109 protein-coding genes, 7 tRNA genes and 1 pseudogene (1 of these 117 running past the window's edge) are annotated in these 110,186 nt (G+C 67.2%); 51 read left to right on the forward strand and 66 right to left on the reverse strand.

The genetic code is table 11. The annotated features are described in order from the left end of the window. From H0X90_RS12740 to waaA, 4 genes and pseudogenes are all read left to right on the forward strand, one after another. Nucleotides 1-747, forward strand: a pseudogene (locus tag H0X90_RS12740) (phosphomannomutase/phosphoglucomutase); the annotation flags it as partial. A gap of 172 nt (nt 748-919) precedes the next feature. Further along, nucleotides 920-1,915, forward strand: a complete 996-nt coding sequence (waaC, locus tag H0X90_RS12745; protein WP_006485129.1) for a lipopolysaccharide heptosyltransferase I — start codon at nt 920-922, stop codon at nt 1,913-1,915. 23 nt (nt 1,916-1,938) lie between these two features. Next, the gene (locus tag H0X90_RS12750) at nt 1,939-2,823 is read left to right on the forward strand and encodes a Kdo hydroxylase family protein (protein ID WP_006485119.1); all 885 of its coding nucleotides are present in this window, start codon (nt 1,939-1,941) and stop codon (nt 2,821-2,823) included. Nucleotides 2,824-2,860: 37 nt separating this feature from the next. After that, nucleotides 2,861-4,222, forward strand: a complete 1,362-nt coding sequence (waaA, locus tag H0X90_RS12755; RefSeq protein ID WP_062884032.1) for a lipid IV(A) 3-deoxy-D-manno-octulosonic acid transferase — start codon at nt 2,861-2,863, stop codon at nt 4,220-4,222. A 65-nt stretch (nt 4,223-4,287) separates the two neighbouring features. Here waaA and ureG read toward each other — a convergent pair whose 3' ends face one another. The 16 genes from ureG to hemN all read right to left on the reverse strand — a co-directional run bounded on the left by ureG (nt 4,288) and on the right by hemN (nt 18,897). Next, nucleotides 4,288-4,935, reverse strand: coding sequence for an urease accessory protein UreG (gene ureG, locus H0X90_RS12760; protein WP_058901948.1), 648 nt, complete (start codon nt 4,933-4,935; stop codon nt 4,288-4,290). Nucleotides 4,936-4,951: 16 nt separating this feature from the next. Further along, on the reverse strand, nt 4,952-5,632 hold the full coding sequence (locus H0X90_RS12765; RefSeq protein ID WP_077190963.1) for an urease accessory protein UreF: 681 nt from the start codon (nt 5,630-5,632) through the stop codon (nt 4,952-4,954). After that, complete coding sequence (gene ureE / locus H0X90_RS12770; protein ID WP_077190962.1) at nt 5,619-6,227, reverse strand: urease accessory protein UreE; 609 nt, start codon at nt 6,225-6,227, stop codon at nt 5,619-5,621. The genes H0X90_RS12765 and ureE overlap by 14 nt, the downstream gene beginning before the upstream one ends. Nucleotides 6,228-6,245: 18 nt before the next feature. Next, nucleotides 6,246-7,952, reverse strand: coding sequence for an urease subunit alpha (ureC, locus tag H0X90_RS12775; RefSeq protein WP_077190961.1), 1,707 nt, complete (start codon nt 7,950-7,952; stop codon nt 6,246-6,248). 29 nt (nt 7,953-7,981) lie between these two features. Next, complete coding sequence (locus H0X90_RS12780) at nt 7,982-8,287, reverse strand: urease subunit beta (protein ID WP_006491066.1); 306 nt, start codon at nt 8,285-8,287, stop codon at nt 7,982-7,984. Between the two features lie 8 nt (nt 8,288-8,295). After that, nucleotides 8,296-8,598, reverse strand: a complete 303-nt coding sequence (locus H0X90_RS12785) for an urease subunit gamma (protein WP_006491064.1) — start codon at nt 8,596-8,598, stop codon at nt 8,296-8,298. A 232-nt stretch (nt 8,599-8,830) separates the two neighbouring features. Continuing rightward, entirely contained in the window at nt 8,831-9,706 is an 876-nt protein-coding gene (locus H0X90_RS12790) for an urease accessory protein UreD (protein ID WP_077190960.1), read from the reverse strand. A 189-nt stretch (nt 9,707-9,895) separates the two neighbouring features. Continuing rightward, a complete protein-coding gene (urtE, locus tag H0X90_RS12795; RefSeq protein WP_006488540.1) occupies nt 9,896-10,588 on the reverse strand; it encodes an urea ABC transporter ATP-binding subunit UrtE in 693 nt (230 codons plus the stop codon). Between the two features lie 4 nt (nt 10,589-10,592). Beyond that, nucleotides 10,593-11,447 (reverse strand): urea ABC transporter ATP-binding protein UrtD, encoded by an 855-nt coding sequence (gene urtD / locus H0X90_RS12800; RefSeq protein WP_006488543.1) that lies wholly within the window; start codon nt 11,445-11,447, stop codon nt 10,593-10,595. Beyond that, nucleotides 11,444-12,631: an urea ABC transporter permease subunit UrtC gene (gene urtC, locus H0X90_RS12805; protein WP_048986242.1), complete on the reverse strand. Its 1,188-nt coding sequence runs from the start codon at nt 12,629-12,631 to the stop codon at nt 11,444-11,446. Before urtC ends, urtD begins: the two co-directional genes overlap by 4 nt. A 1-nt stretch (nt 12,632) precedes the next feature. After that, on the reverse strand, nt 12,633-14,252 hold the full coding sequence (urtB, locus tag H0X90_RS12810; RefSeq protein WP_077190959.1) for an urea ABC transporter permease subunit UrtB: 1,620 nt from the start codon (nt 14,250-14,252) through the stop codon (nt 12,633-12,635). A gap of 139 nt (nt 14,253-14,391) precedes the next feature. After that, the gene (gene urtA, locus H0X90_RS12815) at nt 14,392-15,699 is read right to left on the reverse strand and encodes an urea ABC transporter substrate-binding protein (RefSeq protein ID WP_006496630.1); all 1,308 of its coding nucleotides are present in this window, start codon (nt 15,697-15,699) and stop codon (nt 14,392-14,394) included. Nucleotides 15,700-16,052: 353 nt separating this feature from the next. Beyond that, a complete protein-coding gene (locus H0X90_RS12820; protein ID WP_006488544.1) occupies nt 16,053-16,376 on the reverse strand; it encodes a rhodanese-like domain-containing protein in 324 nt (107 codons plus the stop codon). A gap of 14 nt (nt 16,377-16,390) precedes the next feature. Then, nucleotides 16,391-17,047, reverse strand: a complete 657-nt coding sequence (locus H0X90_RS12825) for a protein-L-isoaspartate O-methyltransferase (RefSeq protein WP_006488564.1) — start codon at nt 17,045-17,047, stop codon at nt 16,391-16,393. A gap of 104 nt (nt 17,048-17,151) precedes the next feature. Next, nucleotides 17,152-17,409, reverse strand: a complete 258-nt coding sequence (locus H0X90_RS12830; RefSeq protein WP_006488573.1) for a hypothetical protein — start codon at nt 17,407-17,409, stop codon at nt 17,152-17,154. A gap of 96 nt (nt 17,410-17,505) precedes the next feature. After that, nucleotides 17,506-18,897 carry an oxygen-independent coproporphyrinogen III oxidase gene (gene hemN / locus H0X90_RS12835; protein WP_077190958.1) on the reverse strand — a complete coding sequence of 464 codons (1,392 nt, stop codon included), beginning with the start codon at nt 18,895-18,897 and terminating at the stop codon, nt 17,506-17,508. A gap of 174 nt (nt 18,898-19,071) precedes the next feature. Between hemN and H0X90_RS12840 the strand changes: the two genes are divergently transcribed. The 3 genes from H0X90_RS12840 (at nt 19,072) to H0X90_RS12850 (ending at nt 20,877) form a co-directional block, all read left to right on the forward strand. Next, nucleotides 19,072-19,389 carry a YkgJ family cysteine cluster protein gene (locus H0X90_RS12840; RefSeq protein WP_027783753.1) on the forward strand — a complete coding sequence of 106 codons (318 nt, stop codon included), beginning with the start codon at nt 19,072-19,074 and terminating at the stop codon, nt 19,387-19,389. Then, nucleotides 19,386-19,967 carry a DUF1439 domain-containing protein gene (locus tag H0X90_RS12845; RefSeq protein WP_077190957.1) on the forward strand — a complete coding sequence of 194 codons (582 nt, stop codon included), beginning with the start codon at nt 19,386-19,388 and terminating at the stop codon, nt 19,965-19,967. Before H0X90_RS12840 ends, H0X90_RS12845 begins: the two co-directional genes overlap by 4 nt. A gap of 79 nt (nt 19,968-20,046) precedes the next feature. Then, a complete protein-coding gene (locus tag H0X90_RS12850) occupies nt 20,047-20,877 on the forward strand; it encodes an undecaprenyl-diphosphate phosphatase (RefSeq protein ID WP_006488560.1) in 831 nt (276 codons plus the stop codon). Nucleotides 20,878-20,970: 93 nt separating this feature from the next. Here H0X90_RS12850 and trmB read toward each other — a convergent pair whose 3' ends face one another. Beyond that, the gene (trmB, locus tag H0X90_RS12855) at nt 20,971-21,747 is read right to left on the reverse strand and encodes a tRNA (guanosine(46)-N7)-methyltransferase TrmB (protein WP_077190955.1); all 777 of its coding nucleotides are present in this window, start codon (nt 21,745-21,747) and stop codon (nt 20,971-20,973) included. Nucleotides 21,748-21,867: 120 nt separating this feature from the next. Next, nucleotides 21,868-21,942: transfer RNA gene (locus H0X90_RS12860), tRNA-Gly, on the reverse strand. A 294-nt stretch (nt 21,943-22,236) separates the two neighbouring features. Here H0X90_RS12860 and H0X90_RS12865 point away from each other — a divergent pair. From H0X90_RS12865 to H0X90_RS12890, 6 genes are all read left to right on the forward strand, one after another. Further along, nucleotides 22,237-23,043 (forward strand): hypothetical protein, encoded by an 807-nt coding sequence (locus H0X90_RS12865; protein ID WP_127447485.1) that lies wholly within the window; start codon nt 22,237-22,239, stop codon nt 23,041-23,043. 112 nt (nt 23,044-23,155) lie between these two features. Beyond that, nucleotides 23,156-23,602 carry a hypothetical protein gene (locus H0X90_RS12870; protein ID WP_139352360.1) on the forward strand — a complete coding sequence of 149 codons (447 nt, stop codon included), beginning with the start codon at nt 23,156-23,158 and terminating at the stop codon, nt 23,600-23,602. A gap of 1 nt (nt 23,603) precedes the next feature. Further along, on the forward strand, nt 23,604-23,855 hold the full coding sequence (locus H0X90_RS12875) for a hypothetical protein (protein WP_102898764.1): 252 nt from the start codon (nt 23,604-23,606) through the stop codon (nt 23,853-23,855). A 448-nt stretch (nt 23,856-24,303) separates the two neighbouring features. After that, on the forward strand, nt 24,304-25,089 hold the full coding sequence (locus H0X90_RS12880; protein WP_125345771.1) for a hypothetical protein: 786 nt from the start codon (nt 24,304-24,306) through the stop codon (nt 25,087-25,089). A gap of 813 nt (nt 25,090-25,902) precedes the next feature. Then, the gene (locus tag H0X90_RS12885) at nt 25,903-26,247 is read left to right on the forward strand and encodes a cupin domain-containing protein (RefSeq protein WP_006496617.1); all 345 of its coding nucleotides are present in this window, start codon (nt 25,903-25,905) and stop codon (nt 26,245-26,247) included. A 338-nt stretch (nt 26,248-26,585) separates the two neighbouring features. Beyond that, nucleotides 26,586-27,752: an enolase C-terminal domain-like protein gene (locus H0X90_RS12890; protein ID WP_077190930.1), complete on the forward strand. Its 1,167-nt coding sequence runs from the start codon at nt 26,586-26,588 to the stop codon at nt 27,750-27,752. 3 nt (nt 27,753-27,755) lie between these two features. On the opposite strand, the gene H0X90_RS12895 is transcribed toward H0X90_RS12890, so the two are convergent. Both H0X90_RS12895 and H0X90_RS12900 read right to left on the reverse strand, forming a co-directional pair. Continuing rightward, nucleotides 27,756-28,223 carry a LysE/ArgO family amino acid transporter gene (locus H0X90_RS12895; RefSeq protein WP_230463880.1) on the reverse strand — a complete coding sequence of 156 codons (468 nt, stop codon included), beginning with the start codon at nt 28,221-28,223 and terminating at the stop codon, nt 27,756-27,758. A 211-nt stretch (nt 28,224-28,434) separates the two neighbouring features. Beyond that, nucleotides 28,435-29,379: a LysR substrate-binding domain-containing protein gene (locus tag H0X90_RS12900; RefSeq protein ID WP_077190929.1), complete on the reverse strand. Its 945-nt coding sequence runs from the start codon at nt 29,377-29,379 to the stop codon at nt 28,435-28,437. Nucleotides 29,380-29,571: 192 nt separating this feature from the next. Here H0X90_RS12900 and H0X90_RS12905 point away from each other — a divergent pair, with 192 nt between their 5' ends. The 3 genes from H0X90_RS12905 to scpB are packed head-to-tail and all read left to right on the forward strand — an operon-like array spanning nt 29,572 to nt 32,983. Then, on the forward strand, nt 29,572-30,894 hold the full coding sequence (locus tag H0X90_RS12905) for an MFS transporter (protein ID WP_006488552.1): 1,323 nt from the start codon (nt 29,572-29,574) through the stop codon (nt 30,892-30,894). Between the two features lie 59 nt (nt 30,895-30,953). Next, entirely contained in the window at nt 30,954-32,177 is a 1,224-nt protein-coding gene (locus H0X90_RS12910) for a CaiB/BaiF CoA-transferase family protein (protein WP_077190928.1), read from the forward strand. After that, the gene (gene scpB, locus H0X90_RS12915; protein WP_006496612.1) at nt 32,174-32,983 is read left to right on the forward strand and encodes a methylmalonyl-CoA decarboxylase; all 810 of its coding nucleotides are present in this window, start codon (nt 32,174-32,176) and stop codon (nt 32,981-32,983) included. Before H0X90_RS12910 ends, scpB begins: the two co-directional genes overlap by 4 nt. Before the next feature lie 168 nt (nt 32,984-33,151). On the opposite strand, the gene H0X90_RS12920 is transcribed toward scpB, so the two are convergent. Beyond that, a complete protein-coding gene (locus H0X90_RS12920) occupies nt 33,152-33,907 on the reverse strand; it encodes a DeoR/GlpR family DNA-binding transcription regulator (RefSeq protein WP_077190926.1) in 756 nt (251 codons plus the stop codon). Nucleotides 33,908-33,988: 81 nt separating this feature from the next. On the opposite strand from H0X90_RS12920, the gene H0X90_RS12925 reads away from it, so the two are divergent. The 5 genes from H0X90_RS12925 to H0X90_RS12945 all read left to right on the forward strand — a co-directional run bounded on the left by H0X90_RS12925 (nt 33,989) and on the right by H0X90_RS12945 (nt 36,958). Next, nucleotides 33,989-34,588: an NUDIX domain-containing protein gene (locus H0X90_RS12925; RefSeq protein ID WP_006496610.1), complete on the forward strand. Its 600-nt coding sequence runs from the start codon at nt 33,989-33,991 to the stop codon at nt 34,586-34,588. Continuing rightward, nucleotides 34,585-34,965, forward strand: a complete 381-nt coding sequence (locus tag H0X90_RS12930; RefSeq protein WP_077190924.1) for a DUF4406 domain-containing protein — start codon at nt 34,585-34,587, stop codon at nt 34,963-34,965. The genes H0X90_RS12925 and H0X90_RS12930 overlap by 4 nt, the downstream gene beginning before the upstream one ends. A gap of 183 nt (nt 34,966-35,148) precedes the next feature. After that, complete coding sequence (locus H0X90_RS12935; RefSeq protein ID WP_034200891.1) at nt 35,149-36,015, forward strand: Sir2 family NAD-dependent protein deacetylase; 867 nt, start codon at nt 35,149-35,151, stop codon at nt 36,013-36,015. 181 nt (nt 36,016-36,196) lie between these two features. Continuing rightward, nucleotides 36,197-36,583 (forward strand): fluoride efflux transporter CrcB, encoded by a 387-nt coding sequence (gene crcB, locus H0X90_RS12940; RefSeq protein WP_077190922.1) that lies wholly within the window; start codon nt 36,197-36,199, stop codon nt 36,581-36,583. A gap of 24 nt (nt 36,584-36,607) precedes the next feature. Further along, nucleotides 36,608-36,958 (forward strand): DUF190 domain-containing protein, encoded by a 351-nt coding sequence (locus H0X90_RS12945; protein WP_034200890.1) that lies wholly within the window; start codon nt 36,608-36,610, stop codon nt 36,956-36,958. 13 nt (nt 36,959-36,971) lie between these two features. Here the strand turns inward: H0X90_RS12945 and H0X90_RS12950 are convergent, their stop codons facing one another. Next, nucleotides 36,972-37,535, reverse strand: a complete 564-nt coding sequence (locus H0X90_RS12950) for a YggT family protein (RefSeq protein WP_006488584.1) — start codon at nt 37,533-37,535, stop codon at nt 36,972-36,974. A gap of 75 nt (nt 37,536-37,610) precedes the next feature. Beyond that, entirely contained in the window at nt 37,611-38,540 is a 930-nt protein-coding gene (locus H0X90_RS12955) for a Rossmann-like and DUF2520 domain-containing protein (protein ID WP_077190921.1), read from the reverse strand. 515 nt (nt 38,541-39,055) lie between these two features. Here H0X90_RS12955 and H0X90_RS12960 point away from each other — a divergent pair. Next, the gene (locus H0X90_RS12960) at nt 39,056-39,352 is read left to right on the forward strand and encodes a hypothetical protein (protein ID WP_006488565.1); all 297 of its coding nucleotides are present in this window, start codon (nt 39,056-39,058) and stop codon (nt 39,350-39,352) included. Nucleotides 39,353-39,470: 118 nt separating this feature from the next. On the opposite strand, the gene H0X90_RS12965 is transcribed toward H0X90_RS12960, so the two are convergent. Both H0X90_RS12965 and H0X90_RS12970 read right to left on the reverse strand, forming a co-directional pair. Then, nucleotides 39,471-40,139, reverse strand: coding sequence for a LysE family translocator (locus H0X90_RS12965; RefSeq protein WP_048985380.1), 669 nt, complete (start codon nt 40,137-40,139; stop codon nt 39,471-39,473). A 58-nt stretch (nt 40,140-40,197) separates the two neighbouring features. After that, on the reverse strand, nt 40,198-41,754 hold the full coding sequence (locus H0X90_RS12970; RefSeq protein ID WP_058901927.1) for a UbiD family decarboxylase: 1,557 nt from the start codon (nt 41,752-41,754) through the stop codon (nt 40,198-40,200). 596 nt (nt 41,755-42,350) lie between these two features. Between H0X90_RS12970 and H0X90_RS12975 the strand changes: the two genes are divergently transcribed. Continuing rightward, complete coding sequence (locus H0X90_RS12975) at nt 42,351-43,478, forward strand: lytic transglycosylase domain-containing protein (RefSeq protein ID WP_006496604.1); 1,128 nt, start codon at nt 42,351-42,353, stop codon at nt 43,476-43,478. A gap of 118 nt (nt 43,479-43,596) precedes the next feature. Here the strand turns inward: H0X90_RS12975 and H0X90_RS12980 are convergent, their stop codons facing one another. The 9 genes from H0X90_RS12980 to H0X90_RS13020 form a co-directional block, all read right to left on the reverse strand. Next, a complete protein-coding gene (locus H0X90_RS12980; RefSeq protein ID WP_006484249.1) occupies nt 43,597-44,793 on the reverse strand; it encodes a pyridoxal phosphate-dependent aminotransferase in 1,197 nt (398 codons plus the stop codon). Between the two features lie 70 nt (nt 44,794-44,863). Further along, a complete protein-coding gene (nusB, locus tag H0X90_RS12985; protein ID WP_006476662.1) occupies nt 44,864-45,301 on the reverse strand; it encodes a transcription antitermination factor NusB in 438 nt (145 codons plus the stop codon). Next, nucleotides 45,298-45,813, reverse strand: a complete 516-nt coding sequence (ribH, locus tag H0X90_RS12990) for a 6,7-dimethyl-8-ribityllumazine synthase (RefSeq protein ID WP_006476661.1) — start codon at nt 45,811-45,813, stop codon at nt 45,298-45,300. The genes nusB and ribH overlap by 4 nt, the downstream gene beginning before the upstream one ends. Before the next feature lie 53 nt (nt 45,814-45,866). Then, nucleotides 45,867-47,009 carry a bifunctional 3,4-dihydroxy-2-butanone-4-phosphate synthase/GTP cyclohydrolase II gene (gene ribBA / locus H0X90_RS12995; protein ID WP_006496602.1) on the reverse strand — a complete coding sequence of 381 codons (1,143 nt, stop codon included), beginning with the start codon at nt 47,007-47,009 and terminating at the stop codon, nt 45,867-45,869. A gap of 157 nt (nt 47,010-47,166) precedes the next feature. Further along, nucleotides 47,167-47,685: a DUF1993 family protein gene (locus tag H0X90_RS13000; protein WP_006484244.1), complete on the reverse strand. Its 519-nt coding sequence runs from the start codon at nt 47,683-47,685 to the stop codon at nt 47,167-47,169. Between the two features lie 329 nt (nt 47,686-48,014). Beyond that, nucleotides 48,015-48,644 (reverse strand): riboflavin synthase, encoded by a 630-nt coding sequence (locus tag H0X90_RS13005; RefSeq protein WP_006484245.1) that lies wholly within the window; start codon nt 48,642-48,644, stop codon nt 48,015-48,017. Between the two features lie 14 nt (nt 48,645-48,658). Further along, entirely contained in the window at nt 48,659-49,780 is a 1,122-nt protein-coding gene (gene ribD / locus H0X90_RS13010) for a bifunctional diaminohydroxyphosphoribosylaminopyrimidine deaminase/5-amino-6-(5-phosphoribosylamino)uracil reductase RibD (RefSeq protein WP_006496600.1), read from the reverse strand. A 15-nt stretch (nt 49,781-49,795) separates the two neighbouring features. Next, nucleotides 49,796-51,079, reverse strand: coding sequence for a glutamate-1-semialdehyde 2,1-aminomutase (gene hemL / locus H0X90_RS13015; protein WP_006496599.1), 1,284 nt, complete (start codon nt 51,077-51,079; stop codon nt 49,796-49,798). Nucleotides 51,080-51,259: 180 nt separating this feature from the next. Beyond that, nucleotides 51,260-51,712 (reverse strand): hypothetical protein, encoded by a 453-nt coding sequence (locus tag H0X90_RS13020; protein ID WP_006484248.1) that lies wholly within the window; start codon nt 51,710-51,712, stop codon nt 51,260-51,262. A 249-nt stretch (nt 51,713-51,961) separates the two neighbouring features. Between H0X90_RS13020 and H0X90_RS13025 the strand changes: the two genes are divergently transcribed. Beyond that, nucleotides 51,962-53,179, forward strand: coding sequence for a Bcr/CflA family multidrug efflux MFS transporter (locus H0X90_RS13025; protein ID WP_006496598.1), 1,218 nt, complete (start codon nt 51,962-51,964; stop codon nt 53,177-53,179). Between the two features lie 104 nt (nt 53,180-53,283). Here the strand turns inward: H0X90_RS13025 and H0X90_RS13030 are convergent, their stop codons facing one another. The 3 genes from H0X90_RS13030 to zwf all read right to left on the reverse strand — a co-directional run bounded on the left by H0X90_RS13030 (nt 53,284) and on the right by zwf (nt 57,428). Beyond that, nucleotides 53,284-55,212, reverse strand: a complete 1,929-nt coding sequence (locus tag H0X90_RS13030; RefSeq protein ID WP_006484254.1) for a bifunctional transcriptional regulator/glucokinase — start codon at nt 55,210-55,212, stop codon at nt 53,284-53,286. Next, on the reverse strand, nt 55,190-55,870 hold the full coding sequence (pgl, locus tag H0X90_RS13035) for a 6-phosphogluconolactonase (RefSeq protein ID WP_077190919.1): 681 nt from the start codon (nt 55,868-55,870) through the stop codon (nt 55,190-55,192). Before pgl ends, H0X90_RS13030 begins: the two co-directional genes overlap by 23 nt. 88 nt (nt 55,871-55,958) lie before the next feature. Continuing rightward, a complete protein-coding gene (zwf, locus tag H0X90_RS13040) occupies nt 55,959-57,428 on the reverse strand; it encodes a glucose-6-phosphate dehydrogenase (protein WP_006491174.1) in 1,470 nt (489 codons plus the stop codon). Between the two features lie 431 nt (nt 57,429-57,859). Here zwf and H0X90_RS13045 point away from each other — a divergent pair, with 431 nt between their 5' ends. The 4 genes from H0X90_RS13045 to H0X90_RS13060 all read left to right on the forward strand — a co-directional run bounded on the left by H0X90_RS13045 (nt 57,860) and on the right by H0X90_RS13060 (nt 62,262). Beyond that, nucleotides 57,860-59,107: an ABC transporter substrate-binding protein gene (locus tag H0X90_RS13045; protein ID WP_006491170.1), complete on the forward strand. Its 1,248-nt coding sequence runs from the start codon at nt 57,860-57,862 to the stop codon at nt 59,105-59,107. A gap of 138 nt (nt 59,108-59,245) precedes the next feature. Further along, nucleotides 59,246-60,184 carry a carbohydrate ABC transporter permease gene (locus tag H0X90_RS13050; protein WP_011544827.1) on the forward strand — a complete coding sequence of 313 codons (939 nt, stop codon included), beginning with the start codon at nt 59,246-59,248 and terminating at the stop codon, nt 60,182-60,184. Beyond that, nucleotides 60,174-61,031, forward strand: coding sequence for a carbohydrate ABC transporter permease (locus tag H0X90_RS13055; RefSeq protein WP_006496594.1), 858 nt, complete (start codon nt 60,174-60,176; stop codon nt 61,029-61,031). The genes H0X90_RS13050 and H0X90_RS13055 overlap by 11 nt, the downstream gene beginning before the upstream one ends. Before the next feature lie 112 nt (nt 61,032-61,143). Then, nucleotides 61,144-62,262: an ABC transporter ATP-binding protein gene (locus tag H0X90_RS13060; RefSeq protein WP_006496593.1), complete on the forward strand. Its 1,119-nt coding sequence runs from the start codon at nt 61,144-61,146 to the stop codon at nt 62,260-62,262. 96 nt (nt 62,263-62,358) lie between these two features. On the opposite strand, the gene H0X90_RS13065 is transcribed toward H0X90_RS13060, so the two are convergent. The 3 genes from H0X90_RS13065 to trxB form a co-directional block, all read right to left on the reverse strand. Continuing rightward, entirely contained in the window at nt 62,359-62,982 is a 624-nt protein-coding gene (locus H0X90_RS13065; RefSeq protein WP_006491172.1) for a trimeric intracellular cation channel family protein, read from the reverse strand. Next, complete coding sequence (locus tag H0X90_RS13070) at nt 62,969-63,748, reverse strand: Smr/MutS family protein (protein WP_006491169.1); 780 nt, start codon at nt 63,746-63,748, stop codon at nt 62,969-62,971. Before H0X90_RS13070 ends, H0X90_RS13065 begins: the two co-directional genes overlap by 14 nt. A 135-nt stretch (nt 63,749-63,883) precedes the next feature. Next, nucleotides 63,884-64,846 (reverse strand): thioredoxin-disulfide reductase, encoded by a 963-nt coding sequence (trxB, locus tag H0X90_RS13075; protein WP_006491171.1) that lies wholly within the window; start codon nt 64,844-64,846, stop codon nt 63,884-63,886. Between the two features lie 388 nt (nt 64,847-65,234). On the opposite strand from trxB, the gene H0X90_RS13080 reads away from it, so the two are divergent. The 3 genes from H0X90_RS13080 to H0X90_RS13090 all read left to right on the forward strand — a co-directional run bounded on the left by H0X90_RS13080 (nt 65,235) and on the right by H0X90_RS13090 (nt 69,770). Then, nucleotides 65,235-67,544 (forward strand): DNA translocase FtsK, encoded by a 2,310-nt coding sequence (locus H0X90_RS13080; RefSeq protein WP_006486612.1) that lies wholly within the window; start codon nt 65,235-65,237, stop codon nt 67,542-67,544. Continuing rightward, nucleotides 67,519-68,280 (forward strand): outer membrane lipoprotein chaperone LolA, encoded by a 762-nt coding sequence (gene lolA / locus H0X90_RS13085; protein WP_306172367.1) that lies wholly within the window; start codon nt 67,519-67,521, stop codon nt 68,278-68,280. Before H0X90_RS13080 ends, lolA begins: the two co-directional genes overlap by 26 nt. A gap of 179 nt (nt 68,281-68,459) precedes the next feature. Then, nucleotides 68,460-69,770, forward strand: a complete 1,311-nt coding sequence (locus H0X90_RS13090) for a replication-associated recombination protein A (protein WP_006486630.1) — start codon at nt 68,460-68,462, stop codon at nt 69,768-69,770. A gap of 42 nt (nt 69,771-69,812) precedes the next feature. Here H0X90_RS13090 and H0X90_RS13095 read toward each other — a convergent pair whose 3' ends face one another. Then, nucleotides 69,813-70,079, reverse strand: a complete 267-nt coding sequence (locus tag H0X90_RS13095; RefSeq protein ID WP_006486638.1) for a DUF2164 domain-containing protein — start codon at nt 70,077-70,079, stop codon at nt 69,813-69,815. 248 nt (nt 70,080-70,327) lie between these two features. On the opposite strand from H0X90_RS13095, the gene serS reads away from it, so the two are divergent. Further along, the gene (serS, locus tag H0X90_RS13100; RefSeq protein WP_006486625.1) at nt 70,328-71,629 is read left to right on the forward strand and encodes a serine--tRNA ligase; all 1,302 of its coding nucleotides are present in this window, start codon (nt 70,328-70,330) and stop codon (nt 71,627-71,629) included. A gap of 117 nt (nt 71,630-71,746) precedes the next feature. Beyond that, nucleotides 71,747-71,837, forward strand: a tRNA-Ser gene (locus H0X90_RS13105). A 234-nt stretch (nt 71,838-72,071) separates the two neighbouring features. On the opposite strand, the gene H0X90_RS13110 is transcribed toward H0X90_RS13105, so the two are convergent. Beyond that, complete coding sequence (locus H0X90_RS13110; protein ID WP_006496590.1) at nt 72,072-73,232, reverse strand: alkane 1-monooxygenase; 1,161 nt, start codon at nt 73,230-73,232, stop codon at nt 72,072-72,074. 556 nt (nt 73,233-73,788) lie between these two features. Here H0X90_RS13110 and H0X90_RS13115 point away from each other — a divergent pair. From H0X90_RS13115 to H0X90_RS13135, 5 genes are all read left to right on the forward strand, one after another. Continuing rightward, nucleotides 73,789-74,412, forward strand: a complete 624-nt coding sequence (locus H0X90_RS13115) for a GNAT family N-acetyltransferase (RefSeq protein WP_227739793.1) — start codon at nt 73,789-73,791, stop codon at nt 74,410-74,412. 168 nt (nt 74,413-74,580) lie between these two features. Further along, the gene (gene minC / locus H0X90_RS13120) at nt 74,581-75,366 is read left to right on the forward strand and encodes a septum site-determining protein MinC (protein WP_006496586.1); all 786 of its coding nucleotides are present in this window, start codon (nt 74,581-74,583) and stop codon (nt 75,364-75,366) included. Nucleotides 75,367-75,425: 59 nt separating this feature from the next. Then, nucleotides 75,426-76,241, forward strand: a complete 816-nt coding sequence (minD, locus tag H0X90_RS13125) for a septum site-determining protein MinD (protein WP_006486674.1) — start codon at nt 75,426-75,428, stop codon at nt 76,239-76,241. 12 nt (nt 76,242-76,253) lie between these two features. Beyond that, entirely contained in the window at nt 76,254-76,508 is a 255-nt protein-coding gene (minE, locus tag H0X90_RS13130) for a cell division topological specificity factor MinE (protein WP_006486661.1), read from the forward strand. A gap of 161 nt (nt 76,509-76,669) precedes the next feature. After that, complete coding sequence (locus tag H0X90_RS13135) at nt 76,670-77,071, forward strand: YXWGXW repeat-containing protein (protein WP_006486632.1); 402 nt, start codon at nt 76,670-76,672, stop codon at nt 77,069-77,071. 116 nt (nt 77,072-77,187) lie between these two features. On the opposite strand, the gene H0X90_RS13140 is transcribed toward H0X90_RS13135, so the two are convergent. Continuing rightward, nucleotides 77,188-78,744 (reverse strand): chloride channel protein, encoded by a 1,557-nt coding sequence (locus H0X90_RS13140; protein WP_077190916.1) that lies wholly within the window; start codon nt 78,742-78,744, stop codon nt 77,188-77,190. A 191-nt stretch (nt 78,745-78,935) separates the two neighbouring features. On the opposite strand from H0X90_RS13140, the gene waaC (H0X90_RS13145) reads away from it, so the two are divergent. Then, the gene (waaC, locus tag H0X90_RS13145; protein ID WP_034201852.1) at nt 78,936-79,931 is read left to right on the forward strand and encodes a lipopolysaccharide heptosyltransferase I; all 996 of its coding nucleotides are present in this window, start codon (nt 78,936-78,938) and stop codon (nt 79,929-79,931) included. A 16-nt stretch (nt 79,932-79,947) separates the two neighbouring features. Here waaC (H0X90_RS13145) and H0X90_RS13150 read toward each other — a convergent pair whose 3' ends face one another. The 9 genes from H0X90_RS13150 to rph form a co-directional block, all read right to left on the reverse strand. Beyond that, the gene (locus H0X90_RS13150; RefSeq protein ID WP_006486620.1) at nt 79,948-80,127 is read right to left on the reverse strand and encodes a hypothetical protein; all 180 of its coding nucleotides are present in this window, start codon (nt 80,125-80,127) and stop codon (nt 79,948-79,950) included. Between the two features lie 102 nt (nt 80,128-80,229). Then, nucleotides 80,230-81,540, reverse strand: coding sequence for an MFS transporter (locus H0X90_RS13155; protein ID WP_006486616.1), 1,311 nt, complete (start codon nt 81,538-81,540; stop codon nt 80,230-80,232). A gap of 305 nt (nt 81,541-81,845) precedes the next feature. Beyond that, nucleotides 81,846-82,337 (reverse strand): energy transducer TonB, encoded by a 492-nt coding sequence (locus H0X90_RS13160; protein ID WP_006486614.1) that lies wholly within the window; start codon nt 82,335-82,337, stop codon nt 81,846-81,848. 297 nt (nt 82,338-82,634) lie between these two features. Then, nucleotides 82,635-82,928 (reverse strand): hypothetical protein, encoded by a 294-nt coding sequence (locus H0X90_RS13165; protein WP_006486651.1) that lies wholly within the window; start codon nt 82,926-82,928, stop codon nt 82,635-82,637. A gap of 230 nt (nt 82,929-83,158) precedes the next feature. Then, nucleotides 83,159-83,554 (reverse strand): hypothetical protein, encoded by a 396-nt coding sequence (locus H0X90_RS13170; RefSeq protein WP_006486642.1) that lies wholly within the window; start codon nt 83,552-83,554, stop codon nt 83,159-83,161. A 141-nt stretch (nt 83,555-83,695) separates the two neighbouring features. Further along, nucleotides 83,696-83,783, reverse strand: a tRNA-Ser gene (locus H0X90_RS13175). 44 nt (nt 83,784-83,827) lie between these two features. Continuing rightward, nucleotides 83,828-85,042, reverse strand: coding sequence for a radical SAM family heme chaperone HemW (hemW, locus tag H0X90_RS13180; RefSeq protein WP_077190914.1), 1,215 nt, complete (start codon nt 85,040-85,042; stop codon nt 83,828-83,830). A 34-nt stretch (nt 85,043-85,076) separates the two neighbouring features. Next, nucleotides 85,077-85,703, reverse strand: coding sequence for an RdgB/HAM1 family non-canonical purine NTP pyrophosphatase (gene rdgB, locus H0X90_RS13185; RefSeq protein ID WP_006486636.1), 627 nt, complete (start codon nt 85,701-85,703; stop codon nt 85,077-85,079). After that, nucleotides 85,696-86,436: a ribonuclease PH gene (gene rph, locus H0X90_RS13190; RefSeq protein WP_006486647.1), complete on the reverse strand. Its 741-nt coding sequence runs from the start codon at nt 86,434-86,436 to the stop codon at nt 85,696-85,698. Before rph ends, rdgB begins: the two co-directional genes overlap by 8 nt. 176 nt (nt 86,437-86,612) lie before the next feature. Here rph and H0X90_RS13195 point away from each other — a divergent pair, with 176 nt between their 5' ends. The 4 genes from H0X90_RS13195 to H0X90_RS13210 all read left to right on the forward strand — a co-directional run bounded on the left by H0X90_RS13195 (nt 86,613) and on the right by H0X90_RS13210 (nt 90,919). Next, nucleotides 86,613-87,536: a YicC/YloC family endoribonuclease gene (locus H0X90_RS13195; protein WP_006486665.1), complete on the forward strand. Its 924-nt coding sequence runs from the start codon at nt 86,613-86,615 to the stop codon at nt 87,534-87,536. 7 nt (nt 87,537-87,543) lie between these two features. Continuing rightward, complete coding sequence (gene gmk / locus H0X90_RS13200; RefSeq protein WP_006486663.1) at nt 87,544-88,227, forward strand: guanylate kinase; 684 nt, start codon at nt 87,544-87,546, stop codon at nt 88,225-88,227. A gap of 58 nt (nt 88,228-88,285) precedes the next feature. Beyond that, the gene (rpoZ, locus tag H0X90_RS13205; protein WP_006025620.1) at nt 88,286-88,489 is read left to right on the forward strand and encodes a DNA-directed RNA polymerase subunit omega; all 204 of its coding nucleotides are present in this window, start codon (nt 88,286-88,288) and stop codon (nt 88,487-88,489) included. A gap of 63 nt (nt 88,490-88,552) precedes the next feature. Next, the gene (locus tag H0X90_RS13210) at nt 88,553-90,919 is read left to right on the forward strand and encodes a bifunctional (p)ppGpp synthetase/guanosine-3',5'-bis(diphosphate) 3'-pyrophosphohydrolase (protein ID WP_175793127.1); all 2,367 of its coding nucleotides are present in this window, start codon (nt 88,553-88,555) and stop codon (nt 90,917-90,919) included. Nucleotides 90,920-91,109: 190 nt separating this feature from the next. Here the strand turns inward: H0X90_RS13210 and H0X90_RS13215 are convergent. From H0X90_RS13215 to H0X90_RS13225, 3 genes are all read right to left on the reverse strand, one after another. Beyond that, nucleotides 91,110-91,186, reverse strand: a tRNA-Arg gene (locus H0X90_RS13215). A gap of 61 nt (nt 91,187-91,247) precedes the next feature. Further along, a tRNA-Arg gene (locus H0X90_RS13220) sits at nt 91,248-91,324 on the reverse strand. A gap of 66 nt (nt 91,325-91,390) precedes the next feature. After that, a tRNA-Arg gene (locus H0X90_RS13225) sits at nt 91,391-91,467 on the reverse strand. Nucleotides 91,468-91,596: 129 nt separating this feature from the next. Here H0X90_RS13225 and greB point away from each other — a divergent pair. Beyond that, nucleotides 91,597-92,160 (forward strand): transcription elongation factor GreB, encoded by a 564-nt coding sequence (gene greB / locus H0X90_RS13230; RefSeq protein ID WP_006486618.1) that lies wholly within the window; start codon nt 91,597-91,599, stop codon nt 92,158-92,160. 82 nt (nt 92,161-92,242) lie between these two features. Here greB and H0X90_RS13235 read toward each other — a convergent pair whose 3' ends face one another. Together H0X90_RS13235 and H0X90_RS13240 are read right to left on the reverse strand one after the other, a co-directional pair. Next, nucleotides 92,243-93,394 (reverse strand): porin, encoded by a 1,152-nt coding sequence (locus H0X90_RS13235; protein ID WP_006486676.1) that lies wholly within the window; start codon nt 93,392-93,394, stop codon nt 92,243-92,245. Nucleotides 93,395-93,896: 502 nt separating this feature from the next. Beyond that, nucleotides 93,897-94,163 (reverse strand): hypothetical protein, encoded by a 267-nt coding sequence (locus H0X90_RS13240; RefSeq protein WP_006486644.1) that lies wholly within the window; start codon nt 94,161-94,163, stop codon nt 93,897-93,899. Nucleotides 94,164-94,556: 393 nt separating this feature from the next. Between H0X90_RS13240 and H0X90_RS13245 the strand changes: the two genes are divergently transcribed. Both H0X90_RS13245 and H0X90_RS13250 read left to right on the forward strand, forming a co-directional pair. Continuing rightward, entirely contained in the window at nt 94,557-94,760 is a 204-nt protein-coding gene (locus H0X90_RS13245) for a cold-shock protein (protein WP_006476615.1), read from the forward strand. 141 nt (nt 94,761-94,901) lie between these two features. Next, the gene (locus H0X90_RS13250; RefSeq protein ID WP_077190912.1) at nt 94,902-96,029 is read left to right on the forward strand and encodes an exonuclease domain-containing protein; all 1,128 of its coding nucleotides are present in this window, start codon (nt 94,902-94,904) and stop codon (nt 96,027-96,029) included. Between the two features lie 13 nt (nt 96,030-96,042). On the opposite strand, the gene H0X90_RS13255 is transcribed toward H0X90_RS13250, so the two are convergent. Continuing rightward, nucleotides 96,043-96,636: a chorismate mutase gene (locus tag H0X90_RS13255; protein WP_077190911.1), complete on the reverse strand. Its 594-nt coding sequence runs from the start codon at nt 96,634-96,636 to the stop codon at nt 96,043-96,045. A gap of 223 nt (nt 96,637-96,859) precedes the next feature. Continuing rightward, on the reverse strand, nt 96,860-97,006 hold the full coding sequence (locus tag H0X90_RS13260; RefSeq protein WP_009690993.1) for a hypothetical protein: 147 nt from the start codon (nt 97,004-97,006) through the stop codon (nt 96,860-96,862). Between the two features lie 198 nt (nt 97,007-97,204). Between H0X90_RS13260 and H0X90_RS13265 the strand changes: the two genes are divergently transcribed. From H0X90_RS13265 to H0X90_RS13280, 4 genes are all read left to right on the forward strand, one after another. Then, nucleotides 97,205-97,594 (forward strand): DUF2946 domain-containing protein, encoded by a 390-nt coding sequence (locus tag H0X90_RS13265; protein WP_006486673.1) that lies wholly within the window; start codon nt 97,205-97,207, stop codon nt 97,592-97,594. A 128-nt stretch (nt 97,595-97,722) separates the two neighbouring features. Continuing rightward, complete coding sequence (locus H0X90_RS13270; protein WP_077190909.1) at nt 97,723-100,086, forward strand: TonB-dependent receptor; 2,364 nt, start codon at nt 97,723-97,725, stop codon at nt 100,084-100,086. After that, on the forward strand, nt 100,074-101,342 hold the full coding sequence (locus tag H0X90_RS13275; RefSeq protein ID WP_077190908.1) for an exo-alpha-sialidase: 1,269 nt from the start codon (nt 100,074-100,076) through the stop codon (nt 101,340-101,342). The genes H0X90_RS13270 and H0X90_RS13275 overlap by 13 nt, the downstream gene beginning before the upstream one ends. Continuing rightward, complete coding sequence (locus H0X90_RS13280) at nt 101,339-101,824, forward strand: TlpA disulfide reductase family protein (RefSeq protein ID WP_006496569.1); 486 nt, start codon at nt 101,339-101,341, stop codon at nt 101,822-101,824. The genes H0X90_RS13275 and H0X90_RS13280 overlap by 4 nt, the downstream gene beginning before the upstream one ends. Nucleotides 101,825-101,904: 80 nt before the next feature. Here the strand turns inward: H0X90_RS13280 and H0X90_RS13285 are convergent, their stop codons facing one another. The 7 genes from H0X90_RS13285 to pepN form a co-directional block, all read right to left on the reverse strand. Then, nucleotides 101,905-102,159: a GlsB/YeaQ/YmgE family stress response membrane protein gene (locus H0X90_RS13285; protein WP_006476609.1), complete on the reverse strand. Its 255-nt coding sequence runs from the start codon at nt 102,157-102,159 to the stop codon at nt 101,905-101,907. Between the two features lie 263 nt (nt 102,160-102,422). Then, nucleotides 102,423-102,635 carry a hypothetical protein gene (locus H0X90_RS13290; protein ID WP_059721553.1) on the reverse strand — a complete coding sequence of 71 codons (213 nt, stop codon included), beginning with the start codon at nt 102,633-102,635 and terminating at the stop codon, nt 102,423-102,425. Further along, nucleotides 102,632-104,374 (reverse strand): FAD-dependent oxidoreductase, encoded by a 1,743-nt coding sequence (locus tag H0X90_RS13295; protein ID WP_077190906.1) that lies wholly within the window; start codon nt 104,372-104,374, stop codon nt 102,632-102,634. The genes H0X90_RS13290 and H0X90_RS13295 overlap by 4 nt, the downstream gene beginning before the upstream one ends. A 153-nt stretch (nt 104,375-104,527) precedes the next feature. Next, a complete protein-coding gene (locus tag H0X90_RS13300; protein ID WP_006485728.1) occupies nt 104,528-105,337 on the reverse strand; it encodes a LuxR C-terminal-related transcriptional regulator in 810 nt (269 codons plus the stop codon). A 169-nt stretch (nt 105,338-105,506) separates the two neighbouring features. Next, nucleotides 105,507-105,582, reverse strand: a tRNA-Thr gene (locus tag H0X90_RS13305). A 206-nt stretch (nt 105,583-105,788) separates the two neighbouring features. Then, a complete protein-coding gene (locus H0X90_RS13310) occupies nt 105,789-106,802 on the reverse strand; it encodes a class 1 fructose-bisphosphatase (protein ID WP_006485729.1) in 1,014 nt (337 codons plus the stop codon). Nucleotides 106,803-107,084: 282 nt separating this feature from the next. Further along, on the reverse strand, nt 107,085-109,778 hold the full coding sequence (gene pepN, locus H0X90_RS13315; RefSeq protein WP_062910909.1) for an aminopeptidase N: 2,694 nt from the start codon (nt 109,776-109,778) through the stop codon (nt 107,085-107,087). 187 nt (nt 109,779-109,965) lie between these two features. On the opposite strand from pepN, the gene H0X90_RS13320 reads away from it, so the two are divergent. Continuing rightward, nucleotides 109,966-110,186, forward strand: the 5' portion of a protein-coding gene (locus tag H0X90_RS13320; RefSeq protein ID WP_012492880.1) for a DUF4136 domain-containing protein. 487 nt of this gene lie beyond the right edge of the window; only the first 221 of its 708 coding nucleotides appear in the window; its start codon is at nt 109,966-109,968; its stop codon lies off the right edge, out of view.

Here is a 110,186-nt window from a genome sequence, read left to right on the forward strand (position 1 = left end):
GATCCCGCCCACCCGGAAAACCTGCAGGACGTGATCCAGGCGCTGAAGGACACCGATGCGGAGCTCGGCTTCGCGTTCGACGGCGACGGCGACCGTCTCGGCGTCGTCACGAAGGACGGCCAGATCATCTATCCGGACCGCCAGCTGATGCTGTTCGCGGAAGAAGTGCTGTCGCGCAATCCGGGCGCCCAGATCATCTACGACGTGAAGTGCACGCGCCACCTCGCGCAGTGGGTGAAGTCGAAGGGCGGCGAGCCGCTGATGTGGAAGACCGGCCATTCGCTCGTGAAGGCGAAGCTGCGCGAGACGGGGGCACCGCTGGCCGGCGAAATGAGCGGCCACGTGTTCTTCAAGGATCGCTGGTACGGCTTCGACGACGGCCTGTACACGGGCGCGCGCCTGCTGGAAATTCTCGCGAAGACGGCCGATCCGAGCGCGCTGCTCAACAGCCTGCCGGACGCGATGAGCACGCCGGAACTGCAGCTCTGGCTCGACGAAGGCGAGAATTTCCGCCTGATCGAGCAGTTGCAGAAGGAAGCGAAGTTCGACGGCGCCGACGAAGTCGTGACGATCGACGGCCTGCGTGTCGAGTACCCGGACGGTTTCGGCCTCGCGCGTTCGTCGAACACGACGCCGGTCGTCGTGATGCGCTTCGAAGCCGAGACGCAGGAAGGGCTCAAGCGCATCCAGGAGGACTTCCGCCGCGTGCTGACGGCCGCGAAGCCGGACGTCAAGCTGCCGTTCTGAGCACCGGCGGCCGGCGGGCCGCCCGTACGACGGCCGGCTCATCGGCCGGGTTTATCTTGAAAAGCGGCGCGCGCCCCGGGCGCGTGGCCGCTTTTTGTCTGTCTGGCCCTCCGGGCGGGATAAAATCCCCCCTTTATGTCTGTCGCCGGCTGCCAGCCGGCGTTTTTTCAGCGTGCAAAAGATCCTGATCGTGCGTGTGTCGTCGCTGGGCGACGTCGTGCACAACATGCCGGTGATCGCCGATATCCGGCGCCGCCACCCCGATGCGCAGATCGACTGGCTCGTCGAGGAAAGCTTCGTCGACCTCGTACGGCTCGTCGACGGCGTGCGCAACGTGCTGCCGTTCTCGCTGCGCCGCTGGCGCAAGAAGCCGTTCTCGGGGGCGACGTGGCGCGAGATCCGCGCGTTCCGCCGGCGCCTCGCGGCCGAGCAGTACGACCTCGTGATCGACTGCCAGGGCCTCATCAAGACCGCGTGGGTCGCGAGCTGGGCCCGCGGCCCGCTCGTCGGGCTCGGCAACCGCACCGACGGCGCCGGCTACGAGTGGCCGGTGCGCTTCTTCTACCGCAAGCGCGTGCCGATCGCGCCGCGCACGCACGTCGTCGAGCGCTCGCGCCAGTTGGTCGCGGCCGCGCTGGACGACCCGGCGCCGACCCCGGCCGACCCCGTCGAGTTCGGCCTCGACACGCGGGCGGCAGCGCTCGCGGTGGCCGCGCTCGGCCTGAACCTGCCGGTGCCGTACGTCGTGTTCGTCCACGCGACGTCGCGCGCCGACAAGCAGTGGCCGGACGCCGCGTGGATCGAGCTCGGCCAGGCGCTGGTGCGGCGCGGCGCGTCGCTCGTGCTGCCGTGGGGCAACGACGCGGAACGCGCGACCAGCGAGCGGCTCGCGAAGGAATTCGGCGCGGCGGCGATCGTGCCGCCGAAGCTGTCGCTGCCGGCCGTGGTCGGGCTGATCGACGGCGCGGCTGCGACGGTCGGGGTTGATACAGGTCTGGTTCACATCGCGGCCGCGCTGAAGCGCCCGACGGTCGAACTGTACAATTTCGCGACGGCCTGGCGGACCGGCGGCTACTGGTCGCCGAACGTCGTCAATCTCGGCACGGCGGGGCAGCCCCCGTCGATCGCGCAGGTGAAGTCGGCGCTCGCGGGCTTCGGCCTCCTGTAACGCTGTCCACACGCGAACCGATCATGAGCGAATCCCAGATCATCGAAGTCCCGTCCGCCGACTGGAGCGGACACAACCTGTCGGCGCCGCGCGAGCAGTTGCTGGCCGCGGTCGAGGAAGGCAAGGTGCTGTATTTCCCGCACCTGCGCTTCGCGATCGAAGGCGGCGAGGAAGCGCTGCTCGATCCGGCGCTCGCCGATCCGAAACGCAAGAACATCAGCCTCGCGCCGAACGGCGGCGCGCTCGCCGGCGTGCTCGGCGACAGCGTCACGCAGTCGGCCGTGCGCGCGCTCGTCGCGCGCTTCCAGCAGCAGGCCGGCACGCTCGTCGACGGCCTCTTTCCCGAATACCGCGGCAAGCTGCGCGTCGCGCCGACGAGCCTGCGGCTGATGCAGGTCGAAACGCGCCAGACGTCGTGGCGCAAGGACGACAGCCGGCTGCACGTCGACGCGTTCCCGTCGCGGCCGAACTACGGCGAGCGCATCCTGCGCGTGTTCACGAACGTGAACCCGGCCGGCGCACCGCGCGTGTGGCGTGTCGGCGAGCCGTTCGAGGACGTCGCGAAGCGCTTCCTGCCGAAGATCCGGCCGCAGTTCCCGGGCTCGGCGTGGCTGCTGAACCTGCTGCACGTGACGAAATCGCCGCGCAGCGCATACGACCACCTGATGCTGAACCTGCACGACGGGATGAAGGCCGACCTCGACTACCAGAAGACGTGTCCGCAGCAAACGATGCCGTTTCCGCCGGGCAGCGTGTGGATATGTTTCTCCGATCAGACTTCGCACGCTGTGATGTCGGGCCAGTTCATGCTCGAGCAAACCTTCTTCCTGCCGGTCGACGCGATGGTTCGCCGCGAATGCGCGCCGCTCGGCATTCTCGAACGCCTGACGGGCAGGGCGCTGGTTTGAGCGCGCGCCTGCTTCGACGCAATACCCGGGCGGCCGCATGCTGAGGGCGATCTATCGCGCGCTGTGGTGGCTCGTCGCGCCGGCCGCGGTCATCCGGCTCTACGTGCGCTCGCGCAAGGAGCGCGGTTATCGCGAGCATATCGCCGAGCGCTTCGGTCACGTCGCGGGCCGCTCGCGCGACGACCGCGCGCCGCTGATCTGGGTGCATGCGGTGTCGGTCGGCGAGACGCGCGCCGCGCAGCCGCTGATCGATGCGCTGATGCGCGCGCGCCCCGATGCGCGCATCCTGCTCACGCACATGACGCCGAGCGGCCGCGCGACGGGCGAACAGATCTTCGGCGATCGCGTGCTGCGCTGCTACCTGCCGTACGACATGCCGGGCGCGGTGCGGCGCTTCCTGCGTGCATGGCGGCCGACGCTCGGCCTCGTGATGGAAACCGAGGTGTGGCCGACGCTGATCGACGAGTGTCGCCGCGCGGACGTGCCGCTGGTGTTGACCAATGCGCGGATGTCCGCGCGTTCGTTCCGGCGCGCGGCGAAGTTCGGCGCGGCGACGCGCGACGTGTTCGGCGGCTTCTCGCGCGTGCTCGCGCAGAGCCCGGCCGATGCGGAGCGGCTGACGTCGCTCGGCGCCCGCAACGTGACCGTGCTCGGCAACCTGAAGTTCGACATGACGACGCCGCCGGAACTCGCGGCACGCGGGCATGCGTGGCGCGACGCGATCGGCGCGCGGCCGGTGTGGGTTGCCGCCAGCACGCGCGAGAACGAAGAAGCGCTGGTGTTGCAGGCGTTCGCGGAAATGCGTACGCCCGGCGCGCTGCTGGTGCTCGTGCCGCGTCATCCGCAGCGCTTCGCCGAGGTCGAGGCGCTCGTCGCGCGCGGCGGGCTCAAATGCGTGCGGCGCTCGGTGTGGGCGGCCGACGCGGCCGCGCTCGCAGCGGGCCGGCCGGCGGCCGACCCGCTGCCGGACGACGTCACGGTGTTGCTCGGCGATTCGATGGGCGAGCTCGGCGCGTACTACGCGGCGGCCGACATCGCGTTCATCGGCGGCAGCCTGCTGCCGCTCGGCGGGCAGAACCTGATCGAAGCGTGCGCGGTCGGCGTGCCGGTGCTGATCGGGCCGCACGTGTTCAACTTCACGCAGGCGACCGCCGATGCGGTCGCGGCCGGTGCGGCGATGCAGGTCGAGGATCCGCTCGATCTCGCACACGTGCTCGACGCGCTGTTCGCCGACAACGCGCGGCGCATCGCGATGGGCGCGGCCGGCGCGGCCTTCGCATCGCGTCACCGCGGCGCGACCGCGCGCACGGTCGACGTGCTCGCCGCGCTGTTGCCGCCTGCCGCAACCGGCGCGCGTGCGCTGCCGGACGTGCAGGACGCTCCGGACGACGACGCATAGACGGCGCGGGCGGCGCGATGCCGCCCGGACTCGCGTGGCGGCGTCGCAGGGCGCCGCCGCGCCGCTCACACCGTCAGCAAACCCTTCTTCTCGATGAATGCGATCACGTCCGCGACGCCGTCGAGCGCCTTCAGGTTCGTCATCACGTAAGGCCGTTCGCCGCGCATTTTCCGCGTGTCGGACGCCATCACGTCGAGGTTCGCGCCGACCAGCGGCGCGAGGTCGGTCTTGTTGATCACCAGCAGGTCGGACTTCGTGATGCCCGGGCCGCCCTTGCGCGGAATCTTCTCGCCGCCCGCGACGTCGATCACGTAGATCGTCAGGTCCGACAGCTCGGGACTGAAGGTCGCCGCGAGATTGTCGCCGCCGGACTCGATGAACACGATGTCGGCATCGGGAAAGCGCGCGAGCATCCGGTCGACGGCTTCGAGGTTGATCGATGCATCTTCCCGGATCGCCGTGTGCGGGCAGCCGCCCGTCTCGACGCCCATGATGCGTTCCTCGGGCAGTGCGCCCGCGACCGTCAGCAGTCGCTGGTCTTCCTTCGTATAGATGTCGTTCGTGATCGCGACGAGGTCGTAGCGGTCGCGCATCGCCTTGCACAGCATTTCGAGCAGCGTGGTCTTGCCGGAGCCGACGGGGCCGCCGATGCCGACGCGCAGCGGCGGCAGTTTCTTCGTGCGGCGGGCGGGGGAGGGAGCGGGTGCGTTCATGGTCGGGCGAAGAGGTTCAGGAGCGGAACAACCGCGAATACTGGGTTTCGTGCCGCGCGGACAGGATGCCGAGCTGCGGCGCGAGCGTGTTGACGGCGTCGGGCGGTGTCGCGAGCGCGCGGCGCACGGCCGCGTCGATCGCGCCGCGCAGCGCGACGATGATGCGTTGCCCGGCGAGCTGGCCGAGCGGCACGGCCTTCAGCGCGGCGGACGTCTGGTTCTCGACCCAGCCGAACGCGTACGCGGCGAGCGTCGCGTCGGCGCCGGCGTCGTGAGCGGCAGCCGCGTACGCGAACGCGGTCGGCAGCGCGATCGGCGACAGCGACGCGAGCGTCGCGCGGCGTGCGGCGTCGCCCCATTCGAGCGATGCGCACAGCTGCGCGAGCGACCAGCCCATCTGTTCGGTTTCGCGGCGCAGTTCGGCCGATTCCCGGCTCGCGACGAACCAGGCATTTTCGGCGGCGAGCGCGTGCGTGTCGTGCGTCTGCCAGCGGGCGAGCTGGTGCGCGAGGAACGGCAGTTCGCCGTGCGCGAGCACGTCGGTCAGGCCGCTCGCAATCCAGTCGCGCGCGGAATCGGCGTCGCGGATCAGGTTCGCGTCGAGCGCGGCTTCGAGGCCCTGCGAATAGCTGTACGCGCCGATCGGCAAAGCCGGCGATGCGAGGTGCAGCAGCGCGACGAGCTCAGTGGTGGTCATGACCGTGGTGGCCGTGCGTGCAGCCGGGACCATGCTGATGATCGTGATCGTGATCGTGATCGTGCGAATGCGCATGCCCGTGGTGTTCGCCGAACACCTGCTGCGCGAGCGCGTAGTCCTCGGCGAACGTCGCGTCGTGCCCGTGTTTGTGGCCGCCGCCGTATGCGCCGGCTTCCGGCTGGAACGGCGCATGCGTTTCGTCGACCTGCGTGCCGAGCCGGCGCAGCATGTCCGCGAGCACCGGATCGGCTTCGAGCTTCAGGTAGCCGTCGCCGATCTCGACCGGCGTGTGACGGTTGCCGAGGTGATACGCGGCGCGCATCAGCGTGAGCGGGTCGGCCGCGCGCACGAGCAGCACGGTTTCGGGCGCCGCGGCGACGCGCACGAGCGCGCCGTCGTCGGCGACGAGCACGTCGCCGTCGCGCAGCACGGTGCCGCGCGGCAGCAGGACCGCGACGTCTTCGCCGGTATCGAGCGTCGCCGCGAGGCGGCTCTTGCAGCGGGCGTCATAGGCGAGCGTGAGCGTCGGCGCGCGCGCGACGAGCGACGCGGCGAGTTTCACGTTCGGGGCAATACGTTTGTCGAGGGTGCGCATGAAACCGAGGATCTCGAATCAGAACAGGAAATAGCGCTGCGCCATCGGCAGCACCGTCGCCGGCTCGCAGGTGAGCAACTGGCGGTCGGCGATCACGTCGTAGGTTTCGGGGTCGACGCTGATCGACGGACGCCAGGCGTTGTGAATCATGTCGGCCTTCGTCACGTTGCGGCAGTTGCGCACCGGCACGATCCGCTTCGCGAGGCCATAGCGCTCCGCGATGCCCGCATCGGCCGCCATCTGCGACACGAAGGTCAGCGACGTGCGCGCGAGCGCCCCGCCGCGCGTCGCGAACATCTCGCGATAGTGAACCGGCTGCGGCGTCGGGATCGACGCGTTCGGGTCGCCCATCTGCGCGAGCGCGATCATCCCGCCCTTGAGGATCATCGACGGCTTGATCCCGAAGAACGCAGGCTCCCACAGCACGAGGTCGGCCCACTTGCCGGGCTCGATCGAGCCGACTTCATGCGCGATGCCGTGCGTGAGCGCCGGGTTGATCGTGTACTTCGCGACGTAGCGCTTCGCGCGGAAGTTGTCGTTGCGCGCGGTGTCCTCCGGCAGCGCGCCGCGCTGCACCTTCATCTTGTGCGCGGTCTGCCAGGTGCGGATGATCACTTCGCCGACGCGGCCCATCGCCTGCGAATCGGACGACAGCATCGACAGCGCGCCGAGATCGTGCAGGATGTCCTCGGCCGCGATCGTCTCGCGACGAATGCGCGATTCGGCGAACGCGAGATCCTCGGCGATCGACGGATCGAGGTGATGGCACACCATCAGCATGTCGAGATGCTCGTCGAGCGTGTTGATCGTGTACGGGCGCGTCGGATTGGTCGACGACGGCAGTACGTTCATCTCGCCGCACACCTTCAGGATGTCGGGCGCATGGCCGCCGCCCGCACCTTCGGTGTGGTACGTGTGGATCGTGCGGCCCTTGAACGCGGCGACCGTCGATTCGACGAACCCGGCCTCGTTCAGCGTGTCGGTGTGGATCGCGACCTGCGTGTCGGTGTCGTCGGCCACCGACAGGCAGTTGTCGATCGCGGCGGGCGTCGTGCCCCAGTCCTCGTGCAGTTTCAAACCGATCGCGCCGGCCGCGATCTGCTCGACGAGCGGCTGCGGCAGGCTCGCGTTGCCCTTGCCCAGAAAGCCGAGATTGATCGGCCAGCCGTCGGCGGCCTGCAGCATCCGCTCCATGTGCCACGGGCCCGGCGTGCAGGTCGTCGCGTTGGTGCCGGTGGCCGGCCCCGTGCCGCCGCCGAGCATCGTCGTGACGCCCGACGCGAGCGCCTCGTCGATCTGCTGCGGGCTGATGAAGTGAATGTGCGTGTCGATGCCGCCCGCGGTCACGATCAGCCCTTCGCCGGCGATGACTTCGGTCGCGGCGCCGATCGCGATCGTCACGCCCGGCTGGATGTCGGGGTTGCCGGCCTTGCCGATCGCGGCGATGCGGCCGTGCTTGATCGCGATGTCGGCCTTCACGATGCCCCAGTGATCGAGGATCACCGCGTTCGTGATGACGGTGTCGGGCACGTCGGCGGCCACGCGCTGCGACTGGCCCATCCCGTCGCGGATCACTTTTCCGCCGCCGAATTTCACTTCCTCGCCGTACGTGGTGAAGTCGCGTTCGATCTCGATCAGCAGTTCGGTATCGGCGAGCCGGACGCGGTCGCCCGTCGTCGGCCCGAACATTTCCGCGTACGCGCGGCGGCTCAAGCGTAGTGTCATGTTGCTGTTCCTGAAGAGCGGGGCGCGGCTTACAGCGGCCCCATCACCTTGCCCTGAAAACCGTAGACGGCGCGCTCGCCCGCGAGCGCGACGAGCTCGACGGTGCGCGTCTGGCCGGGCTCGAAGCGCACGGCCGTGCCGGCCGCGATGTTGAGCCGGAAGCCGCGCGCGGCCGCGCGGTCGAACGACAGCGCGTCGTTGACTTCGAAGAAGTGGTAGTGCGAGCCGACCTGCACCGGGCGATCGCCGGTGTTCGCGACGACGAGCGAGCGCGTCGCACGGCCCGCATTCAGTTCGTGTTCGCCGTCGTCGGTGAGGATTTCGCCGGGGATCATGCGGGGCCTCACGGAATCGGGTGGTGGACGGTCACGAGCTTCGTGCCGTCGGGGAAGGTCGCTTCGACCTGGATGTCGGGAATCATTTCCGGCACGCCGTCCATCACGTCGTCGCGCGTGAGCAGCGTCGTGCCGTAGTGCATCACCTCGGCCACCGTCCTGCCGTCGCGCGCGGCTTCCATCAGCGCCGCGGTGATGAAGGCGACCGCCTCCGGATAGTTGAGCTTCAGGCCGCGCGCACGGCGGCGTTCGGCGAGCAGCGCCGCCGTGAAGATCAGCAGCTTGTCCTTTTCGCGGGGAGTCAGTTTCATGAAGGCAGACGTTCAGGAAAACGTAATTTTTATCGGTGCGCACGCAACGGGCGGGCGCGCGGTTCATCGTAGCACCGCGCTGTTTTGCGTGCGTCGTGTATCGCTTATGTAAGGAGCAAGGTGCGTGCCATGTGCATTGCACGCGGTGCGATGCGCGTTCGTGGTGCGCGATGCATGGAGAGGGTGCGGCGCGTGTCGCGCGCTGCGCCGAAACGGTGCGTGATGCGCGCGTTCAGGTTTGCCAGAGACGCAGCGGCCGCGCGTCGACGCCGTGCACGATCGGCCGCAACTGCAGCCAGCAGTCGGTGAAGTGGCGCTGCAGCGCTTCCATCGACGTCGCGAGCGCACGCACGAGCACGACGCCGGGCGTCACGCAGGTGGCGCCCGCGCGCAGCGTGTCGTCGAACGGCATGCGCGCGGCGAGCGCTTCGGCGAGCGTGGCGTCGCACGCGGCGCCGGCGGCCCACAGCGTGCCGTAGACGGGAAAACCGGCGAGGCCCTGCAGCGCGCCGCGCAGCGGGTCGCGCGCGTCGAGTAGCGCGCGCTCGGTCCACAGCGGCCGGCCGTCGGCATCGACGAGCGCCGAGGTCGACGCGATGCGTCCCGCCGACCAGGTTTCGCCGGCCGCCTGCCGGCCGAGCTGCGTCGCGTCCCAGCCGATCGCGCTCGCGCCTGCGCCGAGCGTCACCGTGAAGTCGAGCGCCGCGTGCGCCGCGTCGAAGAACAGGTTGTTCTGCGGTAGCCAGTCGAGCTTCGCATGCGCGCCGATCGCGATGCCGATACGCTGTGTCGCGTCGAGGCCGTTCGACTTGTACCACTTGGTCGCGCCGGGCGTCGTCAGCACCGCGTGCGTGCCGTCGCCGAGCGCGATGTCGATGTCGAGCCGGTCGCCGCCCGCGACGCCGCCCGGCGGATGCACGATCACCGCGTGGCAGATCGCGTCGCCTTCCGGGTACAGCGGCCGCTGCACGCGCAGCGGGCCGTCGTGCAGCCGGTGCGCGAGCGTCGTGCGCGCACCATGCCGCTCGAAGCCGAGTTCGAGGCGGCCGCGCCACGACTTGGCGACGGCGGGGCGGGACAGCGAGGCGTGCGAATCGGGGGCGGACATCGGCGGCGAACGGGAAACGAGGAAGCGGGTGCGAAGAACGTGGATGCTACCGGAACAATAATGCAGATGCCGCGTTCGTAGGAAGCGCCGCGTGCGCGCGTCCCGCGAGCCGACCGTACGTGTCCCTCGCCGTGCCTACCGCGGTGCCTACCGCGGTGCCTACCGCCGTGCCTACCGCGGTGCCGCCCATCACACCGCGATCAGCTCCCGTACCCCGTTCGTCTCCATGTCCTGTGCTTCCCCGCCTGCGACGATCTCGCCACGACTCATCACCCAGTACCGGTCGGCGATCGATTGAGCGAAATCGTAATACTGTTCGACGAGCAGCACGGTCATCCGCGATTCGTCGACGAGCTGGCGCAGCGTGCGGCCGATGTCCTGGATGATCGACGGCTGGATGCCTTCGGTCGGCTCGTCGAGGATCAGCAACTGCGGCTCGCTCATCAGCGCGCGGCCGATCGCGAGCTGTTGCTGCTGGCCGCCCGACAGGTCGCCGCCGCGCCGTGCGCGCATGTCCTTGAGCACCGGGAACAGGTCGTAGATGCGATCGGGCACTTTCGACGGCGCCTTGCGGCTCGCCGCGCCGACGAGCAGGTTTTCCTCGACGGTGAGCCGCGGAAAGATGTCGCGGCCCTGCGGCACGTACGCGAGCCCCGCCGCGACGCGCGCGTACGGCGGCAGTGCGCCGAGCGCGGTGCCGCGCCACGACACGCTGCCGCTTTTCGCGGCGACGACGCCCATCAGGCAGCGCAGCAGCGTGCTCTTGCCGACGCCGTTGCGGCCGAGCAGCACGGTGAGCTTGCCGTCGTCGGCGACGAGGTTCACGTTGCGCAGGATATGGCTGCCGCCGTAGTACTGGTTCAGCGCTTCGATTTTCAGCATCGCATCATCGTCCGAGGTAAGACTCGATCACCGCGTCGTCGCGCTTGACCTGGTCGAGCGTGCCGTGCGCGAGCACCGCGCCTTCGGCCATCACCGTCACGCGTCCCGTGTCGCCCGCGAGCGCCGCGACGAATTCCATGTCGTGCTCGACGACCATCATCGAGCAGGTGCCGCGCAGCGTGTTCAGCAGCTCGGCGAGTTCCATCGTCTCGTGGTCGGTCATCCCGGCCGCCGGCTCGTCGAGCAGCAGCAGCGCGGGGCGCTGCATCAGCAGCATGCCGATTTCGAGCCGCTGCTTCTGGCCGTGCGACAGTTCGCCGGCCGCGCGATACGCATGGCTTTCGAGGCCGATCAGCGCGAGCGTCTCCTCGATCTTCGCCTGCGCGGTGCGGTCGAGCCGCGCGCGCAGCGACGCGAGCCAGCCCTTGTCGGTCTGCATCGCGAGTTCGAGGTTTTCCCATACCGGATGCTGTTCGAATACGGTCGGCTTCTGGAACTTGCGGCCGATGCCCGCCCGCGCGATCTCCGGTTCGTTCATCCGCGCGAGGTCGATCGTCTGGCCCAGAAACACCTTGCCCGCATCGGGCCGCGTCTTGCCGGTGATGACGTCCATCATCGTCGTCTTGCCCGCGCCGTTCGGGCCGATCACGCAGCGCAGCTCGCCCGCGTCGATCGAGAGCGACAGCTTCTTCAGCGCACGAAACCCGTCGAAGCTCACCTCGATGTCCTCGAGATAGAGAATCGTGCCGTGCGACGTATCGATGCCGGGCGGCACGACGCGCCCCATCGACGCGCTGCCGCTGACGGTCAGCTCGTCCTCGGGGGGCGGCGTGAACTGGTAGAGCGCCGTTCCATTCATGCGCGTTTCCCCTTCGCGAGCACGGTTTCGACGAGGCCCATGATCCCGCGCGGCAGCAAGAGCGGCACGAGCACGAAGATCAGACCGAGGAAGAACAGCCAGTATTCGGCGAAGTACGCGGTGAAGACGCTCTTCGCGCCGTTTACCGCGAACGCGCCGACGATCGGCCCGATCAGCGTGCCGCGTCCGCCCACCGCGACCCAGATCGCCATTTCGATCGAGTTGCCGGGCGACATCTCGCCGGGATTGATGATGCCGACCTGCGGCACGTACAGCGCGCCGGCGATGCCGCACAGCACGGCCGACACGGTCCACACGAACAGCTTGTACGCGAGCGGGCTGTAGCCGAGGAACATCAGCCGCGTCTCGCCGTCGCGTACTGCGGTCACCACGCGCCCGAGCTTGCTCGTGACGATCGCGCGCGCGGCGATGAACGCGAGCACGAGGGTCGCGAACGTCAGCAGCAACAGCACCGTGCGCGTGCCCGGCGACGTGATCGCGAAGCCGGCGATGCGCTTGAAGTCGGTGAAGCCGTTGTTGCCGCCGAAGCCCGTCTCGTTGCGATAGAACAGCAGCATCGCGGCGAACGTCAGCGCCTGCGTGATGATCGACAGGTACACGCCCTTCACGCGCGAGCGGAACGTGAAGAAGCCGAACACCCACGCGAGCACGGCCGGCACGAGCACGACCAGCGCGAGCGCCCACGCGAGATGCTGCGTGCCGCTCCAGTACCACGGCAACTGGTGCCAGTCGAGGAACACCATGAAGTCGGGGAGGTCGCTGCCGTACTTGCCGTCGCGGCCGATCTCGCGCATCAGGTACATGCCGATCGCATAGCCGCCGAGCGCGAAGAACAGGCCGTGGCCGAGGCTCAGGATGCCGCAGTAGCCCCACACGAGGTCGAGCGCGAGCGCGGCGATCGCGTAGCACATCAGCTTGCCCGCGAGCGTCATCGCGTACGCGGACAGGTGGAACGCGCTGGCTTCGGGCGCGACGAGTGCGGCGAGCGGCACGCCGATGCCGATCGCCACGCACAGCGCGACGAGCGCGAGCCATGCGCGGCGCGACAGCAGCGCGGGGCGGGGCGGCAGGCCGAGCGCGAAGCCGTCCGCCGCGCGTCCGGCGGCAGCGGGCTTCGACGTGTCGGCGACCGGGTTCGATATCGAATCGGTGAATGAAGTCACGTCAAGCCTCCGCGCTGCGGCCCTTCGGGGCGAACATGCCCTGCGGGCGTTTCTGGATGAACAGCACGATCATCACGAGCACCGCGATCTTCGCGAGCACGGCACCCCAGAACGGTTCGATCGCCTTGCTCGCGAGGCCGAGTCCGAAGCCGCCGAGCACGGTGCCGGCGATCTGCCCGACACCGCCGAGCACGACGGCCATGAACGAGTCGATGATGTAGTTCTGGCCGAGATCGGGGCCCACGTTGCCGATCTGCGACAGCGCGCAGCCGCCGAGGCCGGCGATGCCCGCGCCGAACGCGAACGCATACGCGTCGACCCGCGCGGTCTTCACGCCGACGCAGGCTGCCATCCGGCGGTTCTGCGTGACCGCGCGCACGAACAGGCCGAGCCGCGTCTTCGTCAGCACGGCCCACGCGACGACCACCACCGCGAGCGCGAACGCGAGGATCGCGAGCCGGTTGTACGGCAGGATCAGGTTCTGCATCACCGTCACGCCGCCACTCATCCACGACGGGTTCACGACCTGCACGTTCTGCGCGCCGAACAGCATGCGCGTCGCCTGGATCAGGATCAGGCTCACGCCGAAGGTCGCGAGCAGCGTTTCGAGCGGGCGGCCGTACAGGTGCCGCAGCACGAGCCGTTCGAGCACGATGCCGACGAGCGCGGCCACCGCGAACGACACCGGCACGGCGACGAGCGGATACCAGTCGAATGCGCCGGGCGCGTAGCGCTGGACCAGCGTCTGCACGACATAGGTTGCGTACGCACCGATCATCAGGAATTCGCCGTGCGCCATGTTGATCACGCCGATCAGCCCGTACGTGATCGCGAGGCCGAGCGCGGCGAGCAGCAGCACGCTGCCGAGCGACAGGCCGGCGAACACCGTGCCGACGATTTCGCCGCGGCGCTGCAGCGCGTGCAACGTATCGAGCCCGTGTTGCGCGGCTTCGCGCACGCGCGCGTCGGGCTCCGCGTAGCTGCCGTCCGCGTTTTTCGCGACGAGCGGGCGCAGTTGTTCGATCATGTCGAGGTCGCTGCGCGCGGCCACCACCTGCACGGCTTCGAGGCGCTTCGCCGGATCGGGATCGTGCAGCGCGGCGATCGCCCACAGCGCATCGAGGCGGCGTTTCAGCGCCGGATCGGTTTCCTTCGCGCGGGCGCGGTCGATCATCGGCTTGAGCGCCGGGTCGGGCGACTTCAGCAGCGCGTCGATCGCGTCGCGGCGCGCGGCCACGTCCGGCGACGCGAGCGCGAGGCCCGACAGCGCACCGGCGATCTTCGTGCGCAGCAGGTTGTTCAGCATCACCGGCTGCGCGTCGCCGGCCGGCGTCGCGGCCTGCGTGAGCGCGTCGTGCGCGGTGTCGCCGGACTGGATCAACAGGCGGCCGTCGCCGGTCGCGAGCGCATCGCCGCTCGACAGCGCATTGAGCACCGCAACGGCGCGCGGATCGGTGTCGGCGGCGAGCCGTTCGATCGCGGCCGTCTTCGCGTCGAAGTCGTCGCCGGCGAGCGCGGCGGTATCGGCCGCCGTCAGCGCGAACGCGGCGTGCGGCAGCAGGCCCGCGAGGGCGGCGCATGCCGCGATCGCGCGGGCGGCTCGGCGAAAGCGTGTTGGCATCGGGAAATCCTGTCGGGCGTGGGAAGCGGAGTGGGGCGGCGCTGCGCCGTTGCCGACGGTCCGTCACGGCAAGCGTGGCCGGCGCATCGGCAGCGGGCGGGCGGCACGTCGCACACGAAGCGCGACGCGCCGCTCGACGTCAGGCCAGCGCGGCGCGCTGCCGGCGCAGGAACGCCGGAATCGAGCTGACGACGTCCGGCTTGCCCTGGTTGCCCGCGATGAACGGGCTCCACGGTTGCGCGCGCACGGCCGTCTTCGTCTTCCACACGACGTTGAACTGCCCGTCGCCACGGATCTCGCCGATCATCACCGGCTTGTGCAGGTGATGGTTGCCGTCCATCGCGAGCGTGAAGCCCGATGGCGCGGCGACCGTCTGGCCGATCATCGCGACGCGCACCTTGTCGACGTCGGTGCTCTTCGCCTTCTCGACGGCCTGCTTCCACATATGGATGCCGACGTAGGTCGCTTCCATCGGATCGTTGGTCACGCGCTTCGCGCCGCCCGGCAGGTTGTTCGCCTTCACCCACGCGGCGAACTGGTCCTTGAATTTCGTGTTGGTCGGGTTCTTCACCGACATGAAGTAGTTCCACGCGGCGAGGTGGCCGACGAGCGGCTTCGTATCGATCCCGCGCAGCTCTTCCTCGCCGACCGAGAACGCGACCACCGGCACGTCGGTCGCCTTGATCCCCTGGTTGCCCAGCTCCTTGTAGAACGGCACGTTCGAGTCGCCGTTGATCGTCGAGACCACGGTCGTCTTGCCGCCCTGCGCGAAGGTCTTGATGTTCGCGACGATGGTCTGGTAATCGCTGTGGCCGAACGGCGTGTAGACCTCCTGAATGTCGGCGTCTTTCACGCCCTTCGATTTCAGGAACGCGCGCAGGATCTTGTTGGTCGTGCGCGGATACACGTAGTCGGTGCCGAGCAGGAAGAAGCGCTTCGCGCCGCCGCCTTCCGCGCTCATCAGGTACTCGACGGCGGGAATCGCCTGCTGGTTCGGCGCGGCGCCCGTGTAGAACACGTTGCGCGACATTTCCTCGCCTTCATACTGCACCGGGTAGTAGAGCAGCCCGTTCAGCTCCTCGAATACCGGCAGCACCGACTTGCGCGACACCGACGTCCAGCAGCCGAACACGCACGCGACCTTGTCCTGCGTGAGCAGCTGGCGCGCCTTCTCGGCGAACAGCGGCCAGTTCGACGCCGGGTCGACCACCACCGGTTCGAGCTTGCGGCCCATCACGCCGCCGCTCTTGTTGATGTCGGCGATCGTCATCAGCGCGGTGTCCTTCAGCGACGTCTCCGAGATCGCCATCGTGCCCGACAGCGAATGCAGGATGCCGACCTTGATCGGGCCGGTGCCCGCATCGGCCGCGTGCGCGAACGGGCTCTTGCCCGCCAGCGCGAGCGCGCCGGCCATCGAACCGAACTTCAACAGACTGCGACGTTTCATCGGGATCCCCTTGTCGTGTTGGATGTGCGTGCGCCGTGGCGGCGCCGGCCATCGTGTAACGCAAGGCATGTGCCAGTCGCGCGGATGCACGTCCGGCGTGCCTTCGCGGGGCATCGGCGGGCATCGGGGCGGTGCGGATGACGCGTGGTGCAGCATGCGCGGTCCGTTGCGGTGCAGACGCGCGGGCGCAAATGGTGCACGGCGGTGCCGCGGCGCTGCGACGCGGGAAACGACGGAACGGCGCGCGGAAAAGAGAAACGGGCGCGCAATGCGCGCCCGTTCGGCGGATCGGTGCGGCCGGCGGCGGGGGCCGGGCGGCGCGGCGGCGCATGATGCGCGGCCGGAAGGATCGGTCAGTAGCGCGGCACGGACGGATCGACGTCGCGCGACCACGCGTCGATCCCGCCTTGCAGGTTGTACAGCTTGGTGAAGCCGCGCGATTCGAGGAACATCGCGACTTGCGCGCTGCGCATCCCGTGATGGCACACGCAAACGATTTCCGCTTCGTCGTCGAGCTCTTCGCTGCGCGCCGGAATCTGCTGCATCGGAATCGACACGCTGCCGGCGATCTGCGCGGTCGCGATTTCCCACGGCTCGCGCACGTCGAGCACGACCGGCGCGGGGCGCGCCGTGTCGCCGAGCCATTCCGCGAGCATCGCGGGCGTCAGGATCTGCATGGAGGCTCCGCCGCTCAGAACTTGAAGCGCGACGGCTCGATCGCGTTGACGAGATGGTCGATGTACGTTTCGAACACGTCGGCCACGCGGTACTGCTTGTCGTCGATGCGCGTGATGATCTGCGCCTTCATCACCGGACGGCCGCCGACGAACGCCGACAGGCGGCCGCCGACCTTGAGCTGTTCGAGCATTTCCTGCGGCACGACCGGCAGGCCGCCCGCGACGCAGATCACGTCGTACGGCGCCTTCGCGGCCCAGCCGCGCGAACCGTCGCCGAGCACGACTTCGGCGTTGGTCACGCCGTCGTTGCGCAGGTTGTCTTCCGCGAATTTCGCGATCGCCGGATCGATCTCGACGGCCGTCACGTGCTGCGCGCGATGCGCGAACAGCGCGGCGAGGTAACCCGAGCCCGCGCCGATCACCAGCACGTTCTCGTGCTTCTTGACGCCCAGCTCCTGCAGCACGCGCGCTTCGACGCGCGGGAACAGCATCTTGCTGGCGCCGCCGGGCAGCGGCAGTTCGAGATCGGCGAATGCGAGATCGCGGTATTGGGCCGGAACGTAGTTTTCACGCTTGACGATCGACAGCAGGCCCAGGACATCCAGATCCAGCACGTCCCACGGACGGATCTGCTGTTCGATCATGTTGAAACGCGCGTTTTCGATATTCATGGTGTGGTCACGCAGCCAGGTCGGCCATCAGCGGGGATAGAGAAACTTCGTGATTGTACCAAAGGGCACGGCCGCGAAGCCTTCAGGCGGCCTGCAACAGACCTTTACCCCTTGCTCTTCTTGATCTGCGCCTCGAACGCGAGGTCGAGCTTGCTCGCCTTGCGCGGTTTTTTGGGGCCGAATTCGTCGACGAACTTGACGAATTCGTCGAGCGGCAGCGGCTCGCAGCGCTTCTCGGCGGTGCCGCCCGAGCGGTCGACGAGATAGAACAGGCCGCCCGCCATCGCGACGGCCGCGAATTGCGGGTTGCCGGAGCGGGTCTTCAGGCGTTCGACCGCGTGGGTCGCTTTGGTGGTGCGCATCTTGGGGGCTGGCGAAGCGGGTGTAAGCCTCACACTGTATCAAACCGGCCGCCTGCTTGCGGCCGGCGGCCCGCCCGTGGCCGGCGCGAACCGGCCCTAAACCGTGCGCGAGTAGCGCTGCCGCGGCGTCTGGCCGAGGTATGCATCGAACGCCATCGCGATGTTGCGTACGACCATCCGGCCGGCCGGGTGGATCGTCAGGCGGTCGCACGCGATCGTCAGCAGCCCGTCGCGCTCGAACGGGCGCAGCGCGTCGAGCTCGCGTGCGAAATGATCGGCGAAGCGGATGCCGTGCGCGGCTTCCACATGCGAGAACGGCAGTTCCAGGTTGCACATCAGTTGCGTGATCACGTCGCGGCGCAGCCGGTCGTCCGGCGTGAGCCGCACGCCGCGCGCGATCGGCAGCCGGCCCGCGTCGAGCGCGGCGCCGTACGCGGGCAGGTCCTTCGCGTTCTGCGCGTAGACGTCGCCGACCTTGCCGATCGACGACACGCCGAAGCCGATCAGGTCGGTATCCGCACGCGTGCTGTAGCCCTGAAAATTGCGCTGCAGCGTGCCGTTGCGCTGCGCGCGCACCAGCTCGTCGGACGGCCGCGCGAAGTGGTCCATCCCGATGTACACGTAGCCGGCCGACGTCAGCATGTCGATCGCGAGGCCGAGCAGCGCGATGCGCGTTTCGGGCGGCGGCAGCGTCGCGTCGTCGATCTGCCGCTGCATCTTGAACAGGTGCGGCATGTGCGCGTAGCCGAACACCGACAGGCGATCGGGCGCGAGTTCGATGATCGTCTCGAGCGTGCGCGCGAACACCGCGACCGTCTGGTGCGGCAGCCCGTAGATCAGGTCGACGCTGACCGAATGAAAGCCCGTCGCGCGCGCGGCGCCGAGCAGGTCGGCGGTCATCGCGAGCGGCTGGATGCGGTTGATCGCCTGCTGCACGACCGGGTCGAAATCCTGCACGCCGAGGCTCAACCGGTTGAAGCCGATCGTGCGCAGGTGCACGAGCGTGGCCGGCGTGACCGTGCGCGGGTCGATTTCGATCGAGAACTCGGCGTCGGTATCCGGCGCGAGCGAGAAATGCTCGCGCGTGGCCGCCATCAGTTCGGCCGTTTCGTCGTCGGACAGGAAGGTCGGCGTGCCGCCGCCCCAGTGCAGTTGCGTGACGGGGCGGGACGGATCGAACAGCGCGGCCTGCAGCGCCATTTCGCGCTTGAGCTGGTCGAGATACGGGCGCGCGCGGCGGCGGTTGTTGGTCGCGATCTTGTTGCAGCCGCAGTAGAAGCACGCGGTGTTGCAGAACGGGATGTGGAAGTACAGCGACAGGTCGCTCGACGATGCGCCGGGGTCGCGCGCCGCGCGACCGTAGTCGGCCGGGTCGAAATCGTCGCGGAACTGCAGCGCGGTGGGGTACGACGTATAGCGCGGCCCGTTCGCGCCGTATTTCGCAACTAAATCGGGACGGAACATCGTGTCGGCAGAACCAGAACGCATGGCGGTCTCGCGCTTTTTTGGGATGCTTCCGAGTATATGAACGCGCGATCGGGCTGCATTGTGTAATAACGTCGCAGCGGGCGATGGCACAATGCGGGGTGGGGCTGCCGGACGCCGCGTCCGGTTGCCGCACCGTTTTTCGTTGTTCGTCGAGAGAGCCGAGTGTCCGTCGAAATGCCTGTCCGTCCGGCACCCGCCGAAGTTCCGCCGCCGCATGCGTGCCGCGAGGGCTGCGGCGCGTGCTGCATCGCGCCGTCGATTTCCAGCCCGATTCCGGGCATGCCCGACGGCAAGCCGGCCGGCGTGCGCTGCGTGCAGCTCGGCGACGACCTGCGCTGCATGATCTTCGGCCGGCCCGAGCGCCCCGCGTGCTGTTCCGGGCTGCAGCCGTCCGCCGACATGTGCGGCGCGTCGCGCGACGACGCGCTCGCGTGGCTCACGCGCCTCGAGGCCGCGACGCGGCCGGCGCATCCAGGAGAGAGTTCAGCATGACCGTTGCTCGCGCGCCCGGCCGGCGCCGTTTTCTCGCTGCCGCCATCGGCGCCGTCGGCGTGTGCGTATCGCTTGCCGCCTGCGCGTCGACGTTCCCGTTCATTCCCGATCACTACACGTTCTCGCGCGGCGACGTGCAGAAGGCCGTCGCACGCAAGTTTCCTTACCAGAAGACGGTCGCGCAGGTGGTCGACGTGTCGCTCGCGAACCCGGCCGTCAACCTGCTGCCCGACCAGAACCGCGTGGCCGTGCAGCTCGACGCGAATTTCGCGAGCCCGTTCCTGCGCGGGCCCGTCAGCGGCAAGTTCACCGTGTCGGGCCAGCTCGCGTACGACGCGCCGAGCCGCTCGGTCGTGCTGAAGGCGCCGGCCGTCGACAGCCTCGTGCTCGACGGCGACGCGCAGATGTACGCGCAGCAGGTCGGCGCGGCCGCAGGCCTGCTGGCGACGCAGTTGCTGACCAACTATCCGATCTACACGTTCAAGCCCGAACAGCTCCAATTTGCCGGGGTGAACTACGAACCCGGTACAATTACGATTCTTACAAACGGCATACGCGTGGCGATCGTCGAAAAGTGACGACGGCGCGCGCACGGCCGGGCGGGCCGCGCGCGCAAGAGTGGCCTTTTCTTTCGACCATTTCGGAGTTGGGCCACGGATGGACTGGATCCTGATCTGCAAGGCATTGATCCTCGGCGTCGTCGAGGGGCTGACGGAATTCCTGCCGGTGTCGAGCACCGGTCACCTGATCGTCGCGGGCAGCTTCCTGAATTTCAACGATTCGCACGCGAAGACGTTCGACGTCGTGATCCAGTTCGGCGCGATCCTCGCGGTCTGCTGGGAATACCGGCAGCGGATCGTGTCCGTCGTGTCCGGGCTGCCGAGCCGGCCCGACGCGCAGCGCTTCACGCTGAACGTCGTGATCGCGACGATTCCAGCGATCGCCCTCGGCCTCCTGTTCGAGAAGAAGATCAAGGCCGTGCTGTTCTCGCCGGTGCCCGTCGCGTTCGCGCTCGTCGTGGGCGGTGCGATCATCCTGTGGGCCGAGGCGCGGCAGCGCGAACGCAGCGAGCCGCCGCGCGTGCTGTCGGTCGATGCGCTGACCCCGCTCGACGCGTTCAAGGTCGGGATCGCGCAGTGCTTCGCGCTGGTGCCCGGCATGTCGCGCTCGGGCTCGACGATCATCGGCGGGATGCTGTTCGGGCTCGACCGCCGCGTGGCCACCGAATTCTCGTTCTTTCTCGCGATCCCGATCATCTTCGGCGCGACGCTGTACGAAACCGTCAAGGACTGGCAGGCGTTCACCGTCGATTCGCTCGGGCTGTTCGCGCTCGGGCTCGTCGCGGCGTTCGTCAGTGCGTTCGTGTGCGTGCGCTGGCTGCTGCGCTACGTCGCGACGCACGACTTCACGGTATTTGCGTGGTACCGGATCGCGTTCGGGCTGTTCGTGTTGCTGGTGGGTTACAGCGGGTGGTTGAACTGGGCGTGATGCCGAGCATGGGCCGATGCGCGGGCCCATGAAAAAGCCCGACCGGCGAGAGATGCCGGTCGGGCTTTTTCATTTTGCGTGGGGCGAAGCCGCTCAGCTTGCGCGCTTGCGGAACACCAAGTCCCACACGCCGTGGCCGAGCCGCAGCCCGCGCCGTTCGAATTTCGTCACCGGACGGTAGTCGGGGCGCGGTGCGTAATCGGCGGCGGTGTTTTCGAGCGTCGGTTCCGCGCCGAGTACTTCAAGCATCTGCTCCGCGTAGTTCTGCCAGTCGGTCGCGCAGTGCAGGTATGCGCCGGGTTTCAGGCGCGATGCGAGATGCGCGACGAGCGGCGGCTGGATCAGCCGGCGCTTGTGGTGACGCGCCTTGTGCCACGGATCGGGGAAGAAGATGTGCACGCCGTCGAGGCTTTCCGGCGCGAGCATGTGCTCGAGCACCTCGACCGCGTCGTGCTGGATGATGCGGATGTTCGACAGATCCTGCTCGCCGATCAGCTTCAGCAGCGCGCCGACGCCCGGCTCGTGCACCTCGACGCCGAGGAAGTCGTCGCCCGGGCGGTGCGCGGCGATTTCCGCGGTCGACGCGCCCATCCCGAAACCGATCTCGAGGATACGTGGTGCGCTGCGGCCGAAGATCGCGTCCCAGTCGGGCAGCTCCGGCGCATACGGGACCACGAAGCGCGGGCCGAATTCGTCGAGCGCGCGGCGCTGGCCGGTCGATACGCGGCCGGCACGCGTCACGAAGCTGCGGATGCGGCGGTGGTGCAGCGGGTTGACTTCGTCGGCGCCTTCGGTGGCTTGGTCGGCTTCGTCGGGAATGGCGTCGTCGTGCGGCGGCAGGCCGGCTTCGTTCGGATCGTCGTGCATCATCGGTACAGAGAAAGGCTCGGTTCGGGCGAGGGCATCGGGCGCGCGGGAAGCGCCGGCGCGGTACAAAAAAGCCGCCTTCGACGAGGCGGCTCATGCGCAGGCTGTTGTGCAGCCGGAAAGTGGAGCGGGCGATGGGAATCGAACCCACGTCATCAGCTTGGGAAGCTGAGGTAATGGCCATTATACGACGCCCGCAGAACTGGAGATTCTACAGGGGTTTGGGTGAGGATGGCAAGCGGGCGGTTTGGGGCAGTGGCAGCGAAACTGGCATGGCTCGATGCTGGAGCGGTGGCGTCGCTGGCAGTGGCGGTGAGAGTCCGGTCAGTTCCTGCTGTTCGGCTGTTGCCTTTCGGTTCCCGACGAATTTCTAGTCGGCATGCTTCGAGATCTTTCTGTCTACAATCTACCAGCACAAAACGGCAACTTGCCACGGTAAAATTGGTTTTCCCCGTCAATTGCCACACGGACTTCATTGGGCGAATACATAAAATGACTATCGATTATCCGAGTCACTGGGCAGATATGTCCAATTATTTGGTGCATTTTGCTAAAGGCAAGGGAGCAACCAAGGGAGGACTCGTGAAGATAAACAAAACAGGTGATCAAGGCTACGGGACCATGTTGAGCATTCTGTCGGGAGGGACGTTGAAACCAGGCGCTCCATTTGGAATTGGTAGAAAGCTTGCGCCGGACACTGAGAAACAAATGAGTGTATGCTTCAGCGAGATTCCACCTGGAGAATGGTCACGCCTAAGCGAGCGTCGCAAGTCGGAGTTTGGTATTGGCTTCTCCAAGCAATTCATTGCCACACGTGGAGGAGGCCCGATTTGGTATGCTAGAAAGGGCAGCGACCAGCTTATGGCATTGCAGAAATTGATGAAAGCCGGTGCTGATGATCCTGAAAATCCAATATGGCGTATAACTTCGATGATCGATGCGCCAGGAGTGTATGGATTTAACTCGTACGAATATGAATGGGAAAGGGAGTGGCGGCACATTGGGGCGTTGAGTTTTGAGTGCAAGGACGTCGCTTTTTTATTTATTCCTGAGGCACTTCATTCTCAGGCACGAGCCTTCTTCTCTCATGTTTACTGGGAAAATTCTGGCCCCGCTTACTTTTGTCCATTCATTGACGCCAAGTGGTCAAGGGAGCGCGTTGAGGAGGAGTTGCTAAAGGGAGCTTTGGAAGTGCCGCCTGCTCCACCATCCTACGAAGAACGGCACGAAGAATGGGATGATGGAAATGGAGTGAGGGGGAGTGTGCACACTAGAAGATTGCTCCGTATCCAAAAATAACGAGTTCTGAATGGAACCTTGCGTGATGGAAGTGTGAGTATCGATTCGGTTTTCGTCAGTCGCCGAAATTCAACCGCACACGGAGTTGTACTACGGTGCGAAGAAGGCTATCGTGGAAGAGGAGTTGTTGGCGATTGCGAATGCCGAGCGTATTGACCGTAAGCGTTACCTCGAATTGTGCGACAAGCAGACTGCGACCATCGCTGAGAAGGCACAGATGTCTCGCCATCAGATCGAGCAGTTTTACAGTGTGAGCGAGGTAACGGTCGATCTGGTGCGGTTGGATGACCGTGGCCGTTATCGTGAGTGCGTGAGGTTCAGTTCGGTATTTTTTTCCAACAAGTATCAACGGAACCAGTTTGCCTTGTCGGAGCGTGGCGTGTCTGTGACGGAGCGGGGTGACTACATCAGGAAGTGCAAGATTCTCAAGGATCTGCTACGTGCGGCAGGGGGGCGAGTACGGTCAGCTGGATACGTTTGCGAGTTCGAGTCGCGGACGCTCGGTGCCTTCATCGATGCCGTTGAACTGCACGTACAGGAAATCGGGCTGGTGCCTTAATGTGCGCGTGCGGGACGCCGCCTCGAACGCGACGGGGAACAATACCGCAGCGAATGCGGCACAGGCGACGGCGGCCGCGCCGACGAAGATGGAACTGGCAACCGAAATCTACAAGCGGATGCGGACCGTCAAGGATGTGACCCGGAAGGATATCATCGAGAAGTTCATCGCCCAGGTGAAGCTGACGAAGGCCGGTGCAAGCACCTACTACCAGATGATTAAGGACAAGCACGAGCCGATGGGCAAGAAGTGATTTTCTCTGCTGGATCGTATCGTTCTATGAAAGGCTCCTGCGGGAGCCTTTTGTTTTGCGGTCAAATTCTGAGTCGGATCGCTTGGTTGGATGCAATGGTGGAACGGCAGTGATGAACCTATTGCGGACGGAGCGGTGTGGGCCGCGCTTGGAAGCGAGTTACCGGAAGGGGGGGCTCTGCGAGTCAACCTGGAGAGACCGGGAAAGCCCGAATCACGCCATCGATTCCCGAGATGAGTCTACCTGTGGTTGCCGTCGGGTCTTTTGTGCTTTTTAAAACATCAATAAAAACAATCAGTTAGTAGTGATTTGCCGATATAGTCTCTTTGATTTCGTCGATGCATTCTCTTGGCGAGTCTATTTGTTGGGTTTGTGGTGCGGCGAAAGTCTTGCGTTTTCCTGTGCCGTGTGTAAAATCGGGTCCGTGTAACTTTCTGAGAGTGCCCCGATGGACACTGTTGTTCGGAAAAAAAGCCCGCGCGCGCCATCGATGCCGCTTACCGACGCTCTCGAGCGGACGGTGAAGCTGTACGAGAAGGAGGGGCGGCATGCCACCTCGGTCGACGTTGTGGCCCAAGGGCTGGGTTACAAGGACTCGAAGAACGGTCGTGCAGCTCAGGCGCTCGCCTCGCTGAGGTATTACGGGCTGGTCGAGCGGCCAAAGGAAGGGTATCTGGCCGTCAGTAAAGACTTCGAGTCCTATCATTTTGCTCCCAGTGCAAGCATCAAGCGTGATCTGCTGATCAAGATGCTGACGACGCCCCCGATATTCGCGGAACTGCTGGAGAAGTACGAGGCCCGCTTACCGTCGGATGCCACGATTAAATTCGACTTGATCCAGAAGGGATTTTCTTCGGGAACGGCTGACAACGTTGTGGCCCTGTTTCGGGAGTCTGTTGGCTTCGTTGGGTATTACGAATCGTCGCCGGCTGCTGTTGACGGCGGGGATGAAGAGCAATCGGATGCTGTCGTGGCTGTCGACGTGGATTACGCGCAAACACCTCAGCAGCAGGTAGATAGTCGGGACGCATTGTCCGATCAGGTCGAGGTGCGTCGTCAATCTTTGGTGCGCGAGACAAGCGAAGAAATGGTTCGCATACCGGTCCGACTACCAAAGAACCGCCAGGCGTGGTTGGAGATTCCTATTCCCTTCTTTGAGGCGGATAAGGCCCGGTTGAAGGCGTACATCGATTTGCAGCTCACCGATGATGGGGAGGGGGAGGCTGAGGGCTAGGAAATAAAAGCCCTCACGACGTTGGCGCGTCGTGAGGGCTTCTGGCAAGGTGGTGAAGGCACCCCTCTACCACCTACAACCTGTCTTGGCAGACGGCTTGAGTTTATACGCTCAAGGGGTTGTGGGCAACTATTGCCTTCGAATCTTCACTGTGAGGATTGACATGCCGTTGGCATCCAACCCCAAGAGTGTATTTGTGCGGCAATACACGCGATTTCGCTTTGGCCGCACGGAGCAGGTGCGCCAGCATTGGCGTTCGTGGCCTAATCAACTGACGCTGTTTTAAGCGGGGGCCGCGCTACGTAAGTGGCGCGGCATTTCCTGCTAGGTCAGCAGGTTTCGCTTGATTTGATGCTGGGGTGAAAACTGGCATCGCCGTGAATCCCGCGTGATACGTGGATCCGTACATCTCCAACAGAAAAATCACCGCGAAACCCCGCGCAAACAGTGCGTTTGCTCCAGCCGTTGCGGCTTGGGAAGCTGAGGTAATGACCATTATACGACGCCCGCAGATCGGGTGATTGTATAGGGTTTGGTCGTGATTGTTACAAGTGATGCGTTGGAGCAGCCGGCAAACGGGCTTCGCGCTCGGGGTGCACGCACCCGCGCGATGCGCCGGCTACGCGCCCGCAAGTCGGCAGTAACGAGAGCGGCGCTGCGGTGCCGAGGCCCGACTACAAACGCGATGGCGGCGCGCTTACACGCCAGCCCATGTCGAAAATAGACGAGTCGGTGTCGGAAGCATACAAGTCGCGACAACGCTTTCGAACTAACGTGACAAGCCTCTTACACGATCGTCAGTCTGGAGCCGACATGTCCGATTTCATCACCGTTCTGCGCAAAACCTGCCCGACGCCTGTCCTCGATGCGACCAAGTGGAAGCGCATTGGCGGCGATCCGCACACCGTGAACCTCAACGCGTACGTCTCGAAGGACGGCAGCAAGATCATGGGTACCTGGATCTGCACGCCGGGCAAGTTCGAGGTGAACTACGAAAAATGGGAGTACTGCCACTTCCTCGATGGCTACTGCATCATCACGCCGGAAGGCGAGGAGCCGCAGCACTTGAAAGCTGGCGACGTGTTCGTGATCGAACCCGGCATGAAGGGGACGTGGGAGGTGGTGGAGACGGTGCGCAAGTACTTCGTCTTTGCCTGACGGGCCGGTCGATTCGACTCAACCCACGCGCCACACATCTTCCCGGTTCCCGAAGCCGGGACGGCAACCGAGGACTCCGGCTCGACCCAACTTGACTCGGTTCGGAAGCGGTGCGCCGAGCGCGCTCACGGGCTCGGCGGGCGCACCCGCGCCCGCTATCCGACCGCAACCCGTGACGAATGCGACGCCGGGTTGTGCGCTGACGACGACGCGATAACGGTCACTGCCGGCTCTGCACGCCGTCACGCAAACCCCTAAGATGCAGCGATCCGCCCACCGTTTCCGCTGCAGCGCACGAACCTTCCGCCTGCGCCGGACGCCCCACCGGAACCCCGACCATGCGCATCACCGCGATCCACGAACGCGCGATTCCCGTATCCCGCTATGCCGATCCGGCGATTGCCTCCGGCGGCCTGACTACGAGCGTCGTCGCGGTCGTCACCGACGTCGTGCGCGACGGCCGCCCGGTGACGGGCTACGGCTACGCGTCGATCGGCCGTTTCGCGCAGGGCGGCCTGATCCGCGAACGGTTCGCGCCGCGCCTGCTGGCCGCCGCCGATACGCTCGCCGACGAAGCCGGCACGAACCTCGACCCGTTCCGCGCGTGGCGCGCGATGATGGCCGGCGAGAAGCCGGGCGGGCACGGCGAACGCTGCGTCGCGGTCGGCACGCTCGACATGGCGATCTGGGACGCCGCCGCGAAGATCGCCGATCTGCCGCTGCATCGCTTTCTCGCCGATCGTCTCCAACGCGCGGCAGCACCACGCGTGCGCGTCTACGCGGGCGGCGGCTACCGCTATCCGCATGACGATCTCGCGCGCCTGCCGGATGAGATACGACGGATCGTCGATCTCGGCTACACGCACGCGAAGATCAAGATCGGCGGGGCGAATTTCGATCAGGACCGGCGCCGCATCGACGCCGCGGCCGCGCAGTTGGCAGGCCCTTCGCATCTCGCAGTCGACGCGATGAACACGTACGACGCGACGACCGCCCACGAGGCGGCCGACATGCTCGCGCCGTTCGGCCTCTGGTGGTTCGAGGACATCTGCGACCCGCTCGACCTGCCGCTCCAGGCAGACGTCGCCACGCGATACGCACCGCCGATCGCAGCAGGCGAAGCGCTGTTTTCGCTCGCGGAAGCGAAGCTGCTCGACCGCTACGGCGGCCTGCGTGCCGACCGCGACGTGCTGGTGTTCGATCCCGTGCACAGCTACGGGCTGCCGGGCTATCTGCAGATCGTCGATCACTTCGTGTCGCGCGGCTGGCGGCGTGACGCGTTCTGGCCGCATGGGGGCCATCTGTTCTCGTTGCACGTCGTCGCGGCGCTCGGGCTCGGCGGCGCGGAAGTCAGCCCGTTCGCGTTCCAGCCGTTCAGCGGACTGGCCGATGGCGAAATCGTCGACGCGGGATACGCGCGCGTGCCGCAGGCACCGGGTATCGGATTCGAGCTGCATGCCCACGCGCACGACGCGTTCCGCGCGATATCGCTATCGGGCCGCTGACGCCTAAAGCGCGTCGATCGCGAAACGCACCGCGAAGCCGAGCATCATCACCGCGACGAAGCCATCGAGCACGCGCCACGCGAGCGTACGGGCGAACCACGCACGGCACGCGCGTGCGCCATAGACGAGCATCAGGAACCACGCCAGCGAAGCAGTCATCGCGCCGATCGCAAACGGTGCGCGGGCAGACGGCGCGTGGCTCACGATCACGGTCCCGAGCAGCAGCACCGTATCGATCCATGCATACGGATTGAGCAGCGAAACCGCGGCGGTCGCGAGCAGCGTGCGCGACCGCATGGGTTCGCTAGCGACGCGTGAGCCATCTACATGCTCAGGCTCCCGTCCGACGATCGCCGAGCGCAGCGCGAGCAGGCCGTAGCCGGCGAGATACGCGATACCGGCCCACAGCGCGGCTGCCACCACGGCGGCATGGCGCGACAGCAATGCCGACAGCCCGTGCGCGCCGAGCACGATCAGCAATGCGTCGCTGCCTGCGCAGACGAGGGCGATGGAGCAGGTGAGGGCTCGAAAGCGAGCGCTTGATGACGAAGGCGTCCTTGGGACCGACCGACGTGAACAGGCCTGCGCCAAGCAGCAGGCCTTCGAGGAAGGCAGAGGTGTCGAGCACGAGCGGGCCGACAACCTCTTAAGCTGAACCGGTGATGGTTACGATGGAGCCACGTTAAGGGGCGCCGGGGGGCGTTGTCAATGCCCGGCTGGCCGCCCATTCCGGCCGCTGCCCGAGCGTGTCGAACAGCCGGACGATTTCACCCTTCACCTTCCGCACCGCGTTGCTGACGAGCGCCGTGTCGTGCCAGCACAGCGACAGGTCGCGCGCGAACAGCCGGTGCGCGACCGTCGACAGCTTCAGCTTGCGCTCCTCGATCTCGACGTGCGCGGCCGTCCACGGCAGGATCGTCACGCCGAGCTGCGCCATCACGGCCGCGAACAGCAGCCCGGTCGAACTTGCCTCGAAGCTGATCTCATACGACAGGCCGGCCTCGCGCATCGCCCAGTCGACGCGGTTGCGGATCGTGTTCGGCGCGCTCGGCAGCACGAGCGGCATCCGCGCGATCGCGTCGAGCGGCACGGGGTCGTCCGGCACCGGGAATTCGGGCCACGTGATCAGGTACAGCGTTTCCGTCAGCAGCCGGTGGATCGCGATGCCGCGCGTGTCGACCGCATCGACGACGATCGCGAGATCGAGCCGCGCGCGTTCGAGCAGCGTGTCGAGATCGGCGCTCGGCGCTTCGATCAGCTCCAGCATGATGCCCGGATAGCGGTCGCGCACGGCGCGGGCGAGCGGAATGGCCAGCACGCGCGCGGTGCTCGACGGCATGCCGACGGTCACGCGGCCCTGCGGCGTGTCGGCGTCGCGGCGCAGCAGCTCGCGCGTGCCGTCGGCCTGGCGCAGCAGTTCGAGTGCGTGCCGGTACAGCGTGCGGCCGGCGGCGGTTGGCGCGACGCCGCGCACGCTTCGTTCGAGCAGTTGCATCCCGAGATCCTGCTCGAGATTGCGCATCTGCTGGCTCACCGCCGGCTGCGCGACGTGCAGCGCCTCGCTCGCGTGCGTGACGTTGCCGCATTCGACGACCTTCACGAAATAGCGCAACTGTCTCAAGTCCATCGCCGCCGTCTCCCGATTCAAGCCCGAATCACGCCCGATTCGAGCCATAAGCCAATCCGATCGAGCAAGATGAATATCATATTTTTCAGCGATCGATAGCGTTTCTATACTCGTCTCACAAAAGAGCCCGACTGCCGGCCATTCCGGACCGGACGCGGCGCAAGAGCCGGCCCCGCCGGCAAGGAGACGAAGATGTTCAAGGCGATCGACGCGCCGGCGGCCGGCGCGAAGCCGCGGCGCACGCCGCTCACGCGCGAGCAGGTGAAGGGCTTCTGGGCCGTGTACGCGGGCTGGGTGCTCGACGGCGTGGATTCGGTGATCTACGCGCTCGTGCTGATTCCCGCGCTGACGGAATTGCTGCCGGCGTCCGGCATCGCGGCGACGCCCGCGAATCTGGGGATGTACGGCTCGATCCTGTTCGCGCTGTTCCTGATCGGCTGGGGGCTGTCGTTCATCTGGGGGCCGCTCGCCGATCGCTTCGGCCGCGTGCGCACGCTCGCCGCGAGCATCCTGATCTATTCGGTGTTCACCGGCGCGGCCGCGTTCGTGCACGACGTGTGGGCGCTGGCCGCGTGCCGCTTGATCGCCGGGATCGGCGTCGGCGGCGAATGGGCGCTCGCCGGCACCTACGTCGCCGAGAGCTGGCCGGAAGACCGCCGCAAGATGGGCGCCGGCTACCTGCAGACGGGCTACTACTTCGGCTTCTTCATCGCGGCCTGCCTGAACTACACGATCGGCGCGACCTACGGCTGGCGCGCGATGTTCCTGTGCGGGCTGGCGCCCGCGCTGCTCGCGGTGTTCACGGTGATGCGCGTGAAGGAGCCGGGGCAGTGGCGCCGGCACGATGCGCGCGACGGCGACGTGGCCGACACGCGGCGCGCGCATCCGCTGCGCGAGATCTTCGCGCCGGCGTTCCTGCGCCGCACGCTGACGAGCGCGAGCCTCGTCGGCGTCGCGATCGTCGGGCTGTGGGCCGGCTCCGTCTACGAGGCGAGCGCGGTCACCACGCTGGCGGCGCGCGCGGGCATCGATCACGTCGGTGCATTGCGGCTTGCGTCGATCGGCGCGGCGATCCTGTCGTGCGCGACGATCGCCGGCTGCCTGGCGGCGCCGTGGCTGTCGGAACGGCTCGGCCGGCGTACCGCGCTCGGCGTGTATTTCGCGGGGATGGCCGGCTCGATCGTGTTCGCGTTCGGCTGGGCGTTCTACCAGCCGAACGGGCTCGCGGCCTTCATGGTGTCGCTCGCGTTCCTCGGCTTCTTCGGCGGCAACTTCGCGATCTTCTCGCTGTGGCTGCCCGAGCAATATCCGACGCGCGTGCGGGCCACCGCGTTCGCGTTCAACGCGTCGGTCGGCCGCTTCATCGGCGCGGGCGTGAACTTCCTGCTCGGCGCGGCGATACACGGTTACGGATCGCTCGGCGTGCCGGTCGCGTGGACCGCGGCCGTGTTCGGGCTCGGCATCCTGATCCTGCCGTTCGCGGTCGAAACGCGGCATCAGACGCTGCCCGAATGAACGGCGCGGCAGTCGTTCGCAAACAACACACATCTCGTCATCCCTATCAGGAGTCCGGAATGCAGGCATTAACAGGAATCAGGGTCGTCGATCTGAGTCGCGCGCTGTCGGGGCCGTTCTGCTCGATGGTGCTCGCCGATCTCGGCGCCGACGTGATCAAGGTCGAGTCGGGGCCGCACGGCGACATGAGCCGCGCGTGGGGGCCGTTCGATCGCGGCGTGAGCACGTACTACCTGTCCTGCAACCGCAACAAGCGCGGCATCTGCGTGGACTTCCGGCAGCCGGCCGGCCTCGACGTCGTGCGGCGGCTGATCGCGCAGGCCGACGTCGTGATCGAGAATTTCAAGGCCGGCACGATGGACGCGATGGGGCTCGGCTACGAAGCGCTGAGCGCGCGCGACCCGCGGCTCGTGATGGGCAGCGTCACCGCGTTCGGCCCGCGCGGCCCGCTGCGCGACTGGCCGGGCTTCGACCAGATCGCGCAGGGCTATGCGGGGCTGATGAGCGTCACCGGCTTCCCGGACGGCGAGCCGACCCGCACGGGCACCGCGATCGGCGATCTCAGCTCGGGGATGTGGGTCGCGACCGGCGTGATGGCCGCGCTGTTCGAGCGCGAGCGTACCGGGCGCGGCCAGCATGTCGGCACGTCGCTGCTCGAAAGCCTCGTTGCGTTGCTGAGCGTGCACGGACAACGCTACCTGAGCCTCGGCGACGTGCCGCGCCGCACCGGCAATGCGCATGCGGTGATCGCGCCGTACGGCGTGTTCGAGACGGCCGACGGCCCGCTCAACCTCGCGCCGATCACGACCGACATGTGGTTGCGGCTGTGCCAGTTGCTGGATCTGCCCGAGCTGCCGAACGATCCGCGCTTCGCGACCAACGACGCGCGCGTCGCGCATCGCGATGAACTCAAGGCGCTGCTCGAAAACCGGCTGCGCACGCGCGGCAAGCGCGACTGGACGCAACGGTTCGTCGAGGCCGGGCTGCCGGCCGGGCCGATCCATACGCTCGACGAAGTGTTCGACGATCCGCAGCTCGCGCATTGCGGGCTGGTCGAGCCGGTCGCGCATCCGACGCTCGGTACGCTGCGCCAGGTCGTCACGCCGCTCGGCGGGATGGGCGACGACGTGCCGGCGCCGCGCACGCGCCATGCGCCGCCGCTGCTCGGCGAGCATACGGTCGACGTGCTGCGCGAAGCCGGCTACGGCGACGAGGCGATCGACGCACTGCTGGCCGCGCGCGCGATCTTCCAGGCGGATGCGGTGGCGGAGGCCGTGCAATGACCGACATGACGAAACACGACGCGGCGTCGACCGTGACGGTGGACCTGATCGGCGAGCGGATCGCGCGCGTGCGGTTCGCGAATCCGGCGCGACGGCATGCGCTCGACGCACCGTTGCTCGATGCGCTCGTCGCGCACCTCGATGCGCTGGCCGCACGCCGTCCGCCGCCCGTCGTGATCCTGTCGAACGACGGCAGCGGCGACGTGTGGAGCGCGGGGCACGACCTGCGCGAGCTGGCCGACGACCGCGATCCGCTCGCGTACGGCAAGCCGCTCGAACGCGCGCTGCGGCGCGTGCGGACCTATCCCGGCGCGGTGATAGCGGCGGTGGCGGGATCGGCATGGGGCGGGGCGGTCGATCTGGTGATGAGCTGCGATCTCGTCGTGGCGGCGCGCGACGCACGCTTCGCGATGACGCCGGCGAACATCGGCCTGCCGTATTCGACGAGCGGCCTGCTGCGCTTCTACGACAACCTGCCGATCCACGTGCTGAAGGAGATGTTCTTCTGCGCGCAGCCGCTCGATGCGGAACGCGCCGCGCATCACGGGCTCGTGAACCGGCTGGCAGACGCCGGCGGGGTCGACGACGCGGCACTCGACGTCGCGCGCACGATCGCCGCGAAGGCGCCGCTCGCGGTGCACGCGGTGAAGGAGCAGTTGCGCGTGCTGCAGGATGCGCGGCCGTTGCCGGCCGATGCGTTCGAACGGATCGCCGAGTTGCGCCGGCACGCGTGCGAAGGCGCGGATTTCGACGAAGGGCTGCGTGCGTTCGCGGAACGCCGCGCGCCGGCGTTTCGCGGGATTTAGGCGGACCGGCGGGGTTTCGGTGTGACGATGGCGGCACGCGTTATGCGCCGCCGAGTATGCGCACGCCGAGGGCGATCAGCGGTCGCGCCTGAACGCGCGCGTATCGATCACGCACCGCGTCGACGCATTCGCAGTTCGATTGCGCGTGCGGCCCGCCTGTACCGCGCGCTACGCGCGCACCACCGTCACGCCCGCGGCCTCGATCGGCTTCGTCAGTGCAGCGTCGGTTTCCTGTTCGACGACGACCGTCTGCGCGAGCGTGATGTCACCGATCACGAACTGCGACGCCGCACGCAGTTTCGACTGCGACGCGAGCACGACCGTCTCGGCCGCGCGTTCGGCCAGCGCGCGCTTGATCGCCGCTTCCTCGAAATCGCCGGTGCTCAGGCCGGCGACCGGATGCACGCCCGTGACGCCCATGAAGTACAGGTCCGCATGGATGCGCGCGATGCCTTCCATCGCCGCCGCGCCGACCGCGACGATCGAGTGCTTGTAGAGCCGCCCGCCGATCAGGATCACGTCGATCGACGGATGTGCGGCCAGCGCCACCGCGACGCTCGGGCTGTGCGTGACGATCGTCGCGCGCAGGTCCGTCGGCAACTGGCTGACGAGCAGCGCGGAGGTCGTGCCGCCGTCGACGATCGCCACCTGCCCGGGCGCGATCATCTGCGCGGCCCGCCGTGCGATGCGCCGCTTCTCCTTGGCTTCGAGCGCCTCGCGCTGCGCGAACGGCGCGATGGCCGGCGACGCCGGCAGCGCGCCGCCATGCACGCGCTGCAGCAGTCCTTCGGCCGCGAGTTCGCGCAGGTCGCGGCGCACCGTGTCTTCGGATACACCGAATTGCACGCTCAGCTCGGCGGCCAGTACCTGGCCGTCGCGTGCGAGCGCCTCGAGGATCGCTTTCTTGCGCTGCGTCGTCAGCATCGTGATTGCACGAAAATTCTTGAAATTGCACGAATCTGCACGTTACCATGGACGCCGTCCTTTGTCGAACCGGAGGCTGCAATGGCTGCAACGCGGGAGCGGGTGCGCATCGTCGATACGACGGTGCTGTCCGACGACTGGTATGTGCTGCGGAAGGTGACGTTCGATTTCCTGCGCCGCGACGGAACGTGGCAGCGCCTGAGCCGCGAGACCTACGATCGCGGCAACGGCGCGACGATCCTGCTCCGTCATGCCGAGACGGGCGACGTGCTGCTGACACGGCAGTTCCGGATGCCGGCGTTCGTGAGCGGGCACGACGGCATGCTGCTCGAAGCGGCCGCCGGGCTGCTCGACGACGCCACGCCCGAAGCGCGCATCCGCGCGGAAGCCGAGGAAGAGACCGGCTACCGCGTGCGCGGCGTGCGCAAGGTGTTCGAGGCGTTCATGAGCCCGGGTTCCGTGACCGAGAAGCTGCATTTCTTCGTCGGCGAATACGATGCGTCGCTGCGCACCGGCGCGGGCGGCGGCGTCGCGGCAGAGGGCGAGGATCTGGAGGTCGTCGAGATGCCGCTGCAGGCGGCGCTGGACGCGGTCGAGCGCGGCGAGATCGTCGATGCGAAGACGATCATGCTGCTCCAGTACGTCGCGCTGCGGGAAACCGCTGGCGCACGCGCCGCATGACGCCGCAACTCGTGCTGGTCGCCGGCCCTTATCGCAGCGGCACGGACGGCAACCCCGCGCGCATCGCCGCGAACCTGCACCGGCTGGAAACGGCAGCGCTCGCCGTGTATCGCCGCGGGCACGTGCCGATGATCGGCGAATGGCTGTCGTTGCCGCTCGCGGCCGCGGCCGGGTCGACGCAGGTCGGCGACGCGATCGGCGAAACGTTCCTGTATCCGGCCGCGCACCGGTTGCTGCGCCGCTGCGATGCGGTGCTGCGCATCGACGGCGCGTCGCGCGGCGCGGATGCGGACGTGGCGCTGGCGCGGCAACTCGGCAAGCCGGTCTATTTCTCGGTCGACGAGATGCCGGTCGCGCAGGACGGTGCGGCTGACTGAGCAAGCGTGGGCGCCGGGTCGCGGCATCGCCGGTGCGGTGCTTGCGGACAGCCGGCGGTCGCATTGCCGGTAGCCGTACGCGCGCGGCGTCACGCGATTGCTGGGTCGATGCTGCGCGACGCCCGAACCGGCGTATGATCGCGACGCCACTCGCGCAACGTTTGACGCCACCGCTTCTCCATCATGCCGTTTTCCGATCCCGCCGATTCCGACGCCGCCGCCGCGTCGCTTCCCGCCGCTCTCGTCGCGTCCGCCGTCGACGCGCTCGCGCGCGCCGACGCCTTGCTCGTCACGGCCGGCGCGGGCATCGGCGTCGATTCCGGGCTGCCCGATTTTCGCGGTACGGACGGTTTCTGGCGTGCGTATCCGGCACTGCGCCACGAGCGTTTCGAGTTCCACGAGATCGCGTCGCCGCACGCGTTTCGTGCGCGTGCGCCGCTCGCATGGGGGTTCTACGGGCACCGTCTCGCGCTCTACCGCGCGACGGTGCCGCACGCGGGCTTCGCGATCCTGCGTCGCTGGATCGACGCGATGCCGAACGGCGGCTTCGTGCTGACGAGCAACGTCGACGGCCAGTTCCAGAAAGCCGGCTTCGATCCGGCGCGCATCGTCGAGATTCACGGTTCGATTCATGCGATGCAGTGCCTGCGACCGTGCACGGACGACACGTGGAGCGCGGCGCCGTTCGTGCCGGTGGTCGACGAAGCGACGTGCCGCCTGGTGGGCGACATGCCGCGCTGCCCGCACTGCGGCGGGCTCGCGCGGCCGAACATCCTGATGTTCGGCGACACCGGCTGGCTCGGTGCGCGCTACGGCGCGCAGGAGCGCGCGCTGGAAGACTGGATCGCGCAGGCGGGGCGTGTCGCCGTGGTCGAGATCGGCGCGGGCACCGCGATTCCGACCGTGCGCCTGCTGAGCGAACGGCTCGGTGCCGACGTGATCCGCATCAACGCGCGCGAAGCGCATGCGCGCCGCGCGGACGTGATCGGGCTGAAGGGCGGTGCGCTGGCGACGCTGAACGCGCTCGATCGCGCGTGGCGCGGCGGCTGAGCACCGCGCCTCGTATCGATTGGCCGACGTCGCGCGATTGCGGCCGCGCGACGAGCGCCTGCACGAGCGCCGGCGCGCTGCCTGCCGGTTCGGGCCGCCGGCATTGCCGGTGCGGCGCGATTCCGCATACAGTTCAGCGTAGGCCGCGTCCGCCGCGCGGCGCCGTCAGTGAGGAGTGCCCTTGTTCTATTCGATCGTCGCGATCTTCGTCGGCGCCGGGCTCGGCGCGTTGCTGCGCTGGTGCCTGAGCCTCACGCTCAACGCGTTCTTTCCCGCGGTGCCGCTCGGCACGCTCGCGGCGAACCTGCTCGGCGGCTACGTGATCGGCGTGGCTGCGGTCGTATTCACGGTTCGCGTCGGGTTGCCGCCGGAGTGGCGGCTGTTCGTGATCACGGGCTTTCTCGGCGGTCTCACGACGTTCTCGACCTATTCGGTCGAAGTGATGACGCACGCGCTCGAGGGCGAATTCGGATGGGCGTTGACGGTGGCTGCCCTACACTTGACTGGATCGTTCGCGCTGACGGCGCTCGGCATGTGGACCGCGCGCGCGTGGCTGGCTGCGGCCTGAGCGGGGCCGCCATCGGAGGGAGCGATGGACAGGGTCTTGTTGCGCTTCTATGTGCACGAGCAGCACCGGCTGCACTGGAAGCCGCTGTGGGAATGGCTGCTGGAAGAGGCGAACCGGATGGGCGTCGCGGGCGGTTCCGCGTTTCGCGCGATGGCCGGTTTCGGCCAGCATCGCGTGCTGCACGAGGATCGCTTCTTCGAACTGCAGGGTTCGCTGGCGGTCGAGGTGGAATTCATCGTCACCGAGGACGAAGCGCAGCGGCTGCTCGAGCGGCTGTCGCGCGAGAAAGTGCGGGTGTGCTACGCGATGATGCCCGCGCAGTTCGGCGTGATCGACACGCTCGGCGCACCGCCGGCGCAGGGGCCGGCGGCGTAGGGCGTCGCGCCGATCAGATGCCGAACATCGTCAGCGACACGGCGGCGCGCGTGACGATCATCAGCAGCACCTGCACGATCACGAACAGCAGGATCGGCGACAGGTCGATGCCGCCGAGATTCGGGATCACGCGGCGCAGCGGGTTCAGGAACGGCGCGGTGAGCTGGTAGAGGATCGGCATCGCCGGCGAGCGCGGGTTGAGCCACGACAGCAGCGCCATCAGGATCGTCATCCAGATCACGAGGTTGAGCGCCCACTTCACGACGGTGAGCAGCGCGACCACGACGAGCGTCGCGATCACGGCGGCCGGATCGAAGCCGGCCATCACGACCATCAGCACGACGTAGACGAGCGCGGTGAGCAGCGCGGCGACGACGCTGGCCCAGTCGATGCCGCGTACGCCCGCGATCACGCGGCGCAGCGGCAGCACGAGCCAGTTGGTCGCCTGCAGCACGGCTTGCGTGACGGGGTTGTACGGCGGCACGCGGACGGCCTGCATCCAGACGCGCAGGATCAGCGCGGCGCCGAATAGCGTGAAGACGGTATTGAGCAGAAAACGGGCGATCTCGCCGAACATCGTTGGCATCCTTTTTATACAGTCAGTAGCGTGCGGCCGCCAACGCCGGTTGGCGGCGCATCGGCCGACACCTTATCACGCCTCGTCGCGCGACGGGGAGGGGCGCGCGGCCACCCGTGCGAGCGAGGTTTCGACGGCTTCGGCCAGCGCCGGCAACGACGCCGGCGGTGTCGCGCGCTTTGCCGCGAGCGCGACCGCGCGGCGCGTCAGCAGCGCATACAGCGCCGCGTGATCGCCGCCGCGCGCCTCGAGCAGCGCGAGCTGGCGCTCGACGATGCCCGTGTCGCCGCGCGACACCGGGCCCGACAGCGCATTCGCGAGCCCCCTGTCGCGCGCGGTCTCGATCGTGCCGGCGAGCATCGGCAACAGCGCACGCAGCGCGGCGTCCTCGTCGAACCCGAGGCCGCGCCACAGCTCGACCGCTTCCGACAGCCCGCACAGCGCGAAGCTCGCCGCGTAGTGCGCGGCCGCGTGATACAGCATCCGGCCGCCGGCCGGGATCGACAGCGGATGGCAGCCGAGTGCGGCGGCAAGTCGCATCAGCGCCGCGTGCAGCGCGCCGTCCGCTTCGATCGTGACCGAGCAGCCGTCGATGCGCGCGAGGTCGGCGTCGGTGCCGCCGAACAGATAGAGCGGATGAAAGCCGCCGGTGGCCGCGCCTTGCTGCTTCGCCGGATCGAGCAGCGCGACCGCCGACGCGCCGCTGCAATGGACGAGCGCCTGACTGGCGGCGCGCGATGCGTCGAAGCGCAGTGCGGCGGCGCTCGACGCGAGATGATCGTCGGGCGTCGTCAGGAAGATCAGGTCGGCGGCGTCGACCACCTGCTGCGCGGTGTCGACCGCGCGGCAGCCGTCGATGCGCGCGGCGAGGCCGGCGGCCGACGCGGGCGTGCGGCTCGCGATCGCGACGACCGGGAAGCCGGCCTGCGCGAAGCGCTGCGCGACACAGCGCGCGAGGCGGCCGGCGCCGATGAAGCCGAGGCGGGGTGGGTCCGGAAGGGGCATGGCAGCGGATGTAAGCAAAAACGAAGCAACCGCCAGTATCGCAGGAATGACGGCGGTGTCGTGGAAGGCCGGTTGCGGAGCGGTCGCATGTATGAATTACCGGTAGGCGCGGCGATCTGTACGCAGGCCGACGGCCGGTATCGCAGCGGCGTCAGCATCATGGAATCCGACCCCGAAATGCCACGCGCCTGCCTCCCGCTTGAAACGTCGGCATCTTGTCTCGAATTTGTAATCGTTCATTACGCATGCCGGCCGGTTGCACGCGCCGGATCCGGTAAGACTGACCGGCCGTCGTGTTGCGACCCGACTCCTCGGACGGAATCGCGCGACCCGCAAGGGTCATCGCCCGCACCGGGCGCCGCGCCGCGCGGCGGCTCCGGCCGCGTGCAATTGCAATTTGCAACAAATGCACGATACGCGCGGGGCGGGTTTTCGCTACATTGCTTGCATGCGACGTGCATGCCCGCCGTTGCCGACAGGAGCGCCTAAAATACCGCTCCAGCAGGAGAATCGAAGTGAAAAAGCTCATTCCGTTCATCGCCGCCGCCGCGCTGGGCCTGGGTGCCGCAAGCGCCGCGCAGGCTCACGTGTCGATCGGGGTCGGCATCGGTATCCCGGTCGCACCCGCGTATCCCGTCTATGCACCGCCGCCGCCCGTGTACTACGCGCCGCCGCCTCCGCCCGTGTACTACGCGCCCGCGCCGGCCTACTATGCGCCGCCGCCCGCCGTGGTCGTCGGCGGTTACTACGGTCGCCCGTACTGGCGCCATGGTTATGGCGGCTGGGGCCATCACGGCTACTGGCGTCGCTGATTCGTCCCGCGCGGCCTGACCGCGCGTGGCAAAACGGCGCAACGTCCCGCGAGGGGCGCTGCGCCGTTTTTCTTTGGGGGCGGCGATACCGTGCCCGGCTCGCGCAGGGCGGCCGCGATTACACCGCGTGCACGATCAGGTCGCGGTAGCCGCCGACGATCACGCTGTACGAGAAGTACGCGAACAGCAGCGCGGACGCGATGTGGCAGGCCCGCATCAGCCCGGCGCCCGCGCGCTTGCGGCCCTGGCTCGCGAGCGTGCACATGAACAGCGTCCATGCGAGGCCGCCGAGGAAGAAGCCCGACAGGAACACCGACGCGGTCGCCGGGGTGGTCGCACCGGCTTTCGCGATCAGCGCGCCGCCGACCGCCGCGAACCACAGGATCGCGCTCGGCGACGACATCGCGAGCAGCATCCCGCGCAGAAAGCTGCGCCGCGCGCTCGCCCGCGGCTGGGGGGCGTCGTCTGCTTCGTCGCCAGCCGCCTTGACCGGCGTCAGCGCTTCACGCGCCATCTTCCACGTGAGGAACAGCAGCACCGCGCCGCCGCCGATCCACACGATCCAGCGCACGGGTTCGAACTGCAGCAGCACGGCCATTCCCGCGAGCGCGAGCGCCGCATAGACGAGATCGCCGACGCACGACCCGAGGCCGAGCCAGAAGCCCGGCCGGAAGCCGTGCGATAGCGTGAGCGACAGCATCGCGACGTTCACGAGGCCGATGTCGAGACACAACGATAGCGACAGAAAGAATCCGTCGGACAGCATGGACGCGGGCGGAAAGCTCATCTTCTGGGTGCTTGCGGCGATTGCGATGCGCGAGCCGGCGGGCGCCGGCCGCCTGGCGTCAGAGGCCGATCTCCTGCCACAGCCGGTCGACACGCGCCTTCACGGCCGCGTCCATCTCGATCGGGCGGCCCCATTCGCGGCTGGTTTCGCCCGGCCACTTGTTGGTCGCGTCGAGCCCCATCTTCGAGCCGAGTCCGGCCACCGGCGACGCGAAGTCGAGATAATCGATCGGCGTGCTGTCGACCATCACCGTGTCGCGCACGGGGTCGACGCGCGTCGTGATCGCCCAGATCACTTCCTTCCAGTCGCGGATGTTCACGTCCTCGTCGACGACCACGATGAACTTCGTATACATGAACTGCCGCAGGAAGCTCCACACGCCGAACATCACGCGCTTGGCATGGCCCGCGTAGCTCTTCTTCATCTGGACGATGGCCATCCGGTAGCTGCAGCCTTCGGGCGGCAGGTAGAAGTCGGTGATTTCCGTGAACTGCTTCTGCAGCAGCGGCACGAACACCTCGTTGAGCGCGACGCCGAGCACCGCGGGCTCGTCGGGCGGCTTGCCCGTGTAGGTCGAATGGTAGATCGCGTCGCGGCGCATCGTGATGCGCTCGACGGTGAACACCGGAAACCACTCCTGCTCGTTGTAATAGCCGGTGTGGTCGCCGTACGGCCCTTCGAGCGCGTGCTCGTACGCGGCCGCCGCGTTGCCGGCCGGGCGCGGCGGCGCGCCGGCTGGAGCGGGGGCAGGGGCGCCGTCCTGCGGATGAATGAAGCCTTCGAGCACGATCTCCGCGCGCGCGGGCACCTGCAGCGTGTCGACGCCGGGCGTCAGGCACTTCGCGAGCTCCGTGCGACTGCCGCGCAGCAGGCCGGCGAACTGATACTCGGACAGCGAATCGGGCACCGGCGTCACCGCGCCGAGCGTGGTGGCCGGATCGGCGCCGAGCACGACCGCGACCGGATACGGCTTGCCCGGATTCTGCAGCGCGAACTCGCGGAAATCGAGCGCGCCGCCGCGGTGCGCGAGCCAGCGCATGATCAGCTTGTTGCGGCCGATCAACTGCTGGCGGTAGATGCCGAGGTTCTGGCGTGACTTGTTCGGCCCGCGCGTGACCGTCAGGCCCCACGTGACGAGCGGCCCCGCATCGCCGGGCCAGCAGGTCTGGATCGGCAGCTTGTTCAGGTCGACGTCCGCGCCTTCCCAGACGATCTCCTGGCACGGCGGCGACGACACCGACTTCGGCGCCATGTCCCACACCGCCTTCGCGAGCGACAGCAGCTTGCCGGCATCCTTCAGGCTCTTCGGCGGATCGGGCTCCTTCAGCGCGGACAGCAGGCGCCCGAGGTCGCGCAGCGAGCCGAGCGCGGCATCGTCGCCCGCATCGACGCCCATCCCGAGCGCGACGCGGCGCGGCGTGCCGAACAGGTTGCCGAGCACCGGGAATGCATTGCCGGGCGGCGCGTTGAACAGCAGCGCGGGGCCGCCAGCGCGCAGCACGCGGTCGCACAGCTCGGTCATTTCGAGCACGGGCGACACGGGCTGCGTGACGCGCCGCAGTTCGCCGAGCGCCTCGAGGCGCTGAATGAAATCGCGTAAGTCTTTGTATTTCATGAAGAAGGTCCGGGCCGCCCGTATGCACGGGCAGCGATGGGCGGGCGCAGCGGCCGGCTGCGACCCCGAATCGACCGACGATTTTACCCGGGCAGCCGCACGACCGCCCGGCGGAGAAAAAAGTCGACCGCGCGCAAACCCCCTACGGCACGGGGCTTGCGTTCTGAAGAGTGGTTTTAAATTACTTTTTGTTATAATTTCGAGGTTTTATAGTGTTGACGATCTATAAAACCCTGCTAGAATCCGCTCACATTGGTTGCAGGGTAAAAGGCTTCGAGCCGCCAATCACCGATCTTTGACGCAGCGCGTCACCGTCCGCCGAATCCTGCACGGCGTCTTCGACGGCCTTTGTCGTAGTCCCAGCCAGCGCCACCAGACGCTGGTTTTTTGCGTGGGTGCCACCGCGTATGCCCGCCTCGCCAGTGTGCGAAGGCGCCGGCCCTCTTACACCGTGGCCTCGAACGGTACTTATACCGTTTCCCCGATGCTTGCGCGTCCCAACCAAAGCGCGCGGCGTCGTGATTCCGCGGCGCGTTTTCTGTCTCGCCATCGAGCTGAGCGAGCCGCACGAGTCATGTTCATGGGAGATGATCTGAATGAACGCTTGGTTATCGTGGCGTCCCACTGAGCAGCATGCGCAAATCGTGCGCAACTTGCTGCGTCGCGGGACGCGTGTCAGTCACCATCTATTCAGCGTTGTCGGCTGTCTCGCTGTCGCGGTTGCGCTTGCGCTGTGGCTGCTGCCAACCGTCCGCGGCACGCTCGCCGCGAAGCTGATGCCGGTCGTATCCGCGGCCGTGCAGGCCGGTCCGGCCCGTCTGCTGTCCGGCCATCCGCTGCCGAACTTCGCGCCTGCCGGTGCGCAGCCGCAGCAGGACGATGCGCCCGAAACGGATGCGCTTGCGGTCGGCCTCGATGTCGCACCGGAAGCCACCGCGCAAGGCGTCCAGGGTGATGCGTCCGATCCGGCCCGCAACGGTCCGTCGCCGGTAGCACTGGCCAAGCTGATTCCGATCCAGCGCGTGGCGGCCGATGCCCGCGACGATCGCGCGCTCGCGTCGAACCGGGAACAGGCGCTCGTCGCCACGTATTTGTCGCGCCGTTACCGCGTCGCCCAGGAGCCGCTCGGCCAGCTCGTCAAGGCGGCGTTCCAGACCGGTCGTGACGTCGGTCTCGATCCGCTGCTGCTGCTATCCGTGATGGCGATCGAGTCGGGCTTCAACCCGTACGCCGAAAGCGGTGTCGGCGCGAAGGGCCTGATGCAGGTGATGTCGAAGGTCCATTCCGACAAGTTCGAGTATTTCGGCGGCACCGACACCGCACTGCAACCGCTCGCGAACCTGCAGGTCGGCGCACTCGTGCTGAAGGACTGCATCGCGCGCGGCGGCTCGCTCGCGAACGGCCTGCGCCTGTACAACGGCTCGACGAATCCCGACGACAACGGCTACGGTTCGAAGGTGATGGCCGAGCGCGGCCGCCTGCGCGACGTCGCGCGTGGCCGCAGCGTGCCGATCAACGCACCGCAGGCGCCCGCGCAACCCGCGAAGCCGATCGTCACCGCCGCAGCCGTGACGGCCGCGGCAGGCGGCGCGAAGCGCGTGCATGCGACGCTCGACGGCGCGACGACGGTCAAGGCAGCGCCGAAGGAAGCGGCCCCGCAGGACGACGCGAGCGTCGATACCGCGAAGCAGTCGCACGGCGATCATTCGGAGCTCGGCGCGTAACGTCGCGTTCCGTGCGGCTCCGGCTGGCGCAGATGAAGCGCAGATGAAGAAAAGGCACCCGATTCGGGTGCCTTTTTCTTTTGCGGTGCGGGAAGCGGCCGGCGTGCTCGCCGCGGCGTCAATGCTCGCCGAACAGCGTCGCGAGCCGGTCGACGGCCTCTTCGAGCCGCGAGTAGGCCGTCGCATAGGACAGGCGGATATAGTCGCGCGGGGCATGGACGCCGAAGTCCATGCCCGGCACCAGCACCACGCCTGCGTCGTGCAGCATCGCCTGCGTGAGCGCGGCGCTGTCGCCGGCCGCCGGGTGGGCGACGCCGCCGCAATGCGCATACACATAGAACGCGCCGTCCGGCATCACCGGCACCGTGAAGCCGAGCCGCTCGAGCGCCGGTGCGATGAAATCGCGGCGGCGCTTGAATTCGAGCCGGCGCGTTTCGTAGATGTCGAGCGTGGCCGGTTCGAAGCAGGCGAGCGCCGCGTGTTGCGCGAGGGCGGACGGGCAGATGAACAGGTTCTGCGACAGCTTCTCGAACGTGCCGACGAGGGCTGGCGGCACGACGAGCCACCCGAGCCGCCAGCCGGTCATGCTGAAATACTTCGAGAAGCTGTTCACGGTGATCACGTCGTCGCCGAACGACAGCGCCGACACGGGGGCGGCGTCGTAGCTGAGCCCCTGGTAGATCTCGTCGACGATCGTGAAGCCGCCGCGTGCGCGCACTGCTTCGACGATCCGCTTCAGTTCGTCCGGTTCGAGCGACGTGCCGGTCGGGTTCGACGGCGACGCGAGCAGCACGCCGCGCGTGCGGTCGTTCCAGTGCGTGCGGACGTCGTGCTCGGTGAGCTGGAAGCGCGCGTCCGGGCCGCTCGGCACGAGCACCGGACGGCCTTCGGCCGCCGCGACGAAGTGCCGGTTGCACGGGTATGACGGGTCGGGCATCAGCACTTCGTCGTCGCGGCCGACCAGCGCGAGGCACGCGAGCAGCAGCGCGGCCGATGCGCCGGCCGTCACGACGATCCGCTCGGGGCTGATCGTGAGGCCGTACGCGTGTGCATAGTGCGCGGCGATCGCCTCGCGCAGCGGCGCAATCCCGAGCGCGCTCGTGTATTGCGTGACGCCGCGGCGCAGCGCGGCCGCCGCGGCCTCGACCACCGGCTCCGGCGCGGTGAAATCCGGCTCGCCGATGCCCATGTGGATAACATCGCGCCCCAAGGACTCGAGCCGCTGTGCCTCCTTCATCAGTTCCATCACATGAAAGGGCTGGATCGCGTCGACGCGTGCGGCGAGCGTGACGAGCGAATCGGCGGTGGTATTCATCGGCGGGCAGGGCGGAGGGAGAAAGGAATGAAAAACGGGCGCTTGCGCGCCCGTGGACCAACCAACGGTATCAGCCGTTGCGACGCGCCTGCGTTTCGGCGGGGCGCAGCTTCGCGGCCAGCTTGTCGAGCACGCCGTTCACGTACTTGTAGCCGTCGGAGCCGCCGAACGTCTTCGCGAGTTCGACGGCTTCGTTGATGATCACGCGGTACGGCGTTTCGACGTGGTGCGTGAGCTCGAACGTCGCGATCAGCAGCACCGCGCGTTCGACCGGCGACAACTGATCGATCGGACGGTCCAGCGACGGCGCCAGCGCTTCGACGAGCGTCGCATGCTCGCGGATCACGCCGTGCAGGATCGCTTCGAGCAGTTCCTTGTCAGCCTTGTCGTAACCGAGCGCGCCGCGCAGTTGCGCGTCGATCTCGCCGGAGGGCGCGTTCGACAGCAGCCACTGATACAGGCCCTGCGTCGCCAGCTCGCGCGATTGTCGGCGGGCGCTCTTCTTCATGCGCGCTCCTCTTCGTCGTCTTCGTCTTCCTCTTCGTCCTCGTCGTCGCCGAGCTGGTCGAGCGCCATCGTCAGGTTGGCCATCTCGACGGCCACGCGTGCGGCGTCACGACCCTTTTCGGTCATGCGCGCGACGGCCTGCTCGTCGTTTTCGGTGGTCAGGACCGCGTTCGCGATCGGCAGGTTGAAGTCGAGGCCGATGCGGGTGATGCCCGCGCCGCTCTCGTTCGACACGAGTTCGAAGTGGTAGGTCTCGCCGCGGATCACCGCGCCGAGCGCGATCAGCGCGTCGAACTGGCCGCTTTCGGCGAGCTTTTGCAGCGCGAGCGGGATTTCCAGCGCGCCGGGCACCGACACGAGCAGCACGTCTTCACCGGTGACGCCGAGGCGCTCCAGTTCTTCGACGCACGCGTCGGCGAGGCCGTTGCACACGGGTTCGTTGAAGCGCGATTGCACGATGCCGATACGCAGGCCGTCGCCTTCGAGATTCGGTTGGTATTGTCCGATTTCCATGATCTGGTCCGTGGTGTGGATGAACGGTTATAGGGCGAAAGCGCCGTGGCGGGTTACGCGTGGGACGCCGGGCAGGACTTGGCTTCGCCGCCGGGCATCGGAATGAAGCCCGTGACTTCGAGGCCGTAGCCGGACATGCTGCCCAGCTTGCGCGGATTCGACAGCACCTGCATCTTGCCGACGCCGACATCGCGCAGGATCTGCGCGCCGATGCCGAACGTCTTGAAATCGACCGGCCGGCGCTTGAGCGCAGCGGCCTTTTCTTCCTCGTCGAACGCCTTGAAGACGTCGATCAGGTGTTCCTTCGTATCGCCGCAATTGAGCAGCACGATCACGCCGAGGTCGCGCTCCGCGATGTCGCGCATCGCGGCGTCGAGGGTCCACGAGTGGGTCGACACGCCCGTTTCGAGCAGGTCGAGCACCGACAGCGGCTCGTGCACGCGCACCGGCGTATCGACGTCGGGCGACGGGGCGCCGCGCACCAGCGCGATGTGCGGCGAGCCGCTCGGCTGGTCGCGGTACAGCACCGCGCGGAACGTGCCGTGCGCGGTCTGCATCGTGCGCTCGGCGATCCGCTCGATGATCGATTCGGTGCGGCTGCGGTACTGGATCAGGTCGGCGATCGTGCCGATCTTCAGGTTGTGTTCCTTCGCGAATTCGATCAGGTCCGGCAGGCGCGCCATCGTGCCGTCGTCCTTGATGATCTCGCAGATCACCGCGGCCGGCGTGAGGCCCGCGAGCGCGGTGAAGTCGCAGCCGGCCTCGGTGTGGCCGGCGCGCACGAGCACGCCGCCCGGCTGCGCCATGATCGGGAACACGTGGCCCGGCTGCACGATGTGCTCGGGGCGCACGTCGTGCGCGACCGCCGTGGCGATCGTGTGCGCCCGGTCGGCGGCCGAGATGCCGGTCGTCACGCCTTCGGCCGCTTCGATGCTGACCGTGAACGCGGTGCCGTACTGCGTGCCGTTGCGGTAGGTCATCAGCGGCAGGTGAAGCTGCTTGCAGCGTTCCTGCGTCAACGTCAGACAAACCAGGCCGCGGCCGTACTTGGCCATGAAGTTGATCGCTTCCGGTGTGACGAATTCGGCGGCGATCACGAGGTCGCCCTCGTTTTCGCGGTCTTCTTCGTCGACCAGGATCACCATCCGGCCGGCTTTCAGCTCGGCGATGATGTCGAGCGTGGAGGCGAGCGTCATAAGGGGGCGAGAAAGAGGAAAGTGCGTATTTTACGCCAGCCGGACGGCGTTTCGGCTGGCGCGGGCCGCGCGGGGCCCGCGCGTGCTCCGGAAAGCGCTGCGGCCGGCCTGCGCGCGGGCGCGGACGGTTGCGGGCCGGGCGTTGCCCGGCCGCGCGTCACGCTTGCTCGTTGCGCCCGCCGAGGTAGTCCAGCTTGCCGAGCTCGACGCCGCTGTGGCGCAGGATGTCGTACGCGGTCGTCACGTGGAAGAAGAAGTTGGGCAGCACGAAGTTCAGCAGGTACGACTGGCCGGTGAACTCGATCGGGCCGACGCGCATCTTCAGCACGATCTGGCGCGTCTCGCTGCCGTCGATCTGTGCGGCGTCGAAGCTTTTCAGGTAGTCGATCGTCTTCTGGATGCGCGCGTGCAGCTCGTCGAAGCTCTGCTCGACGTCCGGGTAGCTCGGGATCTCGGCGCCGGCTAGCCGCGCGGCGCAGCCCTTCGCCGTGTCGGTCGCGATGTAGACCTGACGGACGAGCGGCAGCATGTCCGGGTAGAGGCGTGCGCCGATGAATACCGACGGGTCGATCTGCTTTTCGGCCGCATGCGCCTGCGCCTTGCCGAGGATGTGCTGCAGGTTGGTGAGGCCGCGGATCAGGACGGGCAGCGAAGCCTGGTACATCGAGATGGACATGGGGACGAACTCCTGTGGGAAGAGGCGCGGCCGCGATGCGGCGCGTCGTGCGTGGCGGCGTGGAAACCGCTGTCGACGCATCTTAGCGCGACGGCATGACCCGTGCGCGTCGTTGGCTGTTCGGCCAGGTGTCGGCTGGCCCGACGGCCATCGACCGAACGCGATTCCGATGCAAGCGTGTCGGATGGCCGGCGACGGAGTGGCACGGCACGAAGTAGGGCGGGATCCCTGCTCGGCGCGGCCTGCTCGGCCGACGCCGACGATTGATGCGGCGGCCGGCCGCACCGTCGGCCGTCATTCCCTGTACAGGACGCGGCGGCGCTGCCCGGTCAGTCCTGATGCACGCCCTGCGACGCCGATAGCATCCGCTCCACATAGCGCGCGATCATGTCGACTTCGAGGTTGACCTTGTCGCCGGCCTTCACGTGGCGCAGCGTCGTGACGTCGACCGTATGCGGAATCAGGTTGATCGAGAATTCGCAGCCGTCCGCGCGATCGTCGACCGCATTCACGGTCAGGCTCACGCCGTTCACCGTGATCGAGCCCTTGTACGCGAGATAGCGGCCGAGTTCGCGCGGCGCGACGATTCGCAGTTCGTGCGACTCGCCGACCGGCGCGAAGCGCGACACGGTACCGAGTCCGTCCACATGGCCCGATACGATATGCCCGCCAAGGCGGTCGTGCGCGCGCAGCGCCTTCTCGAGGTTCACCTCGCCGGGCTGCGCGAGGCCGACCGTCCGGTTCAGGCTTTCGCGCGACACATCGACGTCGAACGTGGTGTCGGTCTTCTCGATCACCGTCATGCATGCGCCCTGGATCGCGATGCTGTCGCCGAGCGCGACATCGGCCAGGTCCAGCCCGCCGGCCTGCACGGTCAGGCGCACACCGGCGTCGGCCGACGTGCCGAGCGGGGCGATCGATTCGATGCGGCCGACGGCCGCGACAATTCCGGTAAACATCGTGACGATTCCGTTCAGTGAGAGGCGTCGGGCGGCGCGATACGCGCGAGGATCCGCAGATCGTCGCCGATCCGCTCGATACCGTGGAACGACAACCGGGTACGTGCATCGAGACTGGCCGGCGCGGCGAGATCGAACATGCCGGCCGCGTCGGCGCCCAGCAGGCTCGGCGCCAGATACACCAGCAATTCGTCGACGCACCGTTCGCGCAGCAGCGAACCGTTCAGCTTGTGGCCGGCCTCGACGTGCAGTTCGTTGACGCCGCGCGCGCCGAGCGCCGCCAGCATCGCGGGCAGGTCGACCTTGCCGTGCGCATTCGCGAGCGGCACGATTTCCGCGCCGCGCGACTTCAGCACGTTCGCGCGTAGTTCGCCTGCGGCGTCGAGCCGGCCGCAGAAGATCAGCAGCGGCGCGCCTTCGAGCAGCCGCGCGTCGAGCGGCAGGTCGAGGCGGCTGTCCACCAGGATGCGTTGCGGCTGACGCGGCGTGTCGATACCGCGCACGGTCAGCAGCGGATTGTCCTCGCGCACGGTGCCGATGCCGGTGAGGATCGCGCACGCGCGGGCGCGCCACGCGTGGCCGTCGAGGCGCGCGGCCTCGCCGGTGATCCACTGGCTTTCGCCGGACGGCAGCGCGGTGCGGCCGTCGAGCGACGCGGCGGTCTTCATCCGCACCCACGGGCGGCCACGCGTCATCCGCGACACGAAGCCGATGTTCAGTTCGCCGGCCTCATGCGCGAGCAGCCCGCAGCGCACGTCGATGCCGGCGTCGCGCAGCATTCCGAGGCCGCGCCCCGACACCTGCGGGTTCGGGTCTTCCATCGCCGCGACCACCTTCGCGACGCGCGCGTCGATCAGCGCGTTCGCGCACGGCGGCGTGCGGCCGAAATGGCTGCACGGTTCGAGCGTCACGTAGACGGTCGAGCCCGCGACGTCGTAGCCGCGCGAGCGCGCGTCCTTCAGCGCCTGGACTTCCGCGTGGTCCTGGCCGGCCGGCTGCGTGAAGCCTTCGCCGATCACGTCGCCGTCCTTGACGATCACGCAGCCGACGCGCGGATTCGGCGCGGTCGTGTACATGCCGCGCGCGGCGAGCGCGAGCGCGCGCTGCATGTGGGCGAAATCGGTATCCGAGAACATGCGCGCGGCCCCGGGTCAGGCGGCGAGGGCCGCGAACGCGCGGCGCGCGGCCGCGAGCGTCGCGTCGATCACCGCGTCGTCGTGCGTGCTCGACACGAAGCCGGCTTCGTACGCGGACGGCGCGAAGTACACGCCCTCGTCGAGCATCAGGTGGAAGAAGCGGTTGAAGCGCGCGACGTCGCTCTTCGTGACTTCCGCGAAGCTGGTCGGCACGCGCTCGGCGAAGTACAGGCCGAACATCGCGCCGATCGAGTCGGCCGCGAACGGCACGCCGGCCGCGCGCGCTTCCGCCGCGAGGCCGTCGGCGAGCCGCTTCGTCTGCGCGGTGAGCGCGTCGTAGAAGCCGGGTGCCTGGATCAGTTGCAGCGTCTTCAGGCCCGCGGCGACCGCGATCGGGTTGCCCGACAGCGTGCCGGCCTGGTAGACGCCGCCGAGCGGCGCGAGGTGGGCCATGATGTCGCGGCGGCCGCCGAACGCGGCGGCCGGCATCCCGCCGCCGATCACCTTGCCGAGGCAGGTGAGGTCGGCCGCGATGCCGTAGTACGCCTGCGCGCCGCCGAGCGCGACGCGGAATCCGCACATCACCTCGTCGAAGATCAGCACGGCGCCGTGCTTCGTGCACAGCGCGCGCAGCGCGTTCAGGAATTCGGGCGTGCCGCGCACGAGGTTCATGTTGCCGGCGACCGGCTCGACGATCACCGCGGCGATCTCGTCGCCGAACGCGCCGAAGGCTTCTTCCAGCGCGGCGACGTTGTTGTATTCGAGGACGGTCGTGTGTTTCGCGATGTCGGCGGGCACGCCGGCCGACGTCGGGTTGCCGAACGTCAGCAGGCCCGAGCCGGCCTTGACCAGCAGGCTGTCCGCGTGGCCGTGGTAGCAGCCTTCGAACTTGACGATGCGGCTGCGGCCCGTGAAGCCGCGCGCGAGACGCAGCGCGCTCATCGTCGCCTCGGTGCCGCTCGACACCATCCGCACCTGCTCGATCGACGGCACGAGCTTGCAGATTTCCTCCGCGATCTCGATCTCGGCTTCGGTCGGCGCGCCGAACGAGAAGCCGTCGGCGAGTACGTTCTGCACGGCCGACAGCACTTCCGGATGGACGTGGCCGACGATCATCGGGCCCCACGAGCCGATGTAGTCGATGTACTGCTTGCCGTCGGCGTCCCAGAAATACGGGCCTTGCGCGCGCGCGACGAAGCGCGGCGTGCCGCCGACCGAACGGAAGGCGCGCACCGGCGAGTTGACGCCGCCGGGAATGGTCTTCTGGGCGCGTTCGAAGAGGATCTGATTGTTGGACATGGGCGAAACCTGCGAGAGAAGGGCGCGGAGGCCTGTGCACGGGCCGCGGCGCCTGGGCGGAACGATCGTCCGATTGTACCGGAGACACGCGCGGCAGGCCCGCGGGCCGGTCTGCGGCCTTTCGGCGCGCGGGGAATCAGTCGGGCGAAAAAGGCGCGCGGGATTCGACCCGGTTTTCGGCTATCGCGGCGGCTTGCGCTTGCCGGTCAACTCGGCCCAGCGCTTTTCGAGCGGACCTTCGACCATCGGCTTGATCGACGTGCCGGACGTCTGTGCATCCCAGGTCTGTACCGAATACGGGTGAACGCGCAGCGCGTCGCGCGCGATCACGACGTCCTGGTGCGCATCGACCAGCCAGTCGTACACGAAGTCGATGCACAGCCGGTAGCCGCGCTTCGTCGACGGATCGGGCACCTCGTACGGCGCGCGCGTCACGTAGCCGGAGCCGAATACACCCTTGGGCTCCTTCGCGACGCGGTGCAGGAACACGCGGTCGCCCGGCAGGATGCCGCGCGCGAAGCCGCAACCCCACACGTCATGCACGGCCTCGCCGGCCTTCACGCGCGCGGCGACGTCGGGCAACTCGGGCCACGGCCATTTCTTGGGGCTCCAGATCAGCAGGAAAGCGGTCATCGGTTCGGTCGTACGTCGAATGGGTCAGACAAGAGAAACGAGCAGCAGCAAGCTTAATCGAATCCGCTCGCGCGTTCGTCCGGCAAACGGCAGGCGTGGGCGTCGCCGCGCCCGCCGCCGGACGCGGCCCGAGGCAGGCAAAAAAGTTGCGCGTACAATCATGGGCCTGAACGCGCCACTTGCGGCGCGGCTTCCCGTCTTCACCGCCACGCGCGCCCCGATGCGCGCGGGCTCCCATTCCGGATACCCATGTCCCACGTCGTCCGGCGCCGGCCCGATGCCCGGCTGATCCTGTTGCTCGGCGCGCTCGCGGCCTGCGGGCCGATCGCCACCGACATGTACCTGCCGAGCCTGCCGTCGATCGCCGGCAGCTTCTCCGTGAGCCCCGGCGCCGCGCAGCGCACGCTGACCAGTTTCATGGCGGGCTTCTCGATCGGCATGCTGCTGTACGGCCCGCTGTCCGACACGTGGGGCCGCCGTCCCGTGCTGCTCGGCGGGATCGCGCTGTTCACGCTCGCGAGCATCGGCTGCTTCGTGTCGGGTTCGATCGACATGCTGATCGTCGTGCGCTTTCTGCAGGCGCTCGGCGCCGGTGCCGCGTCGGTGCTCGCGCGGGCGATCGCGCGTGACGCGCACGAGCCGAGCGACGCGGCGAAGGTGTTGTCGATGGTCGCGATCGTCACCGCGGTCGGGCCGCTGCTCGCGCCGCTGATCGGCGGCCAGATCCTGCGCTTCTCCGGCTGGCGCGGCGTGTTCGTCGTGCTGGCCGTGTTCGGCGCGATCTGCGCGACGACCGCGTACTTGCGCGTGCCCGAAACCTGGCCGAAGGAGCGGCGCAAGAGCGCGGCCGTGCTCGCGTCGTTCGCGTCGTACGGGCGCATCCTGTCCGACCCCGTCGCATGGGGGCACATGCTGTGCGGCGGGATGGCGTTCGCGTCGATGTTCTCGTACATCACCGCGACGCCGTTCGTGTACATCGAGTATTTCCACGTGTCGCCGCAGCACTACGGGCTGCTGTTCGGCCTGAACGTCGTCGGGATCATGATCGGCAACTTCGCGAATACGCGCCTCGTCGGCCGCATCGGTTCGCTGCGCATCATCGCGGCCGCGTCGCTCGTGAGCTGCATCGCGTCGCTCGCGGTCGCGCTCGTCGCGCTGACGGGGTGGGGCGGGCTGTGGTCGATCGTCGTGTGCCTGTTCTTCGTCGTCGGCGTGGTCGGGATCCTGTCCGCGAACTGCACGACCGACCTGATGCACCGCTATCCGCACAACGCGGGCGCGTCGGCGGCCGTGTTCGGCGCGATGCAGCTCGCGCTCGGCGCGCTGGCGAGCGTCGCGATCGGCGCGCTCGCGGACGGCACGCCGTTCGCGATGGGCGTGACGATCGGCGTCTGCGGCGTGCTGTGCTTCGCCGGGCGCTATCTCGTGCTGCGCTGGCACGGCCGGCCGGTGAAAGCGGGCGCCTGAGCCGCATCGCCCGGCGGGCCGCACGATGAAAAACGCCACCGCGCGCGATGCGCCGGTGGCGTTGTTCGTCGGGACGCGTGAAGCGGCGGACGCCGCGCGATGCGTCAGTCCCGCGCGACGTCCTTCGCCGCCGGCGACGCGCCGTGGCTCAGCCAGTCGAGCACGTCGGCCGTTTCGTCGTCGCTGGCGCGCGCCTTCGCCTGGGCAACGGCCTCGGGCAGCTCGCCGTTCGTCGACGCGCGACGGATCGCGACGCCGACCGCGAGGATGTCGATCATCAGCAGATGCAGGATCCGCGAGATCATCGACAACTGCGACTCGCGCATCTCGATGTGGTCGGTCTCGAGCGCGACGGTCGCGCGCTTCGCGAGCGGCGTGTTGCTCGACGTGATCGCGATCACCTTCGCGCCGGCCTGCATCGCGACGTCGAGCACGCGCAGCAGCTCGGGCGCGCGGCCCGACTTCGACACCGCGACGATCACGTCGCCCTTGCCGAGCAGCGCGGCCGACGCGGCCTGCATGTACAGGTCGCCGTACGCGATCGTCGGAATCCCGAAGCGGAAGAACTTGTAGTGCGCGTCCTGCGCGACGATGTTCGAGTTGCCGAGCCCGTAGAACTCGATGCGCCGCGCGCCGTTCAGGATCTCGATCGCGTTCTCGACGTGCTCGAAATTCAGGTGCTCGCGCAGTTGCAGGATCGCGGACACCGTGTTGTCGAGCACCTTCGCGCCGAAGTCGGTGGCCGTGTCGCCGAGATGCACCTGGCTGTGGCTCATCGGGATCGTGCCGGTGAGCCCGGTGGCGAGCTTCAGCTTGAAGTCCGACAGCCCCTGGCAGCCGAGCGAGCGGCAGAAGCGGATCACGGTCGGCTGGCTCACGTCGGCCTTGCGCGCGATGTCGACGATCGGATCGTTGATGATCGAGCGCGGATGGTTCAGCGCGAGATCGGCCACGCGGCGCTCGGCCGGCGTCAGCGCGTCGCGCATCTGGCGGATCCGCTCGAACACGGCCGACGACGCGCCGCCGGAGCGGTTCGACAACTGCTCCGCGAGAATCGCCGACACGCCGAGGAACGCCGGGTATTCGGCGGTGATCAGGTAGGTCGGGATGTTCTCGAGATAGTGCGTGAAGCGGCCCTTCGCCTCGAAGCGCGCGCGGAACGACGAGCGCGTGAACAGCTCGCCCAGCTTCAGCGCGACGCCGCCGCCGATGTACACGCCGCCGAGCGCGCCGAGCGTCAGCGCGACGCTGCCCGCGAACGCGCCGAGAATTCCGCAGAAGCATTCGACCGTCTCGAGCGCGAGCGCGTCGCCCGCATGCGCGCGCTCGACGATCTCGACCGTGTCGACGGTCGCGGCGACACGTTTCTTGTCGCGCGCGGCGAGCGCGCGATAGATGATCTCCATGCCGGGGCCCGCGCACACGCGTTCGAACGACACGTGCGGAAACTTCTTGCGCGCGTACTGCAGCACCAGATCCTCGCGCTCGTCCTGCGGCGCGAACGATGCGTGGCCGCCTTCGCTGCCGAGCGCGATCCAGCGGTCGTCGGCCGGAATCAGCCCCGACACGCCGAGCCCCGTGCCCGGCCCGAGCAGGCCGATCACGCTGTTCTGGCGCCGCGTGCCGCCGCCGATCTGCACGCGCTGCGCGTCGGTCAGGCCCGGCAGCGCCATCGCGAGCGCGGTGAAGTCGTTGACGACCAGCAGCGTGTCGAAGCCGAGCGCGCGGCGCGTCGCCTCGATCGAGAAGCTCCAGTCGTGGTTGGTCATCGTGACCTGGTCGCCGTCGACCGGATTGGCGATCGCGATCGCCGCGTGGTTCACGCGGCTGATCTTCACGTCCTTCAGGTATTTGCGGATCGCGTCGGTGAGCGTCGGATAGTCGGCGCCGGGATAGACGCGGATCTGCGTGATCTCGCCGGGGCCGGTTTCCAGCGCGAAGCGCGCGTTGGTGCCGCCGACGTCCGCGAGCAGGCGCGGGCCGTCGGCATGCTGACCCGCGACGACCGCCTTACTTTGCGCACCAGTAGACATCGAGCTGGGTCCCCTTGTCGTTGGCCAGTTGGGAAATCGCGTTCTTCTGCAGCGACGCGGCCGCGGCGTCGAGCACGTCGCGTTTGCGGGCGCCCGCGATCAGCAGGAACAGCCGGTCGACGCGCTTGAGCGTATCGAGCGAAAAGCTCACGCGGGCATGCGGCGCCGCGCCCGGATGCACGGCGACGAAGCGCTCGGGCGTCGTGATCGCGTGGTCCCATTCGGGTGCGTCGGCGAAGATCGACGCGGTGTGGCCGTCCTCGCCCATGCCGAGCACGGCGACGGTCGGCACGCGGTAGTCGGGGTTCGCGTTCAACGCGGCGACGTGCGCGTCGAGCGTGCTGCGCGTGTCGACGAGCGGCAGGAAGCGGGCAGGGGCCGCCGCGTGCTGCAGCAGCGTGTCGCGCACGAGTTGCGCATTGCTGGCCGCGTCGTCGTCCGGCACCCAGCGGTCGTCGACCAGCGTGACGTCGACGCCGGCCCAGTCGAGCGCCGCATGCGACAGCGTGTGCAGGAACGGGCGCGGGCTGGTGCCGCCGGACACCGCGAGCGTCGGGCGCGCGGGGCCGGCGAGCGCCGCGCGCAGCGCGTCGCCGACGGCGCGCGCGAGCGCTTCGCTTTGCGCTTCCTGGGTGTCGAAAGCGTGGATCTCGATCACATCTCCTCCGGACTGCTTTGTCTGTTCAAATCGTACGAATCGTGGGGCACGTTGCCGCGTACGGTGGCGTACGCGGCAACGGTCTGCATCAGTTTTCTTCTTCGAGCCAGCAGGTGTCGTGCTGCGCGAGCATCGCGCTCGACGCGGCCGGCCCCCACGTGCCCGCCGCGTAGGGCTTCGGCGGCTTCAGCGTGCGCGCCCATTCGTTCAGGATCGGCTCGACCCACTGCCATGCGGCCTCCTGTTCGTCGCGCCGCACGAACAGGGCGAGCCGGCCGTTGATCACGTCGAGCAGCAGGCGCTGGTACGCCTCCATCTGCCCTTCCTTGAAGAACTGGTCGAACGCGAGGTCGAGGTGCACGCTCGCGAGGTTCATCCCTTCGCCCGGCTGCTTCGCGAGGCAGTACAGGCGGATCGTTTCGTTCGGCTGCAGCCGGATCACGAGACGGTTCGAACCGGGGCGCAGCGCGGTCGGGCCGAGCGCCGAATGCGGCACCGGGCGGAAGTTGACGACGATCTCCGCGACGCGGTCGGCCAGACGCTTGCCGGTGCGCAGGAAGAACGGCACGCCGGCCCAGCGCCAGTTCTCGATCTCGACCTTCAGCGCGACGAAGGTTTCGGTCTGGCTGTCGGGCTTCACGCCCGGCTCGGTCGCGTAGGCCGGCACCTGCGCGCCCTTGATCACGCCCGCATGATACTGGCCGCGCACCGCGACCTTGCCGATGTCGCGCGGATCGACCGGCTTCAGCGCGCGCAGCACGCGCAGCTTCTCGTCACGCACCGAGTCGGAATCCATCGAGTGCGGCGGCTCCATCGCGACGATCGACAGCAGCTGCAGCAGGTGGTTCTGCACCATGTCGCGCAGCGCGCCCGTATTGTCGTAGAAATCGCCGCGCGCCTCGACGCCGAGCTCTTCCGCGATCGTGATCTGGATGCTCTCGACCCATTCGCGGCGCCACAGTGGCTCGAACAGCGCGTTGCCGAAGCGCAGCGCGAGCAGGTTCTGTACCGGCTCCTTGCCGAGGTAGTGGTCGATCCGGTAGATCTGGCCTTCCGCGAAGATCTCGCCGACCGCGTCGTTGATCGCGTTCGACGACTTCAGGTCGTAGCCGAGCGGTTTCTCGAGCACGATGCGCGAGCCTTCGTTCAGGCCGACCGACGCGAGCGCCTTGCAGATCGGCACGAACAGCGACGGGCCGGTCGCGAGATAGAACACGCGGATGCCGGGCAGCGATGCGATCGCGTCGCGCAGCACGACGTAGTCCTCCGCACGGCCGAGATCGAGCTTCACGTATTCGATGCGCTCGAGAAACGACTTCCATGCCGCGTCGTCGAACGCGTTGCCGGCCGCCTTCGCCGCATGCGGCTTCACGTGCGTATCGACCCATTCGAGATAGCCTGCCCGATCCGATTCGTGCCGCGCGACGGCCACGATCCGGCCGCCGTCCGCCAGCATGTTCGCGCGGTGCGCTTCGAACAGCGCGGGCAGGATCTTGCGCATCGACAAATCGCCGGTGCCGCCGAAAAGTACGAAGGTAAAGCTGGAATCGGTATGCATGTGTCTCCGCCGTGTTGGGGGTGCTGGGAAGCGATCCGTAGTGCGATAAAAATATTTTTGACACTGAATTGTAGTTTAACTACAATCCGCCGCAAGGGGTAGCACCTGGGTGAAGAAAAAAAGAAGTGCGGTCGATGAACTGCGCGAGCTTCGCCTTCGGGAACGCCTTGTGCCGAATGGTATCGGACATTGACGGAGCGCATCATCGCGCGCCGTCGCCCCCGGGCTCGCGCCGCGGCATCGCGGTGGGCCAGAAACACAAAGAGGAGACACGCCGTTGAATCTCGATTCACGCTTTCTGTAAGAGCCCGGCCGGTCATCGGCCCCGTACGCTGCATGCGTCCCGCGGCTCGATTTCCCCGTCGTTTATCAAGAAGCCGGTTCCCCGTCGGGGAACCTCACGAGTTGATTCAGTCTGGAGGAGATAAGTAATGAAAGTTCGCTCGATCATGGGCGCGCTCTGCGCCGCGGGTCTGATGGCTGGCGCCGTGGCGGCGCAGGCAGCCGAGAACGTAACCGTGCTGCACTGGTGGACCTCGGGCGGCGAGTCGAAGGCCGTCGGCGTGCTGAAGGACGACCTGCAGAAGCAGGGCTACGTGTGGAAGGACTTCGCGGTCGCGGGCGGCGCCGGCGCCGCGGCGATGACCGCGCTGAAGACCAAGGTGATCAGCGGCGATTCCCCGTCGGCCGCGCAGATCAAGGGCCCGCTGATCCAGGACTGGGCCGACCAGGGCGTGCTCGTCAACATCGATTCGGCCGCCGGCGACTGGAAGCAGAACCTGCCGCCGGAAATCGACAAGATCATCAAGTACAAGGGCCATACGGTCGCCGCGCCGTTCTCGGTGCACCGCGTCAACTGGCTGTACATCAACAAGGCCGCGCTCGACAAGGTCGGCGCGAAGGTGCCGACCACCTGGCCCGAATTCTTCGCGGTGGCCGACAAGCTGAAGGCCGCGGGCATCCAGCCGGTCGCGATGGGCGGCCAGCCGTGGCAGGACCTGACGCTGTGGGAAGACGTCGTGCTGTCGCAGGGCCCGGCGTTCTACAAGAAGGCGCTGGTCGACCTCGACCAGGCGACGCTGACGTCGCCGCAGATGCTGTCGGTGTTCGACACGGTGCGCAAGATCCAGGGCTACTTCGACACCGGCCGCAACGGCCGCGACTGGAACCTCGCGACCGCGATGGTCATCAACGGCAAGGCCGGCATGCAGTTCATGGGCGACTGGGCGAAGGGCGAATTCGAGAACGCCGGCAAGAAGGCGGGCAAGGACTACGTCTGCGCGCCGGTGCCGGGCACCGCGAATTCGTACACGTTCAACGTCGATTCGTTCGTGTTCTTCCAGCAGAAGGGCGAGAAGAACGCGACGCCGGGCCAGCTCGCGCTCGCGAAGACGATCATGACGCCGGACTTCCAGGAGCAGTTCAGCCTGCTGAAGGGCTCGGTGCCGGTGCGTCTCGGCGTGAAGATGGACAAGTTCGACGACTGCGCGAAGAAGTCGTATGCCGACGAGCAGACCGCGATCAAGTCGGGCGGCTTCGTGCCGTCGCTCGCGCACGGCATGGCGCAAGGCGACGCGACCGCCGGCGCGATCACCGACGTCGTGACGAAGTTCATGAACTCGCAGCAGGATTCGAAGAGCGCGGTCGCCGCGCTCGCGAAGGCCGCGAAGGTCAAGTAACGCGCGCCAGGCGCCCGGCCGGACACGCTTCATCGGCCGGGCGTTTTTGCATGTGTAGCAAACGGGCTCGCCCGCGGGTCCGTGCCGTACCCGGCGCCGGCCCGGCCTGCGCCGCCCTCGTTCCAGGAGTCGAATCAAGTGGCTGCCCCTCTTAGCGGAAACGGATCCGGCGCTGCCGCCGCACGGCGTACGTCGCCGATGTCGGCCTTCGCCGATCGCTGGATCCCGAAGCTCGTGCTCGCGCCGAGCGTCGCGATCGCCGTGGTGTTCATCTACGGCTTCATCCTGATTACCGGCTATCTGTCGCTGACCCGCTCGCGGCTGTTGCCCAACTACGAATTCGACGGCTTCGGCCGTTACACGGACCTGTTCCAAAACGACGTGTGGTGGACCTCCGCCGCGAACCTCGGCTGGTTCGGGATTCCGTTCATCGCGATCTGCGTCGGCCTCGGGCTGTTCCTCGCGATCCTGCTCGACCAGCGGATCCGCAACGAAGGCGCGCTGCGCGCGATCTTCCTGTACCCGATGGCGCTGTCGTTCATCGTCACCGGCACCGCGTGGCAGTGGATCCTGAACCCGGGCCTCGGCCTCGAGAAGGTGATGCACGACTGGGGCTGGACGAGCTTCTCGTTCGGCTGGCTCGACGATCCGGACAAGGCGATCTTCTGCGTGGTGATCGCGGCCGTGTGGCAGTCGACCGGCTTCGTGATGGCGCTGTTCCTCGCGGGGCTGCGCGGCGTCGACGGCGAGATCTTCAAGGCCGCGCAGGTCGACGGCGCGACGCTGCCCACCATCTACCGCAAGATCGTGATCCCGAGCATGCGCCCGGTGTTCTTCTCGGTGCTGCTGATCCTCTGCCACATCACGATCAAGACCTTCGACCTCGTCGTCGCGCTGACCGCGGGCGGCCCGGGCACGTCGTCGTCGCTGCCGGCCATGTTCATGTACACGTTTTCGTTCAACCGCGGCCAGCTCGGGCTCGGCGCGGCGTCCTCGGTGATGATGCTCGCGACCGTGGTCGCGGTGCTGGTGCCGCTGATGTATATGGAATCGAGGAGCACCCGCAATGCAGCCTAAGATGACGATCAGCCGGGCAGTGATCTATGCGGCACTGATCCTGTTCGCGCTGTATTTCCTGTTCCCGATCTACGTGATGCTGTCGACGTCGTTCAAGGACCTCGACCAGCTGCGCACCGGCAACCTGCTGACGCCGCCCACCACGTGGACCGTCGAGCCGTGGGTGAAGGCCTGGAGCGGCGCCTGTACCGGCGTGCGCTGCGACGGGATGAAGCCGTTCTTCCTGAACTCGCTGCAGATGGTGATCCCGGCCGTGCTGATCTCGTCGCTGATCGGCGCGTTCAACGGCTACGTGCTCACGCACTGGCGCTTTCGCGGCGCGGACGCGCTGTTCACGATGATGCTGGTCGGCTGCTTCATTCCGTTCCAGGTGATCCTGCTGCCGATGGCGCGCCTGCAGGGGATGCTCGGCCTCGCCAACACGATTCCGGGCCTCGTGTTCGTGCACGTCGTGTACGGGATCGCGTTCACGACGATGTTCTTCCGCAACTTCTACGTGAGCGTGCCGGCCGAACTCGTGAAGGCCGCGCGCATCGACGGCGCGGGCTTCTTCACGATCTTCACGAAGATCCTGCTGCCGGTGTCGCTGCCGATCTTCATGGTGTGCCTGATCTGGCAATTCACGCAGATCTGGAACGACTTCCTGTTCGGGATCGTGTTCTCCGGCGTCGATTCGATGCCGATCACGGTCGCGCTGAACAACCTCGTCAACACGTCGACGGGCGTGAAGGAATACAACGTCGACATGGCCGGCGCGATCATCGCCGCGCTGCCGACGCTGCTCGTCTACATCGTCGCCGGCCGCTACTTCGTGCGCGGGCTGACGGCAGGCGCGGTGAAGGGGTAAGCGCGGCTTCATCCGATACGACGAACCGGCCGCGCAGGACGCGCGGCGCATCGAAACGAACCCGACGCGGCGCCCGAGCGCGCCGCGCGAGACGAGACAGAGGATTCACAGCATGGCAAGCCTTTCCATCCGTGACGTGTACAAGACCTACCCGAACGGGGTGCCGGTCCTGAAGGGTGTCGACATCGAGATCGAGGACGGACAGTTCCTGATCCTGGTCGGCGGCTCGGGCTGCGGGAAATCGACGCTGCTCAACATGATCGCCGGGCTCGAGACCGTCACGAGCGGCGAGATCTGCATCGACGGCAAGGTCGTCAACGACCTGTCGCCGAAGGATCGCGACATCGCGATGGTGTTCCAGTCGTACGCGCTGTATCCGTCGATGACGGTGCGCGAGAACATTTCGTTCGGGCTGAACATCCGCAAGGTGCCGAAGAGCGAGCAGCAGCAGATCGTCGACCGCGTGTCGGCGATGCTGCAGATCCAGCACCTGCTCGACCGCAAGCCGGGCCAGCTGTCGGGCGGCCAGCGGCAGCGCGTCGCGATGGGCCGCGCGCTCGCGCGCGATCCGTCGCTCTTCCTGTTCGACGAACCGCTGTCGAACCTCGACGCGAAGCTGCGCATCGAGATGCGCGCGGAAATCAAGCTGCTGCACCAGCGTCTCGGCACGACGATCGTCTACGTGACGCACGACCAGATCGAGGCGATGACGCTCGGCGACCGGATCGCGGTGATGAAGGACGGCGTGGTCCAGCAGTTCGGCGCGCCGCAGGAGATCTACGATTCGCCGTCGAACCTGTTCGTCGCGGGCTTCATCGGCGCGCCGCCGATGAACTTCATCAACGGCAAGCTGGTCGAGCAGGGCGGCGGAATCGCGCTCGAGATCGACACGGGCCTCGCGCGCAGCGCGCTGATCCTGCCGTTCGACGCGGCGAAGCTGAAGTCGCACGTTGGCCGCGAGGTGATCCTGGGCCTGCGTCCGGAACGCATCACCGACGCACGCAACGCGCACAACGGCGAGGCATCGAACCTGCAGCCGATCGACGTGCGCGTCGACGTGACCGAGCCGACCGGGCCGGACACGCACGTGTTCGCGCAGGTGAACGGCAAGCGGATCGTGAGCCGCGTGCATCCGGCCGCGAACCCGCAGCCGGGGCAGACGCAGTCGCTGCTGTTCGACGTGTCGAAGGCCGTGCTGTTCGATCCGGCATCGGAAGAGCGGATCGCGTGACGCGGCGCTTGCGTTGAACGAAACAGAAAGGGGCCGTATCGAACGGCCCCTTTTTTCGTTTCGGCGCTGCGGCTGACGCGTCCGCGGACGCGTCGGTCAATGCGGCAACCGCACGTCGAACTTGAACGTCGCGAGCCGCGCGACGAGGATGAAGCCGGTCGCGAGCAGCACGCTGTACACCGAGTCGAACTGCAGCCACACGAGCAGCAGGTAGAACCAGCAGCCGACGAACGCGCAGGTCGCGTACGGCCGCGAATCGCGCAGGATCAGCGGAATGTCGTTGCACAGCACGTCGCGGACGATCCCGCCGACCACACCGGTAATCACGCCCATCATCACCGCGATGAAGCGCGGCATCTCGGCGTCGAGCGCGATCGCCGTGCCCGAGATGCTGAAGATGCCGAGCCCGATCGCATCGGCGATCAGCAGCAGCCGTTCGGCCGACAGCCGCGACAGCATGCGCAGCACGAACGGCGCGAACAGCGCGAGCACGAAGATCGCGATCACGTAGTCGTCGTGCACGACCCAGTAGAACGGCCGGCGCTCGAGCAGGATGTCGCGCAGCGTGCCGCCGCCGAACGCGGTCGCGAGCGCGACGACGAACGTGCCGACCGAATCGAGACGGTTCTTGCGCGCCTCGATGAACCCCGAAATCGCGAAGGCCAGCGTGGCGATCGCCTCCAGTACCGCGATCGCGAGCGTCAGCCTAGGATGCGGCACGCGGCCCCCGGTCGGCCGGCGCCGCGTGCGGCTGCAGCAGCACGAGCACCGCGCCCGCGCCGCCGTCGTGGCCGCGCGCCTCGCAGAATGCGATTACTTCTTCCTTCTGCACGAGCCATGCGCGCACCTTGCCCTTCAGCACGGGTTCCTTGCCGATCGAGCCGAGCCCCTTGCCATGGATCACGCGCAGGCAGCGCAGCCCTTTCTTGCCGGCTTCGCGGATGAATTCGGCGAGCGCATCGCGCGCCTCGTCGCGCCGCATCCCGTGCAGATCGATCTGCGCCTGCACGATCCACGCACCGCTTCTCAGCTTGCGCACGACGTCGCGGCTGATGCCGGGGCGGTGGTAATACAGCGAGTCGTCGCTGTCGAGCAGTGTCTCGGGATCGAATTCGTCGGACAGCGTCGCGTTCAGCACGGCTTCCTCGTCGCGCTGCGTCTGTTTCGGCACCGGGTCGGGCGGCATGCGGCCGGACGACGCGCGCGGCGGCGCGTTCAGCGGCCGGATCGCGCCGATTTCGTTGCGGAACAGGTTCGCGTCGGCTTCCGCCTTGCGCTCGGCCTGCGCGGCTTCGATGCGCGCGCGTTCGCGACGATCGGCTTCGCCTTGCAGCGACTTGCGCAACGCGCCGAGGCCCGCGAGGCCCTGGCCGCGCAACGCGGCCGCATCGAGGGCGGGCGGCGGGGCCTCGGGCGCCGGGGTCACGGGACGGGCAGCGATCTTCCGCTTCGCGGGATCGCTCGGATGGGGCTGGTTCTTCGCCATGATTCGATAACAGGGCAGGCGCGTTTGGGCGCGCGGGCACAAAAAAGCCGCTGCGCGGCGGCAGCGGCTTTCCGGTCGAGCCCGCTTCGCGGCAGCGGACGCCATTGTAGCGCCCGCCGCGAAAAGGCTTCCGGCTTACTTCTTGTCGTGCAGGCTTTCGAGGTAGCGCTGCGCGTCGAGCGCGGCCATGCAGCCCGTGCCCGCGCTGGTGATCGCCTGGCGGTACACGTTGTCCTGCACGTCGCCCGCGGCGAACACGCCCGGCACGCTCGTCGACGTCGCATTGCCCTGCAGGCCGCTCTTCGTCAGGATGTAGCCGTCCTTCATCTCCAGCTGGCCCTGGAACAGGTCGGTGTTCGGCTTGTGGCCGATCGCGACGAACACGCCCTGCACCTGCAGGTCTTCCGTCGCGCCGGTCTTCACGTTCTTGATGCGCAGGCCCGTGACGCCCGACTCCTCGCCCGTCACCTCGTCGAGCACGTGATCCCACTTGATGTCGACGACGCCTTCCTTTTGCTTCTCCAGCAGGCGGTCGATCAGGATCGGCTCCGCGCGGAACTTGTCGCGGCGGTGGATCACGGTGACCTTCTTCGCGATGCCGGTGAGGTAAAGCGCTTCCTCGACGGCCGTATTGCCGCCGCCGATCACCGCGACTTCCTGGTTGCGATAGAAGAAGCCGTCGCAGGTCGCGCAGGCCGACACGCCCTTGCCCATGAACGCTTCCTCGGACGGCAGGCCGAGATACTGGGCGGACGCGCCGGTCGCGATGATCAGCGAATCGCACGTGTACTCGCCCGAGTCGCCGATCAGGCGGATCGGCTTTTCGTGCAGTTTCGCGGTGTGGATGTGGTCGAAGACGATTTCGGTGTTGAAGCGCTCGGCGTGCTCCTGGAAGCGCGCCATCAACTCCGGACCCTGCACGCCTTTCGCGTCGGCCGGCCAGTTTTCGACGTCGGTCGTGGTCATCAGCTGGCCGCCCTGCGCGATGCCGGTGATCAGCACCGGGGACAGGTTGGCGCGTGCCGCGTAGACGGCAGCCGTGTAGCCGGCGGGGCCGGAACCGAGAATCAGGACTTTGGCGTGTTTGGGCGTGGACATGTGCGAATCCGTAAAAGGCGGCCGCGGCGGGCGGGGTGGGGCTCGCCGTACGATCCGGGATTGACCGGGATGCCGTCATAGATGGGTATCAGACGCGCATTATAAAGGCCCCGTTGCTGCGCTGCCGAACGAGAGTTTCAATCGTGCCGATAGCGTTTCGCGGCGCCTCGCCCATACGGGGCCGCGGGCCGGACGGCAGGCGGCCGGGGTGGCGGCGCGTTGCCGCACGCGCGGACATCCGGCCGGCTTGCGGCCGTCGGCGGCGCCGGTTCGGCGCTCCGTCCCCGTGATGTAACCGTCATTTACACTTGGCGGCGCGGTGCAGCGTTTACAATAAGCGCGATCGAACGACAGGCGGGCGCACGGCCCGTCCTCTTTATACGGATTCATGGCAAAAGCTCCTTATTCCGCCCAGGCACAGGCGTTGCCGCACCGGATGTCGAAGCTCCTCACGGAGATCCGCTGGATTCTCCAGGTCGCGCTCTGCGCCTTTCTGGTGATGGCCCTGCTGAGCTACAGCCGGCGCGATCCGAGCTGGACGCACGCCGCCCAGGTCGATCACATCTCGAACTGGGCCGGCCGCGTCGGCGCGTGGACGGCCGACATCATCCTGCTGCTGTTCGGCCTGTCGGCCTACTGGCTGATCGTGCCGCTCGGGCGGCGCATCGCCGTCAACTACCGCCGCATCACGCGCCACGAGGCGATTCCCGACGAACCGGAGCGGCCGATCGGCTGGCTCACCGAAATCTTTGCGTTCGTGCTGGTCGTGCTCGCGTGCGACGGCATCGAGGCGCTGCGCATGTGGTCGCTGAAGGTGCAGTTGCCGCGTGCGCCGGGCGGCGTCGTCGGCGAAGCCGTCGCGGGCGCGATGTCGCATGCGTTCGGCTTCACGGGCGGCACGCTGTTGCTGCTGATCGCGCTCGCGATCGGCCTGTCGCTGTATTTCCGCTTCTCGTGGCTGTCGGTCGCCGAGCGCGTCGGCGGGGCGATCCTGTCCGCCGTCAACGTCGCGAAGCTGCGCCGCGAGGCCGAGCGCGACCGCAAGCTCGGCGAGGCCGCGGCGGTGCGCCGCGAAGGCAAGGTCGAAGAGGAGCGCGTGCGCATCGAGGATCACGAGCCGGTGACGATCGTGCCGCCGGTCGTCACGCCGGCGAAGTCGGAGCGCGTCGAGCGCGAGCGCCAGGTGCCGCTGTTTACCGACCTGCCGGGCGATTCGACGCTGCCGCCGGTGTCGCTGCTCGACCCCGCGCCGAAGACGCAGGAAGCGATTTCCGCCGATACGCTCGAATTCACGTCGCGCCTGATCGAGAAGAAGCTGAAGGACTTCGGCGTCGAGGCGAGCGTCGTCGCCGCGTATCCGGGCCCGGTCGTCACGCGCTACGAGATCGAGCCGGCCACCGGCGTGAAGGGCAGCCAGATCGTCAACCTCGCGAAGGATCTCGCGCGTTCGCTGTCGCTCGTGTCGATCCGCGTCGTCGAGACGATTCCCGGCAAGAACTACATGGCGCTCGAGCTGCCGAACCAGCGCCGCCAGACGGTGCACCTGTCCGAGATCATCGGCTCCGAGGTGTATGCGGCCGCGTCGTCGGCGCTGACGCTGAGCCTCGGCAAGGACATCGGCGGCAAGCCGGTGTGCGCGGATCTCGCGAAGATGCCGCACCTGCTGGTGGCCGGTACGACCGGCTCGGGCAAGTCGGTCGGGATCAACGCGATGATCCTGTCGCTGTTGTACAAGGCGACCGCCGAGCAGGTGCGCCTGATCCTGATCGATCCGAAGATGCTCGAAATGAGCGTCTACGAAGGCATTCCGCACCTGCTGTGCCCGGTCGTCACCGACATGCGCCAGGCCGGCCATGCGCTGAACTGGACCGTCGCGGAGATGGAGCGCCGCTACAAGCTGATGAGCAAGCTCGGCGTGCGCAACCTCGCGGGCTACAACAACAAGATCGACGACGCGGCGAAGCGCGAGGAGAAGATCCCGAACCCGTTCAGCCTGACGCCGGAAGATCCCGAGCCGCTCGGCCGCCTGCCGAACATCGTCGTCGTGATCGACGAGCTGGCCGACCTGATGATGGTCGTCGGCAAGAAGGTCGAGGAACTGATCGCGCGGATCGCGCAGAAGGCACGTGCGGCCGGCATCCACCTGATCCTCGCGACGCAGCGTCCGTCGGTCGACGTGATTACCGGCCTGATCAAGGCGAACGTGCCGACGCGGATCGCGTTCCAGGTGTCGTCGAAGATCGACTCGCGCACGATTCTCGACCAGATGGGCGCCGAATCGCTGCTCGGGATGGGCGACATGCTGTACCTGCCGCCGGGCACCGGGCTGCCGGTGCGCGTGCATGGCGCGTTCGTCGCCGACGACGAAGTGCATCGCGTCGTCGAGAAGCTCAAGGAGCAGGGCGAGCCGAACTACGTCGAGGGCCTGCTCGAAGGCGGCACCGCCGACGGCGACGAGGGCTCGGCTGGCGCGGGAACCGGCGAAGGCGGCGGCGAGTCTGATCCGCTGTACGACCAGGCGGTCGAGATCGTCATCAAGAACCGCCGCGCGTCGATCTCGCTCGTGCAGCGTCACCTGCGGATCGGCTACAACCGCGCGGCGCGGCTGCTCGAGCAGATGGAGCAGTCGGGGCTCGTGTCGGCGATGTCGTCGAGCGGCAACCGCGAAATTCTTGTGCCGGCGCGCGACGCGGAATGAGTCCGCGGCGCCCGCAGCGCCGGCCACCCAGGGAGAAAACCGCAATATGCAGCAACTTTCGTTCGTCCCTTCCCTTCGTTCGACGCGGCGCTGGCTCGGCGCGGCGCTCGCCGGCGCATCGCTGATGCTCGCGGCGACGCACGCGTTCGCGGGCGGCACCGAGCAACTGAAGGCCTTCGTGTCGCAGGTGCGTTCGGCGAAGGGCGATTTCACGCAGCAGATCGTCAAGGCGCCGGCCAAGGGCGCGAGCGCCGCGCAGGCCGCGCCGAAGCCCACCGACAATTCGAGCGGCACGTTCGTGTTCGCGCGTCCGGGCAAGTTCATCTGGACGTACCAGAAGCCGTACCAGCAGGTGCTGCAGGCCGACGGCGACAAGCTCTACGTGTACGACCGCGACCTGAACCAAGTCACCGAGCGCAAGCTGAACGGCGCGCTGGGCGCGAGCCCCGCCGCGATCCTGTTCGGCAGCAACGATCTCGACAAGAACTACACGCTGCGCGATGCCGGCGAGAAGGGCGGCATCGAGTGGCTCGAGATGCTGCCGAAGGCGCAGGACACGCAGTTCCAGCGGATCGGCATCGGCTTCCGCAACGGCACGCTCGCCGCGATGGAGCTGCACGACGTGTTCGGCAACGTCACGCTCTTGACCTTCACGAACATCCAGACGAACCCGGCGCTGAAGGGCGATACGTTCAAGTTCGTCGTGCCGAAGGGCGCGGACGTGATCAACGGCTGACCGGCGCCGCGCGCCGTTCTCCTGCAACGGGCCTGCCGGCGACGGCAGGCCCGTGTCGTTTCCGGGCGCGGGTAACAGGCGTGGGCACCCCCGGGCCCGGCGGCGCGCTCGCGCGGCTGTCATAATGTCGGGTCCGGCGGCCGGTTCGGCCGCTATCGTTTGATGTGGAGCGAGGGTTCATGTCCGACCTGTTTCAAGTCGAGCCGCGCCGCCCGCTCGCCGAGGCGCTGCGGCCCAAAACGCTCGCCGAGGTGATCGGCCAGACGCATTTGCTGGGCGAAGGCAAGCCGCTGCGGCTCGCGTTCGAATCGGGCAAGCCGCATTCGATGATCCTGTGGGGGCCACCCGGCGTCGGCAAGACGACGCTCGCACGGCTCACCGCGCTCGCGTTCGACTGCGAGTTCATCGCGCTGTCCGCGGTGCTCGGCGGCGTGAAGGACATCCGCGAGTCGATGGAGCAGGCGAAGGACACGCTGAACCGCACCGGTCGCCACACGATCCTGTTCGTCGACGAGATCCACCGGTTCAACAAGGGGCAGCAGGACGCGCTGCTGCCGTTCGTCGAGTCGGGTCTCGTCACCTTCATCGGCGCGACGACCGAAAACCCGAGTTTCGAAGTCAATTCGGCGTTGCTGTCGCGCGCGCAGGTGTACGTGCTGAAATCGTTGAACGACGACGAGATGCGTCAGTTGCTCAAGCGCGCGCAGGAAATCGCGCTCGACGGCCTCGCGTTCGACGACAAGGCGATCGACACGCTGGTCGGCTACGCGGACGGCGACGCGCGCCGCTTCCTGAACCTGCTCGAACAGGCGCAGACGGCGGCGACGTCGGCCGGGGTCGCGACGATCGATGCCGATTTCGTCAGCAGCGCGATGACGCTGAACGCGCGGCGCTTCGACAAGGGCGGCGACAACTTCTACGACCAGATTTCGGCGCTGCACAAGTCGGTCCGCGGCTCGAGCCCGGACGGCGCGCTGTACTGGTTCTGCCGGATGATCGACGGCGGCGCGGATCCGAAGTATCTCGCGCGGCGCATCGTGCGGATGGCGTGGGAAGACATCGGGCTGGCCGACCCGCGCGCGTTGCAGGTGGCGAACGACGCGGCCGAGACCTACGAACGGCTCGGCTCGCCGGAAGGCGAACTTGCGCTCGGGCAGGCCGTGATCTATCTCGCGTGCGCGGCGAAGAGCAACGCCGGCTACAACGCGTTCAACCAGGCGATGGCGTTCGTGAAGCAGGACAAGTCGCGCGAGGTGCCCGTGCACCTGCGCAATGCGCCGACCAAGCTGATGAAGGAACTCGGCTACGGCCACGCGTATCGTTACGCGCACGACGAGCCGAATGCGTACGCGGCCGGCGAGACGTACCTGCCGGACGGGATGCGCGAGCCGCGCTGGTATCAGCCGGTGCCGCGCGGGCTCGAATCGAAGATCGCCGAGAAGCTCGCCTGGCTGCGCGAGCTCGATCGCGAAGCCGGCAAGAAGGACTGACGAGGCCGCGCGGGCCGGTTCGGCCTGCGCCTCGCGGACGCGTCAGCGCTTGCGGCCCGGCTGCTGCTTCCAGTATTCGAACGGTTCTTCGTGGCATTCGATGTCGAGTTCGGCGATCCGCGCGTGCAGGCGCTCCTGCGCGTCGGCGATCGCGAGGTTGTAGATCGCCGGCGCGATTTCCTGGACGAAGAAATGCAGCAGCGCGCCGGCCTGGATGTTGCCGATCGGCTCGTCCATGTTCTCTGTGAAATAACGTTGCAGCGACGCGATCGCACGGTCGCGTACATCCTTGTCGAGTTCGATGGTCATCGGATTCCCTGGCGTGCTGTGATACGGAGCCGGCGCGCCGCCTGAATCGGTTGGCGCCAGCCGGCGCGGGCGGTTTGCGATCCGCCATGGCGCGTCGCGCGGCAATTCGCCGGCCGCCGACGCGCAGACCGGCAATGCGATACTGCCATGCTCGCTCCATTTGCGGCATTGTCCGTCCGGACGGTGCCGTGGCGGCCGCGCGGTGCGTTAGAATTCCCGTCTTACACAACGATTTTCCAAGTCCTCCCATGCTCGACATCCAGTTGCTGCGCAAAGACCTCGACGGCGTCGCCAAGCGCCTCGCCGATCGCGGCTACACCCTCGACGTCGCCGCGTTCTCCGCACTCGAAGCGGAACGCCGCGCGATCCAGACCCACACCGAAGAGCTCCAGGCGCGCCGCAACAGCCTGTCGAAGCAGATCGGCGCGATGAAGGGGAAGGGCGAGGACACGTCGGCCGTGATGGCCGAAGTCAGCGGGATCGGCGACGACATGAAGGCGTCGGAAGCCAAGCTCGGCGAGATCCAGGCGCGCCTGTCCGACCTGATGCTGGGCATGCCGAACGTCGCGCACGAAAGCGTGCCGGTCGGCAAGGACGAGGCCGACAACGTCGAGGTGCGCCGCTGGGGCACGCCGCGCCAGTTCGACTTCGAGGTGAAGGATCACGTCGACGTCGGCACGCCGCTCGGCCTCGATTTCGAGACGGGCGCGAAGCTCGCCGGTGCGCGCTTCACGATGCTGCGCGGCCCGATCGCGCGCCTGCACCGCGCCCTCGCGCAGTTCATGATCGACACGCACACGCAGCAGCACGGCTATACCGAAACGTACACGCCGTACATCGTGAACCCGGAGATCCTGTACGGCACGGGCCAGTTGCCGAAGTTCGCGGACGACATGTTCCGCGTCGAGAAGGGCGGCGCGGAAAACACGGTCACGCAATACCTGATCTCCACGTCCGAGATTTCGCTGACGAACACCGTGCGCGAGTCGATCGTCGACGGCGCCGCGCTGCCGATCAAGCTCACCGCGCATTCCCCGTGCTTCCGCTCGGAAGCCGGTTCGTACGGCCGCGATACGCGCGGGATGATCCGTCAGCACCAGTTCGACAAGGTCGAGATGGTGCAGGTCGTCGCGCCGGAAACGTCGTACGCGGCGCTCGACGAGATGGTCGGCCACGCGGAAGCGATCCTGCAGAAGCTCGGCCTGCCGTACCGCGTGATCACGCTGTGCACGGGCGACATGGGCTTCTCGGCCGCGAAGACGTTCGACCTCGAGGTGTGGCTGCCCGCGCAGAACACCTATCGCGAGATCTCGAGCTGCTCGAACACCGAGGCGTTCCAGGCGCGCCGGATGCAGGCGCGCTTCCGCAACGCGCAGGGCAAGCCGGAGCTCGTGCATACGCTGAACGGTTCGGGTCTGGCGGTCGGCCGCACGCTCGTCGCGGTGCTGGAGAATTACCAGAACGCGGACGGCTCGGTCACGGTGCCGGAAGTACTGCGTCCGTACATGGGCGGCATGGAGCGGATCGACGCGCCGGCACAGACGTCGTAACGCGGGTCTTTCGAAGCCCTCGCAAAAAAATTTGCAGAAAGGGCTTGTCAGCCGCGAAGTGATCGTCTTATAATCTTTTTCTCGCGGAAACGACCAGCCGCGAAATGCAGTAAGGAAGGAGAGGTGGCAGAGTGGTCGAATGTACCTGACTCGAAATCAGGCGTACGGTTTCCCCGTACCGTGGGTTCGAATCCCACCCTCTCCGCCAAAATACGAAGCCCCTTGATCCGGCAGGATCAAGGGGTTTTTCGTTTTGGGCCGGCGGCGCGCCCGGATCGGGTCGCATCTTCGATGCAGCCCGGCTGCATGATGAACACCATCGCCCCGTGACGAACCGGTCGTCGGAAGTCCTGACAGTCGTTGCATGGCTGCCGCACCGCGCACGCGTGCAAAACCGGCAGCCGGTGCGCCCACCAGTTTCTACGCAGCCCTCACAGAACCATCACGCCGCCGCCGGATACTGCGCCAGCACCCTGTCGCGGATCGACGGCTTGATGTTCGACTGCGCCATGTCGCCGCGATAGTGGGCGACGACGCGCGGGTTCATCACGCGATACCAGAGCGGCGGCACGTACGCGAACAGGATCATCGTCGCGTAGCCGGCCGGCAATTGCGGCGCATCGTCGAAGTGGCGCAGCGCCTGGTACGAGCGCGTCGGATTCGCGTGATGGTCGGCGTGTCGCTGCAACTGGTACAGGAACAGGTTCGTGACGACGTGATTGCTGTTCCACGAATGCTGCGGCGTGCAGCGTTCGTAGCGGCCGCTCGGCAGCTTGCGACGGCCCAGCCCGTAGTGCTCGACGTAGTTCACGACTTCGAGCAGCGACGCGCCGTAGACGGCCTGGATCACGAGGAACGGAATCACGACCTTGCCGGCCATCGCGATCGCGATGCCCCACACGACGGCGGTCATCGCCCACGCGTGCAGCACTTCGTTGCGCCAGGTCCACGGCGACTGTCCGAGCCGTTCGAGGCGCGCCTTTTCGAGCCGCCACGCCGAGCGGATGCTGCCGGTCACCGTGCGCGGCAGGAACGCCCAGAACGACTCGCCGTAGCGCGCGCTCGCCGGATCCTCGGCCGTCGCGACGCGCACGTGATGGCCGCGGTTGTGCTCGACGTAGAAGTGGCCGTACGCGACCGGCGCGAGCGTGATCTTCGCGAGCCAGCGTTCGAAGCGGTCGGTCTTGTGCCCGAGTTCGTGCGCGGTATTGATCGAGATCCCGGTCGCGGCGCCGAGCGACAGCGCGAAGCCGACATAGTCGTACCACGCGAGCGCATGCGTGCCGACGATCCACACGCACATGAAGAACGCGACGTATTCGACGAAGGTCGCGAGATAGACGATGTACCGGTAATAGCGCTCGCGTTCGAGATGCGGCACGACGGCCTCGGGCGGATTGTCGCGATCGTCGCCGATCAGCGTGTCGAGGATCGGGATCACACCGAACGCGAACAGCGGGCCGAACCACCAGAACACATGCAGGCCCGTCGACAGCGCGAGCTGTGCAGCGAGGATCGGCAGCGTGATCGTCAGCGCGCCGAGCAGCCACAGGTAACGCTTGCCATCCGACCAGCCCGAAGCCGATTCGTCGGTCATTGCCATTGTCTCCCTCCAGTCGGCCGGCCCGCGGGCGGCCGCATGCAAGATTGTTCGAATCCTCGTGGTCCGCGACGTGCGCGGCGGCCTCCGGATCGTCGCCCGGTTCTGCCTGTTATACGACCGGTGCGCGCGCTTGCCAAACGCCGGCGCTAGGCGCGGCGCTCCAAACGGCGCGGTGCGCGCACCGCGCGCCGGGAAGGGCCGACACGCGCCGATTGAAACATACAGGCGAGGGCGGATCGACCCGCACGGAGCGTCGCGTTCGTCGGATGAATGGCCCGGCGCGCGGCGAGCGCATGCCGGGTGATGGGGCTGCAACAAATGTTGCGTCGCAATAAAGACGGTGACGAAGGATTGGCACAGCGTGTTTTTCGTTTGCTTATATTACGCAGCATTACGGCCACCGCGCGGCCATTCAGCGCGACTTGAAACCGGGTGGCCATGCATGGCAAGGAGAACGAGGCGATGCGCCAAGCGAGGGCGGCACGTTCACCGTCCGACCGCCTGCGTCGATGCACCGATGCTGCACCTGCACACCGATCGGCGCGTGTCGTCGCTGATGACACCTGCTGCCTTTCGATCCGCGCCGCCATTTGAAAATTACGATTTGACTCATGCCCCGCTTTCGGTTGAAGCTAATAGCTTGCTGTCCGAAGGGGGCTGTGCCTGCATGAGTTCGACCTTGACCGTTCGTCGTATCGCTGCCGATCAGGGCGGCGTGTATCGCGAACTCCGCGCTGCATCGCTGCGTGAGCCCTACGCGCCCGGCGAAGCGCCGGAGGCCGAATTGCTGACCGTCGAAGCGGACGCAGCGTCGGCGATCGCCGCGCAGCGCGCCGTGTCCGACGAGTCGACGACTTTCCTGCTGTACACCGAAGGCCATCCGGCCGGCATGATCGGCGCGTATTTCGATAACACGCCCGATCGGCGCGCGTTCGTCAGCGAATTGTGGGTCGCGCACGCGGTGCGTCACCTGCGCGGCGGCGTGCTGCTGCTGGAGACGGCCACCGCGTGGCTCGCCGAGCGCGGCGCCACCGACGTCTACGCATGGATCGCCGATGCGAACCGCAACGCGATCCGCTTCTACGAGCGCGCGGGTTTCGGCAACACCGGCGAACATGCGCCGATCGCCCGGATGCCCGGCGCGATGAAATCGCTGTTCGTATCGCAGGTGAAGCACTGACGCGACGGCGAAACGCCAGCCGCCCGGCGCGATGACAGCCCGGTCGCCCGCCTGCCTGCCCCCTGCCGGTCGCGCGTCCGCCCGGGCCGCCGCGACCCCGAGTCCCAAAAATAATGGCTGCACGCGTGGACGCCTGTAAAATACGCAAAAATTTTTTGCAGAGTGTCCATGTCGCTTAAAAAATCGCCATTCTTCGAGCTGCGCAGCGGATCGGTCGATACGTTGCTGTTCACCGTGAAGACGACCGATCTCGATGCGTTGCGTACCGAACTGGTCAAGCGCTTCGAAGCGACTCCCGAGTTTTTCGCCGACGATGTCGTCGCGATCGACGTCCGCCGCCTGGCTGACGGCGAACGCGTCGCGCTCGCGGACATCCGCCAGATGCTGAACGACGTGCGGATGCGTCCGGTGGGCGTCGTCGCACTGGCAACGCAGGGCTGGGCGGGGGAAGCCGGCCTGCCGTTGCTGGAGGCGCGCGATCGCCGCGCGCCGGCCGCGAAACCTGCGGACGAAGCGGAACCGGCGGCTGTGCCAGCCGTCGAGGCCGCCGCCGCTCCGGCAGCCGCAGCGGCGCCCGAACAGTCGTCGGACCCCGCGCCGACGCTCTTGCAGGCCGGTGGCCAGACGCTGGTGATCGATCGGCCGTTGCGTTCGGGGCAGCAGATTTACGCGAAAGGAGACCTCGTGGTGCTCGCGCCGGTCAGTCACGGCGCGGAAATCATCGCGGAAGGCAATATCCACATCTACGCGCCGTTGCGCGGCCGCGCCCTCGCGGGCGTGCACGGCAATCACGACGCGCGCATTTTTTGCACGTGTCTCGAACCGGAACTGATTTCGATCGCGGGTATCTATCGAACGACCGAGAACCCGCTGCCCGCCGACGTACTGGGCAAATCGGTGCAGATCCGGCTCGAAGAGGAAAAACTGATGATCGAACCGCTGCGCCTGACGTGATTCACGCGGTGCGCTCCGGATCGGTCGGCTCTCATTGACGAACACAGGGTATTGGGTAAATGGCAAAAATCATCGTGGTGACCTCGGGCAAGGGCGGCGTGGGCAAGACGACGACGAGCGCGAGCTTCGCGTCGGGTCTCGCGCTGCGCGGCCACAAGACGGCCGTGATCGACTTCGACGTCGGCCTGCGCAACCTCGATCTCATCATGGGCTGCGAGCGTCGCGTCGTGTATGACCTCGTGAACGTGATCCAGGGCGAAGCGAACCTGAACCAGGCGCTGATCAAGGACAAGAAGTGCGAGAACCTGTTCATCCTGCCGGCGTCGCAGACGCGCGACAAGGATGCGCTGACGCGCGACGGCGTCGAGAAGGTGCTGAACGACCTCGTCGCGATGGATTTCGAATACATCGTCTGCGATTCGCCGGCCGGTATCGAGGCCGGCGCGCTGCACGCGATGTACTTCGCCGATGAAGCGCTGATCGTCACGAACCCGGAAGTGTCGTCGGTGCGCGACTCGGACCGCATTCTCGGCATCCTGTCGTCGAAGACGAAACGCGCGACGGAAGGCAAGGAGCCGATCAAGGAACACCTGCTGATCACGCGTTACAGCCCGAAGCGCGTGAGCGAAGGCGAGATGCTGTCGCTCGAGGACATCAGCGAGATCCTGCGCATCAAGCTGATCGGCGTGGTGCCCGAGTCGGAAGCCGTGCTGCACGCGTCGAACCAGGGTCTGCCGGCCGTGCATATCGACGGCACCGACGTCGCGGAAGCGTACAAGGACGTCGTCTCGCGCTTCCTCGGCGAGGACAAGCCGCTGCGCTTCACCGATTACCAGAAGCCGGGCCTGCTGCAGCGCCTCTTCGGCAGCAAGTAACGGAGGCCGCCCATGTCCATCCTTTCGTTTCTCCTCGGCGAGAAGAAGAAGTCCGCATCGGTCGCGAAGGAGCGCCTGCAGCTCATCATCGCGCACGAGCGGGTCGGCGGCCGGCCGCCGGCCGATTACCTGCCGGCGCTGCAGAAAGAGCTGGTCGCGGTCATCTCGAAGTACGTCCATATTTCGAACGATGACATCCGCGTGAGCCTCGAGCGCCAGGACGATCTCGAAGTCCTCGAAGTGAAGATCGAGATCCCGCAAGCCTGACGCTTGGCGCGTGTCCCTCCGCACGGCGGCGTCCGCCGCCGTGCGCGTCTTACGCCCTGTTGCACTTTCGGGCACGCCGTAACACGGCGCCTGTCGGCCGTAATCGACCTTCCCGCATTGAACGAATACGCTCGCGTGACTTGTTCAACCAGGAGGTTCCGATGGCTGTCCCTACCGTTTCCCGTCGTATCGTTTCGCTCGCGCTGTTTGCCGCGGGCCTGTCGGCCGTCGTCGCCCCGTTTGCCGCGCAGGCCGACGAGATTCTCGTCGGCACGCCCGTGGTCGCGCCGCAGGGCCGCATGGTGATCGCGGAGCCGGTCGCCGTGCGCACCGAGGAAATCGTCGTCGTCGCGCCGAATGCGCCGCCGCCCGTGCGCTACGAGGTCGTACCGGCCATGCGCGTGGGCTATGTGTGGGAGCGCGGACACTGGCGCTGGGATCATGGCCGCTACGTGTGGATCGGCGGCCACTGGGAAACCGAGCGCGTCGGCATGCAATGGGTGCCGGGGCATTGGGACCAGCGCGGTCCGAACTGGTTCTGGACGCGTGGCCACTGGGCCTGATGGAGGCGCGCGATGAAAAGAACCGCAATTGCCATCGCGCTCGTCGCGATCACGCTGGCCGGGTGCATCGTCGTGCCGGCGCGGCCGGTCTACTACCGGCCGGCGCCCGTCGTGATCTATTGAGCGTCGCGCGGGCCGTGCTGTTGCGCCGGACCGTTCGCGTCGGTCGCAGCCGGTCCGGCATCGTGCGGCGCCGGCGCATGCGCGGCGCTGTCGGCTGCCGCAGCGGCGGCCGGCTCGCTGCCATCTTCGTCGCGCAGCGTGTCGAGCGGATCGGCGGGGGCCGCGTTCGCGTCCTGGGGTTCGGTCACATCGGTCACGTTGCTCGCAGCGGACGCAGCGGTTGCCGCGGCCGGTGCGGCGGCCGCGACGGGCGGCGCGAGATAGCGCTGCGCGAGCGTTTCGTAGAGCGGCGGCGCGAAAAAGCGCGAGACGCGGCTCGATACCAGTGCGGTCGCCATCAGCGAAATCACCAGCGCATGACCGTTGATCATTTCCATCACGATCACGAACGACGTGATCGGCGACTGCGTGACGGCGGCCAGATAGCCGACCATCGCGAGCGCGATCAGCATCGGCAGGCTCATGTTGGTGAACACCGCATGCAGCAGATTGCCGAAGCCGGCGCCGATCGACAGCGACGGCGCGAAGATCCCGCCCGGGATGCCCGGCAGATACGACGCGACCATCGACACCATCTTCAGGAACGGATAGAACACCGACAGCTGCTGGCTGCCGTCGAGCAGGCCGCGCGCTTCGGCGTAGCCGCTGCCGAACGTCGTGCCGCCGGACACGAGCCCCACGACGGCGATCGCGAAGCCGCACAGCGCGGCGAACGTGACCGGCCGCTCGCGATACAGGCCCAGCAGTTGCCCGGGCAGCCAACGCCCCGTGTTGAGCAGCAGCCAGCAGAACAGGCCGCCCGCGATGCCCGTCACGATCGCGGTGACCAGCACCGCGACCGCCAGCAGTTTCGGGAAATGGAGGCCCGTGTCGATCGTGCCGAAATACGTGTAGTTGCCGTTCAGGCCGAGCGCGACCACGCCGGCGAGGATGATCGCGGTGATCAATACGCCGCTGGCGCGCGCGGAGAAGCTGCGGGTCAGCTCCTCGATCGCGAACACGATGCCGGCGAGCGGCGTATTGAATGCGGCCGACAGCCCGGCCGCCGCGCCGGCCAGCACCAGCTGGCGTTCGATCTGCGCGTTCGAGCGCGGGTAGAAGCGCCGCAGGTTGAACATCAGCGCCGCGCCGACCTGTACCGTCGGCCCCTCGCGACCGATCGTGAAGCCGCCGAGGATGCCGAGGAACGAGATCAGTACCTTGCCGAACAGGATGCGCAGCGTCAGCAGCCGGGCGCCGAATGCGCTCGGGCGCGCATGCAGCGTCGCGATCACCTGCGGGATGCCGCTGCCCTCGGCGCCGCGGAAGAAACGGCGCGTGACCCACACCGACATCGCGGCGATCGCCGGCGTCAACAGCAGCGGCAGCCAGACGGCGTGATCGCGCATCGCGCGGAAAGTCTCGTAGCCCCAGTCGATCAACCGGGCGTACAGTACGGCGGCGAGGCCGACGACGATCGCGCCGAGCCAGAAAACACCATATTGGCGCCAGATTCGCAGCGAGCGGCGGGTGAGGGCGGGGAACAGCGAAGGAAGGGCGGGGCGCGGCATTGGCTCGGGCCGGAGGCAAAGAATGAATTATAAAAAGAACCGGATGCCAGCGGGGACGACAAACGCCCGCAAGGCGCGACAAAAATTCACAAAAGAGATGCAATTTGTTGCAAATGTAATGTTGACGTAATGTATGCGCACCGCAACCGTCGTTAGCATGCCGAATGGCCAGTCAGGAATACCCGCACATCGTGAAACGCATTCTTATCGTAAAAGTGACGTCGCTCGGCGACGTCGTCGAGACGCTGCCCGTCGTCGCCGACCTGCATCGCGCCTTTCCCGGCGTGTCGGTCGACTGGGCCGTGGACGAATCGTGTGCGGAGATCGTGCGCTGGCATCCGGGAGTGAGCACCGTCCTGTGCGCGCCGCTGCGCCGCTTCAAGAAAATGCGCAACGCCGGCGACCTGAAGGCGATCTCGGCCTCGATCGGTGCGCTGCGTGCGCACCGCTACGACGCGGTCATCGATCTGCACGGCGTCTACAAGAGCGCGATCATTGCGGCGCTGGCGCGCGCCGGGCGCCGCGTCGGTTACCGGACCCCGGATCTTGGCGAGACAGGGGCGCGTTTCGCGTATTCGCATCGTTTTGGCCCGAAGCCTGCATGCGATGCGTGGCACGGCATGCGCATCAGCGCGGGCGAAGCGCTCGGCTATGCGCCCGAGGGTATCGCCTCGTACGGGATCGAACCGCCCGACGTCACGTTGCCGCCCGCAGTTACCGAGGGTGCGCCGTTCATGCTGCTGTTCCACGCGACGTCGAATTCCGACAAGAAATGGCCGACCGGCCATTGGGTTGAACTGGCTACCCGGATGATGGCGCGCGGCTTGCGCGTGCTGCTGCCATGGGGCTCGTCGTCCGAGCATCGCGACGCGCAGGAGATCGCGATGCAGGCGCCTGGCGCGGTCGTGCTGCCGGCCATGTCGCTGGGCGAACTCGCCGCGACGATGAGCCGGGCGGCGCTGGTCATCGGTGTTGATACGGGGATGGTGCATCTGTCGCACGCGCTGCGGCGTCCGACGGTGATGATTTTCGTGGCCACCTCGCGCGCCCACTTCGGCATCGGCGGCGCACCGCACGCGCTGTCGATCGGTGAGTCCGGCGCCGCGCCGAGCGTGGACGACGCGATGAAGGCAATCGATACCGTGGGACCGGTCTACGACGTGTTGCCGGTGCGGGCGGTAGCCTGACGGCTGCCGGGCGGAGTTACGCCAGCAGCGCCTCGACCGTGACGACGGCGGCGATCGCCGCGAGATTCGCCAGCAGCGCCTCGAACACGAGGCCGCGCCAGGTCTTTGGCCGGAACCGCAGCGCGAGCAGCAACGCGCCACCCAGCGCGAGCGCGAGGATCAGGACGAGGTCGGCATTGGCGAGGCGGATATTCATCGCGGCGGCTCCTTGTCGGGGCGGGACCGGGCGCGCGACGACGCGCCCAGGATCGAGTATAGGCATCGCCCGCCGCCCTGCAACCCGGGTCGCCCCGGAGGGTCAGACGAGCGATGCGTCGCGCGTTTCGCGCATCAGCAGTACGCCGATCAGGCTGATCGCCGCCGCGACCGACACGTAACCGCCGACCCACGACAGGCCGCCGCGCGCAGCCAGCAGTTGCGCGATATACGGTGCAATCGACGCGCCGAGAATCCCGCCGAGGTTGTACGCGACGCCCGCGCCCGTATAGCGGACGTTGGTCGGGAACAGTTCCGGCAGCAGCGCGCCCATCGGTGCGAACGTCACGCCCATCAGGAACAGCTCGATCGTCAGGAACAGCGCGACGAGTGGCATCGACCCGCTGCCGAGCAGCGGCTCCATCGCGAACCCCGACAGCAGCGCGGCGATCGCGCCGACGACCAGCACCGGCTTGCGGCCGAAGCGGTCCGACGCCCATGCGGACAGCGGCGTCGCGAGCCCCATGAAGACGACCGCGAAACACAGCAGGCCGAGGAAGCTCTGGCGCGGAATATGCAGCGCCGACACGCCGTACGACAGCGAGAACACCGTCGAGATGTAGAACAGCGTGTAGCAGACGACCATCGCGAGCGCACCGAGCAGCGTCGGCTGCCAGTGCTGCGTGACGAGCGTCGCGACCGGCACGCGCACGCGCTCGTTGCGCTCGAGGGCCGCCTGGAACGCGGGCGTTTCGGTGATCTTGAGCCGCACGTACAGCCCGAGCGCGACGAGCACCGCGCTGACGAGGAACGGAATGCGCCAGCCCCAGCTGCGGAACTGCTCGTCGGACAGCGACAGCGCGAGCGCGAAGAACAGGCCGTTCGACATCAGGAAGCCGACCGACGGCCCCAGTTGCGGGAACATCCCGAACCAGCCGCGCTTGCCCTGCGGCGCATGCTCGGTCGCGAGCAGCGCCGCGCCGCCCCATTCGCCGCCCAGGCCGATCCCCTGACCGAAGCGCAGCACGCACAGCAGCACCGGCGCTAGCGCGCCGATCGCATCGTAGCCGGGCACGAAGCCGATCGCGGTGGTGGACACGCCCATCACGAGCAGCGAGGCGACGAGCGTCGACTTGCGGCCGATACGGTCGCCGAAGTGCCCGAACAGGAACGAGCCGATCGGGCGTGCGATGAACGCGATGCCGAACGTGACGAATGCGGACAGCGCCTGCGCCGTCGCGGAGCCGTGCGGGAAGAACACGGGGCCGATGACGAGTGCGGCGGCCGTCGCGTACACGTAGAAGTCGTAGAACTCGATCGCGGTGCCGATGAAGCTCGCGAACACGATGCGCCGGTGGCTGACGGCGCCGGCCGAACCGGTTGCGTGTGCAACGGCCGGGGGGGATGCGGACATGGATGTCTCCGTTTTGTCGTTGGGGCGGTCGGCTGAGCGTGCGCTCGGGCAGGCGACGGCCTGCCGGGTGCAGCCGAGCAGAGGATGATGCGGATGACGCGGTGGCGGCGTGGACGCGCGCCGTGGCGCGGACGTCACCCGCCGGTCGACGATGGAGACGGGTACGTCGCCGCCGCCCGGTGCCGGCGTGGTCGGCTCGCTTGCCGGGTGGGGCGCGCGAACGCACGCGCGGCGTGATGGCCGCGCGAGTGCGGAAAATTATAGCCAGCGCCGCCGCTCACCGGCAATCGGGCTGCGGCGGCGCGTCAATCGATCGATTGCGCCTGCGCGGAGGCGGTGCTTTGCAGCTGGAAGTGGCCGTCGTCGTTGAAGAGCCAGCCTTCCATCAGTTCGAGCCGGCCGTTGCCGTCGAGCAGCCGCGACGGCGGGGCCGGCAGCGGTGCCGAGCGGCGCAGCGACGCGAGCGCGAGCGCTTCCGCTTCGCTGTCGCCGTTGCTGCGGTAGACGGATGCGTTCACCACGCGGCCGCTGCCATCGACGGTGAAGGCGACGACGACGAGCGAACGCAGCATCGCCTGCGGTGTGCCGTGCAGCATGCCGGACGGATTGCGTTCGGCGACACGATGGGCAACCTCGACGCGATACTGGTCGAGGCTGCCGCTGCGGGTGACCGACGGAATCGTCAGGACCGAGCGTAGCGACGAGGGCGGCGTGATCGTGCACGCGGCAAGCAGCGCGACGACGGCCAGCGTCGCAACACGAAGCCGCGCGACGCGCGGACGGAGAAGGGGGCGCATGAGGTGATGGCCAGGAGGGACGATAAAAAAATGATAGGCGTACCGGCGCGCGGCGATATGGGGAGAAACGCATAACGCGCGGGACCGGTCGCTGCTATTGCTGATGATGACGGCCGGGTGCCGCGTCGTACCTTGCACATCGCGATGTGACGCGACAGGTGACAGCGTGCGCGGTGGACGCGCCTGTTGGAAGATTGAAAGCGATGGCGTGCAGCGTTCGTCCGGCCGGGCGACGCGGTCATCTGATGCGGCAACCTCGGCTTGCCGCGCGCACGCTGGCAAGCGATGCCGGCCGGCTCAGAAGCCGTGCGTGACGAGCGACAGTACCGACAGGTCGGGATGCGTGCCGTCGATGATGCTCTTGCCGATGTGCACGGCTTCGCGGGTGGCCTCGTCGAGGCTCGCGAAGCTTTCCTCGCCGTCCGCGTGGAACGGCACCGCATGGCCGGGCAGCGCGGGATTCACGCCCGGATGGCACACGTAGCCGGTGTAGGTATAGCGCGTGTCGCTGCCGGGCATCGCGGCCGGCACGACATGGATCTCGAAGCCTTCGTAATCGACGGGTTCCGTCGCGCTCGACAGGTCGGTCATGGCGATCTCCGTGTGCCGCGCGCAGGGTGACGCGTGCGGCATCGAATACGCGGCGGCGTTCGTGTCGCCGTGTTGAACGAATTCTAGGCGATGGCGGGGCGGGCCGGGAGGCGTCCGGCGCGGTGCGACGCAACGACGGGCCGCTGCCGGGCCCGTGGCTCAGATGCCGCGCGAGGTTCGGCACGAACGCGCGTGCCGTTCCGATGGACGGGTTCGCGCGCCGCGCTGCGTCATTGTTTGCAGCGCGCGTTCTTGCGCTGCACGACGATGATCACCGGGTATTTCTGGCCATGATCGAGCTCCACGCGCGCCACGACGGTCAGCGTCGCGGGATCGGAATCGTCGTACACGCTGACCTGTTCGTTGCGCAGATAGGTCACGCCGGTGCAGTTCGACGTGCGTCCGTCGTCGCCGACCTTGCACTGGAGGTCGTTGTCCTTCAGGTAGTTGTAGGGCGACGGGCTCGCGAGGTATTCGCTCAGGCCGCGCGGCGAGCCGCCGACGCCGGTCACGTACGCGATCGCGCACGACGCCTGCGCGTCGCTGCCGGAGGCGGTGTCGGCCGCTGCATGCATGCTGGCGGCGGCCAGCACGGCGACGAGCGACGAGACGAGGAAGGGCTTCATGACGTGGATTTCCCGTTTCGCGAATCGGAGCGCCGGATTGTAACGGCATCCGGCGGGGCGCGTCGGGAAGTGCGGGGCGCACGCGCGCGGACAAACAAAAACCCCGTCATTCTGCGAATGGACGGGGTTCGGCGAACTTCCTGGCGGAAGCGGTGAGATTCGAACTCACGGACAGTTTCCCGTCGCTGGTTTTCAAGACCAGTGCCTTAAACCGCTCGGCCACGCTTCCACACGAGGCGGCATTGTAACCGAAATGCCGCCTCGTTCATTCGTTCAGTCGTCGCGCAGGAACAATTCCTGCAGGTCGTTGAGGAAACGCTGGCCAAGCGGCGTCGGCGCGATTTGCGTGAAATCGCGCGTGATCAGTCCGCGCCGCTCCGCTTCCTTCAGCGCCGGCTCGATCGTGCTCATCGGCAGGCCGGTGCGTTCCGCGAAGCTGTGCACGGGGAAGCCCTCGACGAGCCGCAGCGTGTTCAGCATGAATTCGAACGGCAGGTCGCGCGCGCCGACTTCGCGCTCTTCCTGCACGGCCGCGCTGGCCTTCGCCTGCTCGATGAAGGTCGCCGGATGCTTGTAGCGTGCCTGCCGCAGGATCCGGTTCGGGAACGACAGCTTCGTATGGGCGCCCGCGCCGATGCCGAGATAGTCGCCGAAGCGCCAGTAATTCAGGTTGTGCTTGCACTGATGATTCGGCTTCGCGTACGCGGACACTTCGTAGCGCCCGTAGCCGGCTTCGGCCGTGCGCGCATGGATCCATTCCTGCATGTCGGCCGACGCGTCGTCGTCGGGGACCACCGGCGGGAACTTCGCGAACAACGTATTCGGCTCGAGCGTCAGGTGATACAGCGACAGGTGCGGCGGCGCGAACGACAGCGCGGTCTCGATGTCGGTGCGGCATTCGTCGAGCGTCTGGTTCGGCAATGCGAACATCAGGTCGAGGTTGAAGTTGTCGAAGTTCTTCGCGGCGATCTCGACGGCCGCGCGTGCCTGCGCGGTGTCGTGAATCCGGCCGAGCGCCTTCAAATGCCCCTCGTTGAAGCTCTGGATGCCGACCGACAGGCGGTTCACGCCGCTTGCGCGGAACTGCGCGAACTTCGCGGCTTCGAATGTGCCCGGATTCGCCTCGAGCGTGATCTCGGCATCGGCGTCGAGCGGCAAGAGCGCGCGCACGTCGGACAGCATCCGGTCGAGACCGGCCGCCGACAGCAGGCTCGGCGTGCCGCCGCCGATGAACACGGTATGCACCTGCCGGCCCCACACGAGCGGCAGCGCCTGCTCGAGATCGGCGCGCAACGCGTCGAGATACTCGGTTTCCGGAAACCGCTCGCCTTTCCATTCGTGCGAGTTGAAATCGCAGTACGGGCACTTGCGCACGCACCACGGGAAATGCACGTACAGCGCGAGCGGTGGCAGCGACGTGAGGCGCACCTGGCCGGGCGACGTGAAGGTCGCGACGACGCGCGCGCCGGTTTCCGCAGCCTGGCTCATGCGGCCTCCCGCAGCGAATGGGTGTCGGGTACGGTCATGCTTCCTCCGCGAGCCGCGCGAGCAACGCCTTCAGCGCCAGCGCGCGATGGCTGTGCGTGTTCTTCACGGTGGGTTCGAGTTCGGCGGCCGTCGCGCCGAGCGACGGCAGGTAGAAATACGGGTCGTAGCCGAATCCGTGTTCGCCGCGCGGCGTGTCGACGATCTCGCCGGCCCAGCGACCTTCGGCGAACAGCGGCTCCGGGTCGTCCGCATGGCGGACGAGCGCGAGCACGCAACAGTAGTATGCGCGCCGGTCGTCGATGCCGCGCAGTTGCTCGACGAGATACGCGTTGTTCGCCGCGTCGCCCTTGTCGCGGCCCGCGCGCTGCGCGTAGCGGGCCGAATAGACGCCCGGCGCGCCGCGCAGCACGCGCACGCACAGGCCCGAATCGTCGGCGATCGCCGGCAGCCCGGTGAGCCGCGACGCGTGACGCGCCTTGGTCAGCGCGTTCTCGATGAACGTGCCGAACGGCTCTTCCGCCTCGGGCACCGCGAGGTCGCCCTGCGGGACGATCTCGATGCCGACCGTCGAGAACAGCGCGGTGAATTCGCGCAGCTTGCCCGGGTTGTTCGACGCGAGAACGATGCGCGACAGCGGCGCGACGGTGCGGTCGTCAGGCATGGCTCGCACCCAGGACGTCTTTCTGCAACTGCACGAGCTCGGCGATCCCGCCCTGCGCGAGGTCGAGCAGCGCATTCATCTCGGCGCGCGAGAACGGCACGCCTTCGGCCGTGCCCTGGACTTCGACGAAGCCGCCCGCGCCCGTCATCACGACGTTCATGTCGGTGTCGCAGCGCGAATCTTCCGCGTAGTCGAGGTCGAGCACCGGTGCGCCTTCGTACACGCCGACCGAAATCGCGGCGACGTGATCGGTGATCGGCGAGCGCGTGAGCTTGCCGGCCGCGATCAGCGTCGACACGGCGTCGTGCGCGGCGACGAACGCGCCGGTGATGCTGGCCGTGCGCGTGCCGCCGTCGGCCTGGATCACGTCGCAGTCGATGTGGAGGGTGCGCGGGCCGAGCGCCTCGAGATCGAACACCGCGCGCAGCGCGCGGCCGATCAGGCGCTGAATTTCCTGGGTGCGGCCCGTCTGCTTGCCGCGCGCGGCTTCACGGTCGCTGCGCGTGTGGGTCGCGCGCGGCAGCATCCCGTATTCGGCGGTCAGCCAGCCTTGCCCGCGCTCGCGCAGGAATTCGGGCACGCGCTCGGCGACGCTCGCGGTGCAGAGCACCTTGGTGTCGCCGAATTCGACCAGCACGGAGCCTTCGGCGTGTTTCGTGTAGTGGCGCGTGAGGGCGACCTTGCGCAGTTCGTCGGCGCGGCGGCCGCTCGGGCGGGAAACGGAAGACGTCATGGGGAAATCGCGGAAGAAGAGGAAACCCCGATTTTAGCGCCGAACGGCGGGCGCGCCCGGCGGGGTGGTCCGCAAAAATGGGATAATGCGCGCTTGCCGCCCCGCGCTTTCCGACGCGCCGGGCGCCTCGACATATCCCCCCCCGCCCGCGAGGGCACCAGACGGCGAGACGAACCATGATCTACAGCATGACGGGCTACGCGAGCGCGACGCGCGAACTCGTGACGGCCACCGGCAACGGCGGCACCAGCGTGTCGGTCGAACTGCGCACCGTGAACTCGCGCTTCCTCGATCTCAATTTCCGGATGCCGGACGACGTGCGCGCGTGCGAACCCGCGCTGCGCGAAATGCTGATGAACAAGCTGTCGCGCGGCAAGGTCGACGTGCGCATCAACCTGCAGCGCGGCGAGCAGAGCATCGGCGCGGGCGCGCTGAACCAGTCGGCGCTCGGCCAGCTTGCCGAGCTCGAGCGCGCGGTGCTCGATTCGTTCCCGGGCGTCGGCCGCCTGCGCGCGGGCGAAATCCTGCGCTGGCCCGGCGTGCTCGCCGAGAGCGGCGTGTCCGCGGAAGCGATCCGCGACGCGGTGCTCGCCTGCGGCAAGGAAGCGATCGGCGAGCTCGTCGTCGTGCGTTCGCGCGAAGGCGCGCAACTGGCGACGATGCTGCTGTCGAACGTTACCGAGATGGAGGCGATCGTCGCGCGCATCACGCCGCTCGTGCCGGAGCTGATCGCGAAGCATCAGCAGAAGATCGTCGAGCGGCTGCAGGAAGCGCTCGGCCTCGCGGCGCCGGAAGGCGGCTCGACGGTCGTCACGCGCGAGGAAGCCGCGGAGCGCATCCGTCAGGAAGTGACGATGTACGGGATCCGGATCGACATCGCGGAAGAGCTGTCGCGGCTCACCGCGCACCTGAACGAAACGCGTCACGTGATCGAGAAGGGCGGCCGCGTCGGCAAGCGTCTCGACTTCATGATGCAGGAACTGAATCGCGAAGCGAACACGCTCGGCTCGAAGGCGGCGGCGAAGGAACTCGCCGATGCGTCGATGGCGCTGAAGCTGCTGATCGAGCAGATGCGCGAGCAAGTGCAAAACCTGGAGTAACAGCAACATGACCGACCTTAACCGCGACGGCCACGCGTCGCATTCGCTGCATGGCGGCGTCTATCCCGGCAACCTGTTCATGGTCGTCGCGCCGTCGGGCGCCGGCAAGTCGACGCTCGTGAACGCGCTGCTGTCGAAGGACAGCGACATCTGCCTGTCGATCTCGTACACGACGCGCAAGCCGCGCCCGGGCGAGCAGGACGGCCAGCACTACCACTTCACGACCGTCGAGGATTTCCGCGCGCGTCACGCGGCGCACGAATTCCTCGAGAGCGCGGAAGTGCACGGCAACTACTACGGCACGTCGCGCGTCTGGATCGAAGAGCAGATGAAGAACGGTCACGACGTGCTGCTCGAAATCGACTGGCAGGGTGCGTTGCAGGTGAAGAAGCAGTTCCGCAACGCGGTCGGCATCTTCATCCTGCCGCCGTCGCTCGATGCGCTCGAGGAGCGCCTGAAGAAGCGCGGCCAGGATGAACCGAACGTGATCACGCGACGCCTGCTGGCCGCCGGCAGCGAGATCGCGCACGCGTCGGAAGCGGAATACGTGGTGATCAACGAGAATTTCGAGCGTGCGCTCGCGGAACTCGAATGCATCGTCGCGGCGACGCGCCTGCGTTTTGCTTCGCAGTACGCGCGACACACGGAGCTGTTCATCGACCTCGGCGTCCATCTGCCCCACGCGGAATGACGCGGGGCACGAGGGACATAAGGTAGAATAAGGACTATATTCAGAAGGAATTACCAACATGGCTCGCATTACCGTCGAAGACTGCCTGAAGCAAATCCCGAACCGCTTCGAACTGGCGCTCGCCGCCACCTATCGCGCGCGGCAGCTCGCGCAAGGCCATACGCCGAAAATCGAAAGCCGCGACAAGCCGACCGTCGTCGCGCTGCGCGAAATCGCTGCCGGCCAGGTCGGCGTCGAGATGCTGAAGAAGGTGCCGGTGTAACGCGCATCCGGCCCGTTCCAGCCATGTAGTCCACGCGCGCAACGACTCGACCTGGAGGCGAATATGAGCACCACCCCATCGTCCGCCTCCGCGGATTCGACCACCGAAGCCACGGCCCAGTCGCCTGCGCGCCAGTACATCGACGCGGTCCTCGAACAGTCCTTCCGGCATCTGTTCGGGCCGACCGCCACGCCGGAGCAGCCGCGCAAGCACGGCGTCGTTTCGATCGCGAAACTGACCGCCGCGCTTGCCGAGTATCTCGGTCCGGACGAAATCAAAGAGGTCAAGGCGGCGTTCCACTTCAGCGACGAAGCCCACCTCGGTCAATATCGCCAGAGCGGCGAGCCCTACATCACCCATCCCGTCGCCGTCGCGGAAATCTGCGCCGGCTGGAAGCTCGACGCGCAGGCCGTGATGGCCGCGTTGCTGCACGACGTGATGGAAGACCAGGGCGTGACCAAGAACGAGCTGGCCGAGCGATTCGGCCCGAAGGTCGCCGAGCTGGTCGACGGCCTGTCGAAGCTCGACAAGATGGAATTCCGCAGCCGCGAGGAAGCGCAGGCGGAAAACTTCCGCAAGATGCTGCTCGCGATGGCGCGCGACGTGCGCGTCATTCTCGTCAAGCTCGCCGATCGCCTGCACAACATGCGTACGCTCGGCGCGGTGCCGATGGAAAAGCGCCGCCGCGTCGCGCGGGAAACGCTCGACATCTACGCACCGATCGCGCACCGGCTCGGCTTGAACAACACGTATCGCGAGCTGCAGGACATGAGCTTCGCGAACTTCAACCCGCATCGCTACGCGACGCTCGAGAAAGCCGTGAAGGCCGCGCGCGGCAATCGCCGCGAAGTGATCAGCAAGATCCTCGAGGCCGCGCAGCGCGCGATGGCCGACGCGAAGATCGACGCTGAGATCACCGGCCGCGAGAAAACCATCTACAGCGTCTATCGCAAGATGCGCGACAAGCAGTTGTCGTTCTCGCAGGTGCTCGACGTGTACGGCTTCCGTGTCGTCGTCGACAGCCCGCTCGACTGCTACACGTGCATCGGCGCGCTGCATGCGCTGTACAAGCCGGTGCCCGGCAAGTTCAAGGATTACATCGCGATCCCGAAGATCAACGGCTATCAGTCGCTGCACACGACGCTGGTCGGCCCGTTCGGCGCGCCGATAGAGTTCCAGGTGCGTACGCGCAAGATGCACGAGATCGCCGAGGCGGGGGGCGCCGCGCACTGGCTGTACAAGAACGGCAGCGCGGATCTCAGCGACGTGCAGAAGCGCGCGCACCAGTGGCTGAAGTCGCTGCTCGACATCCAGAGCGAGGCTGGCGATTCGAGCGAATTCCTCGAGCACGTGAAGATCGACCTGTTCCCCGATGCGGTCTACGTGTTCACGCCGAAGTCGAAGATCATGGCGCTGCCGCGCGGCGCGACGGCGCTCGATTTCGCGTATTCGATCCACAGCGATCTCGGCAACCAGTGCGTGGCCGTGAAGATCAACAACGAGCTGCTGCCGTTGCGCACCGAGCTGAAGAGCGGCGACATCGTCGAGGTGATCACCGCGCCGTATTCGAAGCCGAACCCCGCGTGGCTGGGCTTCGTGCGTACCGGCAAGGCGCGCTCGGCGATCCGTCACTACCTGAAGACGATGCGCCTGAACGAGTCCGTGCAGCTGGGCGAGCGGCTCGTCGACCAGAGCCTGAAGGGCTATGGTCTCGCGCTGGCCGACGTCGAGCCGGAAGTGTGGGAGAAGCTCGTGCAGTGGACGGGCAACAAGAGCCGTCAGGAAATCTTCGCGGACATCGGTCTCGGCCGTCGCGTCGCCGCGGTGATGGCCAAGCGCATCGAGGTGCTGATGAGCGGCCGCGATGCGGACGACGATCTGCCGAAGTCCGAGCGGCATCCCGCGCATCATGCGCCGCCGGTCGTGATCACCGGCACCGAAGGGATGTCCGTGCAGTTGTCCGCATGCTGCCGGCCGATTCCGGGTGACGCGATCATGGGTTACATCGGCATCGGTCTGGGCATGGCGATTCATACGACGGATTGCCGGGTCGCGCAGCGCATCCATCGCCGCGATCCGGGCCGCTGGATCGACGTCGAATGGGCGCCGCAGCCGGGCCGTCTGTTCGATGTCGCGGTGAAGGCGCTCGTGAAGAATACGAAGGGCATCTTCGCGCGCGTCGCCGCGGACATCACGTCGGCCGACGCGAACATCGTCCATATTGCGATGGACGAGGATCTGACGCACGAATCGACGGTGCTGCGCTTCGTGATCCAGGTCAGCGACCGCGTGCACCTCGCGAACGTGATGCGGCGCGTGAGAACCAATCCGGACGTGATGCGGATCATGCGCGAGCGCTCGACTGACGACGGTGCGCATGCGCGCCATGACGGCGGGATGCGAATCGAGCGCGAGCGGCAGGATTACTGACGCTGACGCGCACCCTCGCGGGTGAATGCGTTGATCGACGGACGGCGGCCGATGGCCGCCGTTTTCATTGGGGCCGGCGAAAGCGCGCGCGACGTTGCCGGTGCTTTGCCCAAGGCGTGCGGATGATGGCGCGAACGAAGGAGGGGCGCAAAAAGAAAAAGGGCTTTCCCGGAGGAAAGCCCTTTTAAGGTGGCGCGGCTGGCAGGATTCGAACCCACGACCCCTTGGTTCGTAGCCAAGTACTCTATCCAACTGAGCTACAGCCGCACGCAAAACGGTACTGCTTCAACTGTCGGAACCTTCTGCGATGGGAAGGCCCCCAAAAAAGTGGCGCGGCTGGCAGGATTCGAACCCACGACCCCTTGGTTCGTAGCCAAGTACTCTATCCAACTGAGCTACAGCCGCACGCAACAACAAACTTCTACTGCTTCGAACTGAAAGGGCCTTCGGTTGGGAAGGCCCTCGAAAAAGTGGCGCGGCTGGCAGGATTCGAACCCACGACCCCTTGGTTCGTAGCCAAGTACTCTATCCAACTGAGCTACAGCCGCACGCAGAAGCGGAAGTATAGCAGAGTCGTATAAAAAGGGAAGCCTTATTCGCGAATTAGGGTGCATGACCTTGGCCGGCCCCCTTCGTGTACCCTTGGGGGGATCAGTCATCCACGTTGAATCTGCATCATGAACAAGGCGTTTGTCAAAGAGTCGGACGGTGACGACGACGATCTCGACCCGGCTCAACCCGCGATTCCGGCGGGCGCGAAGAACTACATCACGCCGGCCGGCCACAAGCGGCTGAGGGACGAGCTGCTGAACCTGATCGACGTCGAGCGTCCCGAAGTCGTGCGGCTCGTGTCGTGGGCCGCATCGAACGGTGACCGGTCGGAGAACGGTGACTACATCTACGGCAAGCGGCGGCTTCGCGAGATCGATCGCCGCATCCGCTTCCTGACGAAGCGGCTCGATCTCGCGGAAGTCGTCGACGCGAGCCGACAGGAGAATGTCGACCAGGTGTTTTTCGGCGCGACGGTCGATTACGAGACGCCGGACGGCGAGGATCATACGGTGACGATCGTCGGGATCGACGAGGTCGATCTCGACCGCGGCTGCGTCAGCTGGATTTCGCCGGTCGCGCGTGCGCTGATCAAGGCGAAGATCGGCGATACCGTCACGCTGATGACGCCGGCGGGCCCCCAGCCGATCGACATACTCGACGTCCGGTATCCGGCACGGGGCGACGCCTGAGCGTCGACGGTGCGGCACGGCAAAGAAAAAGCGCCCCGACGGGGCGCTTTTCCGTTCCGGTGTATGGTGCGGTGCCGGTGGCTCAGAAACGGTGACGCAGGCCGGCGGTCACGGCGATCTGCTTGTTGCTCGACGAAGCGCCACCGAGGCCATTGACATAGGCGCCGATGCCCAGGCCGTCCGTGCTGACGCGCTGATACACGCCTTGCACATACACGTCGGTCCGCTTGGACAGCGCATAGTCGGTCTGCAGGTTGAACTGATTCCAGCCCGGATGACGGCCGTCCAGGAAGCCCGCGGTGTACGTGTACGACCCGGCCAGCGACAACGCCGGCGTGAGCGCGTAGCGCGCGTTCACTTCGTAGTTGTTGAAGCGGGCAAACGTGCCGTTGAGACCCAGGCCGGTCGACACGCCCGACGCACCGGCAGAGATGCCGAGCGCCCGGTTCACGCGCGATTGCGTGAAGACGAAGCCGGCCGTTGCCGGACCGAACGTGTAGTTCAGGCCACCGCCGAACACGCGCTGACGCTTGCCGACGAACGTGTTGTCGCCTGCCACCGCGCCGGCGCCGTTGGTGACCGCGGCCGACGTGAGCCCCGAGATGTCGTTGTTCAACTGCAGATAGCCGGCGCCGATATTGAAGCCGGCGTAGGTGTACGACACCCCCGCGCTGTATGCACGGTTGTTCGAGAACTGGCTGCTGTTCGAGAAGCCGTACAACGCGCCGAACTTCAGCCCGCCGAAATTGACGCTCGTATATTTGACGGCGTTGTTGATCCGGAACGAATTGTTCAGGTTGTCGTTGTCGAACGGGTGGGCAAACTGGGTGCCGCCGAATTGCGTGCCGGTCAGCGACAGCGGGCCGATATAGTCGACGACGCTATCGTATTGGCGACCGAGTGTGATGGCGCCGAACTGCTCCTGTGACAGGCCGACGAATGCCTGGCGGCCGAACTCGCGGCCATTCTGGCCGAGCGTGCCGTTGGCGATGTTGAAGCCGTTTTCCAGCACGAAGATCGCTTTCAGGCCGCCGCCGAGATCTTCCGTGCCGCGCAGACCCCAGCGGCTCCCGTTGATCTGGCCGCTGCGTTCGGACCACGAGCTGTGGCCGCCCTGATTGTTCGTATAGGTGATGCCTGCGTCGATCAGGCCGTACAGCGTAACGCTGCTTTGAGCATGGGCTGCGGTAACGAATACACCCGACAACGCGGTGACGATCAGGGTTTTTTTCATGGATCTGTCTCCAAACAGGATGATGTCGATCGAACCTGCGGCGGACTGGCCGTGTTTTGCTTGACGCTGTAGCCGGTCCCGCAGAACGGCGGTGCGCTTATCAGAAAGCCATGTGCAGTGTACGGAGGGCGCGAAGCGGGGACGGCTCACACTTTAAGAAACAATGTATTTTGGAATCCGCAAAAATCGAAAAAAGCGCGCAAACGGTTACTCCGCAAGGGTTTGCGGCAGTGCAGCGAAATGAAATGGAACTCAGGACTACGTAACGGGCGTTGCGCGATTGCGACAGACGGTCAGCAACGGGCGGCGGCAGCTATAGCGCGATTATTGACACATCGGCAATAGAGGTTTGTGTGGAGCATGGATAATGAAAGGTAGTTCTCTCGTTATACTGCGATCTCTGCTTTCCGAAGCAGACTTTTTCGTTGACGGAAAAGATCTCCAAACCTTTGTCGGCGCGACTTCCCAGTCGCGCTTTTTTTTTGCCCTGCTGCCCGGTGCGCTACTGCGTGTACGAGCGGCGCTTGCGCTTGCCCGCGGGCACGGCTTCTTCTGCCTCGATCGGCGGCGGCGTATAGGTCCAGTCTTCCATCACGTAGTGACGGGCGTCGAGAGGCGATGCGAGCAGGTTCTGCCAGTGATCGCCGTGCCACGTCATATCGAATTCGGTGTCGCATGGCGCTTCGCGCGCGGACTCGGCCAGGGCGCGGGACTTGCGACGTACGCGTCCGAGCCGGCTCGCGAAGCGCTTGATTCCGTCCAGCCACATGACCCTCTCCTTCCTTTCGGTGTTGATTCAGGATCGCAACGTCCCCGCATTTCTGCAACCCGGAAAAAACCCGAGGATTTTACCGAATCGATTTGTCCCCGGTAGGAATTTCACGCCCCGGATTATTGGCGATCCGGTCCCGGTAATATTGACAGGTTTTTGATGCGAATCAATTAATCAAAGGCGATGGTGTACCGATTCCAGTGCTATTAGCGTCTTTTCGATAAAACGGTCGCCAAAAATTTTCTTGACGCACCCGGATTGTCCAATTTATAAAGTCAGCACTCCGTCCTCGGGCGGCGTGCTGGTGCGGGTGCTGGCGCAATGTTTCGGGATTTCGGGTAACGGCTATAAAAATAGCTTTTTTGATCTTATCGAGTGGGGAACGAAGACATGGATACCGGTATCGTGAAATGGTTTAACGATGCTAAAGGTTTTGGCTTTATTACGTCGGACAATGGCGGTGAAGATTTGTTTGCGCACTTTTCCGAAATCCGGATGGACGGCTTCAAGACGCTGAAGGAAAACCAGCGTGTCTCGTTCGACGTCAAGGTCGGCCCGAAAGGCAAGCAGGCAGCGAATATCCAGGCGGTCTGACGCGCCACGCATCGCCGATCACGTCCGGCCCCCGCATCGCGGGGGCTTTTTGTTTTCCGGGGACGGAGCAAACCGGTCCGGGCTGGCCGCGAGTACGCCCGCCGGTGCATACTCACGGAAGCATCGTTTCCCCGTCTTTTCATGTCCGATTCCCGTCCGTCCGATCCCGCCAGCGAACAGCCGCTCGTCTTCGTCGACCTCGAAACCACCGGCGGCTCGTCCGCCGACCACCGCATCACCGAAATCGGCGTGGTCGAAATCGGACCGCTCGGCGTGTCGACGTGGACGAGTCTCGTCAATCCGGGGCAGGCGATCCCGCCGTTCATCCAGCAACTGACGGGCATCTCCGACGCGATGGTGCGCGACGCGCCGACGTTCGCGTCGCTCGCGCCGGCGTTGTTCGAGCGGCTCGACGGGAAGCTGTTCGTCGCGCACAACGCGAGCTTCGACCGCGGTTTCCTGCGCGCCGAGTTCGAGCGCGCCGGGCTGGCCTTCAATCCCGATGTGCTCTGCACGGTGCGGCTGTCGCGCGCGCTGTTTCCGCGCGAATCGCGGCACGGGCTCGATGCGCTGATCGAACGGCATGGGCTCGTTCCGGCCGCGCGCCACCGGGCGCTGGCCGATGCCGACCTGCTCTGGCAGTTCTGGCGCCAGTTGCACGAGATCGTGCCGCTCGAGCGGCTGCGCGACCAGATCGCACGGACGACGCGTCACTTCCGTCTGGGCGGCGATCTGACCGAGGCGTGGCTGGATACCGCGCCGGCAGGGTGCGGCGCGTATGCGTTGTTCGGGGAGCGTGACGAAGCGCTGTATGTCGGCCGCAGCGTGCGCGTGCGGCAGCGGCTGCGCGCGCTGTTGACCGGCGAGCGCCGGTCGTCGAAGGAAATGCGGCTGGCGCAGCAGGTGCGCCGTGTCGAATGGCGCGAGACCGGCAACGAGCTGGGGGCGATGCTCGCCGAAGCGCAATGGATTGCCCGGTTGCGCCCGTCGTACAACCGGCGCCCCACGGTCGACGCTACCCGCGCGGGTGGCGCGCACTGGCCGTTCGAAGGCGCCGTCGCGTTCGAGGCGAACGGCGAGCGCCGCCTGTTTCATGTGATCGACGGCTGGTGCTATCTCGGTTCGGCGGAATCGCTCGATGCGGCTGCGCGGCTCGTGGCCGACGCGGCGGCCAGTGTGTTCGAACCCTTCACCCATCGCCTGCTGCAGACGCATCTCGCGCGCGGCCTGCAGGTGATTCCGCTCATGGCGCTCACGCCGGCGGATTGAGCGCCACGGCGCGTCAGCCGATCGCGCTGGCTCCGCCGGCGGAGCAGACGTGCGACAGCGCGGTATCGAGTGCCTGCGTGTGCGTGGAATCGTAGCGGGTGAGCGTCTTCCAGTTCGCGATGCTGCGCGCGAGCCGCGCCTGGCAATCGGGCGCCTCGCGTAGCGGGGCGACCTGCGCGAGACCGGTCAGCATTTTCTGCGTCAGCCGATCGAGCGCCGGCCGCGTGCTGGCGGCGAGATCGGGCGGTGTGCCTTCCGGCGGCCGCGTCGTGCGCCAGGTCGCGAACAGTGCGTTCTGCACGTCCTTGCTCGCCGTGATCTGGTCCTCGAAGAACGTACGGGCGAACGCGGGATCGATGCCGGCCTGAACGGCGCGCTGTTCGACCGCCGTGAGCAGGGCCGCTTCGCGCGGCCGGTCCTCGATGGCCTTGTGATTCGCCCATTTCCAGCGCGCGACCGGTTCGGCGAGCGCGAGGCGTTGCGACGCGAGCGCCACGATGTTGGTGAGGGCGGTGTCGTCGCCGTCTGCCAGGGCGGGATGCGGAGACGAAAGGAGGGCGACGCCGAGCGCGGCGACAGCGAGGCTGGCACGAATGGCTTGCTTCATCGGAACGATCGGGAGACCCGGGCGGGCCGGACGTGGAAAACCAGAAGGATAGACGAAGACAGTCGCGCGGCGTAGCGTCGCGACAGGAGAATCAGCAGGCGAGCTGATCCGGCACCGTCAGGCTGTTGCGGCCCGGGTGCGAGGCGAATTGCGCGCGAAGCGCACGGATGAACCGCACGATAGCGATGATCGACACGTGGCGGTTACAGAACCGAACTGACGTTCACTTCGGCGAGTACAACTTGTGCTGCTCGTCGAAGAATGCCCGAACGTGCTCGGGCAGCTCGGCGAGGAATTCCACGCCGACGGGTTCCGGATCCGGGCTCATCACTTGCTCGGGCGGTGGCATGCGAGTGGGTCTTTCGTCCATGATCGTTTCTCCAGCAGGTTCAATGATTATCAACCTCGCGCTCGGATTTATGCCAGCGGCGAATCGTTAGATTTTGTCTCTGTTGTATTAACGGCACATGCGCTCCGGCGCGCGGTGCGATGCCCGGTATTGCACGCTGCACGATCGGCAACAATCGGGCCGCTTGTTATACTTGCGCGCACTTTTTCCTGGACCGCGATGAGACGAACGACGCGATGGATCGGCCTCGTATGGCTGGCGCTGGTACTGAACGTACTGTCGCCCGTCGTCGGCTACGCGCGTCTCGCGTCGAGCGGCTCCGGCGCGCTCACGCTCGAGTTGTGCAGTGCAGCGGGCGCCCGTCAGGTCGTGCTCGCACAAGCGGGCGACGACCGCGACACGTCGTCGTTCGACCATGCCGGCGTCCCGCACTGCGTGTACTGCCCCGGCTTCGCGGCGAACGTCGCGCTGGGCACGAGCCTGCCCGCGATGCCGGGCTTCGTGCGGACGTTCGCGTATCGGGTGGCCGCGCCGGTCGTTCCCGATGTACCCCGCAAGGGCATCCGTCTCGCGCAGCCGCGCGCCCCGCCTGAAAACCTCCCGATCTGATTGATGTCGTCCGCGCGCCCTGGTGGCGCGCGAGCCGCCCGCGGCCCCGGTCCGCGCGTCGCGTCGTTCGTGCGCGGCTCGCGCACCCGTGTCCGGCGGCGTCCGATCACGTTTTCAGGAATTCACTCATGTCGTCTACCTTTGCCGCGCGGCCGTCGCGCGGCCGGCTCGCGCTCGCATGCGCGGCCGCTTTCGCATGGCCGGCCGCTCACGCGGCTTCGACCGACGATGCGCGCGCCGAGGCCGCCCGCGGCGGCGGCGCCGATCGTTCCGCCACCGCCACGCCGGCTTCCGCCGGTGTCGCGGCATCGGCCACACCGGCCGGCGACACGCTGAGCGCCGTCAGCGTGACCGCGCAGCGGCAACCGGTCGACCCGGATACGCCGGCCGTCGTCACGTCGATCACCCGCGAGCAGATCGATGCGCACACCAACGTCACCACCGAGGACGCGCTGAAGTACGCGCCGAACCTGATGGTCCGCAAGCGCTACATCGGTGACCGCAACAGCATCTTCGCGGGCCGCGACTTCAACGAACTGCAGAGCGCGCGCGGGCTCGTCTATGCCGACGGCGTGCTGCTGTCGAACCTGCTCGGGTCGAGCTACGCGTACCCGCCGCGCTGGTCGCTGATTCCGCCCGACGACATCGCGCGCGTCGACGTGCTCTATGGCCCCTTTTCCGCGCTGTATCCGGGCAATTCGATCGGCTCGACCGTGCTGCTCACCACGCGCCGCCCGGAACAGCTCGAGGCGTCGCTGTCGACGCAGTTTTTCACGCAGCGCTACCACGACGGCTACGGCTTTGCCGATAGCCTCGGCGGCAATCACCAGACCGCGCGGATCGCGAACCGCGTCGGCCGGTTCTGGTTCGCGCTGTCGCTCGACCGGCTGGAGAACAACGGCCAGCCGATGCAGTATGCGAGCCCCGCATCGGCCTACAACCCGAGGCTGGGCGCCGCCGTGCCCGTGACGGGCGCCGCGACCGACATCGGCCCCAACGGCAAGCCGCGGACCATCGTCGGCGCGCAGACGATCGAGCGGACCGAGCAGCTCAACGAGACGGTCCGGATGGGCTATGCGTTCACCGATCACGTCGATGCGACGCTGACGCTCGGGCATTGGGAGAACCATTACCGGCAGCACGGCGAGACCTTCCTGCGCGATGCGACGGGCAATCCGGTCTACGGCGGCAACGTGTCGATCGGCGGGCAGAACATGACCGTCGCGCCGAACGCGTTCGCGCCGCAGCGCGGCGACCAGGAGAACTGGCTGTACGCGCTCGGGCTGAACGGCCGGCTCGATTCCGGCTGGCGGTTGTCGGGCGTGGTATCCGCGTACGACGTGTCGCGCGACGTGCTGCGCGCGGCCTCGACCGTGCAGGGTGGGGCCGGCACGCTGTTCCAGGGCGACGGCACCGGCTGGCGCACGCTCGACCTGAAGGCCGAGGCGCCGGAAGTGAAAGGCCATACGTTCACGTTCGGCTATCACTACGACAACTACTTCCTGCGCAACGTCACGTACAACACCGCCGACTGGCTGGCCGGGCCGACCACGTCGCTCGCGAGCGTCTATCGTGGCGACACGCGCACGCAGGCGCTGTTCGGGCAGGACGCGTGGCGCTTCGCGCCGGGCTGGCTCGCGACGCTCGGGCTGCGCTACGAGCGCTGGGATGCGTACGGCGGCGCGCTCGGCAATGCGAAAGGCACGCTCGGCTATGCGGACCGGAGCGCGAATGCGCTGTCGCCGAAAGTCGCGCTGCAGTGGGACGCGACGGAGGTCTGGCGCTTCCGGCTGTCGTTCGCGACCGGCACGCGGTTTCCGACGGTCGGCGAGCTGTTCCAGGGCACGATTTCGAACAACGCGATCGTCAACAACAACCCGAACCTGCGGCCCGAAAAGGCGATCGACTGGGATTTCACGGCCGAACGCGACGTGGGCGTCGGCGTCGTGCGCGCCAGCGTGTTCCAGAGCGACCTGCGCGACTCGATCTACAGCCAGACGACGGCGTCGGGCGCGACGACCGTCACCAACATCTCGAACGTCGACCGCGTGCGCGTGCGTGGCATCGAGCTCGCGTTCAGCGGCGAGAACGTCGGGCTGCGCGGGCTCAACCTCGACGCGAACGTGTCGGCGAGCAACGCGCAGATCCTTGCCGACGCCGCGAACCCGGCCTACGTCGGGTCGCGTTTCCCGCGCATTCCGCGCATGCGCGCGAACCTGCTCGCGTCGTATCGCTTCGACGAGCACTGGCTCGCGAGCGTCGGCGTGCGCTACTCGGGCCGCCAGTACAACACGCTCGACAACAGCGACGTGAATCCGGACGTCTACGGCGGCACGAGCTCGTTCACGGTCGTCGATCTGAAGGCACGCTACCGCTTCGATCGTCACTGGACCGCGTCGGCCGGCATCGACAACCTGACGGACCGCCGCTACTACACGTTCCACCCGTATCCGGGCCGCACTTTCTATGGAGAACTGAAATGGTCGCTGTGAGATCGTTCGCGGCTGGCTGCGCGCTGTGGCTCGCGGCGCTCTCGACCGCCGGCGCGCATGATGCGTCCAGCGTGCCGAAAGCCGCCGATCCGCACGCCGCGCACACGAGCATGCAGGCGACGCCCGCGCAGCAGAAGCAGCCGCTCGCGACGGGCGCCGCGTTCGATACGCGTCATCGGCTGTGGGTCGCATGGGTCGAAGGCGCGCATGTCGTCGTCGCGCATTCCGACGACGCCGGGCGCACGCTGTCCGCGCCCGTCACCGTCAATGCGATGCCCGAGCCGATCTACACGAGCGCCGAGAATCGCCCGAAGCTCGCGACGAGCCCGGACGGGCGCGCGGTGTACGTGTCGTGGTCGATGCCGCTCGATGCGCCGTACACCGGCATGGTGCGCTTCTCGCGCTCGCTCGACGGCGGCGCGACGTGGAGCGTGCCCGTGACCGTGCATCGCGACCGGCAGGCGATCACGCACCGCTTCGACATGATGGCCGTCGATCCCGCCGGCAACATCGCGATCGCATGGATCGACAAGCGTGATCTCGTCGCGGCGAAGGCGGCCGGGCAGACGTACGAAGGCGCGGCCGTCTACTACGCGGTGTCACGCGACGGCGGCGCGTCGTTCGACCCCGAGCGCAAGGTGACCGACCACACCTGCGAATGCTGCCGGATCGCGATGGCGATCGATCCGGCCGGGCGCATCGAGGCCGTGTGGCGCAACGTGTTCCCGGGGCAGATCCGCGATCACGCGCTCGCGGTGCTGCCCGTATCGGCGTCCGAGCCGGTCCTGCCGATACGCGCGACGTTCTCGAACTGGCACGTCGAGGCGTGCCCCGAACACGGGCCGGCGCTCGCGATCACGCCGGACGGCATGCGACATGTGGCGTGGTTCGGCGTCGTCGACGGTCGCGCCGACGTGTTCTATTCGCGCATCGGCGCCGATGGCCAGCCGCGCGGTACACCGTGGGCATTCGGCGCGAATCCCGCGGTGCCCGGCGAGCAGGCGTCGCATGCGGCGCTCGTCGCGCACGGCGACGTCGTGTGGCTCGCTTGGAAGGCGTTCGACGGCGACACGATGCAGATCAAGCTGCGTCGGTCGGATGACCGCGGCGAGCACTGGTCGGTGCCGCGCGTGATCGCGTCGACGGCGGGCGCGAGCGACAACCCGCAATTGCTCGACGATGCGGGCCGCATCTACCTGTCGTGGCGCACGCGCAACGACGGCTATCGGCTGATCGCCGTGGAGGGGGCGCAATGAAGCGGCTGATGGCATGGCTCGGCATCGTGCTCGCGAGCCTGCCCGCATGGGCGGGCGGCGGTGCATTGCAGCCGTTGCGCGCGGCGGACGTCGCGCGCCTGTACGCGGCGGCGCGCGAGCGGCCGCTGGCGGTCGAGATCTGGTCGCTCGATTGCGGATACTGTCGCGAGAACGCCGCGCATCTGGTCGCGTGGCAGCGCCGTCATCCGGACGTGCAGCTCGCGATGGTCGCGATGGATGCGTACGACGACAACGGTGCGGCGATCGCGCAGGCGCTGGCGCAGATGAACCTGCCGCCGCAGGTCGCGCAGTATGCGAACGCGGAGCCGATGCCCGAGCGGCTGCGAACGGCGCTCGATGCGGGATGGCGAGGGGAGATGCCGCGCACCGTGTGGATCGGGCGCGAGGGCGTGCGTGACGCGCGCAGCGGCTTGCTGACGGCCGACGTGCTCGACGGCTGGCTGCAGCACGCGAAGCGGTGACGCATCGGGCCGGCGCGCGGCGAACCGGCCGCGCGCCGGCCCGATGCGAAAACGCGCCCGAAGGCGCGTGGAGAGAAACGTCAGGCCGCTCGCCTGAATAGCCGGATCACGAACAGCAGGATCACCGCGCCGATGACCGCGACGATCACCGAACCGATGAAGCCGCTGCCGATGCTGATGCCGAGCAACCCGGCAAGCCAGCCGCCGATCACCGCGCCGACAATCCCGACGATGATGTCGACGATCAGCCCGAAGCCGCCGCCCTTCACGAGCAAGCCGGCAAGCCAGCCGGCGATCGCGCCGATGATGAGCCACATAATCAAGCCATGAGTCATGGTGGTCCTCTCCTTGGGTTGAGTCGAAATGACCGCGCACCGGCCGCCGCGCGCCGCAAGCTGGTTGAAAGCGGCTGCGACCGCCGCGCCGCCCACGCAATGTAACGCGATAGACGGGTCAGAATCGTTAAGTAATGTTATGCACCCTTAAGCAGATTTTCCAGGTGATTTGTCTGCGTACGGCACGATTCGTGCGCACGAGACGCATGGCGAAATGAATTTGTAAGAATCGGGTTGCCGCTGCGGTTGATCGGTCGAACGCGTTATCTCTCGTGCGTCGTCGTGGGCAGGGTGGCCTCCGGCAGTCCGTCGGCTGCGTCGGCGATCAGTCGCGCGACGGTCGCGGCATCGTCGATCGCCTCGATCGACAGCAGCGCCAAACGGGCGAGGAAGAGCGACGCATCGGCTTCACCGATCCGGGTCATCGTGTGGCACAGAGCGGTGTAGAGCGTGTCGCGTTCGGTGTCCGTCATCATGCGGTCTCCTGAAGATCGGTTTCGATCGAGGCGTGCGGATGGAGCGCGCGATCGAGTGCGGCGCTCACGTCGTCGGCCCGCGCATCGTGCCAGCGGCCGAGCACGTGCCCGTCCGGACGCACGAGATAGACGGTGCCGTCGCGTGCGCCGTACATGTCGAACAGCCGCCCGTCGTCGTCATGGCCGCGGCAGGCCGGATGCCGCACGGTCGCCGCATGCCGGGCGAGCGTGACGAGCGCGAACGGTATGTGCGCTGCCTGCAGGCGTGGCTCGAGCGCGGCGAGCGATGGATCGGGCACGCCGTCCGCCGTGAAGCAGAACGCGGTGAAGCGCGGCGCGACGAGATCGGTCAGGTGGCCGCGGTGCGTATCGTCGCCATGCGCCCCGTACAGCGTCAACGGACACTCGGGGAGCACCGTGCCGGGCGCCGGGCCGGCCGCGAAGGTGTCGCGTTCGGCCGTGTTGAGCGGCGACCTGGCATACGCGATGGCCGATGTCTGGCGCGGGTTGATCAGCGAACGCAGTGCAGGATGCCGCACCGCGAGCGTCAGCACGGCCTTGCGCATCAGCGCGAACGCAAACGACGGCGGCGCCATGAACTCGGTGCTCTTCGAGCCGTAGCGCAGGTTCTCGTGCGCCGCGAACACGCGCTCGTCCGAGTAGCTGTCGAGCAGCGCGTCCGACGCGATGCCGCGGATCACGTACGCGAGCTTCCACGCGACATTGTCGGCATCGTCGATGCCCGAATTCGCGCCGCGCACGCCGAAGATCGGCACGAGATGTGCGGCATCGCCGCAGAACAGCACGCGGTCGTGCCGGTAGCGTTCGAGCGTCAGCGCGTTCGCCTTGTAGATCGTGATCCAGATGGGCGACCACGCGCCGCGCTCGCCCATCATGTCGAGCAGGTCCTGCACGCGCGGGATCACGTTCTCCGGCTTCACGGCCGCTGCGGGATCCTCGTCGTCACGCAACTGGTAGTCGATCCGCCATACGTTGTCGGGCTGCTTGTGGACGAGCACGGTCGAGCCCGGATTCGACGACGGATCGAAGTAGGCCAGGCGTTCGGTCGGCCGGTCGCTGTCGAGCGCGATGTCGACGATCACATAGCGGCCCTCGTAGGTCGTGCCGCGCAGCGACAGGCCGAGCGCGTCGCGCATCGTGCTGCGGCCGCCGTCGCACGCAACGACCCAGTCGGCATCGAATGCGTAGCCGCCGAGCGGCGTGTCGACGTCGATGCGCACACCGTCCGGCAGCCGCGTCACGCCGGTCACCTTCGTCTGCCAGCGGATCTCGATCAGGTCGGGCTGGCGCAGCGCGGCATCGAGCAGGAATTGTTCGATGTGATATTGCGCGAGATTCACCATCGGCGGCAGCTTCTGGTTCGCGTCCTGCGGCATCGTGAAATGCAGCACTTCGTCGCGCCGGTAGAAACTGCGGCCGCCGGTCCATGGCAGCCCCGTGCGCAGGAAATCGTCGAGCGCGCCGAGCCGCTCGACGATCTCGAGGCTGCGGCGCGAGATGCAGATGGCGCGGCTGCCGTGGCAGACCGAATCGTCGGCTTCGATCAGCACGCTGCGGATGCCGTGATTCGCGAGGCCGAGCGCGACGGCGAGGCCCACGGGGCCGCCGCCGACGATCGCGACGCGATGCCGGCGCGTGTCGATGCCGCCGTCACGCTCCGGCAGATGCGCGGGATGGCGCTCGGCGACGAACGGGTAGGGCTTGAAGTCGATATCCATCGTTGGCTTCCAGGGTGGTCCGGTTCGACGTGCCCGCATCGGTGAAGCGATGTGGGCAGCTGGTCGATCCAGTATGGAAGCCGGTCGTGCCGCCGTTGTCCCCATTTCGGGTACGGCGGCGGTCGCGCTACGCCCGGTGCGAGCCGACGCGTTTCAGGGCTGCATGCACAGCGCGAACAGTTCTCGCTGGCTCGAAATGCCGAGGCGCCGATACGCGCGTTTCTGGTAGGTCACGACGCTCGACGCCTTTACGCCCATCGTCTCGCCGATGTCATGCGCGGTCTGGCCTTCGAGCACGCCGCGCAACACGTCGAGTTCGCGCTTCGACAATGCCGGGCACGCATGGCGCAGTCGCGCGAGCATGCGTTGCGGGATGCCGATCTGCGCCGCGCCGGCCAGCGCGTAGTGATGCTTGGCGGCCTGCGCGATCAGCGGCGCGAGCGCCTCGATCGTCGCGATCTCGCGCGGCTGGAATGCGCCGCTGCGATGCGCGCGATACAGGTTGATCGACAGCCAGGTTGCATCGTCGGGCTGCATCAGCAACGCGAGCCGGTCGGACACGTCGGGGCCGCGATAGCACGCCGCGCGATACGCTTCGTGATCGATCTCGTCGCCGGCCTGCTGGTGCAGCAGCACGCCGTGCCGGTGCGTGCCGCGCCGGGCGGCCGAGACGATCGGCTGGTTGCCGTCGAGTGCGTAGAAGTGTCGCGCGTACGTGTCGGCGACGTCGCGCAGATAGCGGCCGCCGCGATGATCGGCGACGGACAGCGTGCGCGGGCGGTTGCCGAACTCGTACGCGAAGATCGTGCACTGCGTGATCGACAGTGCATCGTCGAACAGCCTCAGGATTTCGCCGGCGAACGCGTCGGGCTCGTTGCCGCCGATCGCGGCGACGAGGCGCGTCGCGCGGGACACGTCCAGTTGCGCGGAGAAAGTCGGTCGCTCGAGACGCCAGGTGCGCATGGTGCGGGGAGAGGGCGGAATGGTCCGGCGATTGTAATCGGCGGGACGCGGCGCGGGAGTCGGGAGATGCCCGCAAACGAGGGTGAGTCGGAAAGCGGACGGGCGCACGATTTCGGCGCCGGAAAAGAGAAAAGGTCTGACAAGCGACGCTTGTCAGACCTTTATGTCTTGGTGCCGGAGATAGGAGTCGAACCTACGACCTTCGCATTACGAATGCGCTGCTCTACCAACTGAGCTACACCGGCAGCAGAGAAATGAAATTATATGGTGAAATCCGCGATCTTGGCAATAGGTTTTGCGAAATTTTTTCAGCTTGCTGCGGCTGCTTCGCGAAACCCTCGATCCGGCGGACTTTCCGCTTTCACTTCACTGCGATGCAACCCGTTAGGGCCACATCGCGAAGGCGCGATTGTACTGATGTCTCGCACCCTCGTCCAGTGCTGCAGTGCAATTATTTTGCTTCGTCGTGATAGCCGGTCACGCGCTCGACTTCGTTCTTCGAACCGAGGAACACGGGCACGCGCTGGTGCAGGCCGGTCGGCTGAACTTCCATGATGCGCTGCGTGCCGGTCGTCGCGGCGCCGCCTGCCTGTTCGACGATGAACGACATCGGGTTCGCTTCGTACATCAGGCGCAGCTTGCCCGGACGATCGGGCGTGCGCTTGTCGGCCGGGTACATGAAGATGCCGCCGCGATTCAGGATCCGGTGCACGTCGGCCACCATCGACGCGATCCAGCGCATGTTGAAGTTGTCGCCGCGCGGGCCGTCCTTGCCGGCGTTCAGCTCGTCGACGTAGCGCTTGACCGGGTCGTACCAGTGGCGCGCGTTCGATGCGTTGATCGCGTATTCGCGCGTGTCGGCCGGGATCTGCATGTTGCTCTGCGTGAGCACCCACGAGCCGACTTCGCGGTCGAGCGTGAAGCAGTTCACGCCGTTGCCGGTCGTCAGCACGAACACCGTCTGCGGGCCGTAGACGGCGTAGCCGGCCGCGACCTGCTGCGTGCCGGGTTGCAGGAACGATTCCTCGGTCGCCTGCTTGCCGTCCGGGCAGCGCAGCACCGAGAAGATCGTGCCGATCGACACGTTCACGTCGATGTTCGACGAGCCGTCGAGCGGATCGAACACGAGCAGGTATTCGCCGCGCGGGTAGTTCGCCGGGATCGGGAAGAACGTTTCCATTTCTTCCGACGCCATCGCGGCGAGGTTGCCACCCCATTCGTTCGCGTCGAGCAGGATTTCGTTCGACAGGATGTCGAGCTTCTTCTGCACTTCGCCCTGGACGTTCTCGCTGCCGGCGGTGCCGAGCGCTTCGCCGAGCGCGCCCTTCGACACGTTGTAGCTGATCGCCTTGCACGCGCGGGCGACGACTTCGATCAGCAGGCGCAGGTCGGCGGGGAGGTTGTTGGTCTCACGTTGCTGTTCGATCAGGAACTTCGACAGCGTGGTGCGGCGGGCAATGGACATGACAGACTCCGAAAGGCCAAAGAATCCTTGAATGGCCGCAATTTTACCCGTCGCGCCTCCGGTGCCGCCGGCTTTTTTCGTCCGGTTACATGGCCGGGTGCCCGAAGCGGCGCGGTATCGGGCGGCGACGCCGGGCGGGGTGCGCCTCGCCGCGGAGGCCGCCCGAGCGGTCCGACCCCGCGAGCGCGTGCGGTTGCAGCCGTGCTCGTGCAATAAAAAAGCCGGCGCCGCGTGAGGCGGCACCGGCTCGATCGCGCGGACGCGACAGGTCGAACGCGCAAGTTACGCGAGCGCCTTCTCGACGATCTCGCGCACGTCACGCGATTTCGCGCCGGCCGCGACCTGTTCGAGCGCTTCGCGCATCCGGTCGCGCAGCGCCGGCGTGAAGCGGCGCCACAGTTCGAGCGAGCGCGCGAGGCGTGCGGCGACCTGCGGGTTGATCGCGTCGAGCGCGAGCACCTGTTCGGCCCAGAACGCGTAGCCCGAACCGTCCGCCGCATGGAATTGCGCGGGATTGGCCGCGCAGAAGCTGAAGATCAGCGAGCGCGCGCGGTTCGGATTCTTCAGATTGAACGCCGGGTGCGCGAGCAGCTTGCGCACCTTCGCGAGCGTCGGCTGCGCGGGCGTACCGCGTTGCGCCGCCTGCATCGCGAACCACTTGTCGATCACGAGCGCTTCCTTCTCGAAGCGGCGGTAGAAGTCGTCGAGCGCGTGCTCGGCCGGCCCGTTCGCGCCCGCGGCGGCCGCGGACAGCAGCGCGCCGAGCGCAGCCGCGCGATCGGTCATGTTGTTCGCCGCGTCGTACTGGGCCGTGGCGAGGCGTACCGCATCGGCCGGATCGTCGAGTTCGGCCAGATACGCGAGCGCGAGGTTCTTCAGCGCGCGGCGGCCCGAGGCTTCAGGCGTCGGCTCGTAGGCGCCGGGCGTCTGGTGCTGCTCGTACGTAGCGAGCCAGTCGGCGCGCAGCGCGGTTGCGAGCTGGCGGCGCACGAACTGGCGCGCGCGATGCACGGCGGCCGGATCGGCCTCGGCCATCTGATCGGCGAGATAGGTTTCCGACGGCAGGGTCAGCGCGAGTTCGCGGAACGCCGGCGACAGGCTTTCATCGGTCAATACGCGGCGGAACGCGGCGACGAAGTTCTCGCCGAGCGTGAGCGACGCGTTGGCGGCCGCCCGCGCGGCGAGCGTCAGCAGCGCGCGCGTCGCGAGGCGCTGGCCGGCCTCCCAGCGGTTGAACGGATCGCTGTCGTGCGCGAGCAGGAACGCGAGATCGTCGTCGCTGTAGTCGTACTCGACGATCACCGGCGACGAGAAGTTGCGCAGCAGCGACGGCAGCGGCGCTTCCGGCACGTCGACGAACGTGAAGGTCTGCTCGGTGTCGGTGAACTCCAGCACGCGCGTCGTGCCCGATGCAGCGGCTTCGCCGTCGAGACGCAGCGGCAGGTCACGGCCGTCGCGGCCGATCAGGCCGATCGCGAACGGGATCAGGAGCGGCCCCTGCTGCGTTTCGCGCGCGGCCGGCGACGCGTCGCCGTAGCCCTGCGCGAGCGTGACCGTATAGCGGCGTGCGGCCGCGTCGTACGCGGTGCGCACCGACACGCGCGGCGTGCCGGCCTGGCTGTACCAGCGCTCGAACTGCGCGAGGTCGCGTCCGTTCGCGTCGGCCATCGCGTGACGGAAGTCATCGCAGGTCACCGCGTGGCCGTCGTGGCGCTTGAAGTAGAGGTCCATCCCCTTGCGGAAGCCGTCGCGGCCGAACAGCGTCTGGTACATCCGCACGACTTCCGAGCCTTTCTCGTAGACCGTCATCGTGTAGAAGTTGTTGATCTCGACGTAGCTCTCCGGGCGCACCGGGTGCGCCATCGGGCCCGCGTCCTCCGCGAACTGCAGCTGGCGCAGCACGCGCACGTCCTCGATGCGCTTGACCGCGCGGGCCGCCGATTCGACCGCGTCGCCCGCGGCCATGTCGGCCGAGAACTCCTGGTCGCGGAACACCGTCAGGCCTTCCTTCAGGCTCAACTGGAACCAGTCGCGGCAGGTCACGCGGTTGCCGGTCCAGTTGTGGAAGTACTCGTGGCCGACCACCGACTCGATGTTCGCGAAATCGGTGTCGGTCGCGGTCTCGGGGTTCGCCAGCACGTACTTCGTGTTGAAGATGTTGAGCCCCTTGTTCTCCATCGCGCCCATGTTGAAGTCGCCGACCGCGACGATCATGAAGCGGTCGAGATCGAGCTCGAGGCCGAAGCGCTTTTCGTCCCAGCGGATCGAGTGGATCAGCGAATCCATCGCGTGACGCGTCTTGTCGAGATCGGCCGGTTCGACCCACACCTGCAGCAGCTTTTCCTTGCCGGAGCCGGTGGTGATCGTTTCCTCGATCGCGACGAGCTTGCCCGCGACCAGCGCGAACAGATAGCTCGGCTTGCGGAACGGGTCTTCCCATTTCGCGAAGTGGCGGCCGTCGGGCAGGTCGCCCGAATCGACGAGGTTGCCGTTCGACAGCAGCACCGGGTACGCGGCCTTGTCGGCACGCAACGTGACGACGTACGACGCCATCACGTCGGGGCGGTCGAGGAAGTAGGTGATGCGGCGAAAGCCTTCGGCTTCGCACTGCGTGAAGAAGTTGCCGCTCGACACGTAGAGGCCCGACAGCGTCGTATTCTGGTCGGGGGCGCACGCGCTTTCGAGCGTCAGCTCGAACGTGTCGGGTACGTTCTCGACGGTCAGCCCGTGCTCGTGCGCGCGCACCGCGCCGTGCGGTGCGCCATCCAGCCGCGCGCCGAGGAATTCGAGCGCCTCGCCCATCAGTTCCAGGTGCGGCGCGGGCGCGGCATCCGGATTGCGGCGCACGCGCATCGTATTCCTGACGATCGTGCGGGCCGGCGCGAGATCGAATTCGAGTGCGACGGAATCGATGAGGAAGGCCGGCGGCGTGTAGTCGGCGCGGCGGATCACGGTGGAGGAGGCGTTGTCGGACATGGTCGTCGAGATCGGTGGAGTGGGGGACGGGCCCGTCGCGCGGGCCAGGCGAACCGGGCCATTGTACAAAGGCTTGCGGCTGCGTGTCGGGCGAACTTTTTACCGCTTCCGCCAGTCCGCGTATTATCGGCATCCCGTTGTGGTTCGCGCGGTGCGACGAACGGGTGACGGATCGACGAGGATCAACATGAAACGCGATTGGATTTTTCGCGGTGCGGGCTGGGCGGCGGCGCTGTGCGTCGCGCTGCTGACCGGCTGCACCAGCTACGTGACCACCCAGGTCACGGCCTTCTCCGACTGGAGCGGCAGCGACGCGACGCGCACCTATGCGTTCACGCGCACGGACGCGCAGAAGAACAGCATCGAGCAGTCGACCTACGAGCCGATCGTCGCGAACGAGCTGTCCGC

Origin of the sequence: Burkholderia sp. 9775_39, assembly GCF_015712225.1 — a bacterium.
Lineage (GTDB): Bacteria > Pseudomonadota > Gammaproteobacteria > Burkholderiales > Burkholderiaceae > Burkholderia > Burkholderia cenocepacia.

Bases quoted from the DNA above. Each gene is read 5' to 3' on its own strand.
- H0X90_RS12750 (WP_006485119.1), top strand. From the start codon at position 1,939: ATGAGCGAATCCCAGATCATCGAAGTCCCGTCCGCCGACTGGAGCGGA.
- waaA (WP_062884032.1), top strand. From the start codon at position 2,861: ATGCTGAGGGCGATCTATCGCGCGCTGTGGTGGCTCGTCGCGCCGGCC.
- ureG (WP_058901948.1), bottom strand. From the start codon at position 4,935: ATGAACGCACCCGCTCCCTCCCCCGCCCGCCGCACGAAGAAACTGCCG.
- H0X90_RS12765 (WP_077190963.1), bottom strand. From the start codon at position 5,632: ATGACCACCACTGAGCTCGTCGCGCTGCTGCACCTCGCATCGCCGGCT.
- ureE (WP_077190962.1), bottom strand. From the start codon at position 6,227: ATGCGCACCCTCGACAAACGTATTGCCCCGAACGTGAAACTCGCCGCG.
- ureC (WP_077190961.1), bottom strand. From the start codon at position 7,952: ATGACACTACGCTTGAGCCGCCGCGCGTACGCGGAAATGTTCGGGCCG.
- H0X90_RS12780 (WP_006491066.1), bottom strand. From the start codon at position 8,287: ATGATCCCCGGCGAAATCCTCACCGACGACGGCGAACACGAACTGAAT.
- H0X90_RS12785 (WP_006491064.1), bottom strand. From the start codon at position 8,598: ATGAAACTGACTCCCCGCGAAAAGGACAAGCTGCTGATCTTCACGGCG.
- H0X90_RS12790 (WP_077190960.1), bottom strand. From the start codon at position 9,706: ATGTCCGCCCCCGATTCGCACGCCTCGCTGTCCCGCCCCGCCGTCGCC.
- urtE (WP_006488540.1), bottom strand. From the start codon at position 10,588: ATGCTGAAAATCGAAGCGCTGAACCAGTACTACGGCGGCAGCCATATC.
- urtD (WP_006488543.1), bottom strand. From the start codon at position 11,447: ATGAATGGAACGGCGCTCTACCAGTTCACGCCGCCCCCCGAGGACGAG.
- urtB (WP_077190959.1), bottom strand. From the start codon at position 14,252: ATGCCAACACGCTTTCGCCGAGCCGCCCGCGCGATCGCGGCATGCGCC.
- urtA (WP_006496630.1), bottom strand. From the start codon at position 15,699: ATGAAACGTCGCAGTCTGTTGAAGTTCGGTTCGATGGCCGGCGCGCTC.
- H0X90_RS12820 (WP_006488544.1), bottom strand. From the start codon at position 16,376: ATGCAGATCCTGACGCCCGCGATGCTCGCGGAATGGCTCGGCGACACG.
- H0X90_RS12825 (WP_006488564.1), bottom strand. From the start codon at position 17,047: ATGAATATCGAAAACGCGCGTTTCAACATGATCGAACAGCAGATCCGT.
- H0X90_RS12830 (WP_006488573.1), bottom strand. From the start codon at position 17,409: ATGCGCACCACCAAAGCGACCCACGCGGTCGAACGCCTGAAGACCCGC.
- hemN (WP_077190958.1), bottom strand. From the start codon at position 18,897: ATGCGTTCTGGTTCTGCCGACACGATGTTCCGTCCCGATTTAGTTGCG.
- H0X90_RS12840 (WP_027783753.1), top strand. From the start codon at position 19,072: ATGCCTGTCCGTCCGGCACCCGCCGAAGTTCCGCCGCCGCATGCGTGC.
- H0X90_RS12845 (WP_077190957.1), top strand. From the start codon at position 19,386: ATGACCGTTGCTCGCGCGCCCGGCCGGCGCCGTTTTCTCGCTGCCGCC.
- H0X90_RS12850 (WP_006488560.1), top strand. From the start codon at position 20,047: ATGGACTGGATCCTGATCTGCAAGGCATTGATCCTCGGCGTCGTCGAG.
- trmB (WP_077190955.1), bottom strand. From the start codon at position 21,747: ATGATGCACGACGATCCGAACGAAGCCGGCCTGCCGCCGCACGACGAC.
- H0X90_RS12865 (WP_127447485.1), top strand. From the start codon at position 22,237: ATGACTATCGATTATCCGAGTCACTGGGCAGATATGTCCAATTATTTG.
- H0X90_RS12880 (WP_125345771.1), top strand. From the start codon at position 24,304: ATGGACACTGTTGTTCGGAAAAAAAGCCCGCGCGCGCCATCGATGCCG.
- H0X90_RS12885 (WP_006496617.1), top strand. From the start codon at position 25,903: ATGTCCGATTTCATCACCGTTCTGCGCAAAACCTGCCCGACGCCTGTC.
- H0X90_RS12890 (WP_077190930.1), top strand. From the start codon at position 26,586: ATGCGCATCACCGCGATCCACGAACGCGCGATTCCCGTATCCCGCTAT.
- H0X90_RS12900 (WP_077190929.1), bottom strand. From the start codon at position 29,379: ATGGACTTGAGACAGTTGCGCTATTTCGTGAAGGTCGTCGAATGCGGC.
- H0X90_RS12905 (WP_006488552.1), top strand. From the start codon at position 29,572: ATGTTCAAGGCGATCGACGCGCCGGCGGCCGGCGCGAAGCCGCGGCGC.
- H0X90_RS12910 (WP_077190928.1), top strand. From the start codon at position 30,954: ATGCAGGCATTAACAGGAATCAGGGTCGTCGATCTGAGTCGCGCGCTG.
- scpB (WP_006496612.1), top strand. From the start codon at position 32,174: ATGACCGACATGACGAAACACGACGCGGCGTCGACCGTGACGGTGGAC.
- H0X90_RS12920 (WP_077190926.1), bottom strand. From the start codon at position 33,907: ATGCTGACGACGCAGCGCAAGAAAGCGATCCTCGAGGCGCTCGCACGC.
- H0X90_RS12925 (WP_006496610.1), top strand. From the start codon at position 33,989: ATGGCTGCAACGCGGGAGCGGGTGCGCATCGTCGATACGACGGTGCTG.
- H0X90_RS12930 (WP_077190924.1), top strand. From the start codon at position 34,585: ATGACGCCGCAACTCGTGCTGGTCGCCGGCCCTTATCGCAGCGGCACG.
- H0X90_RS12935 (WP_034200891.1), top strand. From the start codon at position 35,149: ATGCCGTTTTCCGATCCCGCCGATTCCGACGCCGCCGCCGCGTCGCTT.
- H0X90_RS12945 (WP_034200890.1), top strand. From the start codon at position 36,608: ATGGACAGGGTCTTGTTGCGCTTCTATGTGCACGAGCAGCACCGGCTG.
- H0X90_RS12950 (WP_006488584.1), bottom strand. From the start codon at position 37,535: ATGTTCGGCGAGATCGCCCGTTTTCTGCTCAATACCGTCTTCACGCTA.
- H0X90_RS12955 (WP_077190921.1), bottom strand. From the start codon at position 38,540: ATGCCCCTTCCGGACCCACCCCGCCTCGGCTTCATCGGCGCCGGCCGC.
- H0X90_RS12965 (WP_048985380.1), bottom strand. From the start codon at position 40,139: ATGAGCTTTCCGCCCGCGTCCATGCTGTCCGACGGATTCTTTCTGTCG.
- H0X90_RS12970 (WP_058901927.1), bottom strand. From the start codon at position 41,754: ATGAAATACAAAGACTTACGCGATTTCATTCAGCGCCTCGAGGCGCTC.
- H0X90_RS12975 (WP_006496604.1), top strand. From the start codon at position 42,351: ATGAACGCTTGGTTATCGTGGCGTCCCACTGAGCAGCATGCGCAAATC.
- H0X90_RS12980 (WP_006484249.1), bottom strand. From the start codon at position 44,793: ATGAATACCACCGCCGATTCGCTCGTCACGCTCGCCGCACGCGTCGAC.
- nusB (WP_006476662.1), bottom strand. From the start codon at position 45,301: ATGAAGAAGAGCGCCCGCCGACAATCGCGCGAGCTGGCGACGCAGGGC.
- ribH (WP_006476661.1), bottom strand. From the start codon at position 45,813: ATGGAAATCGGACAATACCAACCGAATCTCGAAGGCGACGGCCTGCGT.
- ribBA (WP_006496602.1), bottom strand. From the start codon at position 47,009: ATGACGCTCGCCTCCACGCTCGACATCATCGCCGAGCTGAAAGCCGGC.
- H0X90_RS13000 (WP_006484244.1), bottom strand. From the start codon at position 47,685: ATGTCCATCTCGATGTACCAGGCTTCGCTGCCCGTCCTGATCCGCGGC.
- H0X90_RS13005 (WP_006484245.1), bottom strand. From the start codon at position 48,644: ATGTTTACCGGAATTGTCGCGGCCGTCGGCCGCATCGAATCGATCGCC.
- ribD (WP_006496600.1), bottom strand. From the start codon at position 49,780: ATGTTCTCGGATACCGATTTCGCCCACATGCAGCGCGCGCTCGCGCTC.
- hemL (WP_006496599.1), bottom strand. From the start codon at position 51,079: ATGTCCAACAATCAGATCCTCTTCGAACGCGCCCAGAAGACCATTCCC.
- H0X90_RS13020 (WP_006484248.1), bottom strand. From the start codon at position 51,712: ATGACCGCTTTCCTGCTGATCTGGAGCCCCAAGAAATGGCCGTGGCCC.
- H0X90_RS13025 (WP_006496598.1), top strand. From the start codon at position 51,962: ATGTCCCACGTCGTCCGGCGCCGGCCCGATGCCCGGCTGATCCTGTTG.
- H0X90_RS13030 (WP_006484254.1), bottom strand. From the start codon at position 55,212: ATGTCTACTGGTGCGCAAAGTAAGGCGGTCGTCGCGGGTCAGCATGCC.
- zwf (WP_006491174.1), bottom strand. From the start codon at position 57,428: ATGCATACCGATTCCAGCTTTACCTTCGTACTTTTCGGCGGCACCGGC.
- H0X90_RS13045 (WP_006491170.1), top strand. From the start codon at position 57,860: ATGAAAGTTCGCTCGATCATGGGCGCGCTCTGCGCCGCGGGTCTGATG.
- H0X90_RS13055 (WP_006496594.1), top strand. From the start codon at position 60,174: ATGCAGCCTAAGATGACGATCAGCCGGGCAGTGATCTATGCGGCACTG.
- H0X90_RS13060 (WP_006496593.1), top strand. From the start codon at position 61,144: ATGGCAAGCCTTTCCATCCGTGACGTGTACAAGACCTACCCGAACGGG.
- H0X90_RS13070 (WP_006491169.1), bottom strand. From the start codon at position 63,748: ATGGCGAAGAACCAGCCCCATCCGAGCGATCCCGCGAAGCGGAAGATC.
- trxB (WP_006491171.1), bottom strand. From the start codon at position 64,846: ATGTCCACGCCCAAACACGCCAAAGTCCTGATTCTCGGTTCCGGCCCC.
- H0X90_RS13080 (WP_006486612.1), top strand. From the start codon at position 65,235: ATGGCAAAAGCTCCTTATTCCGCCCAGGCACAGGCGTTGCCGCACCGG.
- H0X90_RS13090 (WP_006486630.1), top strand. From the start codon at position 68,460: ATGTCCGACCTGTTTCAAGTCGAGCCGCGCCGCCCGCTCGCCGAGGCG.
- H0X90_RS13095 (WP_006486638.1), bottom strand. From the start codon at position 70,079: ATGACCATCGAACTCGACAAGGATGTACGCGACCGTGCGATCGCGTCG.
- serS (WP_006486625.1), top strand. From the start codon at position 70,328: ATGCTCGACATCCAGTTGCTGCGCAAAGACCTCGACGGCGTCGCCAAG.
- H0X90_RS13110 (WP_006496590.1), bottom strand. From the start codon at position 73,232: ATGGCAATGACCGACGAATCGGCTTCGGGCTGGTCGGATGGCAAGCGT.
- H0X90_RS13115 (WP_227739793.1), top strand. From the start codon at position 73,789: ATGACACCTGCTGCCTTTCGATCCGCGCCGCCATTTGAAAATTACGAT.
- minC (WP_006496586.1), top strand. From the start codon at position 74,581: ATGTCGCTTAAAAAATCGCCATTCTTCGAGCTGCGCAGCGGATCGGTC.
- minD (WP_006486674.1), top strand. From the start codon at position 75,426: ATGGCAAAAATCATCGTGGTGACCTCGGGCAAGGGCGGCGTGGGCAAG.
- minE (WP_006486661.1), top strand. From the start codon at position 76,254: ATGTCCATCCTTTCGTTTCTCCTCGGCGAGAAGAAGAAGTCCGCATCG.
- H0X90_RS13135 (WP_006486632.1), top strand. From the start codon at position 76,670: ATGGCTGTCCCTACCGTTTCCCGTCGTATCGTTTCGCTCGCGCTGTTT.
- H0X90_RS13140 (WP_077190916.1), bottom strand. From the start codon at position 78,744: ATGCCGCGCCCCGCCCTTCCTTCGCTGTTCCCCGCCCTCACCCGCCGC.
- H0X90_RS13150 (WP_006486620.1), bottom strand. From the start codon at position 80,127: ATGAATATCCGCCTCGCCAATGCCGACCTCGTCCTGATCCTCGCGCTC.
- H0X90_RS13155 (WP_006486616.1), bottom strand. From the start codon at position 81,540: ATGTCCGCATCCCCCCCGGCCGTTGCACACGCAACCGGTTCGGCCGGC.
- H0X90_RS13160 (WP_006486614.1), bottom strand. From the start codon at position 82,337: ATGCGCCCCCTTCTCCGTCCGCGCGTCGCGCGGCTTCGTGTTGCGACG.
- H0X90_RS13165 (WP_006486651.1), bottom strand. From the start codon at position 82,928: ATGACCGACCTGTCGAGCGCGACGGAACCCGTCGATTACGAAGGCTTC.
- H0X90_RS13170 (WP_006486642.1), bottom strand. From the start codon at position 83,554: ATGAAGCCCTTCCTCGTCTCGTCGCTCGTCGCCGTGCTGGCCGCCGCC.
- hemW (WP_077190914.1), bottom strand. From the start codon at position 85,042: ATGAGCCAGGCTGCGGAAACCGGCGCGCGCGTCGTCGCGACCTTCACG.
- rdgB (WP_006486636.1), bottom strand. From the start codon at position 85,703: ATGCCTGACGACCGCACCGTCGCGCCGCTGTCGCGCATCGTTCTCGCG.
- rph (WP_006486647.1), bottom strand. From the start codon at position 86,436: ATGACGTCTTCCGTTTCCCGCCCGAGCGGCCGCCGCGCCGACGAACTG.
- H0X90_RS13195 (WP_006486665.1), top strand. From the start codon at position 86,613: ATGATCTACAGCATGACGGGCTACGCGAGCGCGACGCGCGAACTCGTG.
- gmk (WP_006486663.1), top strand. From the start codon at position 87,544: ATGACCGACCTTAACCGCGACGGCCACGCGTCGCATTCGCTGCATGGC.
- rpoZ (WP_006025620.1), top strand. From the start codon at position 88,286: ATGGCTCGCATTACCGTCGAAGACTGCCTGAAGCAAATCCCGAACCGC.
- H0X90_RS13210 (WP_175793127.1), top strand. From the start codon at position 88,553: ATGAGCACCACCCCATCGTCCGCCTCCGCGGATTCGACCACCGAAGCC.
- greB (WP_006486618.1), top strand. From the start codon at position 91,597: ATGAACAAGGCGTTTGTCAAAGAGTCGGACGGTGACGACGACGATCTC.
- H0X90_RS13235 (WP_006486676.1), bottom strand. From the start codon at position 93,394: ATGAAAAAAACCCTGATCGTCACCGCGTTGTCGGGTGTATTCGTTACC.
- H0X90_RS13240 (WP_006486644.1), bottom strand. From the start codon at position 94,163: ATGTGGCTGGACGGAATCAAGCGCTTCGCGAGCCGGCTCGGACGCGTA.
- H0X90_RS13245 (WP_006476615.1), top strand. From the start codon at position 94,557: ATGGATACCGGTATCGTGAAATGGTTTAACGATGCTAAAGGTTTTGGC.
- H0X90_RS13250 (WP_077190912.1), top strand. From the start codon at position 94,902: ATGTCCGATTCCCGTCCGTCCGATCCCGCCAGCGAACAGCCGCTCGTC.
- H0X90_RS13255 (WP_077190911.1), bottom strand. From the start codon at position 96,636: ATGAAGCAAGCCATTCGTGCCAGCCTCGCTGTCGCCGCGCTCGGCGTC.
- H0X90_RS13260 (WP_009690993.1), bottom strand. From the start codon at position 97,006: ATGGACGAAAGACCCACTCGCATGCCACCGCCCGAGCAAGTGATGAGC.
- H0X90_RS13265 (WP_006486673.1), top strand. From the start codon at position 97,205: ATGAGACGAACGACGCGATGGATCGGCCTCGTATGGCTGGCGCTGGTA.
- H0X90_RS13270 (WP_077190909.1), top strand. From the start codon at position 97,723: ATGTCGTCTACCTTTGCCGCGCGGCCGTCGCGCGGCCGGCTCGCGCTC.
- H0X90_RS13275 (WP_077190908.1), top strand. From the start codon at position 100,074: ATGGTCGCTGTGAGATCGTTCGCGGCTGGCTGCGCGCTGTGGCTCGCG.
- H0X90_RS13280 (WP_006496569.1), top strand. From the start codon at position 101,339: ATGAAGCGGCTGATGGCATGGCTCGGCATCGTGCTCGCGAGCCTGCCC.
- H0X90_RS13285 (WP_006476609.1), bottom strand. From the start codon at position 102,159: ATGACTCATGGCTTGATTATGTGGCTCATCATCGGCGCGATCGCCGGC.
- H0X90_RS13290 (WP_059721553.1), bottom strand. From the start codon at position 102,635: ATGATGACGGACACCGAACGCGACACGCTCTACACCGCTCTGTGCCAC.
- H0X90_RS13295 (WP_077190906.1), bottom strand. From the start codon at position 104,374: ATGGATATCGACTTCAAGCCCTACCCGTTCGTCGCCGAGCGCCATCCC.
- H0X90_RS13300 (WP_006485728.1), bottom strand. From the start codon at position 105,337: ATGCGCACCTGGCGTCTCGAGCGACCGACTTTCTCCGCGCAACTGGAC.
- H0X90_RS13310 (WP_006485729.1), bottom strand. From the start codon at position 106,802: ATGTCCATTGCCCGCCGCACCACGCTGTCGAAGTTCCTGATCGAACAG.
- pepN (WP_062910909.1), bottom strand. From the start codon at position 109,778: ATGTCCGACAACGCCTCCTCCACCGTGATCCGCCGCGCCGACTACACG.